Consider the following 109,692-nt stretch of genomic DNA (forward strand, 5'->3'; position numbering starts at 1 on the left):
CCATGCGCACCGGCTGCGGCGCCGGCGACGCCGGCGGCGCCGAACAGTCCTGCCAGGACAAGGCCGATCTGCTCACCAGGTCGCATGTCGACTCTCCGCGCCTCGGGTGATCGCGTTCGCAGGGCAGCTGGCCGGGCGCAAGCCGCCACGATGCCGCAGCCGCCACAGCGTGACGGACAGCCAGGTTCCGGAATGCAGCATACACAGCAGAGGTCTTTCCACGGGGATGGTTGTCACGTTACAGTCACATGACAGTAGGATGACGCTGCGGCGCACGCGTCGGAACAGCCCAGAACAACCAGGGGAGACTAGCATAATGGCTGGCATGACAAGGATGATGACGACGACACGCAACCGGGCGCTCCGCGTCGGGGCAGGCCTCGTTCTGGCGGCGCTGGTGGCGGCCCTGCCGGGCACCGCGGATGCCGGCAAGATCACCGTGTACACCTCCTACGAGGAAGACGAGCTCGCCTCGTTCCTCGAAGCGATGAAGAAGGACGTGCCGGACGTCGAGGTGGATGTGTTGCGCCTGTCGACCGGCGATCTCAAGGCCCGCATCCTCGCCGAGGCGAGCAATCCCAAGCATGACGTCATCTGGGGCTGGGCGGCGACCTCGATGGTCGATCCGCGCATCCTGGCGATGATCGAACCATACACCCCGGCCGGCATCGAGAAGGTGCCGGAGCGGTTCCGCGACAAGGATGGCCGCTGGTTCGCGACCACCGGCTACATGGGTGCATTCTGCGTCAACAACGAGATCATGGCCAAGGAAGGACTGCCGATGCCGTCCTCCTGGCAGGATCTGATCAAGCCCGAATACAAGGGCAAGCTGGTGATGCCGAATCCGGCAAGCTCGGGTACCGGCTACCTGCACATCGCCTCGATCCTGCAGATGATGGGCGAGGAGAAGGGGTGGGCCTATCTCGACGAGCTCGACAAGAACATCGACCAGTACATCAAGAGCGGGTCGAAGCCCTGCAACGTCGCCAGCGCCGGCGAATTTGCCATCGGCCTGTCCTTCGCGCTCAGGGCGATCAAGAACATCGACGAGGGCTATCCGATCACCATGGTGATCCCCTCCGAAGGGGCCGGCCACGAGCTCGAGGCGAACGCTCTGATGGCCTCGTCACAGAACAAGGAAGACGCGAAGAAGTTCCTCGACTGGACTCTCTCCAAGAGTGCCGAGGAGCAGTACAACAAGTGGAAGTCGATCGTCACGATGCAGGGCCGGACCATGCCCGAGAAATTCAAGAAGGCCGGTCTTCCTGACGATATCTCGACAGTGCTGTTCGAGATGGACTACGCTTGGGCGGCGGCAAACCAGGAGCGCATCGTCGCCGAGTGGCAGAGGCGCTACGAGAAATAGCGGGGCAAGGGGGGTGGCGCCGCCGCTCCCCGCCGCGTCCTGCATCCGGGCCGCCGCGATGTTCCTCAGCCTTCGTGGCGTCACCAAGCGCTTTGGCGAGGTGACCGCCGTCGACACTGTCGATCTCGACATCGCCGAGGGGGAGTTCGTCTGCTTCCTCGGTCCCTCGGGCTGCGGCAAGACCACGCTGCTGCGCCTCGTCGCCGGTTTGGAGCACCTGACATCCGGCGAGATCCTGCTCGGCGGCACCGATCTGGCGGCGCTGCCAGCGCGCAAGCGCAATTTCGGCGTCGTCTTCCAGTCCTATTCGCTGTTCCCGAACATGACGGTGGCGCGCAACGTCGCCTATGGCCTGGAATGCCGGAAGTGGCCGCGCGACCAGATCGACGCCCGGGTGCGCGAGATGCTCGACCTCGTCCATCTGGGCGTCCACCGCGACAAGTATCCGCACGAACTGTCCGGCGGCATGCAGCAGCGCGTCGCGCTCGCCCGGGCGCTGGCCCCGCGCCCGGCCGTGCTGCTGCTCGACGAGCCGCTGTCGGCGCTCGACGCCAAGGTGCGCGAATCGCTGCGCGGCGAAATCCGCGACCTCCAGAAGAGTCTCGGCATCACCACCATCATGGTCACCCATGACCAGGACGAGGCGATGGAAATGGCCGACCGGATCGTGGTGATGAACCGTGGCCGGATCGAGCAGGTCGGTGCCGCAGACACGCTCTACTGGGCGCCGCAGACACGATTTGTCGGCGAGTTCATCGGCCGCATCAACATCATCGAGGCGCCGGCGCTGCGCGCCGCGGCGCCGGACACGACGGAGGAGGTGCTGGCGATCCGTCCCGAACACATCGTGGTCCTGGCCGACGGCGAGGACGGTCGGGGCATCGAGGCGACGGTGCGCAAGGTGGCGTTTCTCGGCAACACGCGCCGGGTCAGCGTCGAGGCGGGCGGGCAGTTGCTCGAGGTGGAGCTGCACGGCGGCAAGGGGACGGTTCGACCCGGCGATAGGCTTCGCCTCGTCCTCCCGGCCGACCGCATCCGCCGGCTGGCGGATACCCGTCCATGAGTTGGACCGGCACCGCGGCCGGCGCGGTGCGCGCCCGGCTTGCGTCCGGCTGGGACATCGACCGGGTGTTCGGCCTCGCGGTCGTCGCCGTGTCCGGCATCCTGCTGGTCACCTTCGTGCTGTGGCCGATCTGGGCGATCCTGCGGTTCTCGTTCGTCACGCCGGACGGCATCGGCCTCGACAATTACCTGCGCTACTTCTCCAATGCGCGCTTCGTCGGCGTCGTCGGCAACACCTTCACGGTCGGCATCTCGGTGACGGTGGCGACGCTCGTGCTCGCCTACGGCTTCGCCTATGCGATCGAACGGACCTGCATGCCGCTGAAGCCCGTGCTCCGGTTGATCGCGCTCACGCCGATCTTCTCGCCATCGCTGGTCCAGGCACTCGGGTTGCAGTTCCTGCTCGGCCGCAACGGCCTCGTCAACCGCGCCTTCGGCACCTCGATCGACATCTATGGCTTCTGGGGCATCTTCATCGCCGACCTCGCCTATGCCTTTCCGCACGCCTTCCTGATCCTGTCCACGGCGCTGAAGGTGGCGGATGCGCGGCCCTACGAATCGGCGACCTCGCTCGGCGCGGGACCCTGGCGCGTCTTCCGGACGGTGACGCTGCCCGCCACGCGCTACGGCCTGGCGTCCGCCGCTTTCGTGGTGTTCACCATCGTCATCACCGACTTCGGCAACGCGGTGGTAATCGGCGGGAACTATTCGGTGCTGGCCGTCGAGATCTACAACCAGGTCTCCGGCCAGGCCAACTTCGCCATGGGAGCGGTCGTCGGCGTTCTCCTGCTCTTGCCTGCCGCGCTGGCCGTCGTTGCGGAGAAATGGATCGCGCGTCGACAGTTCGCGGCGGTCACCGCGCAGTCGGTACCGCTGGTACCGCAGCCGCAGCGGCTGCGCGACGCGCTGTGGTTCGTCTATGCGCTTGTCGTCGCGCTGGCGATCCTGTCGCTGGTGGCGATTGTCGTCTATGCCAGCTTCGTCCGGCTTTGGCCCTACAATCTCGCGTTCACGCTGCGCCACTATGCATTCGACGTCCAGAACGGCATCGCGCCGCTATGGACCAGCATCAAGGTTGCGCTCGTCACGGCCGTCATGGGCATGGTACTGGTGACGGTGGCGGCCTATGCCAACCACCAGTATCACAATCGGGCGACGCGGCTGTTGTACTTCCTGGCGATCCTGCCGGCGGCGGTGCCTGGCATGGTGCTCGGGCTCGGCTACATCCTCGCCTTCAATACGCCCGGCCATCCCGTCTACCTCATCTACGACACGATCTGGATCATCGCGCTCTGCAATCTCTACCACTACCACGCCCAAGGCTTCCTGCTGGCGACGACCAGCATGAAGCAGATCAGCACGACCTTCGACGAAGCCTCGGCGACGCTGGGCGCGACCCGCATCACCACGCTGACGCGCGTCGTGCTGCCACTGATCTGGCCGAGCGTGATGAGCGTCGGGGTGTTCTTCTTCATGCGTTCGATGGTGACGCTGTCGGCGGTCATCTTCCTGATCACGCCGGCAACCCAGCTCGCCGCCGTCTCGGTCCTCTACCTGGATGATCGAGGCGCGGTAAACCAGGCAGCGGCGTTCGCCGTCTGCATCATCGCGACCGTGATCGGCTTCCTAATCGTTGCGCAGCTTTTGCTGCGGCTTCTGGGCGTCAGGGGGGTGAGCCTGATCCGGTAGCCTCAGAGGGGTCATGTAACGGCAATGATCGCCGCCAGCGCGGCGCATTCGGCGGCGATGCCGGCGGCACCCAGCACGTCACCGGTCTGGCCGCCGATCTGGCGGCGCGCAAGCATCGCAACGGCGGCCGCTGCGAGGGCGGCGGCGAGGACTGCCGCGACGGCGGTCCAGGCCGGGAGCAGAAGCAGGGCCGCCAGCGCGCCGAGCGCCAGCGCCTCGCAGGCGGCGCGGTCGGGCGGCGTGCCGACGCGGGCCGACAGGCCGCCGGGACGGGCATTCGGCAGACGCCACATCAGCGTGACCATGGCTGCCCGCGACAGCGCCGCCGAGGCGACGAGCGCCGCGCCCACAGACAGCGGTGTCGCGAGATCGGTGACGGCGCCGAACCGGATCGCAAAGGCGACGATCAGCGCCAGGACGCCGAAGCTGCCGATACGGCTGTCGCGCATGATCGCGAGCTTGCGGTCGCGGTCCGCACCGCCGCCGAAGCCGTCGGCGGTATCGGCGAGCCCGTCCTCGTGCAGGCCGCCGGTCGCCAGCAGCATCGTGCCAAAGGCGAGTGCGGCGGCGACGAGAGCCGGCAGACCGATCCACCAGGACAGTCCATAGACGGCACCACCGACCATCCCGACGATGATTCCCGCGAGCGGGTAGGCCCAGGTGGCGCGGGCCGGATCGAGGCCGGCGGCATTGCCCGTGCTGATCGGCAGACGTGTCAGCAGGCCGATGGCTGTCACGATGTCGTCGGCGCGCCGGTGCACCGGTTTCATTCCTTTCCGTCGACACCGGCTTCGGCGAAGGTCGCCATGCCGGCGTGGCAGGCAACCGCCGCGCGCAGGATCGGCACCGCAGCGGCGGCTCCGGAGGCTTCGCCGAGCCGCATGCCAAGATCGAGCAGCGGCTCCTTGCCGAGCGCTGCGGCGAGCTTGCGGTGGCCCGCCTCGGCCGAGGCGTGGGCGATCACCGCATGGTCGAGACCGCCCGGGGCGAGGCGGGCGAGCGGGGCGGCGGCGGCCGTCGAGACGAAGCCGTCGAGCAGCACCGGGACGCCGGCATGGCGGGCGGCGAGCACCGCGCCGAGGATCGCGGCGAGCTCGCGACCGCCAAGCGCGGCGGCGGCGGCGAGCGGGTCGGACAGCGCCGCGGCATGGCGCGCGAGCCCGGCGTCCACCGTCGCGCGCTTGCGGGCGAGACCCGCGTCGTCGACGCCGGTGCCGCGGCCGGCCCAGTGTTCACCGTCACCGCCGAACAGCGCGGCGGCGAGCGCCGCGGCGGTGGTTGTGTTGCCTATCCCCATCTCGCCGACGCAGAGCAGGTCGATGTCTGCGGATACGGCGCCGTAGCCGGTCGCGACCGCAGCGAGAAACTCCGCTTCGGTCATGGCGGGCGCCTCGGTGAAATCGGCGGTGGGCGCGTCGAGGTCGAGCGCCGTGACGCGCAATTCGGCGCCCGCAGCGGCGCAGAGCTGGTTGATGGCGGCGCCACCGGCGGCGAAATTCGCCACCATCTGCGCGGTGACGCTCGCCGGGAAGGCCGATACGCCACGTCGGGTGATGCCATGATTGCCGGCGAAGACGAGCACCAGCACCCGCTCGAGTCGTGGGACGGGGCGCCGCTGCCACTCGGCGAGCCATTCGGCAAGCCATTCGAGGCGACCGAGGCTGCCTGGCGGCTTGGTCAGTACGGCCTGGCGGGCGCGTGCCGCGGCGCCAGCGCCCTTGTCGGGGGCGGGCAGGTTCGCGCACGCGGAACGCAGGGCATCGAGCGAAGCGAATCGGTCGGTCATCGGGATGGCTTCTCGTCAGAGGGAACGGGGCCGCGGCGGTGCAGGGTCTGTGACCGCGGCGATGGCGTGGAAGAAGGTGCCGGACACCAGCCCGCGCCGACCGCCTGCCATTCCGAGCGGTCGGCCCTGTCCGTCGGCGAGGCGGACGAGAGGATCGTCGGTGCCCGGATCGGTCAGCGTCGTGTAGTGGAATTCGTGGCCGCGCACGAGGCTGCCGGCGGGTCCGATCGGGCAGTCGCCGATCAGCTCCGCCTCGCGGTAGCCGAGGTTCATCCTGCGGCGGGCAAAGCTGGTCGAATGGCCGAGCAGGCCGGCCATCTCGTGGCACCGTCCAGCCGCATCCTCGAGCCCCGCGCCGAGCACCATGTAGCCACCGCACTCGCCGTGGACCGGGCGGGTCTCGGAAAAGCGCCGCAGCCCCTCGCGGAACCGGCGCGCCGCCGCCAGCGCGCCGGCGTGCAGCTCCGGATACCCGCCAGGAAGCCAGCAGACGTCGCAGTCCTCGGGCGGCGGCACGTCGGCGAGCGGCGAGAACGGGATGATCTCGGCGCCATGGCGTCGCCAGCCCTCGATCAGGTGCGGATAGGTGAAGGTGAAGGCGGCATCGCGCGCAAGTGCGATCCGCTGTCCCGGCGGCGGCAGGGCAGCGGGCGCTGCGGCGGGCGCCGTGAGCGGGGTGGCGAGCCCGGCGATCAAGTCGAGGTCGAGCGAGTCCTCGGCCATGTCCGCGAGGCGTTCGAGCAGCGTGTCGAGATCGCCGTGCTCCATCGCCTGCACCAGGCCGAGATGGCGCTCGGGCAGGGTGATCGCCGGTTGGCGCAGCATCGCCCCGGCGACTGGCATGCCGATCTCGTGCATCGCGCCGACCACCTGCTCGCGGTGGCGTTCGCTCCCGACCCGATTGAGAACGACCGCGCAGATCTTGACGTCGGGGTCGTGAGCGGCAAATCCACGGGCGATCGCTGCCGCCGACTGCGACTGGCCACTGACATCGATGACCAGCAGCACCGGCAGCGACAGCCGTGCCGCCAGATCGGCGCCAGCCCCGCGCCGACCCCTTGCCAGCGCCAGACCATCGAACAGGCCCATGGAGGATTCCACGATGACGATGTCGGCGCCCGTCGCCGCCTCGGCGACGAGACCCTCGATCAGCGCAGGGGGCATCGCCCAGCTGTCGAGGTTCGGGCTCGGCCGGCCGGTCGCCGCGGTGTGGAAGGCAGGGTCGATGTAGTCTGGGCCCGACTTGGCGGCCGAGACTCTGAATCCGCGTCGGCGCAGCGCCACGATCAGCCCCAGCGTCACGGTGGTCTTGCCGGAGCCTGACCGCGGCGCCGCGATCATCAGGCCGCGCGCGGTCACGGAACCGGCTCCATCAGCGTCCGGGCGAGACCGGCGAGCTGTTCGCGCAGGGCGACGATGCCGCCGATTGCGACGATCGCCGGCGGCGACAGCCTGGCCTGATCCGCCTCCGCGGCGATCCGCTCCAGCGTCGAGACCAGTACCTGCTCCTCGGGCAAGGTGGCGGAAACGACAATCGCCGCCGGCGTGTCGGCGGCAAGCCCGCCTGCCATGAGCGCGCCGGCGATGCGGCGGAGGTTCTTCATCGCCATGTAGAGGATCACCGGAAAGCCGGTGCGGGCGACCGCGGCCCAGTCGATGTCACCGGCGGAGTCCGCGGCGTGGCCGGTCGCGAGGATCACTGCCTGGTTGACACCACGGTGCGTTGCCGGGATCGAGGCAAGCGCGAGGCCGGCAAGCCCCGACGTGACGCCGGGAACGATCCGGAACGGAATGCCTTCGCGCGCCAGTGTCAGGGCCTCTTCGCCGCCGCGTCCGAACACGAAGGGATCGCCGCCCTTCAGCCGCAGCACGCGCCGGCCGGCGCGGGCAAGCTCGACCAGCCGGCGCGAGATGTCGGCCTGGGTGGCCGACGGCCTGCCGCCGCGCTTGCCGGCGAATTCGAGCACGGCTGCCTCGTCCTTGAGCGCGAGCACGCGCGGATCGACGAGCGCGTCATGGACGATGACGTCGGCCTGGGCGAGGCCGGCAATGGCGCCGAGCGTCAGATGCGCCGGATCGCCCGGCCCGGCGCCAGCCAGCCAGACGTGACCGGGCACGAGCCGCGGCACCGGACCCATCAGGCGGCGGAGGGCGTCGATCGTCTTCATCGCTCGGTCCGGCCCCGGAATCGGCGCTGGTAGCCGGCGTCGTAGAGCGCACTGTCGCGGAAATCGTCTGTCGCGAGCACGCTGCCGACGAGAATCAGCGCGGTGCGTTCGATCGGCGCGGCGGCGACCGCTGCGACGATCGTCGCCAGCGTCCCGGCGACGATCCGCTCGTCGGGCCAGCTGGCGCGGTACACGATCGCCACCGGGCAGTCCGGCCCGTAATGGGGCAGAAGCTCGGCGACCACCCGGTCGAGCGCATGGATCGACAGATGGATCGCCAGCGTCGCGCCGGTGCGGGCGAAGGCATCGAGCCTCTCGCCCGGCGGCATCGCCGACGCACGGCCGGAGGTGCGGGTCAGCACCACCGACTGGCCGACCTCGGGCAGCGTCAGCTCGCGGCCGAGCGCGGCGGCGGCTGCGGCGAAGGCGGGCACCCCGGGCGTGACCGTGTAGGGAATGCCGAGCGCCTCCAGCCGGCGTACCTGTTCGCCGAGCGCGCTCCACACCGAGAGGTCGCCGGAATGCAGCCGTGCGACGTCCTGACCTGCCGAATGGGCGCGCTCGAACTCGGCGACGATCTCATCGAGGCTCATCGGTGCGGTATCAACGATCCGGGCGCCCGGCGGGCAATGGCCAAGGATCGCGGGGTTCACCAGCGAGCCGGCGTACAGGCAGACCGGGCAGCGGGCGATCAGATCGCGCCCGCGCAGGGTGATCAGATCGGGCGCGCCGGGACCCGCGCCGATGAAGTGCACCGTCATCGCGGCCTCCGTTCTGCGAGCGCGCAGGTGGCCGCGGCGCTCTTGATGCGCGCCAGTACCAGCCGGCCCCCGGGTCCGGCGGCGGCAAGCGCGGCCGCTTCCGCAATCGAGGCTTGGCCTGTGGCGGCGAGGGCCGATGCCGAGCGGGTCGGACAGTCCGCCTGCACCGCCGTGAGCCGGTCGTCGCCGACATGGAACAGCGGCAGCGCGAGAATGTCGGCAGCCGCGCGGAGGCCAGGCTCGTCGCGCTTGAAGGAAGGGGCGGCGAGTGCCGTCAGCCGGCAGTGGGCCGCGCCGGCCTCTTCCATGGCGCGGCGCACCAGCGCGACGATCTCGTCGGCGGTACATCCCCGGCGGCATCCGATACCGGCCACGATCATGGCTTGCGCGCCGCCCATTGCGTCACCGTCATCGCCGGCCGGAAGCCCTGGCGCCCGCCGATTCGCTCGAGTCGCTCCACTGACAGTCGGGTGAGCGTCCCGCCGCATCTGCCGTGCGCCTCGATCAGCCGTGCCTCGGTCTCCAGCGTCACGGAATTGACCACGATGCGTCCGCCGCGTCGCAGCGCCCGCCAGGCCGCCTCGATCACGCCGTCCGCCTGTCCGCCGCCGCCGATGAATACGGCATCCGGTTCCGGCAGTCCGGCAAAGGCGCCGGGCGCTTCGCCGGTGACCACCTCGAGCCGTGGCACGCCGAGACTCGCTGCATTGCGGGCAGCACGGGCAGCGCGATCCGCATCGCGCTCGATGGCGATGGCCCGGTTGGCCGGATGCCGGACAAGCCATTCAATCGACACCGAGCCGGACCCCGCACCCACGTCCCACAGGCATTGGCCGGCCATCGGCATCAGCGCGGACAGCGTCACGGCCCGGATCTCCCGTTTGGTCAGCTGCCCGTCCGACTCGAAGAAGTCGTCGGGAAGGCCGCCCGACAGCGGCATGACGCGCGCGTCGGGACCGGCAACGACCTCGAGCGCCACGAGGTTGAGCGGGTCGATGTCGGCGAGGTCGAAGCCGGCCGCCGTCGTCCCACGCAGCCGCTCGCGCGGGCCGGCGAGCGCCTCCATCACGTGGACCAGCGAGCCGCCGAAACCGTATCGGGCAAGGAGCCGGGCGACTGCCGCCGGTGTGGAGGCATCGGCCGAGAGCACGAGCAGCCGACGGTCCGGCTGCAGGTGCGGCAGGATCGCCTCGACGGGCCGGCCGCAGCATGACAGGGTGGCGACCTCCTCCAGCGGCCAGCCGAGCCGCGCGGCGGCGAGAGAGAATGCCGAGGGAGCCGGGATGGCGATGGTCTCGTCGGCGGCAACATGCCGCGCCAGCGCACCGCCGATGCCGAAGCAATAGGGATCGCCGGAGGCGAGGATCGTCACCGGGGTGCCGCGCAGCCCGGCGATTGCGGCAAAGGCGTCGGAGATCGGGCTCGGCCAGGCCCGAGCCTCGCCGCTGATCAGCGATCCGGCGAGCTTCAGGTGGCGGGCTCCGCCATAGACGATCCGGGCATTTGCCACCAATGCGCGGGCGGCGGGGCCGAGGGCCTCGACACCATCCTCTCCGATCCCCACGATGGCGAGCCAGCGGCCGGGAGAGGTCCCGCCGCTCACGACAGGGCTCCCGCATGACGATGCATCGGCTGAAGGTCCTCATTCTGGGCGGTACCAGCGAGGCGAGCGCGCTGGCGCGCCGTCTCGCCGGAGATGTCCGCTTCGAGACAGTGCTGTCGCTCGCCGGCGTGACGAAGGCGCCGGCCGCCCAGCCCGTCCCGGTGCGCCGCGGCGGTTTCGGCGGCGCCGGGGGCTTGGCCGATCACCTGCGTCAGGCAGGCTTCGGGGCGCTGGTCGATGCGACCCATCCGTTCGCGGACCGGATAAGCGCCAACGCGGCCGAGGCCGCCCGCATCGCCGGCGTGCCGCTCCTGGCCGTCCGGCGCCCGGCCTGGCAGCCGCAGGCCGGCGACCGATGGTGCGAGGTCGCCGACATGACGGCGGCGGCCGCCGCCCTCGGCATCGCCCCGAAGCGGGTGCTGCTGACGGTCGGGCGGCAGGATCTGGCCGCGTTCCTGACCGCTCCGCAGCACCGCTATGTGGTGCGCAGTGTCGATCCTCCCGCCGCGGAGCTCCTGCCCCCCGATGCCGAGGTGATCACCGCGCGCGGGCCGTTCGACGAGGCCGGCGAGCGCGCGCTGATGACGGCACACGGCATCGAGGTGCTGGTCACGAAGAACTCCGGGGGCGCGGCGACCCGTGCCAAGCTCGGCGCCGCGCGGGCGCTCGGCATCCCGGTGGTGATCGTCGCGCGGCCGCCGGAACCTCCGGTCGAGACCGTCATCGGCGCAGACGAGGCGTATGCCTGGCTCGAACGACGTCATGGCGAGTCCTGCGGGGCGCTGCGCGGCGTATAGACCCAGGGTTGCCCGGACGGGCGTGCAACGAGCCGGGTCGCCGACGAGCCGATCAGCACCAGTGTGCGCATGTCGGCGCGTGCGGGATCGGCGGCCCGCAGATCGGCGATCTCGATCGTCTCGTCGGGTCGACTGACGGCAGTGGCGAAGATCACCGGCGTGGCCGGCGGGCGGTGCGCGCGGGCGAGGTCGAGGGCTGCACCGAGCTGCCACGGGCGCGCCTTCGAGACCGGATTGTAGAGGGCGATCACGAAGTCGGCGGCAAGCGCCGCCTCGAGCCGGCGGACGACCGTCTCCCAGGGTTTGAGGTTGTCGGATAGCGAGATCACGCAGAAATCGTGGCCGAGCGGCGCGCCGAGCCGGGCAGCGGCGGCAAGCATCGCGGAGATGCCCGGAACAACGATCACATCGACATCGCGCCAGACCGGATCGCCGGTCTCGATCGCCTCGAATACGGCGGCAGCCATGGCGAAGACACCCGGATCGCCCGAGGAGACAATCGCCACCTCGCGGCCGGCTGCTGCAAGTTCGAGGGCATGGCGGGCGCGGGCGATCTCCTCGCGGTTGTCCGAGGCATGGCGCTGCTGGCGGGGACGCAGCGGAACGCGGGCGAGATAGGTGGTATAACCGAGGACGTCGCTCGCCCGCGCGAGTTCGGCGTTGGCCTGCGGAGTCAGCATCTCGCCCGCACCCGGCCCGAGCCCGACGATGGCAAGCCGGCCGGTCACACCGTCCTCCGTCGCGTCGGCACCAGGACGAGCGAAAAATAGGCGCCGGAATCGCCGGCTTCGGCGAGCGGCAGGATGCGTTCCTCGGCCATCGTGCCGCGTTCGACGAAGACGGCTTCGTCGAGCCGCCCGGCGGCGGCGAGCGCGGCGCGGATCTTCGGCAGGTGGCGACCGGCCTTCATCACCACGGCGGCGTCGGCGAGGGCCAGCCGTTCGGCGAGACGGGCAGCCTCCAACGTCCCCGGGACGACCGCCAGCACGTCGTCGCCGCGGGTCATCGGCCGACCCAGGCGGCTCCAGCAGCCGGACATCGCCGTGATCCCGGGCACCACCTCGGTCCGGTAACGCCCCGCCAACCGGTCGTGCAGATACATGTAGGAGCCGTAGAACAGCGGATCGCCCTCGCACAGCACGGCGACATCTGCGCCGGCATCGAGACGGGCGGCGACTTGCCCCGCAGCCTCGTCGTAGAAGGCCGCCATGCGCGGATGATAGTCCGGATCGGAGACCTTCACCTCGACCGTGAACGGGTATTCGAGCCGCAGCTGTTCCGCATTCCCGAGGAGGCCATCGACGATGGTGCGGGCATTGCCGGCCTGGCCGCGCTTGGCGAAATAGGCGATCGCGCCGGCCATGCGCAGGATGCGGGCCGCCTTCAAGGTCAGCAGCTCCGGATCGCCGGGACCGACGCCGACGCCATAGAGGGTTCCGGTCATTCGGCCTCGCTGGCAAGCGCGTTGACGGCGGCGACCGCCATGGCGCTGCCGCCGCGCCGCCCGTGCAGGGTGAGGAATGGCAGGCGGCCGTCCCCGGCGAGCGCCTGCTTGGACTCGGCCGCGCCGACGAAACCGACCGGCAGGCCGATCACGGCGGCGGGCAACGGCGCGCCGGCGTCGATCATCTCGAGCAGATGGAACAGCGCGGTCGGGGCGTTGCCGATGGCGACAACCGCCCCCGCCATCCGGTCGCCCCACAGATGCATGGCCGCGGCGGTGCGGGTGTTGCCGATCCGTGCGGCGATGCCGGGGACGGCCGGATCGGACAGCGTGCAGACCACCTCGTTGCCAGCGGGCAGGCGGGCGAGCGTGATGCCGTTGGCGACCATCTTCGAGTCGCACAGGATGGGCTTGCCGGCGAGCAGGGCGGCGCGGGCCTTCGTCGCGAAGTCCGGCGAGAACACCAGATCGCGGCCGATCTCGACCATGCCGCAGGCATGGATGATCCGCACCGCGATCCGGGCCTCGTCCGGCGCGAGGTGGTCGAGGTCCGCCTCCGCCCGGATTGTGGCGAAGGAACGCCGGTATATCTCCGCCCCGTCGCGGATGTAGTCGTAGCGGCCGGTCATCGGCTGGCAGTCTCCGAACGCGATGAGACGGGCCAGGGGCCCTTCTCGAAGGGATATCCGGGCAGAGCGCGGCGCGGATCGGCGCCATCGACGATCAACCCGAGGCGGATCGCCGTCTCCGCCACGGCGCCGGCATCGCGCACGGAAATGCCAGGCAGCGCCAGCGCACGCCAGGGGGTCGTGCGCAGCGTCGCATCGCCGAAGCGGTCGGCAAGGTCGGCGAGCACGCGCAGGGCGGCCGCCTCGAGCCGCCCACGCGGCACACCGACGACGAAGACGCCGGTCTCGCCGCAGCGCAGGTAGCCGACGGGGCTGTTCGTCTCCGGCGCGGCGTACATGGGCTTGGGAGATGCCGCCGCGACGACGGAGCCAGATGCCCGGAACCCGTCCGGATGCGACGTCGAGGAGGCTGCAGCCCTTGCAGACGAGGCCGCGGTCGAGGTCGTTATCGCGTCGCCACCTGTGCCGCCGCTTGCCGCCTCATTCTCGCCAGGCCCGGACTTGAGCCGGAAATCTTCGGCGACTCCGGCGGCGGCGAGGACCGCATCCTCGCCGACCGCGGCCACCAGGTCGCGCATCCTGAAGGGCGCCACCTCCGCAGGGCCGGCGAGGGCGAGGAAGGCACGGGCCAGACGGCGGGCAAGCGCGGGGGCATCCGCGGCTGCGGCCGTGAGCCGGACCGAGCCGCCGTCGAGCGTCAGGTCAAGTTCGTCGCCGAGCGCGCGGAGCATGATGTCGGTCGTTGCGTCCGGTATCGGCAGCGCGACACCGCAATCGACGAGGAAGCCGAACTTCGGCGGCAGCGCCCGCAGGCGCGGATCTTCTGCGAGAAGCGCCTCGATCCCGCGCGCGATGGCGTGGGAATCGACGGCAGCGCCCGGATCGTCGGGGCCGAGCGGATCGCACGTCACATTGCGGACGGTCTCGACGGCGTCGTCCGCGGCAGCAAGGCCGTGGGCGCGGGTCATCGCTGCGAAGTCCGCCACGGATGCGGTGCGCAGCCCGCGAAACTGCAGGTTCGACCGACTGGTCAGGTCGATCAGTCCGTTGCCGCAGTCTGCCGCGGCATCGGCCAGCGCTCTCGCGGCATCGGCGGGAAGGGTCGCGGCTGGCGGCTTGACGCGCACCAGCAGCCCGTCGCGGGCGGCCATCGGCGTCGCGATGCTCGGGCACCAGCCGTAGCGTTGCGCGGTCACGATGCCCTCCGGTCGAGGATTGCGGCCACCGTGTTGCGGCGGGGACGCCACAGGCCGCGGCGGATCGCCTCGTCGAAGCGATCGGCCATCGCCGACCGTGCGGCCGGATTGGCATCGCTGAGGAAGCGATCGACGGTCTCATCGCCGAGCGTGGCGTCGAAGAGCAGATCGAACTGCCGGTCGAGCCGCTCGGGCAGGGTGGCGGCGAAGCCGTAGAGTCCCTCGAGACCGCGCGCGATCTCGGCGGCGCCGCGATAGCCGTGGCGCATCATGCCGGCGATCCAGGCCGGATTGGCCGCTCTTCCCCGCACGACACGCCGCACCTCCTCGGCAACGGTTCGCGTTCTCGGCGCCTCGGGCCTCGAGGTATCGGCATGATACAGTGCCGGGGCATTGCCGAGGCTGCCGGCGGCCGCCGCGAAGCCCCCCTCGTGGGCGGCGAAATCGACCGTGTCGAGCAGGTCGATCTCGGCGTGATCCTGCTGATGCACGAAGGCATCGGCAACGCGGACGCGCTCGGCGAAGCCCTCGTCGTCACGGGTACCGTCGAGGCCCTGGCCGTAGGCATGGGCAGAGGCGGCGAGATAGGCGCGGCCGAGATCGTCGCGGCTGTCCCAGGCGCCGGCCTCGACGAGATGGGTGACGCCGGCGCCGTAGCCACCGGGCGCGGCGCCGAAGATGCGCGTCGTGGCCCTCCTGAAGGCCGCGCCGGACGTTCCGCGCGCCGAGGCGGCGAGCGGGTTCCACTCCGCCTCGTCGGACCGTTCCGCGATCGCCCGCACCACCGCGTCGAACAGGGCGATCTGCGTCTCGAAGGCATCGCGGAACAGGCCGGAGATGCGCAGCGTCACATCGACGCGGGGCCGGTCGAGCAGGGCGAGCGGCAGGATCTCGAAACCGGAAACGCGGTTCGAGCCTTCGTCCCAGATCGGCCGGGCGCCCATCAGCACCAGCGCCAGTGCCAGATCCTCGCCGCCGGTGCGCATCGTGGCCGAGCCCCACAGGTCGATGACCAGGCTGCGCGGCCAGTCGCCGTGATCCTGCATGTGGCGACGCACCAGATCTTCCGCCGCCTTCTCCGCCAGCATCATCGCCGAGCGGGTCGGCACCGCGCGCGGATCGACGGTGTATAGGTTGCGTCCGGTGGGCAACACATCGGCGCGGCCGCGCGTCGGCGCACCGGCCGGACCGGGTGCGACGAAGCGGCCATCGAGCGCGGCCAGCAACGCCGCGCGCTCCGCATCGGCGGATGCGTCGAGACGGCCTGCCAGCTCAGCGTGCGCAATGCCGGGCGACGCGGCCGTCAGCGCCTGATGCAGGGCGGCGCGGCAGTGTCTGTCCGGCGCACGGCCGAACACGTGCAGTCCGTCGCGGATCTGCAGATCCTTCACGTCGCACAGATAGGCATCGAGCCGGGCGAGGCGGTCGTCATCACTCGTCGCTGCCGAGGCGCCACTTTCGGCAAGAAGCCCGGCATCCTCGGCGCGGTCGAGGATCGTTCGCCGGAGGATCTGCGTGCGGCGGCGGTCGAGGCCGTCGGCGGCGGCGTATTCGTCGATCAGCCGCTCCAGCTCGGCGGCTGCGCCATGGCTGCCGGCAGCCTTCAGCGGTGGCGTGAGATGGCCGATGGTCACCGCGCCGAGGCGGCGCTTGGCGGCGGCGGCTTCGCCGGGATTGTTGACGATGAAGGGATAAATGACCGGCAGCCCGCCGATCAGCGCCGCCGTCGCGCAGGATTTCGACAACGCCACCGCCTTGCCCGGCAGCCATTCGAGCGTGCCATGGGTGCCGAGATGGATCATCGCGTCGATACCGGCGACCTCGCGCAGCCAGAGATAGAAGGCGACAAACACATGGCGCGGCGGCAGGTCGGGGTCGTGGTAGTCGGCCTTGCGGTCGAGGGCGTTGCCGCGATCGGGCTGGATGGCGAGGATGATGTTGCCGCACCGGACGACGCGGTGGGCGAACACCCGGCCGGCTCCCAGCTTGCCCGCCACTGCCGCCTCATCTCGGGCAGCCGCAGGCTGATCCGGGATCTGGGTGGCTGCACCGGTCAGCACATCCCCGATCCCGGTTCTCGACTCACGCTCCGGCCAGGATGACGCCTCACGGACGGGAGCAGGAACGACGGCGGGGTCCTCCCGAGGTTCGCCCCACGCTGCGAGAATCTGCGTCCGTGTCGCCTCCGGCAGCGTATCGAACAGGCGGCGATAGGCGTCGAGCGACAGGAACGGTGCCGGCTCGGCATCGCAGAGGGCGGCGACGATCTCGCGGCCGGTCGGCGCAACGGGGCCGGTGTCGTAGCCCTCCTTGCCCAGCAGGCGCACGATCTCGGCGGCGCTCTCGATGGCGTCGAGGCCGACGGCATGGGCCGCCTGACCGGCCGCGCCGGGATAGTCGGAGAGGATCAGCGCCAGCCGGCGGTCGCGGCGCGGCGTCGCGGCGAGCCGCGCCCAGCCCGCCGCGCGGGCGGCGGCAAGGGCGATGCCAGCCGGATCGGGACGGTGCACCGTACGGGCGTATTCCAGGCCGGGCACTTCGATCTCGTCGGCCTTGAAGGAGACCGCGGTGGCAAGCAGCCGGCCGTCGAGTTCCGGCAACACCACCTGCATGGCGAGATCGGCCTGGCCGAGACCGCGCGGCGAAGCCTCCCAGGCCTCGCGTGACGAGGTGGCGAGCACGACCTGCAGGACTGGCGCACCGGCGGCTTCGAGCGGCGAGGGCCCGTCGTCGAGGCGGGCGGAGAAGCCGGTGGCGTTGAGGACGACCGCCGGCCGCAAGTCGCGCAGCGTGTCGGCTACCCAGCGTGCCGTTTCAGGACCCTTCAGGCTCGTGACATGGAGCGCGCGCACGTCGAGCCCGCGCCGGTCCAGCTCGGCCGCGAGCGCGTCGACCGGCGCCAGATCGCCGGCAAGCAGCCAGGCACGGTAGAAGACGATCACGGCAAGCGGGCGGGTAGCGTCCTTGCCGGCACGCGGCGACAGGGTTCGGGGTACGTACTCCCCATGCAGGGCGACCGGTTGTGCCCGGACGCCATCGTCGTCACCGAGACCGGCAAGATGGCTGAGCAGCCGCAGGGCCGCGCGCATGTTGGCCGGGCCACCCTCCGCCAGCAGCGTGTCGAGGCGGCTGCGGATGGCCGGATCGACGGTCGAAAGGTCCCGGAGCCGTGCATCCTCGCGGCCGTCGCCGGGCATGAACACCACCGGGATGCCCCTGTCCCGGCAGGTCCGGGCGATCTCCTCGCAGCCATAGCGCCAGTAATCGAGGCCGCCGAGCAGCCGCACCGCCACGCAGCGCGCGGCGGCGACGACCTGCTCGACATAGAGATCGACCGACATCGGATGCCGCAGCCGGCCGATGTTGGCCAGTCTGAGCTGCGGCAGATCGCCGGCCGCCTGCCAGGCCGTGGCGGCGCTGCCGAGATCGGAATCAGAGAAGGACAGGAACACCAGCGGCGCAGGCGACTGGCCGAGATCGACCGCCGTCTCGACATCGTCGAGCGATCGTGTCTCCCGGACCAGGATGTGCATGCCTACCCCCGGATTGCCGCCTCGATGGCCGCCCTGTCGAAGCCGGTCTCTGCGATCACCACCAGGCGCCCGGTGCGCGCCTCGCCGGGCGCCCAGGGCCGGTCGAAGGTGTGATGGAACCGGTTGCCGACACCCTGTACCGCGAGCCGCAACGGCTTGCCGGCGACCGCGACGAAACCCTTGATGCGCAGGATATCGTGGGTCTCGGCGGCCGTCTTCAGACGGGCCACCAGCCGCTCCGGCTGGTCGATCTCGCCGATCTCGACGACGAACGTGTCGAAGTCGTCGTGCTCGTGGCCATCCTCGCCATCGTGATGCGACGGGCGGGCGTCGAGATCATCCTCGGCGGCCGCGCCGATCCCCAGCAGTACGGCCGGATCGATGCGGCCCTCACGGGTCGCCACGACCTTCACGGCGCGCGGCAGGGATTCGGCGATGGCGCGGCGCAGCATGTCGAGCTCACCCTCGTGCAGCAGGTCGGCCTTGTTGAGCAGCACGAGGTCAGCTGCCATCAGCTGGTCCTCGAAGACTTCGGCCAGCGGATTGTCATGATCGAGCGATGGGTCTTCGGCGCGCTGGCGAGCGACCTTCTCGGGATCGTCGGCGAAGCGTCCGGCCGCGACCGCCGGGCCATCGACGACGGTTATGACACCGTCGACCGTCATGCGCGAGCGGATGGTTGGCCAGTCGAATGCCTTGATGAGCGGCTTCGGCAGGGCGAGACCCGAGGTCTCGATCAGCACATGCTCGGGTGGCTGCGGCCGGTCGAGCAGTGCCTGCATCGTGGGCAGGAACTCGTCGGCCACCGTGCAGCAGATGCAACCATTCGCGAGTTCGACGATGTCCTCCTCAGAGCAGTCGGCGATCCCGCAGCTCCTCAGCAGCTCTCCGTCGATGCCGAGCGAGCCGAACTCGTTGACGATGATCGCGATGCGGCGGCCGTTCGCGTTCTGGAGCACGTGTCGCACCAGGGTCGTCTTGCCGGCGCCGAGAAAGCCGGTGATGACGGTTGCGGGAATCTTGCCGGCGGCCGGACGGGCGGTTGCGGTCATTCGGCGGCGTCCTTCAGCGGTGGTTGCGGAGCGGCGAGATGCAGCGGAAAGCGCCCGATGATCGCATGCCGCAGCGACTCGGGACGGCCGGAGCGCAGGACGGCTCCTGTCTCCGATCGCGCATAGGCGATGGCGTAGTCGATCAGGTCGTCGGCGTGTTCCGGGCCGAGATCGCCAACCATGTAGGCCCACTTGCCGGGCTGGGAGATCGCCGCCGAACAGCCGCGCTCGCAGTTGGCGAAGCAGACGACCGGGACGATCGCCGGGGCATCGGCGCCGAGCGCCCGCGCCGCGGCACCGGTCGCCTCGAACAGCAGCTGGCCGGCACGCGGCACATCTTCGGCCGACGGCGGATCGCCCGCCCGCCGGCAGGTTGTGCAGACATAGAGCGTCGGGCGCGAGTCGCCGGCCACCGCTTGTTCCCCAAGTCACGGCGCAGGATTGCGCCTGTCGGGGTGCGTGGTCCCGCCCGCGTGCGACATCGCCGGGACGGTCGCCGACGGGATCGCCGGTTTCCGCAGCGCCGGCGCACCCCGCCCGGCTTGCGGTCAGTCCGTTGCGACGGCAGGTCTCCTGGCTCGCGGTTCAGATCGCCTTCCGTCACCTTCCCGGGCGCGGACCCAGTGGCATCCGACGGGTGGCTCACCGCCTACAGTTGCGGGGGCAGCCGCGGCATGGGGCCTGGTCCGACATGTCCGGCCCGGCACCGCGTTCCCTTTTCACCTTCGTCCCGCTTGCGCCGGGGCGAAGGACCGTCACGGATTGACTATTGGTTCGTCCGGGGCGAGTCAATCGCGGACGGGCCCGGCAGGGGATTCCCGGAGGGCGTGACAATGACGGTGACTTTCGTGCTGGGCGGAGCCAGGTCGGGGAAGAGCCGCTACGCGGAAAGCCTGGTGACCGCATTGCCGCCGCCCTGGACCTTCATTGCGACCGCCGAGATCCACGACGACGAGATGCGCCAGCGGATTGCCGAGCATCGCGCCCGGCGTGGCGAGGGCTGGTACACGCTGGAGGCGCCCGTCGACATCGTCGGGGCGCTGCGGTCGGCGCCGGCGGGTGCGCCCGTCCTGGTGGACTGCCTGACGCTGTGGCTGTCCAATCTGATGCTGGCCGACTATGACGTCGTCACCGCCGTCGACGACCTGGCCCGGGCGCTCAGCGAATCGTCGGCGCCAGTCGCCATCGTCTCGAATGAACTGGGGCTCGGCATCGTGCCCGACAATGCGCTCGCCCGGCAGTTTCGCGACGCGCACGGCCGGATGAACCAGCGCATTGCGGAGGTGGCCCACTCGGTGGTGTTCATGCTGGCCGGTCTGCCGATGCCTGTGAAGGTGGCGCGATGAGCGGACCGGATGCGGCGGCGCGGCATCGCGCCAAGATGGAGAAGCGGAAGGCGGTTCAGGACGCCGAAGTGGCGTCCAAGACGATCGAGAAGGGCCTGCTGATGGTCCATACCGGCGCCGGCAAGGGCAAGTCCACCGCTGCCTTCGGGCTGGCGCTCCGGATGGTCGGGCGGGGGCGCAAGGTCGGCGTGGTGCAGTTCATCAAGGGCGCTTGGTCGACCGGCGAGCGTGGCGCGCTCGAGAGCTTCGGCGCGCTCGTCGAATGGCATTCGATGGGCGAGGGCTTCACCTGGGAGACGCAGGACCGCGACCGCGACATCGCCGCCGCCCGCCGCGCCTGGACGAAGGCGCTGGAGCTGATGGACGACCGCTCGGTCGCGCTGCTTGTCCTCGACGAGCTCAACATCGCGTTGCGCTACGACTACCTGCCGATCGACGAGGTGGTCGGCGCGCTCGCCGCCCGCCGTCCCGACCTGCACGTCGTCGTCACCGGCCGCAACGCGAAACCGGAGCTGATCGAGGCGGCCGATCTCGTCACCGAGATGACGCTCGTCAAGCATCATTTCGCCGCGGGCGTTAAGGCGCAGGAGGGCATCGAGTTCTGAGCGCGATGTCTGGCCATCTGCCGTGCCGTCATTCCGGTCGAGCCGAGCGCGTGCCGGGACCGGGGCGCTTCGACATCGCCGATCCAATCCTCCCGATCGCGAACAGCCGCTGGTGCGGCTGCCGCGATGAGGGGCCGATTGTGGCTGCGAGCGGGATTGGAGGACGCCGCGCCGAAGCCCTGGCGCGGCCGGCTGCGCCATGACAGCCCGCGCAATCATGTTTCAGGGGACCGGCTCGAATGTCGGCAAGTCGCTGATCGTGGCGGGGCTGTGCCGGGTGCTCAGGCGTCGGGGGATCGCAGTCGCGCCGTTCAAGCCGCAGAACATGTCGAACAATGCTGCCGTCACCGCCGAGGGCGGCGAGATCGGCCGGGCGCAGGCGTTGCAGGCCCGCGCGGCGGGGTTGCGGGCCTCGGTGGACATGAACCCGGTGCTGCTCAAGCCGCAGAGCGAGACCGGCGCGCAGATCGTGCTGCACGGCAAGGTGATCGGCACGGCGAAGGCGCGCGAATGGCAGGAGATCAAGCGCGGACTGATGCCGGCGGTGCTGGAGAGTTTCGGCCGGCTCAAGGAGACCGCCGAGATCGTGCTGGTGGAGGGGGCCGGCAGCGCCTCGGAGATCAATCTGAGGGCCAACGACATCGCCAACATGGGCTTCGCTCGGGCCGCCGACGTGCCCGTCGTGCTGATCGGCGACATCGACCGCGGCGGCGTCATCGCCAGCCTGGTCGGCACCAAGACGGTCGTCGCGCCCGAGGACGCGGCGATGATCGAGGGCTTCATCGTCAACCGGATGCGTGGCGATCCGGGGCTGTTCGAGGCGGGAATGCGCGAGATCGCGCGCAGGACCGGCTGGGCGCCGCTCGGCCTCGTCCCGCATTACGACGCGGCGCGCCGGCTGCCGGCCGAGGATGCCTACGACCTCGCCGAGCGGACCGGCTCGCGAGGCGCGGGCGGTCGCCTGCGGATCGCGGTACCGGTGCTGCCGCGGATCGCCAATTTCGACGATCTCGACCCGCTTGTCGCCGAACCGGATGTCGATCTCGCGATGATCGAACCGGGACGGGCGCTGCCGGTCTGCGACCTTGTCATCCTGCCGGGCTCGAAGGCGACGATCGCCGATCTGGCGGCGCTGCGCGCCGAAGGCTGGGACATCGACATTGCGGCGCATGTGCGGCGCGGCGGGCGGGTGCTCGGGCTGTGCGGCGGCTACCAGATGCTTGGCCGGTCGATCGCCGACCCCGCCGGCATCGAGGGGCCGGCAGGCCGGGTGGACGGGCTCGGGCTGCTCGATGTCGAGACGGTGCTCGCCGGCGACAAGCATCTGGTGGAGGTGGCCGGCGTGACAATCGCCGACGGGCTGCCGCTTGTCGGCTACGAGATGCACATGGGGGTGACGACAGGGCCGGGCACCGGGCGCCCGCTGGTGCGCCTCGCCGACGGACGGACGGATGGGGCAGTCTCGGCGGACGGTTTGGTCGCCGGCACCTATGTGCACGGCTTCTTCGCCGATGACCGGCAGCGCGCCGCCTGGCTTGCGCGGCTCGGCGGCACAGCGTCCGGCGCTGACTACGAGGCCGGCGTGGAGGCCGCGCTCGACGGACTTGCCGCCCATCTGGAAAGGCATATCGACATCGGCCGGCTCATGTCGCTAGCCCGATGAGGGCTGCAAGCGCCAGTACGAAGATGCCCTGTGCAATGCAGGCGGTGCGGTAGAGGTCGAGCGCCCGGCGGATGTCCGCGGCCGTCAGGTCGGCGCGTCCGTCGCCCATCCAGCTGTCCTCGACACGGATGCCGCCATAGACGCGTGGTCCGGCGATCCGGATGCCGAGCGCGCCGGCCATCGCCGCCTCCGGCCAACCGGCATTCGGCGAGCGGTGACGGCGGGCATCCCGCTTGACCGCCCGCAGCGCCGCGGCCGCATCCGCCTCGCGGATCAGTGCGGCGAGGACGATCCAGCCGGCCGCCAGCCGCGAAGCCGGCAGGTTGACCAGATCGTCGAGGCGGGCAGCGGCGCGGCCGAAGTCGCGGTAGCGCTCGGTGCGGTGACCGATCATCGAATCGGCGGTGTTGACGGCCTTGTAGGCGGCGATCCCCGGCAGGCCGAGCAGCGCGCACCACAAAGCCGGCGCGACAACCGCGTCGGAGAAGTTCTCGGCGAGGCTTTCGATCGCCGCGCGGCAGACGCCGGACTCGTCGAGTGCCGCCGGATCCCGGCCGACGATGTGCGCGACGGCCGCGCGGCCGGCGTCGAGGCCGCCGGTCTCCAGTCCTTCGGCCACCGCCTCGACATGGTTCCAGAGGCTGCGCTGGGCGATCAGGCTCGAGGCGATCGCGGCAGTCAGGATGAGCGCGAGCAGCGACGGCAGCAGTGCCAGCAGAACCATCTGCACCAGCAGCGCCGGCACGACAGCGGCGATGAGGAGTGCGATCAGCGTCACGACACCGTTGAAGCGGCGAGTCTCGACGGTCATGTCCGGCCGGTTGAGCATCGCCTCGAGCCAATCGATCAGCGTGCCGATCCACACCACTGGATGACGGAGCACGGCGTAGAGCGGCCGCGGATAGCCGGCGGCGGCCTCGATCGCGAGGGCGGCGAACAGGACGTAGAGGTTTGTCGACAGCGTCATTGCCGGATCGATATCACGTCGCCCACCGGCGAGGCAGTGGCGGATCGGACGGCCGCCGCCATGTCGCAATCGCACTCGACGGGTCCGGGACCATCCGGTAGTCTCGCCTCCGGATCGGTCCCGAAAGGGCGAAGAGGGAACGCGGTGCCGGATCTCGTTCCGAAAGCCGCGGCTGTCCCCGCAACTGTAGGCGCCGAGCCGCCCCTCCAGCGAACCCACTGGCGCAAGCCGGGAAGGGGGAGGGCGGCGGTAGGCAGGCGCGAGCCAGGAGACCTGCCGGTCCATGGGGCAACTCCAAGGCCGCCGGTGGAGCGGCAGATCGGATGACGAGATGACTGAGACAACGACTTCCCTTTCGCAACCGGCAGCGGTCTCTTCGCGGCTGACGGTGGCCTCTGTGGTATTCCTGATGGGTGCGGCCGTCGTCTTCGTGACCGGCTTCGCGCATCCGCAGGCGCTGCACGACGCGGCGCACGATGCGCGCCACGCACTCTCCTTCCCCTGCCACTGATCGCGCCATGCTGAAGCGGATTCTGGCCGCGGGCCTCGTGGGAGGCATCGCCGGCGGACTGATCGTGGCCGCGATCCAGTCGGTCACGACGGTTCCGATGATCCTCCATGCCGAGGAATTCGAGGAGGTCGCCACCACGGGCCTGACAATCCTCGCGCACGCGCACGGCGACCACGCGCTTGGCGAGCACGGCGACGGGATGCGGACCATCCTCACCTATGTCGCCACCATCGCTGTCGCGGTGGGCTATGCCTGGATGCTGCTGGCAGTGATGTACGCCAGGGGCGCCCGGATCGACGTCAGCTCGGTGATCCCGTTCGCCATCGCAGGCTTCTTCGCCACCGGCCTCGCCCCCGCGCTCGGGCTCGCGCCGGAGCTGCCGGGGGTTGCGGCGGCCGATCTTTACGCGCGGCAGCTCTGGTGGGCGTTCACGGCCTTCGCCACAGCCATCGGGATCGGCGCGATCTATTTCGGCCGCAGCGCTCCCTGGGTGATAGGCGGGCTCGTGCTGATCGTGCTGCCGCATGTGGTCGGCGCGCCGCAGGCCGACGGCATGACGAGCGCCGTGCCGGCCGAACTCGCCGCACATTTCGCCGCGACGTCGCTCGTCATCCACGCGCTGATGTGGATCGTTCCTGCGGCGATCGCCGGTTACGCGATGTCGCGGATGAGCCTGGCCGACCGGACGGTCTGAGGCTCCGGGCCGGCCGGACGTCTTGCCGCCGGCCCGGCCTGGCCGCCGCGTCCTCGACCGCCTCTGCGAGCCGCGATGGGCAAGGCGTGGCGGGAGCGGTGTTGCGCCCCGATCCCGGCTCCGCGCGTCGTTCCGGCCGGAACGGCGCGCCTGGTGCCGGCGCCCGGGCCCGCCGATCGGGCAGGGTTCATCGTCTCCTCGAGGAATGTCACTCTCGTCGTCGGTCGATGATTCGCGCGAGGTGACGGCATGGTTTCCTTCGTTCCCATTCTTGCCTGGGTCTTGGCGCTCGTCGCCGCGGCCGCCGATATCGCGCGGGCCCCGCGTCCGCTCGGCGCGCGGCTGGTCGCGGACCGGCTGCTCCGGTGGATCTTCTTCTTCGTCATCGGCTTGATGAGCCTGTGGGCGTTCATGGGCCATGTCTTCTTTCCTGCCGAAGCGGCCGCGGCGATCGGCTGGCAGACGAGTCCGTTCCAGTTCGAGGTCGGGGTCGCCAATCTCGGCATCGGGCTGGCCGGCGTGGTCGGCGCCTTCTGGGGACGACTGGGATTCCGCACCGCCACATGGATCGTGGTGGCGTCGTTCCTCGGCGGGGCCGCGATCGGCCATTTGCGGCAGATCGCGGAGACGGGCAATCTGGCGGCTGGCAATGCCGGACCGATCCTCTATACCGACATCCTGACGCCGACGGTCGTGGCGGTGCTGCTGCTGGTCGCCTGGAAGGCGGATCAGAAGGCGTAGGTCGTGGCCGAGGCGGCGCGGGCGAGCGCGGCCGGATCGACCGCGAACACGCAGCGCGGCGTGCCTGCCGCCGCCCAGACGACCTCGTATGTCAGGAGCCTCGCGTCGATCAACGTGCGCATCGGTTCGGGATGGCCGATCGGCGGAATGCCGCCAATCGCATAGCCGGTGATCTCGCGCACGCGGCGGCCGTCGGGACGGACCAGCGGCTCGCCGAGTTCCGCCGCGACCGCCATCTCGTCGACCCGGTTGGCGCCGGAGACCAGCAGCAGGTAGGGTTGGCCGCTCGCCGCTCCGACGAACACGAGCGACTTGACAATCTGCGCCACCTCGCAGCCGCAGGCCCGGGCCGCCTCCTCGGCGGTGCGGGTCGAGTCCGGCATCTCGACAACGTTCACCGCAAGACCGGCGGCCGCGGCGGCGGCGGCGACACGGCGGGCACTTTCGGGAAGCTGATCCATGACGGGCGCCCTTATAGCAGCGGGCGCAGGCAGGGTCATCAGGGAGAGGCGATCCGCGTCGACCGGGATAGAAGCCTGATTTCTGCGAGCGATCATGGTAAACTGGTCGTTAATGGGCCGAATCTTCCGGAGACGGAGCTGCCAATGTCGGAAGAGACGATCATCGAGGCGCCGATCAAGCAGGCGGAGACGAGCCGCCTGCGCGCGGCGCTGCGGCGTGCCCGTCAAACCGAGGCCGAGCGCTCGGACGTCATCGTCGATCTGCGCGAGGCGGAGATCGCCCGCCTCGAACTGCTGCAGGATGCGCTTTCGGACGTCTTCGACGAGATTCCGGAAGGAACCGACCTGCTCGAATGCGCTCTGATTCCGGGTACCCCGCCGCGGTTGTGGATCGACGTGCTGGCCCATGTGGTGATGGCGCGTGACAAGCGCACCTACCGTTTCCTGAAGGACACCCGGCACGGACGGCAGGTCATCCTCGAGACGACCAGCATCGACGAGATGGCGAACCGCGTCACCGATTATGTCGCGCACCGGCTGATCGAGCGCGAACGGGCGCTGGAAAGCGACTCGGAAGGCAAGGCGATCGTGTCGCTCGCCGCCCGACAGGCGGAGGACAAGGCGATGACGGTTGAGCGGACCGTGCGGCGCTTCGGCTGGGGAAGCCTGATCACCGCCTTCGTACTCGGGGTGTTGATCGGCGCCGTCGGACTGTTCGTCGTCGGCGTGACGTTCAGCCTGCCCTAGGAGCTGCAGCGCACGGCGCGACCTCGTCCCGGCCGGTACGGAGCTCCTGCTCGCACAGTGTGTGGAGGACGCCCCCGTCAAAGCCGCGCACGATCATCCGGCACGACCAGGCGCCGGCCATCCCGGAAATGTCGAACAGGTTGTACTGGGCAGCCGGCCGGCCGCTGTGCTCCAGCGCCGAAGCCGAGGGTACGCCGACCACCGGTATCGGCGCGACCGGGCCGGGCAGCCAGCGCAGCGTGGCGCGGTGCTCGTGACCGTGCAGGATCAACTCGGCGCCGGCGCGCTCCAGTGCCGCTGCGACCTCGCGCGCGTCGAGAAGCCGGCGAAAGCGGTCGCCGGGCTCGCGCGTCGGCGGATGATGGATCATAACGACTCGGAACCAACCCTCGCGGCCGAGGCGGGCGAGAAGCATTTCGAGCCGCGCGAGCTGGTCGCGGCCGACCTTCCCCGTCGCCAGGAACGGCGCAGTGACAATCGCCGAGGAGCACCCGACCAAGGCCAGCGGACCGCGCCGCCTGAGATAGGGAAATCCGCCATGCGCCAGGGTGTCCGGGTCGCCGGCCATGTATTCGCGCCAGGCGAGTTCCGTACCCGTCACGGCGCGGCGCACATAGGTGTCGTGATTGCCGGGCACCAGCGAGACCTTGTCCGGTGGCCCGATGTGATCGAGCCATGCCCGGCAGGCGCGCCATTCGGCCGGCGTCGAGACGATGGCAAGATCGCCGGTTACCGCGATATGATCCGGCGCATGGGTGTGGATGTCGCCGGTAACCGCATCGAGGACATGGCGGACATGAACGCGGCGGCGGTTGCGCTGCCAGTTCACCCAGCCGATCGCTCGCTGCGACAACAGGTCGCGTCGGCGCGGCGGTCCGTCGGGCGGGACGTGGGGGTCGGAGAGATGGGCAAGCCTGAACATTGCCCGCGCTTTCTAGCGGCGGCGGGCTGCGATGGCCAGACGGACGGACCCGAACGCGGGGTGGTCGACCCGCCTCAGTTGGGCGCGAAGGTCATCAGCGCGGCCGCGATGCGGCCGTCGCGGAGATCGAGCGCCGGGCGCCAGACATAGGCGCCGCGACGGCGGAACAGCAGACGAAGCATGACAGGCTCCAGGCAAAAGGGTTCAGCTGCATCGCTGAACCTTTCCCATCCACCTAGTGGACGTCATCGTCCGGGTCAGCCAGCCCGCGCGCGGGGAGGGGTTGCAGTGCACGCATGGCGGGTTGACGGCCGATCGGCCTGCCCGGCGCACACCGGTTGCCGCACCGGTTCGTTCCCCGCGGTAGGGAGGGCGGGGTGCGCCGAGTGCTGACCCACCTCGTGTTCCGGCCATGGTGGCGCCTGAGCCGCGGCATGACGCTCGGCGTGCGGGGCATCGTCATCCGCGACCCGCAGCAGGTCCTGCTGGTCAGGCACAGCTACGTGCCGGGCTGGTACCTGCCCGGCGGTGGCGTCGAACGCGGCGAGACGGTGTTCGACGCGCTCGGGCGCGAGCTCGACGAGGAAGGGGGCGTCCAGCTGACCGGGGTGCCGCAGCTGCACGGCATCTTCTGCAACGATGCCGAGCACCGCGGCGATCATGTCGTTGCATTTCTCGTCAGGGACTGGTCGCAGGCGCGGACCGTGAGTGCGAACCTGGAGATCGTCGCCGCCGAGTTCTTTCCGGCGGATGCGCTGCCGGACGGCACCACGCCGGCCACCCGGCGGCGCGTCGCCGAGGTGTTCCAGGGAGCGGCGACCAGCCCCTACTGGTAGGCTGCCGCAGGGCAGGAAACGGTCAGGCGGCGCACAGCCGGTCGCGGTCGTGCGGCGCGTCGAGATCGAGATCCGGACCGACCGGGACGATGCCCGTCGGGTTCACGCCGCGGTGGCTCGCATAATAGTGCAGCTTGATGTGCGGGATATCGACCGTCCCGGCGATGCCCGGCATCTGGTAGAGCGCGCGCAGGTAGTTGGAGAGCGCTGGATAATCGGTGATGCGGCGGATGTTGCACTTGAAGTGGCCGACATAGACCGCATCGAAGCGCACCAGCGTCGTGAACAGCCGCCAGTCGGCCTCGGTGATCCGGTCGCCGACCAGATAGGGCTGGCGCGACAGCCGCCGGTCCAGCTCGTCGAGGGTGGCAAATAGCGCATGGACCGCTTCCTCGTAAGCTTCCTGCGAGGCGGCGAAGCCCGCCTTGTAGACCCCGTTGTTGACGGTCTCGTAGATCATGTCGTTGACGGCGTCGATCTCCCGGCGCAGCGGCTTCGGATAGAGGTCCACCGTCGTATCCGCGCCGACGCCATCGAACGCGGAGTTCAGCATGCGGATGATCTCGGAGGATTCGTTGGAGACGATGGTGCTGCGCAGCTTGTCCCAGAGCACCGGTACCGTCACCCGGCTGGTCACCTGCGGATCGGCCGCCTGATAGACCTCGAAGAGCCGGCTGCGGCCGGCCAGATGGTCGGGGAACGCTGCGGAGAACTCCCACCCCTCGTCGCGCATGACGGGAGCGACGATGCTCACCGACACGATGCTCTCCAGCTTCTTGAGTCGGCGGACCACGAGGGTGCGATGCGCCCAGGGGCAGGCGAGCGATACATAGAGATGATAGCGGCCGGGTTCCGCAGGGAAGCCGCCGTCCCCGCTCGGTCCGGGCGATCCATCGGCGGTCACCCAGTTTCGGAACCGTGTCTCGCTGCGCTGGAAACGCCCGTCGGCCGATCGAAGCGCGCTGTCATCCGATGTCCAGCGGCCGTTCACAAGCATGCCCATGTGATGTCTCCTCCTGTCCTCGATGTGCGCCGCGACCGTCCGTCTGTCGGTGCATCTAGGCATTGTTCACGTCCTGCAAAGGCCGTATGACGGCAGGGATTGTTGCGTGAGGATGAACAATGGATCGGCTAGCCGAACTGGAGACCTTCGTCCACGTTGCCGATGCCGGCGGGATCGGGGCTGCGGCGGACCGGTTGGGCGTGGCGAAATCCGCTGTCAGCCGCCGGCTCAAGGATCTCGAGGAACGGCTCGGCGTCCGGCTGGTCAACCGCACGACACGCCAGCTCAGCCTGACCGACACCGGTCGCGCCTATTACGAGCGGGCCGTCCAGTTGCTTGCCGATCTGGAGGAGGCGGATCAGCAGGCGGCGATGGTACACGGCGCACTGACCGGCCGTCTCAAGGTCGCCGCACCGCTGTCGTTCGGTCTGATGCATCTCGCGCCCGCCGTGCGGCAGTTCCTTGCCGACAATCCGGCCCTGTGGATCGACCTCGATCTCAACGACCGCCGCGTCGATCTGGTGGACGAGGGCTTCGATGTCGCGGTGAGGATCGGCCAGCTCGAGGATTCGAGCCTCATCGCGCGGCGCCTTGCCGTGGTGCGCAACGTCTGCTGCGCGAGTCCCGACTATCTCGCCCGCCACGGCAGGCCGCAACGGCCGGAGGATCTGGCATCGGGCCACGTCGCGCTGCGCTACACGAACGTGCCCGAGCGCCGGGCCTTCACGTGGGTCGATGCGGAGGGACGCGAGCGCTCGGTCTCCGTGCCGGCCAGGCTTGCCTCCAACAATGGCGAGATGCTGGTCGATGCGGCCGAGGCCGGGCTTGGTATCATCCTCCAGCCAACCTTCCTTGCCTACCGGTCGATCGAGGCCGGGCGGCTGGTGCCGGTGCTGACCGATGTCGCGTGGCGCGAGGTCGCCGCCTACGCCCTCTATCCACCGGGGCGGCATCTGTCCGCCAAGGTGAGGGCCTTCGTAGACCATCTCGGCCGCTGCTTCGGCGATCCGCCCTATTGGGATGCCTGTCTCAGGACGGCCGCTGCCCGGGCCTGAATGCGCTGTACCGCTGCGGCGATCACGATCGTTGGAGGCGGCCAGGGTCGTTTAATTTGACTTTGAAAGTTGGGAATTGTATCTGAGTGGGCGGCCGCGTCGCCAAACCCTCGCGCGGCCGCGTTCGAGTCGTTGCGGATCCCGTTACGTGATCGTCTGTTCCTGCAATGTCCTCTCCGACCATGACGTGAGGTCCTGCCTTACGCCGGGTCCCGATTGTCCGTTCACGCCGGCCCAGGTGTACCGTTGCCTCGGGTGCAGCCCGCAATGTGGGCGCTGCGCACGTACAATCCGCCAGATCATGAACGAGGCGCTGCCGGCCGTGCACGGCGCCTGCACGAGCCGGTGCAGTGCCAGATGCCCGCTGTCCGACGCAGCCGGAGCGGTCGGGGAAACCGTCGAGCGCGGCACTCTGTTCGCAGTCGGCAGGTCGGGCGCGACCGTCGATATCGGCGAAGCGGCCGATATCCGGGAGGTCGTTGGCGTCTGACGCGCGCCGGCGATCGGCCAACCGGCTGCGGCGGGATAGCGCAGCCGGCGTTTGGCGTTGTCCGACTTAATCTCTAGAATCATTCTAAAAGATGCGGTAGGGTGTCGTCGGCGTCGGGCTCGGCGGGGCGCATTGGCGCTGCCGCCGTTCCCGGGACAGCAACGGTGGACCGCTCCGGTGGAGATGCCAGCGGCGGTGATACAAGAGGAGAGGGTTCCATGAAAGGCGATTCCAAGGTCATCGAGTACCTGAACAAGGGGCTGCGTTCCGAACTCACCGCAGTGAGCCAGTACTGGCTGCACTACCGCTTGCTCGAGGATTGGGGCTATACCGGTCTGGCGAAGAAGTGGCGCGCCGAGTCGATCGAGGAGATGCATCATGCGGACAAGTTCATCGCGCGGATCATCTTCCTGGAAGGCTTCCCCAACCTTCAGGAACTGAATCCGCTGCGCATCGGCCAGAACGTCAAGGAGATCCTTGAGGTCGATCTGGCCGGCGAGTACGAGGCGCGCAGTCTCTATCTGGAGGCAGCCGCCTATTGCGCGTCGATCAATGACCGCGTGTCGAAGAACCTGTTCGAGGAGCTGGCCGAGGACGAGGAAGGCCATATCGATTTCCTCGAGACGCAGCTCGATCTGGTCAAGCAGATCGGACTGGAGCTCTACGCCCAGAAGCACGTCAACGAGTTCGACGACTGAGCCGCGCAGCCGACACTGGACGATCCGGGGCGGCCCATGCTATTGGGCCGCGTCCGATCGACGGATTGTGGATCATGACGGGCATCATGCTGCGACGACGAGCCGAGGCGCGCATTCGCGCGCATCGATCCGTCGCGCCCTGTCATACCCGCCTCGTGTGAGGCGAGACCAGCTCGACAAACTGCCCGAAAGGCGGCTGCGGGGCGCCCGAACTGAGGGAACGGGAGCCCGCCATGTCGCCTGCAGCCAGCGTCGTCACCATCGAGCTCGAACAGCCCGGCCACGGGCCCCAGATCGATGCCCTTGCCGAGGCCGCCTTCGGGCCGGGCCGCTTCGCCAAGACCGCCTACCGGCTGCGCCGCGGAACGGTGCCGATCCCCGACCTGTGCTTCGTGGCGCTCGCCGATGGCCGGCTGATCGGCTCGGTGCGGCTGTCGCCGATCACCATCGGCGGTACGCCGGCATTGCTGCTCGGGCCACTGGTGGTCGATCCGGACTACAAGAACCGCGGCCACGGCCTGGCCCTGCTGAAGGCCTCGATCACTGCGGCGCGGCAGGCCGGGCACAGGCTCATCATCCTGGTGGGTGACGCGCCCTACTATGCGCGTGCCGGCTTCCGCCCGATTCCGCGCGGCCAGGTGCGGTTGCCGGGGCCCGTCGATCCGGACCGGCTGCTGGCCCTCGAACTGGTGGAGGGTGCGCTCGCAGGCGCGACCGGCATGGCGCGCCCTGCGCCGGCCGAGGCTTCAACGCCCCTCTCGATACCATGCGGCGGTGAGCGCGGCGAGGAGCAGAACCAGTCCGGCGAGTCCGGCCAGCAGCGGCAGCGCCCGGACACCGCGCAGAACGGACGCCTCGGACGTCTTCAGCCCGATCCAGTCGCTGCCGTGAAGTGAGGTCGCCGCGTGCATCGGCAGCACGCGCGGCAGTGACACCGAGCCGCGCTCGGCGATGCGGAACACGCCGCCGCCGGTTGCACGCGCGAGCGGCGCCAGCTGCTCCGTGTCGGAGCGCACCTCCGCGAACTCGCGCGGATTGTCCGGGCCGATGCTGGCCAGCGTCGTGAGGTCGCCGTTGGCGATGCGGTAGATGCCGAGGTCGCGGATCGGCGTCTCGCCGCGCCACAGACCCGGCTCGACCTCGGTCAGCCCGACCTCGACCGTTTCGCCGGCCGGCGTCTCGACGAGGGCAGGCGGCACGGACTCCGACATGGTCCGCCGCTCGATCATCAGCTCGTCGCCGCGGCCGGTGGCGGTCAGCGCCTCCTCCTCGAGATCGGTCTCCTTCATCAGCCAATGGGCCAGCCGGCGCAGCAGCGGGATATAGGGGCCGCCGCCCTCATAGCCGCGCGCCCACAGCCAGGCGTGATCGGACAGCATCAGCGCGACACGGCCCTGGCCCTCCCGGTCCACCACCAGCAGCGGCCGGCCGTCGGGACCGGTCATCAGCGTCTCGCCGCCCTCGACGGTGGCATCGACCAGCCGGAACCAGCGGCTCCAGGTCGGCTCCTCGCCGCCATTCACGAGGTCCCGGGTGATCGGATGGCGACCGCCCGCCTCCGACAAGGCCGCCCTGTACGGCTGTTCGACGATGCTGCCGGTCGGGACCGCCGGCAGCACCGGTCCGAGCGGTGTGCGGAACAGACTGCCCTGCTCGGCGTATTCCGGGCCGGCGGCGACCAGCACCGCGCCCCCGTTGGCGACGTAGCGGGCGATGTTGTCGTAATAGAGCACCGGCAGCACGCCGCGGCTCTGGTAGCGGTCGAAGATGATGAGATCGAACTCGTCGATCTTCACCGAGAACAGCTCGCGTGTCGGAAAGGCGATCAGCGAGAGCTGCGAGATGGGCGTCCCGTCCTGTTTTTCCGGCGGCCTGAGGATGGTGAAATGCACGAGGTCGACGGCTGCATCCGATTTCAGGATGTTTCGCCAGGTACGCTCGCCGGCATGCGGCTCACCCGACACCAGCAGGACGCGAAGGTTGTCGCGGATGCCGGCGACGGTGACCACGGCGCGATTGTTGAGCAAGGTCAGCTCGCCCGGCAGGGCTTCCGCCTCCAGCTCGACGATGTTCCTGCCGCCATGGGCGATCTCGACCGGAACGGTGACGTTCTCGCCGACCGTGACGCTCATCGTCGAGACCGGGTCTCCGTCTCGGGAAATGGTCACCTGCGCGCGCCGGGGGGAGGCCGCGGCAACGGGGCCGAAATCCTCCAGCCGGAAGGTGATCGGCTGGTCCTGTCCGACGATGCCGAAGCGCGGCGAGGCGTGCACCACGAGGCGGCGGTCGATCTCCTCGCGGTTGCCTGTGACGAGGGCGTGCACCGGCGCGTCGAAGCCGAGCTGTTCGCGGCGCTCGGGAATGTCGTGCACCTGCCCGTCAGTGATCAGTACGACGCCGGAGATGCGCTCGGAGGGAACGTCGGCGAGCCCTCGCTCGAGCGCCGAGAACAGTTCGGTGCCATCGGTGCCCGCCGAGCCGACCTCGATCCAGCGGGGCTCGAAGCCGCGTAGCCGTGCCAGCCGCGCCTCGAGGTCGGCGCGCGCCGCCGCCGTCTCCGCGGCGCGTTCGCCGAGAGTCTGGCTCGCCGACGTGTCGATGACGATGGCGACCACCCCCGGCAGGATCTCCCTGTCCTCCTGCTTGAGGGCGGGATCGAGGAGCGCAAGGACGAGCAGCGCGGCGGCCAGTGCACGCAGCCACGCGCCCGGCATCTGTCGGATCAGGCCGATCACCGAGACGATGGCGGCGGCGACCGCCAGCGCGGCGATCAGGCGCCAGTCGATCAGCGGAGTGACGTCGACGGACCAGCTCATGCTACTGCCCCAGCCGTTCGAGCAGGGCCGGTACGTGGACCTGGTCGGCCTTGTAGTTGCCGGTCAGCGTGTACATGACGATGTTGACGCCGGAGCGGAACGCCATTTCGCGCTGCATCTCGCCGCCCGGCGCCACCGGGAAGAGCGGGCGCCGGTCCTCGTCCAGCGCCCAGGCACCGGCCAGATCGTTCGAGGTGATGATGATCGAGGAGACGCCATCGGCGTTGCGCGCCGGACGCGCCACCTCGTCGGGATCGCGCAGCGAGGCCTCCACCCAGAGCGTGCCGCCTTGCCAGCGGCCGGGAAAGTCCTGCAGCAAGTAGAACGCCTTGGTAAGCACGTGATCGGCCGGCACCGGCTCCAGTTCGGGAATGTCGAGGCCGCGCAGTAGCGTGCGTAGCCGCAGCATGCCGGGTCCCGCCGAGGCGCCGTCGAGCCCCGGTCGCGCCTCCAGTTCGTCGCGCGTGTCGAACAGGATGGTGCCGCCCTGCTTCATGTACGCGTCGATCCTGGCCAGCACCTCGTTGCCGGGCGGTTCGGCGGCCGGATCGATCGGCCAGTAGAGCATCGGGAAGAAGGCCAGTTCGTCCCGGGTGATGTCGACACCGAGCGGGGCGGCAGGCTCGAGCGCGGTGCGCTCGGCGAGGATGCGCGTCAGCCCCTCGAGGCCGGCGCGGCTGGTCTCGTCGATGTCGCGGTTACCCGTCAGCACGTAGGCGAGGCGCGTATCGAGCGTTGCCTCCAGCGCAAGCCGGTCGGCGGGATCGAGGTCGTCCTGCGCCGCCGCCCGGTCGGCCGACGTGCCGACAAGGGCGAGCGCCACCGCCAGCCCCGCCGCGCCGCGGGCAGCCGGACGCAGCCTGAAGCCGCGTCCGGTCATCGCCAGCACGATGATGCCGTCGACGATCAGGAGAATCACGGCAGCCGCGAGCAGCCATGGCCCGAGCGTGCGCGGCTCGGCATCCGGGTAGAACACCGTCGCGAGGCCGGTTGTCTCCAGCGCGGTGTGGGTCGTCGTCTCGTCGAGGACATTGATTGCCCGGAACGCATCCGGTTCGCCATAGAGCCCGGGCGGATGTTCGCGGCCGGGGCGGGTCGTTTCGAAAGCCTCCGCCGGGATCGGCCGGGCCTGCGGCGGAGGCGAGCCGAGCATGCCGGTGGCATCGAGCGCGCGCAGTGGCCGCAGGACGCCGCCGGGCACCCCTCGCGAGGAGCCCTCGGCAGACGTCGTGTTCGACAGCTCGACGATGCGCCTCAGCATCTCGACGAATACACCGGTCAGGGGCAGATTCGACCACGCCGCATCGGCGGTGACGTGGAACAGCACGATCCAGCCGTCGCCACGCCGTTCGGAGGTCACCAGCGGCGTCCCGTCCTCGAGATTGGCCCAGGTCTTCTCGGCCAGGTCGATCGACGGCTCGGCGAGAACCTGCCGCGTCACCCGGACGTCCGAGGGAACCTCGAGCCCGGCGAAGGGACTGGTGGCCGGGAAGGCGGCGATCGGCTGCGGCTCGCTCCACGACAGCGTGCCGCCGAGCGAGCGGTCGCCGCTGCGAAGATTGACCGGCACCAGCACGTCATCCTCGGCGCCGGCCAGGCGAGGTCCGGCGAAACGGATCAGCACGCCGCCGTCATTGATCCATTTTTCGAGCCGCCCGGTCGCGTCGCCGACCAGGGTGCCGATATCGGCCAGCACCAGGGTCGACACGTTTTCGGCGAGCAGGCGGTCGAGTGCTACGGCGAGATTGGTGTCGGGTGGCTCACGCAGATCGGCGAAAGGCGCCAGCGCCCGTGTGATGTAGTAGAGCGGCGACAACAGCGGCTGGGCGCGCTCGCGCGATTCGCCGGAGATCAGACCGACCACGCGGCGGCGCCAGCGGTCGTCGAGGAGCTGCACGGCGCCGGCCGTGCGCTGGTCGGCGATCTCAAGCCGCCCAATCTCATTGCGAAGCTCTGCCGGCAGGTCGATGACCGTTTCGGCCCGGTTGGCCGACGCCTCGAAGGTGAACGGCGTCTCGCCGATCACCCGGCCCTTCAGATCGCGGGCGCGCAGCACCCCGAACGGCGGCGCGGCAGTGGTCGGCCGGAGGATCGTCGCCTTCAGGCCGGCGGTCTCGTTGGCGGCCGGGGCGAGCGCCAGCGGCAGCGACGACGCCTCGGGCACGACCACCTCGACATCGGCGATGCCGGTTTCGCTCAGGGCGGCGGCGAAGCCGGCACCATCGGCATAAGCGAGGCCATCCGACAGCCAGACGATCTCGCCCACATCGTAGCGTGCCACCGCCTCGGCGATGGCTGGCGCCAGCGCCATGCGCGCGGGCGCGTGGGGGACGGGCGCGATTCCGGCCAGGCGCCGTCGCACGTCGGCCGCATCGGCCGGTGGCGACGGCGCGGTGTCGGTCGCCGTCGCGACGATCAGCGCCGTCCGTCCGGCCCATGCCGTTTCGGTCAGCACCTCCTCCGCAGCGCGCGCCATGCGCTCCCAGTGCGGTGCCGATCCCCAGCCGTTGTCGATGACGACCAGCACCGGGCCGGATCCTCCGGTGGTGACGACCTGGGGATTGAGCACCGGTCGGGCCAGCGCCAGGATCACCAGGGCCGCGATCAGCATGCGCAGCAGCACGAGCCACCACGGGGTCTTGGCGCGGCTGTCCTCCTGCTGCTCGATCTCCAGCAGGATGCGCGTCGGCGGGAAGGCGATGCGGGTCGGCCGCGGCGGCGTGAAACGCAGCAGCAGCCAGATCGCCGGCAAGAGCACGAGCGCCAGGAGGAGCCAGGGCTGGATGAAGGCGAGCGGAAGACCGGACATCAGACCGAAGCCTCCCGGCCAGCGGCCGCCGATGCGCCGGCGCGGGGGTTGCTTCCTCCGGACAGGCGCGCGTGCAGCGCCAGGACCGGCTGCTGCGCCGGGTGGTCGGTATGGTGGACGGTGCACGACCAGCCGAGCCGGTCCGACAGTGCGCGCAGCCGGCGCCGACGCTCGGCCATGCGGGCGAGATAGGCGCCGCGGATTGCTTCCGCCCGACCGGCCGTATAGGTCAGCCCGCTGGCGGCATCGTGGAATTCCGTTCGGCCGGCAAAGGGGAAGGTCTCCTCGGCCGGATCTAGGATCTGCACGACGTGGCCGTGCACCTGCCGGCCGGCGATGCCGGTCAGTCCGGCCTCCAGCGTCTGCAGGGGTTCGAGCAGATCGCCGAGGATCACGAGATCGGAGAAGCGGCCGAACGGCACCTCAGTCGGCAGGCGGTCCTCGCCGATCGGATCGTGCGCGATGAGCTGCGCGGCGGTCTCGATGGCATTGCGCCGGGCGGACGGGGCTATCAGTCCGACCAGCCCGACCCGCTCGCCGCCGCGGATCAGGAGATCCGTCAGCGCCAGCCCGATCACCACCGCACGCTCGATCTTGCGCGCCTGGCCGAGCTGCGAGCGGAAATACATCGACGGCGAACGGTCGATCCAGATCCAGACCGTGTGGGCGGCCTCCCACTCCTTCTCCCGAACATAGAGATGATCATCGCGCGCCGAACGCCGCCAGTCGATGCGCTTGGCGGGCTCGCCGCTCTGGAAATGGCGGAACTGCCAGAACGTCTCGCCAGGGCCGGCCCGCCTGCGCCCGTGGATGCCGTGGGCGATGGTATTGGCGACGAGTCGCGCCTGGATCAGCAGGTCGGGCATGCGCGCCGACAGTTCAGCGGCCTGGCGGCCGATGTCGGCTGCCGCGGGCGGGGTGGTATCGAGTTCTGGCCGGGCGACCACCAATGCGGACTATCCGAGCTGCGCAACGAAACGGTCGATCAGGGTACCGACGTCGATGCCATCCGCGCGGGCCGCGAAGGTGACGGCCATGCGATGCTGCAGGATCGGGCGGGCCAACGCGGCCACATCATCCACCGACGGTGCCAGGCGCCCCTGTACCAGCGCCCGCGCCCGAACCGCAAGCATCAGCGCCTGACTGGCCCTTGGACCTGGGCCCCAGGCGATGTTGGCATCGACCCCGGCATCACCCTCGCCGGGCCGGGCGGAGCGCACCAGCTTCAGGATTGCCTCAACCACGGTCTCGCCAACCGGCATGCGGCGGACCAGCCGCTGGGCCGCCATCAGCTCCTCGGGCGTCATCACCCGCCGCAGCTCCGCTTCGGTCGAGCCGGTCGTCTCGAACAGCATCCGCCGCTCCGACGCGAGGTCCGGATAGCCGACATCGACCTGCATGATGAACCGGTCGAGCTGTGCCTCCGGCAGCGGGTAGGTGCCTTCCTGCTCGAGAGGGTTCTGGGTGGCGAGCACGTGGAAGGGGCGCGGCAGGTCGTGCCGCAGGCCGGCCACCGTCACATGATGCTCCTGCATCGCCTGCAGCAGCGCCGACTGGGTGCGGGGGCTCGCCCGGTTGATCTCGTCAGCCATCAGAAGCTGCGAGAAGATTGGCCCGGGAATGAAGCGGAACGAGCGTCCGCCACCCGGGGCCTCTTCCAGCACTTCCGCGCCAAGGATGTCGGAGGGCATCAGGTCGGGGGTGAACTGGATGCGGCGCGCGTCGAGGCCGAGGACGACGCCCATGGTCTCGACGAGCTTGGTCTTGGCGAGGCCGGGGACGCCGACCAGCAAGGCATGGCCACCGCTCAGCAGCGTCACGAGCGCCTTCTCGACCACCTCGTCCTGCCCGAAGATGACCTTGCCGATCTCGGCGCGGACAGTGGCGATTCGGTCGGAGACGGCATCGGCGGTCGCCACGATGTCCTCGGCGGCCGGGACAGTCTGATTGATCGTGCTCATGCGTGGAACTATATGGCCCCCATGTCGGCCTCAGAAAGTGGACACTGCTCACAGGCCCGTGATCGTCGGGTCCCCGGTGAGGCCGGCACGGCAATGCCCGCCAACGCGAGGCCGTCAGCGGCGGGCCGGTCCACGACAGGGACTCGATGACGCCGGTCGAGATGGGCAGAACTATGACCGCAAACGCACCGCAACCCGAGGCTGCGCCAGTCGGACGGTCAACCGAAGGCCTCGCCGCGCTGGAGCAGGCGGCGCGGGCCGCGGCCGGCCGCGGCATCCCGCCGGTCGAGCGGTGGAACCCGGCGTTCTGCGGCGATCTCGACATCCGCATCGCGGCCGACGGCACCTGGTACTATCTCGGCTCACCGATCGGCCGCAAGCCGCTGGTGCGGCTGTTCTCCACGGTGCTGCGCAAGGACGCCGACGGGCGGACCTATCTGGTGACGCCGGTCGAGAAGATCGGCATCCGCGTCGACGATGCGCCGTTCCTGGCCGTCGAGATGGCGGTCGGGAGGGCGGGCGACGAGCAGGTGATCGGCTTCCGCACCAATGTCGACGACTATGTCGAGGTCGATGCCCATCATCCGCTGCGATTCGAGCGGGAGCCCAGTTCGGGTGGCCTGAAACCCTACGTTCTGGTGCGTGGGCGACTGGAAGCGCTGGTGACGCGGGCGGTCTTCTACGACCTGGTGGAACTCGGTGAGGAACGCGAGGTCGGCGGGGCGCGGATGTTCGGAGTGCGCAGCCATGGGACCTTTTTCCCGATGGCGTCCGCCGAGTCGCTGGAGGGGTTGCGATGACCGGAATGATCGGGTCGGCGAACGGCACGGTGCAGTCCGCTCCGGCCCTGTTCGCGCCTGACGCGGTCCGCAGTCTGGCGCGGCAGCGGCTCCTGCGGCATCCGCCGGCGGAGGATCTCGATCCGGAGCGCCCGGCGATCTGCGGCGATCACGTGCTCAACGACGGCACCATCGACCGCTTCAGTCCGGGGCCGTTGCGGCGGGCGGCCGTCCTGATTCCCATCGTCGCGCGCGAGGACGGGGCGACGATCATCCTGACCCGAAGGACCGACCATCTGCCCGCGCATCCCGGCCAGGTGGCGTTTCCCGGCGGCAAGATCGAGGCGCGCGACGCCTCACCGCTGGCTGCGGCGCTGCGCGAGACTCAGGAAGAGATCGGCATTCCCCCCGACCGGTTCGAGCCGCTCGGCTATCTCGACCTCTACCAGAGCGGTTCGGGCTACCGGATCGTGCCGGTCGTTGCCATGATCGGCCCCGAGTTCGAACTCGCCGTCGACGCCGACGAGGTCGCGGCCGTCTTCGAGGTGCCGCTGTCGTTCCTGATGTCGCCGGCCAACCACAGGCGGGAGACGGGCGTGTTCCGTGGCCTGACGCGCAACTACTACGCGATCTCCTATGCCGACCAGACCATCTGGGGCGTGACCGCGGGCATCATCCGCAGCCTGTACCAGCGGGTGTACGCCTGATGGTCAGGGTTCTCGGCATGCAGCTGGCGCTGTTCCTGCTGCCGTTCGTGGTTTACGGACTGTATCTGTATTTCAGCAGGGTGGACCCGCTCGACAGGGCTTCCTGGAAAGGCGGTCCGGTGTACTGGCTGGCCATCGCCGGGCTGCTGATCGCGATCGCAGCCTTCGTGCTGACGGCAACCTACAGCGGGGCGCCACCCGGTGCCGACTACACGCCGGCGCAACTGCGCGACGGCCGCATCGAGCCGGGTCGTCTCGAATGAGCGATGCGGCGCCGCCCGCCCTGCCGGACGCAGGATGGCTGCGCACACCGCCATTGAGCGATGTGCTCGCCGCCCTCAACGATGCGGATGTCGAGACGCGGGTGGTTGGCGGCGCGGTGCGCAACGCGCTTCTCGGCGAGCCGATCGGCGATGTCGATCTTGCCACCACCGCCGAGCCGGCGGAGGTGATCCGTCGCGTCGAGGCGGCCGGACTGCGGGCGGTTCCTACCGGCATTGCACATGGAACGGTGACGGTCGTCGCCAGTGGCCATCCCTTCGAGGTGACGACGTTGCGCCACGATGTCGAGACGCATGGCCGCCATGCGACGGTCGCCTTCGGCGCCGACTGGCTGGAGGATGCCCGGCGCCGCGACTTCACCATGAACGCGCTCTATGCCGCTGCGGACGGGTCGCTGCATGATCCGGTCGGCGGTTACCGCGACATCCTCGCCCGGCGGGTGCGGTTCATCGGCGCGGCCGACACCCGTATCCGTGAGGATTATCTCAGGATCCTCCGCTTCTTCCGGCTGCACGCGCAGTACGGCGTCGGCGACCCCGATCCGGAGGGCCTGTCGGCGGCGATCCGGCTGCGCGCCGGGCTCATGGCCCTGTCGGGGGAACGGCTGCGCCAGGAGACGCTGCGTCTGGTGGTCGCGCCCCGGGCCGTCGAGACCGTGACCATCGCCGCCGAATGCGGCATCATCGGGCTGGTGACCGGGGGCGTTCCCTATCTCGCCGCCTTCGAGCGCATGGCGGCGTGCGAGGCCGCTGCAGGGGCGGCCGCAGAACCGCTGCTGCGGCTGGCTGCGCTGTGTGTCGCCGTGCGCGAGGACGCGATGCGCCTGTCCGAACGGTTCCGGTTGTCGAACGCACAGGCCAGGCGGCTGGCCGTTGCTGCCGAGGCTTGGCGTGGCCTGCGGCCAGACACGGACGAGGCGGCACTGCGGCGCATGCTGTACCGGCTCGGACCGGAGAGCTACCGCGACAGCGCCCGGCTGGCCTTCGCGTGCCGGGGCGGCGACCGCGATGGCTGGCGTGGAATCCTCGATCTGCCGGACCGCTGGACGGCTCCGACCTTTCCGCTGAAGGGCGGCGACCTGCGCAGTCTCGGGATTCCGGCTGGGCCTGCGATCGGTAGGCTGCTGGCCGAGCTCGAGGCCGAATGGATCGCCGGCGGCTTCGCCGGCGACCGCACCGCGCTGCTGCGGCTGGCCCGTGAGCGGGCCGGCCCTTAGAAGGGGCCATCGCCTCTCGCAAGCAAGGATTGCCCTCACTTCCCGTCGAGTCGCATCCGGCGAGGATGGACCTGCATCCGCTTGTCACGGACCTGCGCCAATCGTCAGGGCCACTTCACCACGGGCGGCAGCGACGACAGGATCGACTCGACATTGCCGCCGGTCTTCAGGCCGAACACGGTGCCGCGGTCATAGAGCAGGTTGAACTCGACGTAGCGGCCGCGCCGGACCAGCTGTTCCTCGCGGTCGGCTTCCGTCCAGGCAAGCGCGAAGTTGCGCCGCACGAGGCGCGGATAGACATCGAGAAACGCCTCGCCGACCGCGCGCGTGAAGGCGAAGTCGGCGTCCCAGTCGCCGGTATCGAGGTAGTCGTAGAAGATGCCGCCGATACCGCGCGGCTCGTTGCGATGGGCGAGCCAGAAGTAACGGTCGCACCAATCCCGATACTCCTCCCAGGGGCGGCCGTTCGCCTCGCAGGCAGCCCGCATCGCCTGATGGAAATCCTCAGAATCGGGATCTTCCCGGGTTCTCCGGCGATCGAGCACCGGGGTCAGATCGGCGCCGCCGCCGAACCAGCCCTTCGTCGTCACCACGAAGCGGGTGTTCATGTGGACGGCCGGCACGTTCGGATTATGCAGGTGGGCGATCAGCGAGATGCCGCTTGCCCAGAAGCGCGGATCCTTGTCGGCGCCCGGAATCTGGTCGCGGAACTCCGGCGCGAATTCGCCGTGTACGGTGGAGACGTGTACGCCGACCTTCTCGAATACCCGTCCGTGCATCGTCGACATGACCCCGCCGCCGCCCGGCGCGCCGGTATGGTCGATGCGCTGCCAGGGCTTGCGGAGGAAGCGGCCGGCCGGACGGTCCGATTGCGGCAGGCCGGCGGGAAGTTCGTCCTCCAGCGCCTCGAACGCCGCGGTGATCCGGTCGCGCAAGGATTCGAACCATGCGCGGGCGGTGTACTTGCGATCCTCGAGGGTACGGGTTGCGGCCACCGTCACTGTCGTTCTCCCCCGTCGCCCCAGCTGTTCGCCCCAGCTAACGGAATCGGCAGCGACAGGGCAACCGTCACGTCGGCGCAGCCGCGGGGAAGCCGCCGGTCTGGCGCAGCGCCTCGCCGAGCACCATGGCGGCGGCGACGGCGACGTTGAGCGATCGCAGCCCCGGCCGCATCGGGATGATGACGCGAGCGTCGGCGGCAGCATGGACCGCTTCGGGGACGCCGCAACTCTCCCGGCCGAGCACCAGCGTGTCGAACGGCGAGAAGGCGAAGTCCGGATACGGCGTCTCGGCCCTCGTCGACAGCAACACCAGACGACGACCGGCCGCCTTGCGGGCCGTCTCGAACGCCTCGAAGGAAATGTGCCGCTCGAACGAGGCGAGAGCCACATAGTCCATGCCGGCGCGCCGGAACCGCGCCTCGGAGAAGGCGAATCCGGCCGGCTCGATGATGTCCACTGCGACGCCGAGACAGGCGCCGAGTCGCAGGATGGTGCCGGTGTTCTGGGGGATGTCCGGCTGGTAGAGCGCCAAGCGGATCAACGACAAAGCTCGCAGTCTGGAATGATTCGCGACAATTGGCCCCGGATAGCTCTGCTGCGCTGGACAAGGCGGATCAAGAGTGCAAAAAGGAGCGCGCCCGCCAAGGCGGCGGGTGCGTCCGTACCCGGCCCCCGCGGGGCGGCAGGGCGGAACGCGTCATTCCTATATCCGGGGATTTGGACGTGGCCCACACGCATCCGCACGCCGAAGAGCCGACGCGTCGTGACTTTCTCTACATCGCCACCGGCGCGGTCGGCGCAGTCGGTGTCGCCGCCACCCTGTGGCCCTTCATCGACCAGATGAATCCCGATGCCAGCGTGCAGGCACTCGCCTCGATCGAGGTCGATATCAGCTCGATCGAGGTCGGCCAGGGCATTACGGTGATGTGGCGCGGCAAGCCGGTCTTCATCCGTCATCGCACCGAGGCCGAGATCGCGGAGGCCCGCGCGGTTCCGGTCGATTCGCTTCCTGATCCGTTTGCGCGCAATGATGCACTGCCCGCCGATGCGCCGGCCACCGACGAGAACCGGGCGCCGCGCGAGGAGTGGCTGGTGCAGGTCGGGGTCTGCACGCATCTGGGCTGCGTGCCGCTCGGCGAGCAGGGCGACTACGACGGCTGGTTCTGCCCGTGCCACGGATCGCATTACGATACTGCCGGACGCATCCGACGCGGCCCTGCTCCGCGTAATCTCGAGATCCCGGTCTACGAGTTCGTTTCGGACACGCTCGTCAGGATAGGCTAGGCGGACCGGGGGCTGGAAGAATCGTCATGAGCGGACACTCGACCTATCACTACAAGAACCCGGTGGTGCGGTGGATCGACTCCCGCCTGCCGATCATCAGCGCGATGCGGAGCAATGCGCTGGATTTCCCGACGCCCAAGAATCTGAACTATTTCTGGACGTTCGGCGGGATCCTGACGCTGTTCCTTGCCATCCAGATCGTGACCGGCATTGTGCTCGCGATGCACTACACGCCGCATGTCGATCTGGCCTTCGCCAGTGTCGAGCACATCATGCGCGACGTGAACTACGGCTGGCTGATCCGATACATGCACGCCAATGGTGCGTCATTCTTCTTCATCGCGGTGTACATCCACATCTTCCGCGGCCTGTACTACGGCTCCTACAAGGCGCCACGCGAATTGATCTGGATGATCGGCGTGGTCATCCTGCTGCTGATGATGGCCACGGCCTTCATGGGCTATGTCCTGCCATGGGGGCAGATGAGCTTCTGGGGCGCCACCGTCATCACCAACCTGTTCAGCGCCATCCCGCTGGTCGGGACGAGCATCGTCGAGTGGCTGTGGGGCGGCTTCGCGGTCGGAAACCCGACCCTGAACCGGTTCTTCTCGCTGCACTACCTGCTGCCCTTCGTGCTCGCTGCCGTGGTGTTCCTGCATATCTGGGCGCTGCATGTTCCCGGCAACAACAACCCGACCGGCGTCGACGTGAAGTCGAAGAAGGACACCGTGCCCTTCCATCCGTACTACACGGTGAAGGACCTGTTTGCGATTGTCGTGTTCCTGGTCTTCTACGCGGCCTTCGTGTTCTACATGCCGAATTTCCTCGGCCATCCGGACAACTACATCCCGGCGAATCCGCTGGTGACGCCGGCGCACATCGTGCCGGAATGGTACTTCCTGCCGTTCTACGCGATCCTGCGCGCGATCCCCGACAAGCTCGGCGGCGTCCTGGCGATGTTCGCCTCGATCGGCGTGCTGTTCCTGCTGCCGTGGCTCGACACCTCGAAGATCCGGTCGGCGACGTTCCGCCCGCTGTACCGGCAGTTCTTCTGGATCCTCGTGCTGGTGTGCATCGGGCTCGGCTATCTCGGTGCCATGCCGGCGGAAGGCGGCTATGTGATCGCCGCTCGCATCCTGACCACATACTACTTCGTGCACTTCCTCGTGATCCTGCCGTTGCTGGGAATTTTCGAGAAGACCAAGCCGCTGCCGCCATCCATCTCGGAATCGGTTCTGGCGAAGGGTGGCGGAGCCGGATCGGCTGTGGCCACAGGGGCCGCCGCGGCACCGGAAAGACAAGGCTGAGGCTCGAGGGCGTCGACGATGTATCCTTCTTTCGTGATGAAGGCCGGGCTGATCCGGACCACCGCTGCGGCACTCGTGGCTGTCGCCCTGTCGGCCGTCGCACAGCCGGCCTGGTCGGCCGGCGACGCGTTGCCGCCGAAGTCGGTCGACTTCAGCTTCCACGGGCCGTTCGGACTGTTCGATCGGGCACAGCTGCAGCGCGGCTACAAGGTGTTCGTCGAGTCATGCTCAAGCTGTCATTCGATGAACCATGTGGCGTTCCGCAATCTGAGCGAACGCGGTGGGCCCGGCTTCACGCCGGCGCAGGTACGCGTGCTTGCCGCGGAGTTCCCGCGCCAGGTCATCGACGGCCCGGATGATTTCGGCGACATGTTCGAGCGGCCCGGCCGGCCGGCCGACCGCATTCCGCCACCGTTCCCGAACGAGGCGGCGGCGCGTGCCGCCAACAATGGTGCCTATCCGCCCGATCTGTCGGTGATCGCGAAGGCGCGGCCGGGAGGGCCGGAGCACATCTACTCGGTGCTCACCGGCTATCAGGATCCACCGCCGAATGTCGAGGTTCGGGCAGGCAGCTACTACAATCCCTACTTCCCGGGTGGCCAGATCGCGATGCCGCCGCCGCTGTCGGACGAGGTGATCGAATATACCGACGGTACTCCGATGACGGCAGAGCAGTACGCCAAGGATGTCGCGGCGTTCCTGATGTGGACGGCCGAGCCGAAGATGGAGGACCGCAAGCGGATCGGCTTCCAGGTCATGATCTTCCTCATCGTGTTCGGCGTGCTGCTGTACTTCACCAAGCAGAAGCTGTGGCGGGCGGTCGAACACTGAGCGGGGTCCGTCTGTCGGACCGGAAGGGGCCCTGCGGGGCCCCTTCGCATTTGGTAGGGGCAGAGGGACAGGCAGGTCGCGTCATGCGGCCACTGACGGTCGTGCCGGCCGACGCCATCACCGGGCCGGATTCGCCTGGATCGCCCGAGCGGCGTCCGCCGAGCAGGCTGTACCGGCCGTTGCCGTCAGGCTAACTAGGCTTGCGCAAGAAGGGGGGGCGAGCATGGCGCGATCGCGACTGGGCATCATCGGTGGCTCGGGCGTCTACGACCTGCCGGGACTGAAGGGGGCGCGTTGGGAGCATGTGCCGACACCCTGGGGCGAACCTTCCGACCAGCTGCATTTCGGTGAACTGGACGGGCTCGAGCTCGTCTTCCTGCCACGGCACGGCCGCGGCCATCGTCTGCCGCCCGGCGCAATCAACTATCGCGCCAATATCGACGCGCTGAAGCGCGTGGGGGTCACCGACGTGGTGTCCCTGTCGGCGGTCGGCTCGTTCCGCGAGGCGCTCAGTCCGGGCACCTTCGTGCTGGTCGACCAGTTCATCGACCGGACCTTCGCGCGCGAGAAGAGCTTCTTCGGGCCAGGCTGCGTCGCCCATGTGGCGTTCGCCGATCCGGTCAGTCCCGGCCTCGCCGACCTGGTGGAGGCGGCGGCTCGCGCTGAGTCGATTCCGGTCATCCGGGGCGGCACCTATCTCGCCATGGAGGGGCCGCAATTCTCGACGCGGGCGGAATCCCTGCTCTACCGGTCGTGGGGATGCGACGTCGTCGGCATGACCAACATGCCGGAGGCGAAGCTCGCGCGCGAGGCCGAGCTGTGCTACTGCGTCGTGGCGATGGTTACCGACTACGACTGCTGGCATCCCGACCACGGCGACGTCGACGTGCCCTCGATCCTGCGCATCGTCGCCGACAACGCCGACAAGGCACGCCGGCTGGTGGAGCGGCTGGCGCGGGATTTCCCGCGCGAGCACCCGCCCTGTCCGATCGGGTCGGACCGGGCGCTGGAGACGGCGATCGTCACAGCGCCGGCGGCGCGCGATCCCGATCTGCTGGTCAAGCTCGACGCGGTGGCCGGCCGGGTGCTCGGCCGCTCCTGAGTTCGCTCGCCCCAGCGCAACGTACCGGCGGACGGCGAAGCGGGTATCCTGCCCCGAAAGCCCGGGGAGGGGGCCATCAAGGACATGCCGGTCCTGATCGTCGGTGCGGACCCGGTCGGCCTGATGCTGCCGGCGGAGCTGCACCGACGCCGCATCGCCTGCCGCATCATCGGGCAGCGCACTCTGCCCTCGACGTTCTGCAAGGCGATCGACCTGCAGCCGCGATTGCTGGAGCTGTTCGAGATGCCCGGCCTCCTCGAGGAGGCGGTGGCGCGCGGGATCCGGATCAGGGGGGCGGGAGATCCATGTCAACGGCCGCAAGGTCGCCGACATGCCCCTGCCGTCCGGCGACCCCAGACTCTGATGGGCTTGCCCTGCGGCTTCCCGGGACTTCCCCGGTACGAGACCGAGGCGATCCTGGCCGCTCACCTTGGCGAAGGTCCGGCGGCAGAACCCGGCACGACGATCCTCGTGCGGCCAGATGGCCATCTCGGCGATCGGGCGGCCGCGTAGACGCCGGCGACGGTGCCGCGCGGCCCGCCGGGGCGGCCAGCCCGGCTGCTACATGTGACCGGTGACGCCGACGATCCCGCCGAGAAAGCCTGTGAAGAGCAGCGAAATCAGCGAGAAGATGATCCCCAGGATGATCGCCGCCGGGACGGCCGCGAGCCCCCAGATGATGAAGATGACGATGAGCCGGCCGAATGGGATGTCGATGTCGGTGACGGTGACGCGATTGTCGGTGTTCATGACGTACCCCTGAATGCCCCGCGGCGGGACAGCCTCGCTTGGGCAGCTGAGTCGTGCAAGGCTGCCGCCACCTCACCTCGGGCCGTTGCGCAAGGCGCGCAGTCTCGTCCAATGCGCCAATCTACCTCGCCGCACACTTGACCAGTTCGGCCGCATCCGGCTATCTGTTGCGAAAGGCAATATCTTGTAACGAACAACAGAACATTGGGGTGTGCCCGTGCCGACCCGACCGCCCGCGACCGAATTCCGCACGCGACTGCTGGCCGGCGAGCGGCTGATCGGCTCCTTCATCAAGACACCTGCGCCGCAGCCCATCGAGATACTCGGCGATCTCGGCTTCGATTTCGTGGTGATCGACGAGGAGCACGGACCCTTCGATCGCGGTGCGATCGATATCGGTCTGCTTGCCGCGCGTGCATCGGGAACTGCCGGCATCGTCCGGGTGGCGGAGCCGTCGGCCGCCAATATCCTGGCGATGCTCGACATGGGTGCCACCGGCGTGCTGGTACCGCATGTGCTGTCGGTCGCGAAGGCGCGCGAGGTGGCCTCGGCATGCCGCTATCGCGGCGGCCGGCGCGGCTTCTCCAACACCACCCGAGCCGGACGCTACGGTGCCTTGGGCATGTGGTCGCATGTCGATGCAGCGGATGCGCAGACCGTCGTCATTGCGATGATCGAGGACCGCGAAGCGCTCGACGAGATCGACGCGATCGCCGCGGTGGAGGGGATCGATGCCTTCTTCATCGGCCGTGGCGACCTGGCGGTGGCGTACGGGGCGCCGGGCATGGAGGCCCCGGAGGTGCGTGGCGCAGCCGAACGCATCCTCGCTGCGGCGCGGTCGGCCGCAAAGCCGGTCTGCATCATGGTCTCCGGGCGAGAGGAGGCCGATGCCTTCGCCGCCCTCGGCGCGAGCGCCTTCATCGTCGCCTCCGACCAGGGATTCATGCGGCAGGCCGCCGCGAAGCTGATTGAGGACATGGCCGCGATGGCCTGAACCGGAGCGGGAGGACGAGATGACGATACCGGTGCGGGAAGCAACCCAGGCGCGGCACTACGCCGAGCCGCCGCAGATCACCGGCGAGGCCGGCAGTCGCACCTGGCTGACGCGCGGTGCCAACTTCGTTGTCGCGGTGTCGCAGGTCACACCCGGTGCGCGGCTCGAACGGGCAGACAATCCCGACGAGTACTTCCTGTTGCTGCCGCCGGACCTGTCGGCAACTGTCGAGGCAGGTGGCGAGACGATCGAGGCGGCAGGCGATTCGGTGACGATCCTGCCACCCGGCCGCAGCGCCATTACCGCGAGGACGGCCGGCTACCTCGCCCGGGTCTTCTCGCGTGAGGCGCAGGACCTGATGGCGAGGGCGGGCAATGCCGACCGCTATGCCGATGGCGCTCCCGAGGTCGCGCCGCTCGAACCCTGGCCGGAGCCGGTCGGCGGCTACCGGATCCGCCACTACCGGCTGGCCGACTACGAACTCGGCGCCAGCGCAGCCATGCCCTCGAAGCTGTTCCGCAGCCGTAGCCTGATGGTCAACATGTTCGAATCGACCGATCAGCCGCGCGATACCGCGAAGCTCAGCCCCCACTGGCACGACGATTTCGAGCAGGCCTCGGTGCTGCTTCAGGGCACCTACAAGCATCATCTGCGCTATCCGTGGGTGCCGAACATGGCCGAATGGCGCGACGATGATCACGGCGAGTACGGCGCGCCGTCGACGCTCATCATTCCCGCGCGGGTGATCCACACCTCGCGCAAGATCAATTACGGTCCGGCCGTGTTCATCGACATCTTCAGTCCTCCGCGCCTCGACTTCTCGATGCGGCCGGGCGTGGTCCTGAACGCGGACGAATATCCCATGCCGGCGGGAGCCTGACGACCGGCGCCCTTCTCGGGTCGAGCAGATTGCCTGCGCAGCCTGGCGCGGCGGCCATTGGCCGCCGCGCCATCTTGTTGTTCGGCGCAGTATCGCGGCAACGCGCGAAAGTTGAATCGCCTTAACCTCGGATTCACTGCTGATGAGGGATTCCGGAGTCCGGGAGTGAGGCTCCGCGCTGATATCGTTGGGGGATGTCCATGCAGAACGAGACGATCGAGGACCAGGAACCGGGACTCGGCGAGGTTGAATCCGGCACGCCGGCGGCGTCGGCGCGGCGCAGCGGTTTCGGCCTGCGCGGGCGCCTGACCTTCGCCTTTGGGGCCGTCGCGGCGGCAGGGCTCGTGTCGTGTGGCGTTGCGCTGGTGCAGTTCGAATCGATCCGCGAGGGTCTCGATGCGGTAACGAAGCGTGGCCTGCCGGCGATCACCGCCGCCCAGAATGTCGCCGCCGAAAGCGCCAGGCTGGCGGCTTCCGCACCGATGCTCGACAGCGCGCGGTCGCAGGAGGAGCGTTACAACACCTTCCTGAGCCTGAGGAGCCGGTTTGGAACACTCAACCAGCAGATCAAGGCGCTCGAGCAGTATGGCGTCGATCCCGAGCAGATCAGTGCGCTGGAGGCCCAGAGCCGGCAGATGATGTCGAACGTCGAGGCCCAGGATGGCCTCGTGCGGCAGCGCCTGGATGCGGCGATCGCGCGCGAGAAGGCGGTCGCCCAGATGACCGAGGCACACGAGGTGCTGCTCGATGAACTTGCCCCGCTGATCGCGGCGACCAGCGATGCCTTCACCCTTGCGGCCGATAGCCTCGGCGAGACGACCGACGAGGGCGTGCGCAAGCTGGCGGAGGAATCGGTTGGCAAGCTGATCCTGCTCTACGACGTGCGTGACGGGGCGATGCAGCTCGCCCGCGCGATCGGACAGACGATGAACGCTGCCTCGGTGGCACAGGTCGACGACGTCTGGCGCGAGGCCGTTCCGGTGACCTCGCGACTTCATTCGTCGATCCTCAGGCTCTCCGGGGATGCGCAGATGGAGCAGCTCGTCGCGGCAGCGAAGCAGCTGCTCGATTCGACGATCGGCGACAAGAGCGTGTTCGAGTACCGCAAGCTCGCTCTCGATCCCGAGGCTGGACCGATGGCCCGTATCGAAGCGGCCGGCGAAGTGGAGCGCCTGGTCGGGGCTGCGCGCTCGCTCGAGGAGTCCATCGAGGCCATCGTGACGCCCGCCATTCGCACGGCACAGGTCAACATCCGGCTGGTCGGAATCGACCTGAAGAACAGTTCCGACAGGGCCATGCGGAGCCTGATCGATGTCGAGCTGCCGCGCTTCAGCAACCTCATGGAACTGGCCGCCAAGAGCAACCGTCTGGCCGGCCTGCTCGCTGCCGCCGCAACCGCGCCAACCAGCGAGGCGCTGGCGCGCTCGATCCTCGAGATCAGCCGCGAATCGTCGGATCTCGAGGTGACGCTGGCCAGCATCGCCGATCAGGAGCCGGCGATCGCCAAGGCTGCGAAGGCGCTGTTGACCTACGCGCAGGGCGCCGGCGGCATCCCGTCGATCCGCATGAAGGAACTGGAGGCGGAGTCCACCAGCGCCATTCAGCTCGCCGGGACACGCCAGAAGGCGGAGGAGCTCGGCATGACCGTCGCCAAGGTGGTGGCCAGCGTCCAGGAAGCCGGCGACGCGAGCGCGGCGGCGGCCGAGCGGGCGCTGACCCAGGCGCGCATGTGGCTGCTGGTGGCGGCCGCCGTCGGTGCGCTGGTCGCGCTCGGCTTCGCGCTGGTCTATGTCCCGCGTGCGATCACCAATCGTCTGCTGGCTCTCGGAGCCGCCATGCGCTCAATCGCCGCAGGCGACCTCGAGGCTCAGATCCCCGCCGGTGGCAAGGACGAGATCGCCGAGATGGCCGAGGCCCTGGTGGTGTTCCGGGACAACGCCCGCGAGATCGAGGCAGCCAATGCCCGGGCGCTGGCGGAGCGTCAGCGCGCGGCCGAGGAGCGCCGGATCGCCCGCCTGCAGCTCGCCGATGCCTTCGAGGCGAGCGTGCAGAGCGTGGTCGGTAATGTCGGCAACTCGGCCATCCACATGCAGGACAGCGCCGCCCGGATGTCCGGCATCGCCAGCCGGACCAGCGATCAGGTGCGCGAGACGGCGAGGGCATCCGACCAGGCCGCCAGCAACGTCCAGGTCGTGGCATCAACGGCCGAGGAGCTGGCCAGCTCGATCGCCGAGATCAGCCGCCAGGTCGCGGAGTCGACGCGTATCGCCGGCGAGGCGGTGAACGAGGCCGAACAGACCACGCAGCGCGTCCGCAGCCTGGCGGAAGCCTCGGAACGGATCGGCGCGGTGGTCAACCTGATCCAGTCGATCGCGGCGCAGACCAACCTGCTCGCGCTCAATGCGACCATCGAGGCGGCGCGCGCCGGCGAGGCGGGTCGTGGCTTCGCGGTGGTCGCCAACGAGGTCAAGACGCTGGCCAGCCAGACCGCAAAGGCGACCGAGGAGATCGGCGAGCAGATCGCAGGCATGCAGCGCGCGACCACGGAGGCAGTCTCGGCGATCGACGGCATCGGCCAGACCATTTCCAAGATCAGCGACATCGCCAGCTCGATCGCGGCCGCGGTGGAGGAGCAGGGCGCGGCCACCGCCGAGATCGCCCGCTCCGTTCAGGAGGTCGCCGCCGGCACCGCGCAGGTCTCCTCCAACATGGGAACGGTCGCTCAGGCCAGCTCCGAGACCGGAGACGTCGCCGGCGAGGTGCTCGAGGCTTCGCGGCAGATGTCCGAGGAGGCAGCGCGGCTGAAGTCGGAGGTCGGCCGCTTCCTGGCCGAGCTACGGGCAGCCTGAGCGCAGGCCGCCCGGTATGCCGCGTCGTCCGGGATGGCCGTCGCGACGCCCTCGACGTCGGGTGGTACCGACTTCGCTCCTCACGAGGTGGCATCGGACACGTCCGATGCCGGTCGCCGATCCGCAATCGGATGGGCAGGGCGGCCGCCCGGACAGGCGCCCCGATCCCGGCTCTCCGCTTGGCTTCGGCCGGGATGACGGTGTCAGGAGAGCCGGCGGCCCATGAAGAACTTGCCCTCGAAGCTGAGGACCGGCTGGCCGTTCTGGTTGACGCCGAGGGCCTCGTGCTCGACCAGTCCCCATTGCGGCCGTGTCGCCAGCGGCCGCTTGCCGCTGATCCGCCAGCGATAGCTGATGGTGTCGCCGACATAGACCGGGCGGGGCCACTTCAGGTTGGAGATACCGGGGGAGGGGCCGAAGCGCGGCGGCTGTCGCCCGGCGGCCAGCGCCTCGGCCGCGAGTCGTTTCCCGTATTCGACATTGAGCCGCATCCACACGCAGGCGGTGTGCCAGCCGCTGGCGCACAGTCCGCCGAGCAGGCTTCGTGCCGCGGCTTCGGGATCGATGTGGAAGGGCTGCGGGTCCCAGCGCCGGGCAAAGGCAATGATCTCTTCGGCGGTGAAGGTGTGGCTGCCGATGTCGGCCTCGTGGCCGATCTCCAGATCCTCGAAATCGGTCAAGGAGTCGCCTCCGCGGTGTCGCGCCGGGCGAACATGATCGGATTGCGGATCGTCGCCACGGTCTCGCCGCGCTGGTTGATGGCCTCGAACAGGAAGTGCACGAGACCGATATGGGGACGGCTGCGGGAGATGCGGGTGTCGAGCACGGTGTAGCGGATCGTCAGGGTGTCGCCGGGCTTCAGCGGCTTCAGCCAGTTGACCTCGTCAACTCCGGGCGAGCCCTGCGAGGTGGAGTTGAGCAGGAAACCGTCGCACATCCCGCGCATGATCAGGCAGATCATGTGCCAGCCGGACGCCGCCAGGCCGCCGAGCGGCGAGGCGCGGCCGGCCTCCTCATCGAGATGCATCGGCTGCGGGTCCCAGTCGGTCGCGAAGTCCACGATATCCGCGGCGCTGACGGTGACCGTGTGGAAGACGACCGTCTCACCGGTGGTGAAATCCTCGAAGGCGAGGCGCTTCGCAGGGTGGTCGGTCATGGGCGGATGTACTCCCCGTCGGCGAAGGCTTCCGGCTAGGCCGCGAAGCGGAAGTGCATGACGTCGCCGTCCTGCACGACATAGTCCTTGCCCTCGAGCCGCATGCGACCCGCTTCCCTGGCCCCGGCCTCACCGTTCAGCCGGACGTAGTCTTCGTAGGAAATCGTCTCGGCGCGGATGAACCCCTTCTCGAAGTCGGTATGGATGACGCCAGCGGCCTGGGGCGCCTTCGTCCCGCGCGGGACTGTCCAGGCGCGCGCTTCCTTGGGACCGACGGTGAAGAAGGTCACGAGGTGAAGGAGATCGTAGCCCGCGCGGATCAGCCTGTTCAAGCCTGGCTCCTCCAGCCCGAGCGTCGCGAGGAACTCGGTCCGCTCGCCGTTCGGCAGGAGCGCGATCTCCGCCTCGATCTTGGCGGAGATGACGACGCAGGCCGCGCCCTCGGCAGCTGCGCGCGCGGCGACGCGGGCCGAATGCTCGTTGCCTGTCGCGGCGGATGCCTCATCGACATTGCAGACATAGAGCACCGGCTTGGAGGTGAGCAGGTTGAGCGCCTCGAAGGCGCGGCGCTCCTCGTCGGCGACGGCAGTGAGTCGGGCCGGCTTGCCCTCGCGCAGCAGGGTGAGTGCGCGGCCGACCAGATCGAGTGCGAGCTTGGCGTCCTTGTCGCCGCCGCGGGCCTTCTTCTCCAAGCCGACGACGCGCTTCTCGAGGCTGTCGAGGTCGGCCAGCATCAGCTCGGTCTCGATGGTCTCGGCATCGGCGATCGGATCGACGCGCCCTTCGACGTGGGTGACATCGCCATCCTCGAAGCAGCGGACCACGAAGGCGATGGCATCGACCTCCCGGATGTGGCCGAGGAACTGGTTGCCGAGGCCTTCGCCCTTGGAGGCTCCGCGCACCAGGCCGGCGATATCGACGAAGGTCAGCCGGGTCGGAACGATCTGTCCGGAGGCGGCGATCCTTGCCAGCGTCTCGAGACGCGGATCCGGCACCGCGACCTCACCGACATTCGGCTCGATCGTGCAGAACGGGTAATTCTCGGCCTGCGCCGCGGCCGTCTGGGTGAGTGCGTTGAAAAGGGTCGACTTGCCTACATTGGGCAGGCCGACGATGCCACATTTGAAGCCCATTCAGGATCTCCGTCGGGGTTCGGCGCCGGCGCTCAGAGGTGCTTGCGGCCGGTCAGACGGTCAAGCGCGTCGGCGAGGGCGTCGCGCGTGGGGGCAGCCGCCGCCGACGTCGGACCTGTCGCCGGCGCAGGGGCCTCGCCGGCCCTGTCGGCTGCGGCCGTTTGCCGCGATCCGGCGCCGCGCGCAGCCTTGGGCTGGCTGCCAGACATCGCCAGCGCGACCCTGTTCATGAAGCCCGCCTCATCGCGCGAGACCAGCAGCGGCGCGTTGTCGGCCACCGCAGCGAGCAGCGGGCCGAGCCAGTCGCTGTCGGCCTTGGCGAAATCCGACAGGACGTGGCGCTGCACGGCCTCCTTGCGCCCGGGATGGCCGATACCGAGCCGGACCCGGCGGAAGTCGGGGCCGATATGCGCGGCGATCGATCGGATGCCGTTGTGACCGGCGGCGCCGCCGCCGGTCTTCAGCCGCACCTTGCCGGGCGCCAGGTCGAGCTCGTCATAGAGGACGATCACGTCGTCGGGCGTGAGCTTCAGCCAGCGCATCGCCTCGCCCACCGAGCGTCCGGATTCGTTCATGTAGGTCATCGGCTTGAGCAGCACGACACGGCAGCCGGCAAGCGTTCCTTCGCTGGTCTCGCCCTGGAATCGGCGCCGCCACCCCGGGAAGCGGTACAGTTCGGCAATGGCATCGACGGCCATGAACCCGATATTGTGGCGGTTGGCCGCGTATTTCGGGCCGGGATTGCCGAGGCCGACGATCAGAAGCATGGCATATCGTCCCGGCATCGTCCGCCCATGCAGCACACCCGGCCGCGCGTCGGGCGCGGCCGGGCGGATGGGAGGAGCTACGCCCCCTCGCCGTCTTCCTGGCTGTCGCTCTCGCTGCGCAGGCCGGCCGGCGCAGCAATGGTGGCGATGGTGAAATCGCGGTCGGTGATGGTCGGTGTGACGTTGTCCGGCAGCTTCACCGCGGAAATGTGCAGCGAGTCGCCGAGATCGAGATTGGCCAGATCGGCGTCGATGTGGTCGGGGATCGCATCGGCCGGGGCCATCACCTCGATCTCGTGCCGGACGACGTTGAGCACGCCGCCGCGCCGGATACCCGGGCAATCCTCTTCGTTGAGGAAGTTCACCGGCACCGCCACCGCGACCCGGCCGCCCGCAGTCAGGCGCAGGAAATCGACATGGACGGGGAAATCCTTCACCGGATCGAGCTGCACGTCGCGCGGCAGGACGCGCGTCTTCTTGCCATCCACGTCGATCTCGAAAATCGTCGTCATGAAATGGATGGAATGCACCCGGTGGATCAAGTCGCGCGCCTCCAGCGAAATCGGCATGGCGGGCTCCTTGCCGCCGTAGATCACGGCGGGGATGCGTCCTGCGCGGCGCTCCGCACGGGCGGCCCCCTTGCCGACCCGCGGGCGCGCCGTCGCGGTCAGCGATACGGTCGCGGTCATGTCATGTCTCCTCGAAAACGTGCCAGCTCAAGACGCCGACGCAAAAAGCCCGTCTCCTCCAGGGGTGCGGACGGGCACGCGAGGCGGCTTATACGGCAGGGGGCGGCAACAGGCAAGGAACGCGGAGGGGTCTGCCGCCGATTCGCCCGTCCGAGCCGACGGCGGACGGGTGCGTCGCTCAGTCGAACAGGCTCGACACCGATTCCTCGCGCTCGGTACGGCTGATCGCCTCGCCGATCAGCGGCGCGATGGACAGCACGCGGATGTTGTGGGCGACGCGGACGGCCTCCGTCGCCTGGATCGAGTCGGTGATGACCAGTTCGCGGAGCCTGGAGGCGGAGATGCGGGCGACCGCCCCGCCCGACAGGACACCGTGGGTGAGATAGCCGTAAACCTCGGTTGCGCCCTGCTCGATCAGCGCCTCGGCCGCATTGCACAAGGTGCCGCCGGAATCGACGATGTCGTCGACGAGGATGCAGATCCGGCCGTCGACCTCGCCGATGATGTTCATCACCTCGGATTCGCCCGGCCGTTCCCGGCGCTTGTCGACGATCGCGAGCGGCGCGTCGATGCGCTTGGCGAGGCCGCGGGCGCGCACCACGCCTCCGACGTCAGGCGAGACGACCATCAGTCTCGACAGGTCGAACCGCTCCTTGATGTCGCGCACCATGACCGGTGCGGCGTAGAGATTGTCGGTCGGGATGTCGAAGAAGCCCTGGATCTGGCCGGCATGCAGGTCGAGGGTCAGCACCCGGTCGGCGCCGGCGCGGGTGATCAGGTTGGCGACCAGCTTGGCGGAAATCGGCGTGCGGGCGGCCGGTTTGCGGTCCTGGCGGGCGTAGCCGAAATAGGGGATCACCGCGGTGATGCGCTTGGCCGAAGCCCGCCGCAGCGCATCGATGATGATCAGCAGCTCCATCAGATTGTCGTTGGCCGGGAACGATGTCGACTGGATCACGAAGACGTCCTCGCCGCGGACATTCTCCTGGATCTCGACGAACACCTCCATGTCCGCGAACCGGCGGACCAGGCACTTCGTCAGGGGTGTGTTGAGATAGGCGGCGATCGCCTCGGCGAGGGCGCGGTTGGAATTGCCTGCGACGAGTTTCATGGAGTTCCCAGACCGATGCGTGAGGCCGCGGCCAGATCGTTGCCATCGGCGGCCCGGCGGCGGCTAGATAGCAAGGCGCGCAACGACGCGCAAACAGGAATGCGGCGGCGTGGTTAGCGGGAGCACAGGAGGATGGCTGTTCGCATCGGCATAAGGATTACGGAGTTATGCACTCTTTGATAGAGTAAGCATGATGATCGCATCCAGTGCGGGCATGGCATGACCGGCGAACCGTCCCTTCCGGTGTCCTCGCAGGCCACGGACCACATCTCCGCGCTCGCCACCTTCTGGATTCCGCTCGGACTCGTGTGCCTGTTCACAGGCTTGTTCCTGTTCGTGCGCTACCGCGACGTGTCGTACATCATCAAGGAGGTGTACGAGACGCCGGAGCTCCAGACGCCGCTCTTGCTCGCGCAAGAGGTGGAGGACGGCGCGAGCCTGGAGACGCGGGCACGCATTGCGCTCGAGCAGGACGTGCTCATGCTCCGCCACACCCGCCTCAAGGCCGCGATCGCCAACCGGACCTGGCTGAGATTCACGACCATCGCGTCCGGCGCCGTGCTGATCACGGTCGGAGCGATCTTCGTGCTGGCGCGGAGACGGCCGCACCCGCCATCGAGTGAGGGCTGCGGACAGGTCGTTCCGCCCGGTCACTCTGCCGGCATCAGCGCCAGCACGCCTGCAGCGGCGGAGGCGGCGGCGGAATCTGCCGAGGCGCCCCAGCTGTGGTCGAGCGTGCCCTGCGCAAACTCGGCGACCTGGCGGACACTGCCGAGCGTCCTGCCGGTGCGATCGGCGACCGTCCAGATGATTGCGACGATCTGGCGCCCTCCTGTCGGCGGCCCCACGGTCGCCTCGCCGGCGATCAGGTAGTTGGCGTCGGCGGCGGCTGCGACCCGGGCGCCGCCAGCGGCTTCGAGCTGTGCGGAGAGGGCCGTCGCCAGCGCCACCGATCCGTCGCCGGTGGCGCCTGCCACTGCGCCGATATGATATGTGAACCGGGGCGGGGCGGGGATGGCTGCGGCAGCCGCGCCCGTGGACGGGCCGGGTCCGGCGAGGGCCGAAGGATCGTAGATCCGGCGGGCACCACCGGTCGCCATGGCCTGGGTCTCGACCAGGCCGGCGCGGGTGCCCTGAACCGGATCCAACTGCGTCACCACGTCATGGTCGGGCGGATCGAGCTCGGCGGTCACCGGACTGGTCGGCGTGCCGCTGTCGATCCATTGGCGCAGCGCCATGGCGGTGTTCCGCGCAATGGTCCGCAGGGTCTCGTCAGCCACGGCCTGCCACGGGTCGGGCAGGGTGGCGGGGATCACCTCGGACCCGGCGATCCGGTGCACCCTTCGGCCGTCGGCATCGAACAGGTCCCAGACATAGCTGATCCGCGTCTGGCCGGCCGCGGCGGCGGCGCTGAAATAGCCCTTGATGCGGAAGCGGACGTCGGGACTGTCACGCCCGACCACCGGCAGCGTCATCTCCGCCGCGCCGATCCCGAGTTCGGTGGCGAGCACGGTCGCCCGCGAGGGTGGAAGTCCGACGATCGGCTCGAAGGCGATCGTCACCGGCTGCGTCGCGGCGGGTGGCGGCAGGGTGGTCTGCTGCGACTGCGGCGGCGGGGGCGTCGCCGGATCGGTCTGACATCCGACAAGCGGGACTGCCAGCAGCATTGCCAGGGTCAGGGCAACCAGTGTCCGGGGGATCGAGAGAAAGCGCGTCATCGTTCGCCAATGCCGGCCGAAACCTTACCCTGCGGTGGACCAGGCGCCCCCTACCGAGTGTCTGGTAGCCCTATTTGACGATGAGGTCCAGCGAGGCCGTCGACAGCGGTTCGCTGCCCGTCGCGGTGACGAGCGAGGTGCGGCCGAGGCACATCGCGGTGCCGGTGTCGGTATCCATCACGATCATGTGCGCAAACATCACCATGTCGGGTTCCAGCACCCAGGGATTTCCGGTGTAGAACATCGGCCAGTCCATCCAGGAGGGAGTGAATTTCGCTCCGAGTGAATAGCCGCAGGCCGCCAGCCGGTGCGGCGCGAGGCCGTAGGCATCGAGGACGCGGGCATGGACGTCGAACACCTCGCCTGCGGTGCGACCGGGGGCAATCGCCTCCTCGACGGCCTCCAGCGCCTCGACAACGGCGGCATGGATGAAGCGGTGGCGGGGGCTCGCCTTGCCGACGCAGACCGTGCGCATCAGGGCGGCGTGGTAGTGGCGATAGACGCCGGCCCATTCAAGCGTGATCTGGTCGATGGGGTCGAGCCTCCGGCGGCCGGTCTTGTAGCGGCAGAGCAGGGCGTCGGCGCCCGAGCCGATGATGAACTCGTTGGCGGGGTAGTCGCCACCACCGGCAAAGATGGCCCCCTGCATCGCAGCCAGCACCGCGCCCTCATCGGCGCCCGGTCCGATCGTCGCCAGGGCCGCGTCCCAGGCCGCGTCTGCCAGTTCGGCGGCCTTGCGGACACAGGCAATCTCGGCAGGCGATTTGACCGCGCGCAGGCGCGTCACCACGGCGGAAGCGTCTTGGAGGGTGCAGAAACCGTCCATCGCTGCATCCACGGCCCGGCCGTTGGAGGCGACGAGGCCGTGGCTTTCGTACTCGATGCCGAGCCGTTTCCCGCGCGCGCCGAGCGAGTCCAGCATGTCGCGCAGCTGGACCGCGGGCGTCGCCCCGGCCGCATCCGTCCAGACCCGGATATCCTCGATGTTGGAGGTATGCCGTGCCTGGCGCAGATCGGCAGAACGAGTCAGCAGCGCGGTGGTGCCGTCGACGCCCACGTAGAGGCACTGGAAGAAGCAGAAGCCGAAGGTGTCATAGCCGGTCAGCCAGTACATCGATTCCTGCGAGAACATCAGCAGCCCGTCGAGCCCCTCGGCGGCGAGCGCTCGGTTCAGCCGGTTGCGGCGGGCGGCGAATTCCTCGGGCGGAAAGTGCAGGGCCATGCGTCAGCGATCCATGATTGCGATCGAGGAGATGAGTCGGCCGTAGTCGGGCTCGGCACGGTGAGTGGCACGGCGGAACGAGAAGAAGTCCTCCTCGTGGCCATAGGTGCACAGGCGAAGATCCGCCACCTCGCCGATTCCGGCCCGTGCGAGACGGCCGCCGACATATCCGGGTAGGTCGAAATGCGGCCTTGCGCTCGGGTCGGGCCTTGCGAAATACCGATCATTGTCGGGATCGGCATCAAGGAAGGTTCGGCGGAAGTCCTCGCCGACCTCGTAGTTCCTCTGGCAGATGGTCGGGCCGATCACGGCGATGATGCGTTCGCGCACTGCGCCGAGGTCGAGCATTGCCGCGACGGTGGCCTCGACGATGCCGGCGAGCGCACCGCGCCAGCCGGCATGCACCGCGCCGATCACCGCCGCGTCGGGGTCAGCGAGCAGCACCGGCGCGCAGTCGGCCGTCGAGACGCCGAGGGCGATGCCCGGCTGTCGCGTCACCACCGCATCGGCCTTCGGCCTTTCATCAGGGGGCAGGGGGCGTTCGACGGTCAGCGCCACTGCCGAATGGTACTGCCACGGCGTCACCAGACAATCGCGTGCCACCTCCATCGCGTCGGCGACGCGGCCGCGGTTCTCCGCGACGCGGGCCGGGTCGTCCTGGGAGCCGAGGCCGATGTTGAGACTGGCGTAGAGGCCGTCGGACACGCCGCCGCGGCGGGTGAAGAAGCCATGCCGCAACCCCGGCCGCGACAGGGCGGTGGCTTCGATCTTGATCGGACGGCTGGCGGATGCACGGGTGCAGGGAATGATCATCGGCCGAAAGCTTGCCCGGTGGCGGAGCCGAGTCAACTCGCCTCGAATGGCGGAGGAGCTGGAAGGCCCGGCGAGGCAAGGGCGAGAACCTTGAACAGGTCGCCCATTGCGCCGACACCCGTGAGCCGCTCCACCGCGATCGCGAGGTCGATGGCGGAGGCGCCGGATGCTCTCAGGCGTTCGGCACGAAGGCCGATGCCGAGAGCGGTCAGGAAGCTGCCCTGGCTCACGGGCCCCCAGGCGCGCGCGCCGCTGGCGACCGCTGCCGCCGCAATCGCCGCAAAATCGACATGGGCGGTCAGGTCGGCCTCGCCGGGCGCCTCCAAAGGATCAGCAGGACGACGTCCCCGCAGTGCCTGAAGACTGTCACCGGGGGCGGGGCCGCGATAGCCGTAGTCGATTATGAGGGCAAGGCCCGGATGGCGGGCCAGTCGGGCACCGATCGCGCCGGCGATGGCGCGCGCGGCCGGACAGTCCTCGATCACCGTGCCGTCGGCTGCCTCGAGCAGATGTGGCGGGAAGCCTGCGCCGTCCTCCGGACCGATGTCGAGAACCGCAAGCCTGCCTGCCGCGTCGATGCCGACCATGCGCTGCCGCCAGCTTCCGTCCCGCAGGATCCGCTGGCGGATCGGCAGCGCATCGAAGAACTCGTTGGCGGCGAGCAGCACCGGCCCGTCCGGCACCGTGTCGAGGCTGTCGTGCCAGCTTGCCTGGATGCCGCTTCCCGTCAGCCGGTAGGCCTGTGCGGCGCGCAGCCTGGGGCTCGTCTCGACCAGGTGGATGTCGACGGCCGCACGCAGGTCCGGCAGCGCCCGGAAGGTTCTGAGCATGTCGAGCATCAGCGTTGCCCGACCGGGGCCGAGTTCGACCAGACGGACAGGGCGTGGCGATCCCATCGTCTGCCAGGCGTGGGCAAGAACCGCCCCGACGATCTCGCCGAACATCTGGCTGATCTCGGGCGCCGTGGTGAAATCACCCTGTGCGCCGATCGCCGGGCGTGCCATGTAATAGCCGTATGTCGGGTGACCGAGACAGAGCGCCATATAGCGCTCCAGCGGCATCGGTCCGGTCTCGGCGATCTCCGTGCGGATGATGCGTTCGAGCGGGGTCATGCCTGTGCGGCCGGTGTCGCGGGCGGGCGGGGCGGTCGCATCAGGGCGGTGGCGATCACCACGCAGCCGAGGAGGATCATCGGCAGGGACAGCACCATGCCCATCGTCAGCCCGCCCCACAGGAAGCCGATATGGGCGTCCGGCGTGCGGAACAGCTCGCCGATGGTCCGCGCGGCGCCGTATCCGGCGAGGAACACGCCGGTCGCCAGCCACGGACGCCGAAGGCCGCCGAAGCGATGGGTCACGAGGCGCAACACCAGGAACAGCAGGAACCCTTCGAGCGCGGCCTGGTAGAGCTGGCTCGGATGACGCGGCTCGGGGCCGGCATGGGGGAACACCATGGCCCAGGGGACATCGGTCGGACGCCCCCACAGCTCGCCGTTCACGAAGTTGGCAATGCGCCCGAGCATCAGACCGACCGGTGTCGAGGCGGCGGCGATGTCGGCCATCGCGGAGACGGGGCGCCCGCGCGACCGCGCGAACGACAGGACTGCGATCACCACGCCGAGGAAGCCGCCGTGGAAGGACATGCCGCCGGACCAGATCTGCAGGATCTCGCCGGGATGGGCCGCGAAGTGGAGCGGATTGTAGATCACGACGTAACCGAGCCGTCCGCCGATCACGATGCCGAGCGTTGCCCACAGGATGAGATCGTCGACGTCGCGTCGCGTCATCGGCGCCGATCCGCCCCACAGTGCGCCGTTGGCGACCAGGCGGAGCATGTACCACCAGGCGAAGATGATGCCGGCGACATAGGCGAGCGCGTACCAGCGCAGGGCGAAGGGGCCGATCTCGATGGCGACCGGATCGATGGCTGGGAACGGGATGACGAAGACCGGCATGAGCGATACCGCCAGGTTCGGGCCCGGTCGGGCCGATTTGGCCGCCCCGCGCGGAAGTCCCCGCGGTCGGCGCCGCAGGATTAAGCGTCGCCGCCGAAGCTGGCAAGCGCACGGCAGTTGGCCTGCGTCCCGGTTGCACGGGCGCAGGATGCCCCGCAACTGTGTGAAATCCTGAAGCCGCCGTCCGGCAGGTCGCAGCCGCCGGCCAGACTCGACTTGCCCAGGCCGCAATCCGCTGCCATATAGCGCCTGCCGGCACGTCCCCTCGGGATGTGCCCTCAGGAATTCAGGTCAGGACTGCGCCTTTCGCCGCTGCGGTTGCAAGGTTGCCTTTCCCGAAGTGCTGAGACTGTCGGGCCGGTCGTCGCGGCCCGGGACTTTGGTTTGGCCTCGACGGATTCTCGGGACAGGAGCTTCCCATGCGCCAGAACGGCACCATCAAGTTCTTCAACCATTCGCGCGGTTTCGGCTTCATTACGCCTGACTCCGGCAGCAAGGACGTGTTCGTCCACATCACCGCCCTGGAGCGGTCCGGCTTGCAGGCCCCCGACGAAGGCACCAAGGTCTCGTTCGAGATCGAGGAAGATCGTCGCGGCCGCGGCCCGCAGGCGGTGAACATCCAACTCGCCTGAGCCCTGCGACCAATCGTCCGCGATGCTGCCGCCGGGGTCATCCCGGCGGCGCTCCAGTTTCCTTGCCGCCGTCTGCCCTTGAAGTGCGGAGCGGGGATGCCCATTGTTGCACTTGTGACCCCATGAGAGGACGGGCGCGTCGCCAGCCCGCAGTGCCATGCCGCAGACCAGCAACCGCATTCTCGACGAGTTCGCCCGCTTCGTGACCGATGCGGCGGGCGTGGCGCGCGGCGTGCGCGCCGAAGCCGAGACGGTGATCCGCACCCAGGCCGAGAAGCTGCTGCGCGACCTCGATGTGGTGCAGCGCGAGGAGTTCGAGGCCGTCCGCGAGATGGCGGTGCGCGCGCGCCAGGAAAACGAGGCGCTGGCCGCTCGCGTGGAGGCGCTCGAGCGCGCGGCCGGGATCGTGTCGGAGGCGGCGGCAACCGCGAAGCCGAAGGGGGCCTCGACGCGCCGGCGCACCGCAAAGCCGGCCGGCGATCCAAACATCTGACGGCTGCGTGATCGCATCGTTAAAAGCACGTTAACGGAAATTGTCCACAACATGTGGCAGATGGCGATCAGGCCACGATATATTGGCCACATGCTGCGATTCGACTTCGCACCGCGACGATCCGCTCCGAGGGCCGCCCGACGGGCCGCCCGGTCTGCTCCGATCGACCCGCTTCGCACCCCGGCCGGCTCTAGCCGGCCCGTTTCGTTTCATTGGCCGTTCCGGGACCGGTCGGCCATTTTCGCGCTCCCAGACAGCGAGGTACGGACATGACCTTCGTCGTCGAACTGCAACATGAGCGGCAGATAAATCCGGTCGACACCATCGAGCAGATTGCCGCGGTGAACGACTGGGCTTTCGATCGCTCGGGCGATCACGAGATCACAATTTCCGTTACCGGGTCGTGGACGGACTACCATATCTCGTTCACCTGGATGGACGATCTCGAAGCCCTGCATCTGGCCTGCGCCTTCGATCTGAAGGTGCCGGACCCGCGCCGCCGCGAGGTGGTCGAGCTCATCTCCCGCATCAACGAGCAGATGTGGCTCGGCCATTTCGACCTGTGGGCGCAGGAGGGGGTGGTGATCTTCCGCCACGCGCTGCTGCTGGTCGGAGCCGAGACCAGCGCCCGGCAGTGCGAGGCGCTGCTGGATGCGGCGGTGGAGAGCTGCGAACGCTACTTCCAGGCCTTTCAGTTCGTGGTCTGGGCCGGCAAGTCCGCCGCCGAGGCGATCGAGTCGGCCTTGTTCGAGACGGCCGGTCAGGCATGACGCTCAAGACTGTGGGGCCCGTCTTGCTCGTCGGCGCGGGCAAGATGGGCGGCGCCATGCTGTCGGGCTGGCTCGATCGCGGCCTGCCCGGCGAGCGCATCATCGTGCGTGATCCCGCGCCCGGACCCGAGATCGCCGCGCTGATCGCCAAGCACGGCATCCGGACAGCGATCGGCGAGCCGCCCGCGATCGTGGTGCTCGCCGTGAAGCCGCAGATCATGGACGTGGTGCTGGCCGGCATTGCGGCCGACATTCCGGCCGGCGCACTGGTCGTTTCGGTTGCCGCCGGAAAGACCCTCGCCGGCATTGCCCGCCATCTGACGCCCGGCACGCCGATCGTGCGGACTATCCCCAACACGCCGGCGGCGATCGGCCGCGGCATCACCGTGTGTGTCGCTGGCCCGGGCGTCAGCGCGCGGCAGCGGGCCGAGGCCACCGCGCTGCTCGAGGCCGGCGGCGAGGTCGCCTGGATCGACGATGAGGGCCTGATGGACGCGGTGACGGCCGTGTCCGGTTCCGGACCCGCCTATGTGTTCCTGCTCGCCGAATGCCTCGCGGCGGCAGGGGCGGAGCAGGGGATACCGCCCGATCTCGCGGCCCGGCTTGCCCGCGTCACCGTATCGGGGGCCGGTGAACTCCTACACCGCTCCGACCTCGATCCGGCAACCTTGCGTCACAACGTCACCTCGCCCGGCGGGACGACGGCCGCAGCGCTGGACATCCTGATGGGCGAGGGCGGCCTCGGGCGGCTGATGCGCGAGGCCGTCGCCGCGGCGACGCGCCGCGGGCGGGAACTGGCCGGCTGATCCGGGCGATATTGCTCTGCCGCGCGCGAGGCCTATCTTTCTCCCCGTTGGAGGTGACCCATGGCGCGCAAGACGAGCAGGACCGACAAGCCCGCGGATCTGACCGAGCGCATTGTCGACGCCGCCCTGACACTGGCTGCGACACGCCCCTGGCAAGAGGTGCGGCTGTCCGACATTGCGGCCGAGGCGGATGTGAGTCTTGCCGATCTGCGCGAACGGTTCGACGGCAAGCTCGACATTCTTGCCGCCTTCAGCCGGCGGATAGACCGCGAGGTTCTGGAGCGGCTCGATCCCGACCTGGCGCAGGAGCCGGTGCGCGAGCGACTGTTCGATGTGCTGATGGCCCGGTTCGACGCCCTGCAGCCGTATCGCGCCGCCGTCGCCTCGATCGTGCGCAGCTTCGAGGCGCGTCCCGGCGACCTGCTGATGTGGAACCGCGTGGCGGTGCGGTCGATGGTCTGGATGCTGGAGGCCGCGGGGATCGACACGTCCAGCCGACTCGGCGCGATCGGCGCCCAGGGAATGGTCGGGGTCTATGGCCGTACGCTCAGGGTCTGGCTGACGGACGATGATCCCGGCATGGCGCGCACCATGGTCGAACTCGACCGCAGACTCACCGAAGGCGGACGCTGGATGAGGCGGATCGAACGGCTATGCAGCCTGGCAGAGGCGTTCGGCCGCCTGCGCAAGGCACGCCGCTCGCGCTTTCGGGGACGGCGCGAGGGCTATGGCGAGCCGGACGCGGAGATGGCCGGATCCGGCATCTGACGTTGCCCGCTTCCCGGTTGCATGCTAACCGGCCTGTACTACCGGGAGAGACGGACATCATGACTACGGCGCCGCAGACCATCACCTTCGACGATTTTCTGAGGGTGGACGTGCGCGTCGGTACGATCATCGGCGTCGAGCCGTTTCCGGAAGCGCGCAAGCCCGCCTTCAAGCTTCGGATCGACTTCGGGCCGGAGATCGGCGTCAAGAAGTCCTCGGCCCAGATCACCAGGCGCTATGCTCCCGAGGCGCTGGTCGGCCGGCAGGTCGCCGCCGTCGTCAATTTCCCACCGCGCCAGATCGGCAAGTTCATGTCGGAAGTGCTGACGCTCGGCTTCCCGGACGAGGATGGCGAGGTCGTGCTGGTGCAGCCGGAGCGCCCGGTGCCGAACGGCGGCCGGCTGTTCTGATCCGAATCCTCCCGTCATCCCGCCAACGGCCGGAGCGGCTGTTCGGGTTTGGCAGGGCAGAGCGGAAGGGGGGCAACGCGTGCCGATCCCCTGGCGCCGCCCCTGGCTGCGACCGGGACGACGCGGCAAGGTGACTTTGATGGCTACTGCGCCGGCGCAGCGGAGGGCATCGCCTGCGGACGGGAGCGGCGCCACCCGGGCAGGAACCACGAGGCGGCGAACACCGCGGACATGGCGCAGGCCATTGCCAGGAACAGCGCGTCGGATGAGCCGGTGCGCCCATGCAGCCAGGCAATCAGCGGCACCACGCCGGAGCTGACCCCCAGCGCCAGCAGGAACTGGATCGAATAGGCCCGCGAACGCCAGTTCGCCGCGACGTAATGGCCGATCAGCCAGGCGCTGACCGGCACCTCGCCGAACATGGCGATCATCAGCGGCACCGCCATGACCACCGTGAGCGCCCCGTCGACCTGCCACAGCACGGCGAGAAGCACCGCCTGCAGCCCGGTCAGGGTGAACATGATCGGCTTGGCGCCGATACGGTCGAGCAGCCGGCCGACCGGGATCTGGGTGAAAGCTGCCAGCGCGAAGACCAGCGACACCCAGGCGCCGATGCCGGCGAGTCCGACATCGGACGACAGCCGCTCCTCGAACAGCTTCGGCATGGCGATGGTAACGCCCTGAAAGGCGAGCCCACCCATCAGCGAGGCGACGGCAACGACGGCGAGGACGCGGATCTGGTCCATCCGTGAAGCGTGGACGAAGGTGGAGCCGCGCCCCGCGCCGCCCGTCGCCCGGCTGCCGAGCCCGGTCGCGAGATAGCCGAGGCCGACCACCAGCGTCACCACGCCGGGAACCAGAAACGCCGCCCGCCAGCCGAGCCAGGCAGTGAGCGCGCCGGTGGCGAGCGCTGCGGCCGCCACGCCCATGTTGCCCCATACGCCGTTGACGCCGAGCGCACGCCCGGTCTTCACCGCATGGCGGACGATCAGCGCCGTGCCGACCGGATGGTAGATCGACGCGAAGACGCCGATGCACGCCAGACCTGCGGCCAGCGAGAGCGGTCCCGGAGCGAAGGCGGTGGCGATCGACGACAGGGCGATGCCGATGAAGAATACGGCCATCATCTTCTCGCCGCCCCAGCGGTCGCCGAGCCAGCCGGATACGGGCGTCGCCAGCGCGAAGGCCGCGAAGGCAGGCGTGCCCAGCGCCAGCGCCTCGGCATAGCTCATCTCCCAGGCCGGATGGATGGCCAGCACGGCGGTTGGGAAGATCAGCAGGAAATAGTGGTCGAGGAAATGGGCGACGTTGATGAAGATCAGCGAAGTGGGCATTCCGATCGTCCGCATTTCCTCGACTCCGGTCCGCTCGCCGCGACCGTCTGGATGCACATTATGCCAACCACATCCGGCGTTCTTGCGCAAAGCGGCCCGATATTGTCGAGTATGTGCCATGAGCATGTCGGCAGCCGATGTGACAGTCCCGATCGACACGCTGTCGGTGAATCATCGCGCCGGCCATCGCATCCATCTGCATGCGCACGACCAGGCGCAGCTGATCTTCGGCCGCTCCGGCGTGATGCGCGTCACTGCCGCGAACGGGCTGTGGGTGGTGCCGCCGGCGCGCGCGCTGTGGGTGCCGGGGCGCACGCCGCACGCCATCCAGTGCCGCACGGCCGTCGAGATGCGCACGGTCTACCTGCCGCGCGGCATCGACATGCCCTTCGCCGGGCGTTGCGCCGTCATCGAAGTGAGCCCGCTGTTGCGCGAGGTGGTCCTCAGGCTTGTGGAAGGCCCTGTCACGGAGACCGCGCGCGGGCATCTGGTGGCGTTGCTTCTGGGCGAGCTGCGCGCCAGGGCGGAGGTGCCGCTCAGCCTTGCCGAGCCGCGCGATGCGCGCCTGCGCCGCGTCACCGAGGCGCTCGCCGCCGACCCGGCCGACGGGCGCAGCCTCGACGACTGGGCGGAAGTCGCCAGTATGGCCCGCCGAACCTTCGCCCGCCGCTTCCTTGCCGAGACCGGCCTCTCCTTCGGCGCCTGGCGCCGGCGCCTCAGGATGCTCGGCGCCATCGAGCGGTTGGCAGCTGGCGAGGCGGTGACCACGGTGGCGCTCGATGCCGGTTACGACAGCCTCAGCGCCTTCATCCATGCCTTCCGGCGCACGATGGGCGTCACCCCGGGGGCGTATTTCGCGGATTGACAGGCGCCAGTCCGGGCAATGTGTCGGGCGCCAACCAGCGTGGCACGATCCACAGGCAGACAATCATGCCGAACAGTTCGACCAGCGACTGGACGACGATGACGATGGTCGCGGTCTGCCAGCGCGGCGCCAGCGCCAGTGCGAGCGGTAGCACGACGAAGGAGTTGCGGGTGCCGAGGCTGAAGATCAGCGCGCGGGCAGCAGGGGCCGTCAGGCGCGCGATGCGCCCGAGCGCCGCGCCGGCGAGCGTCGCGACCACCAGGAAGGCTGCGAACAGGCCGGCGACGCCCCACAGCACCGACAGTGCGTCGAGCACGACATGGACCTGGGAGGCCGCGATCAGGAACACCACGAGCCCGAGCAGCGGCACGGGGAGCCATGCGGTCTCAGCGATGATCCGCTGCCGCCCGGCGCGGCGCTCGGCCCATCGCTGCATCGCCGAGGCGACGAGGAGCGGCAGCACGATCAGAATGACGAACACCGTGGCGATCCGCCCGGCCGTCAGCAGCTCGAGGAACGAATCGCCAAGGAACAGCCACAGATAGAACGGCAGGACTGCGATCTGCACGATAAGGTTCACCGGTGTCACGGCGATAGCCCGGCGCGTGTCGCCGCCGCTCAGATGCGTGAAGGTGATGTACCAGTCGGTGCAGGGCGCCAGCAGCACCATCGCGATGCCGAGTCGGATGGCCGCATCCCCCGGCGCGATCGCCAGAAGCCCCCAGACGAGGACGGGCACCAGCAGGAAGTTGCCGGCCAGCACCGCCGCCATGAACCGCCGGTCGCGCAATGCCCCGGACAGACGTGTCAGCGGCACCTGGGTGAAGGTTGCATAGAGCAGCACCCCCAGCGCCGGCCACACCAGCGCCTCGAAGGCCGGCGCCGCAGCGGGGAATAGCCCCCCGATCGCCAGACCGGCAAGGATCGCGGCAAGATAGACAAGGACCTGATGGCGTTCGAGCCCGGCGCGGGTCATGGGGAGTATCACCCCTAAACCGGCACCCGGACCGTTGCCCTCAATCCCCCTGTCGAGCTGTCGGACAGGCTCACGTCGCCGCCATGGCTGCGGACGATGTCGCGGGCGATCGCGAGGCCGAGGCCGGTGCCGCCGCGGTCCTGGTTGCGGGAATCGTCGAGGCGGTAGAAGGGGCGGAACACCTCTTCGCGCAGGTCCTCCGGGATGCCCGGGCCGTCGTCCTCGACGATGACCGTCAGCCACCTGTCGCCGCGCACGCCGGAAATGCGCACGGTCTTGCCGTAGCGGCAGGCATTGTCGACGAGGTTGGCAAGGCAGCGCTTGAAGGCGTTGGCACGCAGTGTCACGACAGGATCGCCGGAGAACGAGGCGGTGGCGGTATGGCCCGACCGTTCAGCCTCGAAGCGCAGCGTCTCGAGCAGCGCAGCCATGTCGACCGGCTGCGGCTGCTCGCCGCTGTCGCCGCGGGCGAACGCCATGTAGTCCTCGAGCATACGCTGCATCTCGTCGACATCGGCCGTCATCATTTCGATCTCGGGCGAATCGCCGAGCAGGGCGAGTTCCAGCCTGAATCGCGTGAGGATGGTTCTCAGATCGTGGCTGACGCCGGCGAGCATGGTCGTGCGCTGCTCGATCTGCCGTTCGATGCGCCGCTTCATCTCGAGGAAGGCATGCGCCGCCTGCCGCACCTCGCGGGCGCCGCGCGGCTGGAAATCGGGGACGTCGCGGCCCTTGCCGAAGGAGTCGGCGGCCTCGGCGAGCCGCGTGATCGGCTTGATCTGGTTGCGCAGGAAGGCGACGGCGACCGCCAGCAGCACGAGCGAGGTGCCCACCATCCAGACGATGAAGATGTGCGAATTCGACGCATAGGCCTGGCTGCGGCGGGCGAAGACGCGCAGCACCGCGTCGTCAAGCTTGATGCGGATCTCGACGAGGTTGGAGCGGCCGACCGTGTCGATCCAGAACGGCCGGGCGATCTGGCGGGTGATCTCCTCGCTGAGTGTCCTGTCGAGCAGGGAAAAGAACGGCTTCGGCCCGGCGGGCGGCAGCGGGTCGGGCGGCAGGAAGGAGATGCCGAGGCCGAAGTTCTCCGCCGCGATGCGGACCAATGTCTGGCGCTCCTCATCCTGCGGATAGCTCTCGTAGACGTCGATCAGCGCGGCGATCTCCTGAGTCACGGCCTCCGACAGACGCGCGGTGACCTGGTTCCAGTGTCGCTCCATGAACACGAAGGCGACGACCGCCTGCAGCAGGACGACCGGCACCAGGATGATCAGCAGTGAGCGGGCGAACAGTCCCTTCGGCATCCAGTTGCCGACGAATCGCCAGAACCTGCGCCAGATGTCGCGGCCGATGCGGGCGGGCAGGGCGAAATCAGCGATGGAGGCCATCGCGCGGGCGCCGCTAGTCCACCTGGAGCCGGTAGCCGATGCCGCGGACGGTCTGCAGGTGCAGCGGATTGGCGGGATCGACCTCGATCTTGCGGCGCAGGCGGTTGATCTGGACGTCGACCGCCCGCTCGCTGCCGTTGGCGCCGGTGGCAAGTTCCCGACGCGACACGGTCTCGCCGGGGCGACCGGCGAAGATGCGCAGAAGTTCCCGTTCGCGTTCGGTGAGGCGAATGATCTCTTCGCCAGACTTCAGCTCGCCGCGGGCGATGTGGAATTCGAACGGGCCGAAGGTGACCGCGCGGTCGCCGCTCTCCCCGCCGCGCTGGCGCCGCAGGATCGAGTTGATCCTCAGCAGCAGCTCGCGCGGCTCGAACGGCTTCGGCAGGTAGTCGTCGACGCCCGTCTCCAGTCCGCGGATGCGGTCTTGCGGATCGGCGCGGGCGGTCAGCATCAGGATCGGCACCTGACTGGTGCGGCGCAGTGCGGCGGCGAAATCCATGCCGGACTCGCCCGGCATCATCACGTCCAGCACGATGAGGTCGAAGGCGAGGCCGGCCATGCGGCGGCGCGCCTCGGCGGCCGTTTCGGCCGTGGTGACGCGGTAGCCATTCTCGACGAGGTAACGCGACAGCAGCGTGCGGATACGCCGGTCGTCGTCGACGACGAGGAGATGTGGCGCTGCGTCGTCGAGACGGATTTCGGTCGCGCGCGGCGACCGCTTGGTCGCGGCGGGCGACATGGCGGGTTCAGCGTTCATCGAGAGTCCTCCCCGAACTGCCCTGGCCCCCCTTGAGAAGTGCAGCGACCGCAGCCCGTTCGCGCGGATCGACCACTGCCATCAGGAAGCGCTTGGCGGCTGCCGCATCGTCGGGCCCGGTGGCCGCGATGGCGTCGGCGAAGCGCTGGAACTGGGGTCGCGCCAGCCTGAGTGCCAGGGCGTTGCCGGCTTCGGTGGCATAGAGCAGGCGCTGGCGGCGATCGGACGGACCCTCGCGCTGGACGATGTAGCCTTCGTCGATCAGCTGCTTCAGTACCCGGCCGAGGCTCTGCTTGGTGATCTTCAGGATGTCGAGCAGGTCCGCCACCTTCAGGCCGGGATTGCGGCTGACGAAATGCAGCACGCGATGGTGGGCGCGCCCGAAGCCGATCTCGGCGAGGATCGCGTCCGGATCGCTGATGAAGTCGCGATAGGCGAAGAACAGAAGCTCCACCAGATCGTAGTGCTGGGCCGGCTGTGAGCCCGCCGGCCGTGTTGCAGCCGGCCGCTCCGACGCCGGACTCTCCACCGACTGCTCGAAATTTACGTCAGCCATATTGACATATTTTTTTGCGATTGTTACGGGTAAGCCACCGCACGCGAAACAATTGAACGCGACGGTCGCCTGAGCGACTATCGAGCCGGGCGGCAGCCACATGAGCGACATCCGCCGTCCTTTCGTCCTGCAAGGCGGAAGATAGCGACAGTCGCTGGAACAAGCAAAGCCTGCGCTGGGCGAGCGCATGACGTTCCGCCCGGACGCCGGCGCGCCAAGGAGCATCACATGTCTTCGCTGACCTTCGACAATCGGCCGGGTGTCATCTGGTATGACGGCGAGATGGTTCCCTGGGCGGACGCCAAGCTGCACGTGCTGAGCCATGGCCTGCATTATGGCAGCGGCGTGTTCGAGGGCGAGCGGGCCTATGGCGGGGTGGTGTTCAAGCTCGACGAGCATACGCGGCGGCTGCACGAGTCCGCGCGCATCCTCGATTTCGAGATCCCCTATAGTGTCGAGGAGATCAACGCGGCCTGCAACGCGCTGCTCGCCGAGCAGGGGCTGAAGGATGCCTATGTGCGGCCGATCGCCTGGCGGGGCAGCGAGATGATGGGCGTGTCGGCCCAGCACAATCGCATCCATCTGGCGATCGCGGTGTGGGAGTGGCCCTCCTACTTCGATCCGGCACAGCGGCTCAAGGGAATTCGTCTCGACATCGCCGAGTACCGACGCCCCGATCCGCGGACCGCGCCGTGCAAGTCGAAGGCGACGGGCCTCTACATGATCTGCACGATCTCCAAGCATGCGGCCGAGCGGAAGGGCTACGCCGATGCGCTGATGTTCGACTGGCGCGGCTATGTGGCCGAGGCGACCGGTGCCAACGTGTTCTTCGTGAAGGACGGCGTGCTGCACACACCGACGCCCGACTGCTTCCTCGACGGCATCACCCGGCGCACCGTGATCGAGCTCTCCCGCCGCCGCGGCTACGAGCTGGTCGAGCGGCACATCAAGGCCGAGGAATTGTCCACCTTCTCCGAGTGCTTCATATGCGGCACCGCCGCCGAGGTGACGCCCGTCTCCGAGATCGGCCCGCATCGGTTCACGCCCGGCGAGATCACGTTCAACCTGATGAACGATTATCTCGCCGAGGTGCAGCCGAAGTCGGCCGCCCACAAGCAGATGGCCGCCGCGATCGGCTGATCCCGTCCGTCTCGCGGCTCGCCGATCGCCGGGCTGCGTCATCCCGGCGCGCCGCAGACGGCGCGGGCGAGATGACGGCTGGTCAGGTGGCTCACTGCGCCTGACGTGCATGGTGGGGCCGGAACAGGCGGCCGCGCTCCGTCGCCACCACGGTGACGAGGGCGAGGCCGCCGAGGACGAGATAACCCCACAGCAGCGGGACGACCGTGCCGTCGTAGAGATGGCCGACATACCACCCGAATATCGCCGCGCCCGCCGTCGTGACGCAGCCGACGAAGGAGGCGGCGGTGCCGGCGACCTGGCCGAGTGGCTCCATCGCCATGGCATTGAAGTTCGGCATCATGATGCCGAAGCAGAACAGGTTGCCGGCGAGGAATGCCGAGAAGGCCCAGACCGACGGCGCTCCGTCGAGCATCGACACATACGCCAGATGGGCGATGGAGATGAGCACATAGGCGATCGCGGCGGCATGCGAGAGCGGCCGCATGCCGACGCGGCCGACGAGACTGCCGTTCAGAATGGCTGCGACGGCGAGCGCGATCGCAATCATGCCGAAGAACACGGCGAACAGGTCGCCAGTTTCGAAGATCCCGACGAAGATCTGCTGCGCGGAATTGATGTAGCCAAGCAGCGCGCCGAACACGAGCGTGGCGGCGACGGTGTAGCCGAGCGTCGGGCGCGACGCGACCGTCAGTTTCAGCGCCTTGGCGATCCAGTTGATCGAGAGCGGCTCGCGCAGCTCCTCCGGCCGGGTCTCGGGCAGACGCACCTGCATCCAGATCGCGATCAGCATCCCGAAGGCGAGAATGGCGAGGAAGATCAGATGCCAGTCGCCGAACAGCAGGATGCCGCTGCCCATCGCCGGCGCCAGCACCGGCAGCAGCACGAAGACGATCATGACGAACGACATCACGCGGGCCATGTCGCGCCCGCCGAAGCGGTCGCGCACCACGGCGATGCCGACGACACGCGGCGAGGCCAGGCCGATGCCCTGCAGCGCGCGCAGCGCGAGGAGGCCGGCGAAACTGTCGATCAGGACGGTGCCGAGCGAGGCGAGGACGAAGATGACGAGTCCGATCATCAGCACGGGCTTGCGCCCGTAGCGATCCGACAGCGGGCCGTAGATCGGCTGGCCGGCGGCGAACCCCAGCATGTAGGCAGTGACGACGAGCTGGCGGTCGTTGGGATCGGCGATGGAGAAGGCCGCGTCAATTGCCGGCAGCGCCGGCAGCATGATGTCGACCGACAGGGCATTCAGTGCCATCAGCATCGCGATGATGGCGACAAACTCCGTCTTGGACAGCGACGGACCGGCCAGTGCCGGACTGTGACGTGATGCCATGGCGAGGATCTCTCGGGGCCGCGACGCGAGGGGCGGGACACGGCGAACTAGGTCGGGACCGACTCAAGTCCAGATTGACGGCCCGTTCAACCGCACCCGTGCATGGCTGCCGTGCGCCTATTCGCTGGCAGCACGGGGGAGTCACCAGCGGGCCGCTGCCGCGTCGTCCGCGTCCTTCGCCTCGACCCAAGCGCCGGCCGTGCCATCGGCAAATATCTCGCGTTTCCAGAACGGAGCGCGGGTCTTGAGCCAGTCCATCAGAAACTCGGCGGCCGCGAACGCGGCGGCGCGGTGGGCCGAGGCAGTGACGACCAGCACGATGTCCTCGCCCGCAGCGATGCGGCCGAAGCGGTGGATGGCCGTCGCGCCGAGGATCGGCCAGCGTGCCGCCGCCTCGGCAGCGACGCGGCCGATCTCGGCCTCGGCCATACCCGGATAGTGTTCGAGCTCGAGGCCGGCCAGTCGTCCGCCGTCGGCGCGGCATATGCCGGTGAAGGAGACCACGGCGCCGACATCGGCAAGCCGGGACAGATGACAAATCTCCGTCGCCTGGTCGAACGGCTCGCGCTGGACCCGGACGGCGATCTTGGCAGGCGCGGCGGCCATCTCGGGCGCTCAGCCGCCGGTCATCGGCGGAAAGAAGGCGATCTCGCGTGCGCCGGCGATCGGGGCGGTCAGCGGGGCATGGGTGCGGTCGATCGCCGCGCGCACCACGGCGGGATCGGCGAAGGCATGTTCGAACTCCTCGCCGCGTTGGCGCAGCCACGCGACGAGATCGCCCAGCGTCGTCACGTCGGCGGGCAGCTCGACGTCCTCCTCGGCGCGGCCGGTACGTTCGCGGATCCAGGCGAAGTAGAGCAGTTTCAAAGCCTTCCCCAAACCCTCCCGGGGCCGGCTCATTCCTCCATGGCGTGGCGGATGCCGGCGCGGAAATAGTCCCAGCCAGTATAAAGGGTAAGAATCGCCGATATCCAGAGCAGCGACAACCCGACCAGAGAGACGCCCGGCACGATCGCATCGCCCGCCGGGCCCGCCAGCAGGAACCCGATGGCGACCATCTGCAGCGTCGTCTTCCACTTGGCCAGTGTCGTCACCGGCACCGAGACCCTGAGCTCGGCGAGAAACTCGCGCAGGCCCGAGACCAGCACCTCGCGGCACAGGATGATGACGGCCGCAAGCAGCGACCAGCCGCCAATCGTGCCCGCGGAAACCAGCATCATCAGCGAGGCGGCGACCAGGAGCTTGTCCGCGATCGGATCGAGCATCCGCCCCAGCGCCGACTGCTGATGCCAGGCGCGGGCGAGGTAGCCGTCGAGGAAGTCGGTGATCGAGGCGGCGAGGAAGATCGCAAGCGCCAGCCAGTTCGACCAGTAGCCCTCGGCATAGAAGCAGGCCACAAGTGCCGGCACCGCGAGGATGCGGCCGTAGGTCAGCAGGTTCGGCACGGCCAGGGCATGGCCGCGCGCCGGGCTGGTCGAAGTCGTCATGCCGTCAGTGACCATGCCGGCCCCCGTCGCGTCAATCGCCGCGTACCACTCTATGCGTGCGGGATGAAGGAAATTTTGCGCGGCAGTCGCAAGATCGACCGACCGAGGGATATGGCCGGCGACTGCGCGTTGCGCCTCGACCGTGCGGTCCGTCCGGTTCTACCCGCCGCCATCGTGGAAATGCTCGTACACCGTCTTCGCCATCTGCGCGCTGATCCCTGGCGTCGCCTCGAGGTCGGCCAGTGCGGCGCGGCTGACAGCCTTGGCGGAGCCGAAGTGGCGCAGCAGGGCGCGCTTGCGGGCGGGGCCGATGCCGGGGATCTCGTCGAGGGGGTTCTGCGCCATGACCTTCTTGCGACGGGCGCGGTGCGAGCCGATGGCGAAGCGGTGTGCCTCGTCGCGCAGGCGCTGGACGAAGTAGAGCACCGGATCGCGCGGGGCGAGGCGGAAGGGCTGGCGCCCTGGCACATGAAACACCTCGCGCCCGGCATCGCGGTCGATCCCCTTGGCGATGCCGACAAGAGGGACGTCGGTGATACCGAGCTCTGCGAGCACCGCCCGTGCGGCGGCGAGTTGCCCCGGCCCGCCGTCGATCAGCACCAGATCCGGCCAGGGGGTGAGATCGTCGGCGAGAGGGGCGGGATCGTCGTCCCCGCGATCGCCATCGTCGATGGCATGCCCCAGGCGGAAGTCTGGCGACGGGTCGTCCCCGGCCGCCAGGTGCAGTGGTTCGCCGCCTTTCCCTGCCGGGGGTGGGGCGACCTGTCGGGTGTCGGCTGGACGATCCTCATCGGCGGCGCCGGCGATCGGCGCTCCCGGCACGTCGCGTCCGCTTTCCTTCAGCAGGCGGGTGAACCTGCGGCGCAGCACCTCGCGCATCATGCCGTAGTCGTCGCCGGGGGTGAGATCGCGGTCGCGGATATTGAACTTGCGGTACTGGCCCTTCTCGAAGCCCTGCGGGCCGGCGACGATCATGGCGCCGACGGCGCTGGTGCCCATGATGTGGCTGTTGTCATAGACCTCGATGCGACGCGGCGGCCTGTCCAGGCCGAAGGCTTCGGCGACGGCGGCAAGGAGACGTTCCTGCGAGGCGGTTTCGGCGAGGCGGCGGCCAAGCGCCTCTCTGGCATTCGACAGGGCATGGTCGGTCAGGATCTTCTTGTCGCCGCGCTTCGGTACGGCGATCTCGACCCTGCGGCCGGCCTTCAGGGCCAGGGCCTCCGACAGGAGCTCCATCTCCTCGACCGGTTCCGACAGCAGGATCAGCCGTGGCACCGGCTTGTCGTCGTAGAACTGCGAGATGAAGGGGCCGAGCACCTCGGCCGCGGTCAGGGACCTGTCGGCGCGGGGGAAATAGGCGCGGTTGCCCCAGTTCTGGCCGGTGCGGAAGAAGAACACCTGGATCGAGGTCTGGCCGCCCTCCTGGTGGACGGCGAAGACGTCCGCCTCCTCCACGGAGGGCACGTTGATGCCCTGGTGCGAGGTGACGTGACTGAGTGCGGAAAGCCGGTTGCGGAACACGGCGGCCTGCTCGAAGTCAAGCCGCTCGGAGGCAGCCTCCATCTGGCGGGCGAGTTCCTCGCGCACCGCACCACTCCTGCCCGACAGGAATGCCTGCGCCTCGCCGACCAGCGCGGCGTAGTCCGCAAGCGAGATCTCGCCGGTGCAGGGCGCAGAGCAGCGCTTGATCTGGAACAGGAGACAGGGTCGCGTCCGACTCTCGTAGACCGAATCCGAGCACGAGCGCAGCAGGAAGGCGCGCTGCAGCGCGTTGATGGTGCGACCGACTGCGCCGGCAGACGCAAACGGGCCGAAGTAGTCGCCCTTGCGACTGCGCGCGCCGCGATGCTTGAGGATCTGCGGGGCTGGGTGATCGCGGGTGATCAGAATGTAGGGAAATGACTTGTCGTCCCGCATCAGCACGTTGAAGCGGGGCCTCAGCCGCTTGATCAGATTGGCTTCCAGCAACAGCGCCTCGGTCTCGGTGGCGGTGGAGACGAACTCCATCGCCGCCGTCTCGGCGATCATCCGGGCGATGCGGTTGGTCTGGCCGCCGATCCGCGCATAGCTCGCGACGCGCTTCCTGAGGCTGCGTGCCTTGCCGACATAGAGGACCTCGCCGGCGGCATCGATCATCCGGTAGACGCCCGGCCCGTTCGGCAGGCGCTTCACCATTGCCGCGATCACTGCCGGCCCGGTGCGGGCGGCCCCTGCGGAGTCGCCGGTGGTCCTGTCGATCGGGTCAGTGCCGGTGCCGTCTGTGCTCATTCTCGCTCAATATCATCCCGACGGGTGGCCGAGGGCCGGACGACGGGATCGGGAAATGTCCACGGTGCCGGCGTGTCCTCCCGATCGCGGACGGAGCTGACGGCCGGCGGGGATGAGGCCATCGCTCGGGAGCGATTCCCGGCGCTGCGGCGATCCGCCGCGCACGGCCGCGCCGACCGCCTGCTACTCCGGAATGTCCTTCACGTCCGGCGTCTCCCAACCCAGGTGCTGGCCGCCATCGACCACCAGCATCTGGCCCGTCACCGACGGAGAATCAAGGAAGTATCGCACGGCCTCGGCCACTTCCTGCACATCCGGACCGCGGCCGAGCAGCACGGCCTGCTGCTGGCGGCGAAAATCCTCGGGGCGCTGGCGCACGTTCGGCAGGGTCGGGCCGGGCCCGACCGCATTGACGCGGATGCGTGGCGCCAACCCCTGAGCGAGGATGCGGGTTGCGTGCCAGAGCGCGGCCTTGGCAATACCGTAGGACAGGAAATGCGGCACCGGCTTCAGCACGCGCTGATCGACGATATTGACGATGGCGCCGGGAGTTCCGGCCGGCAGCCGCTCGGCGAAATGGCGGGCAAGCAGCACCGGCGCGCGCAGGTTGACGTCGAGATGAACATCCCAGCTCGCGGGCGTCACGGTGGCGATGTCGTCGGGCTCGAACAGCGACGCGTTGTTGACGAGGTCGGTGACCGGCCCGAGCGCGCTGGCCGACCGGTCGAGCAGGGCAGGCAGGGCCTCGGCGTCGGCGAGGTCGCAGGCGATGGTCGCCGCCCGCCGCCCGCCCGCGCGGATCGCGTCGGCCACCGCCTCTGCCTCGGCGGCCGAGGTGCGATAGTGGACGGCGACGTCGAAGCCATGCGCACCGAGATGGAGCGCGATGGCGCGGCCGATGCGGCGCGCGGCGCCGGTAACGAGGACGACACGGGGCATCCTGGACGGTCTCCGGTGGGAACTCCGGCGTGCCGGCCGCGTTGGCCGGACGCATCGGTATAGCCCAGCTACGGCCGGCAGGAAGGGTCGGATCTCGCCATGGCATGGTGGCCGGTGCGTTCGCGGCCTTCCAATCGGCGGATGTCATCCCATCTATCCGCCAGTACAGGCGCGGCTTGGCAAGCCATGAAATGAACAGAATTTTCAGGAGTTCTCCGTCACGTTCGTCGCCGGGAGCGAGACCGCGCTGGGCCGCGGTCGCGACGGACTGACGCCGTATCGACTGTCGGTTTGGAGTATCGGAATGTCGATCCGATCATTCGCCCCCGCGGTCCTGCTGACTGCCTCGATGGCTGTCGCCGGGGCGAGTGTTGCGGCACGGGCGCAGGCGGCGGAAGCCTTCACGCCCGCTGCGCCCGTCGTCTACGACTTCTCCGGGCCCTATGCGGGGCTCTCGGCGGGAGCGTCCTGGCAGACCTTCGACGCCGCCTTCGGCTTCGTACCGACTCCCGGCGCCTTCGACGCGACCGGCTTCACCGGCGGCATCTTCGCGGGTATCCAGGCGCAAAGCGATCGGTTCGTCTATGGTGCGGAGGCAGATGTCAACTTCAACACCGGCGACGAGACGCGGGTGATCGCCGGCGTGCCGGTGACTGCCGAGAACGACTGGTTCGCGACGCTGCGCGGCCGGGTCGGCTATGCTGCCGGCAATGTACTGCTCTATGGTACCGGCGGTCTCGCCGTCGGCAATGTCGCGGTGTCGGGGGCAGGCCTGTCGGCCAGCGACACGCGCGTCGGCTGGACGCTGGGGGCAGGCCTCGAGGCCGCGCTCACCAACAACTTCACCCTGCGCGGCGAGTATCTCTATACGGATCTCGGCAAGACCGATGGCACGCTGGGCGGCGTTCCGTTCGCCAGCGAGTTCGACAGCCACACCGTCCGAGCCGGCATCACATATCAATTCCGCTAGACTGCGCTGCGGCGGCGTTCCGCCGACCCGCGCGTCCGGTCAACCGCGGCAGTCCGTGCCGGTGAGCTGCCCGCCCTATGCCGGGCGGATGCGGACCGCGAAGCGCTGCAAACGCGACGAAAGCGTCAGGACCAGGCTGGAGACGACCTTGTAGAGTATGTAGGTCGCTGCGACGAGCCCGACGGCATGCACCATGACGATGGGCAGGAAGGCGGCGATGTGGGCCGGATCGACCCAGGCGGCGGCGGCAAATACCGGCGACCAGACCGTCAGGATCATCGCCGCGTTGGCGAGCGAGGCGAGGAACCACAGCGGTCCGGACGGCCCGCAATACCACAGGGGCGCCAGCATGGTCGGCACGATCATGCAGTCCGGCTGGGCGGTGAAGAATCCCTGACGGTCGAGCCCGAGCAGGGCGAACCACCACATTCCCGCATAGGCAAGCCCGTAGCACCAGAACAGGGGCCGGGAAATTCGCTCGATGAAGACGATGTCGACGGCACGCATGAGCAGCCTGTTATCATGCGGACCTTGCCGCGGCATGGCGGCGAACGGTGCAATTTGACGCAACGCGGCGGCAGGACGGCCCTCGTTTCAGTTCCCCAGGCGGAAAACCACCGGCCAGCTGCGCGGCTGCGTGCGGTCGCAGTCGCGACGGAACCGGTACTCGACCATGGCGAAGCGCCAGCCGATCCAGCGCCAGGTACCGTGACGGCCGCAGCCGTCTTCATCGCGCGCCGCCCGAACGCTGGTCAGCAGGCCCGTGCCCGGGTCGAAGGCGACATTGGTCAAGGTGTCGGTGCCGATCCAGCCATGTGTCGGGCTGAAGGCTGCGAAGCTGAGCGGCTCGATGCCACCGATCTCGCCCGTTTCCACCACGTAGAGCCGATAGCCCACCGACTCCCCGGTCGCCACGCAGGGCAGCGCGAACAGGAGCGCGGACTCCGACAGGCGCCCGCTGACCACGTCGATACCGGCCAGCAACGTGCTGTCGAGCTGCTCGCAACCGGTCGCGAGATAGTGGTGGTCGACGAGGCGACGGGGCAGGCCACGGTCGCCGGTACCGCCATCGACGGGGGCGCGGACATCGGCCATGGCCGGATCGGGGAGGAGATCGACCGGGGCCGCGACGGTTCGGTCGCGGTCGGTGCGGCCCTGCCGCGAGTCGATCCACTGCATGCCCGAAACGAGCCCGGCCAGATCGAGTGTGGCCGTGGCGCGGCCGCCGCCCGCCGGCTCGTAGAATATCTCGAGCAGAAGTCCCCCCACCATCTCGCCGAGCAGCCGCGTCGCCAGTCCGGCATTGATGAGGAACAGGTGGGTGGGGCCGCCATAGGCAAGATAGTCGTAGGCCGGGTTGAATGTCAGCTTGGCCCGGCCGTCCACGCTGACGGCAAGGGTGTCGGTGAGCGAGGCGGCTGGCTCGTTCGGCGTGACCACGAGCTGCCACGGCTCGTCCGCCCCCGGTAGGCGGCGCAGCGCCACCGACACGTCGGCGCCGCCGCCGGCACGTTTTGACAGCAGGCATACCAGTTCGGCCGTGCAGGCGGCCTGCCAGCCTCGGAAGGTCTCGGACTGCCGGGCGGTGGCCAGCGACGATGCGAGCATCGCGGCGATGAATGCGAAGCCTCTGAGCCACATGCGGCGCTTCCGGATGCTATCGTCGGATGTTCCGGGTTAGCCCGGAAGATGCGGCGTGGCAACCGGCCGCCGCCAGCTGATCGGCCGAAACCCGCAAACCGCGCAGAGTGGCCCGTCTGCCACGGCAGCGGTCTGATGCTGGCGCGGCGGCGAGGCGGCCGGCGCGGTGCTTGACCCGGTCCGACCGCGGTCGCATCCTTGCGCAAGAACCGGCTTGGAATGCGTCATCCTGGAGTGCGCCATGGTGATACCGCGCCCGACCGCCCTCTTCGTCCGCGCCCTCGCGGTGCTGGCGCTCGCCGGCACGTGGGCAATTGCGGCGGCGCCCGCGATGGCCGAGAACTTCACCTTCCATGCCTCGCCGGACCGGACGGGGCCGTGGGTCGGCCCGGCCTGCGACCAGCCAGCGGTGCTGGAGCGGATCCATCGGCGTTTCGACGAGACCGAGGCGAGTTACTGGAAGACCGGCGTGCGGATGGCGCAGATCGTCGAGCCGCGCGAGACTGGCTTCAAGGACTGGGACCCGACCATCATCGCGCGGCGCTACTGCTCGGCGGTCGCCTATCTGACCGATGGGCGCCGCTACGAGCTGGTTTATTGGCTGCGCAGCGAACAGGGCTTTGCCGGGGTGAGCTGGGGCGTCGACTACTGCCTCGTCGGCCGCGACCGCGACTATGCCTACGCGCCGGCCTGCAAGATGCTGCGACCGCTTTGAGACCGGTGTTGCGGACGGCCGTCCGGGCGGCGGCTGCGACGCGGGACCGGATGGTGCTGCATGCCCTGCTGCTGCTCGCCGTCATCATCGCCGGTCCGGCATCCGCACAGCGCGTCGGGCCGAACGTCCCCGGCGACTTCGACTACTATGTCCTGGCGCTGTCGTGGTCGCCCTCCTATTGCGAGGCGGAGGCCACGACCGCCGACCGGCTGCAATGCGGCGGGGAGCGACCCTATCATTTCGTGGTGCACGGACTATGGCCACAGTATCACCGCGGCTGGCCGGAATTCTGTCGCAGCGGCCAGCTGGCCGTACCGGAGCAGACCGTGCGCAACATGCTCGATATCATGCCGAGCCCCGATCTGGTCCGCCATCAGTGGCAGAAGCACGGCACCTGCTCGGGTCTGTCGGCCGAGAGCTATTTCGCCCTGGTCCGACGGGCCCGCGAGCGCATTGCCATTCCGCCAGCCTTCCAGTCGATCGACCGCCACGTGATGGTGGCACCGCAGGACGTGGAAAACGCCTTCCGGACCGCCAATCCCGGTCTTCCCGCCGACGCGATCGCGGTGACCTGCGATCACCGTCGGCTGCGCGAGGTCAGGATCTGCCTCGACCGCACGCTCCGTTACGCCGCCTGTCCGGCTGTCGACAGCCGCGCCTGCCGCCTCGACCGGGCGGTGATGCCCCCGGTCCGCTAGAACGGTTCATCGATTCCGGATGATCCGCTCGGAGTCGGTCAGCAGCCCTTGCCGACCCACCTGCCGTCCTCGGTCTCGATGCGGACGCGCGCGGTGCCGGCGTTGACGAAGCCGAGCGCCTCGGCTGCCGCCCTCGACACATCGACCACGCGGCCGCGCACGAACGGGCCACGGTCGTTGACCCTGACCGTCACGGTGCGGCCGTTCGCCAGGTTCGTGACCTTCAGCCTTGTACCGAACGGCAAGGTGCGGTGCGCGGCATGGAATCCTGCGGGGTTGGCCCGCTCGCCGGACGCGGTGCGGCTCGTCATCGCGTACCAGGATGCACGACCGCATTCGGCGGCTTTGGCGGAGGCGGGAAGGACGAAGGGGGCCATGAACGCGAGCGCGGCAACTGCGCGGCGGCCGGGGGAAAGGGGCATGGGGGCCAGTCTCCGAGACCCCCACCGTGGTGTTGAGCCGCAGAATATTGGCAAGAAGGTGGCTGCGGCCGATCATCGTCGCGCGTGCATCGTGCGTTGCGGCATTGCGGCGGATGGGGCCGGCGGACCTGATCTCAGGTGGAGAGGACTGTCATCATCCGCAGCCCGACAGCGACCGCCAGCCAGCTTGCCAGCCAGATCAGCCCGCCGGTGGCCGCGCCCGCGACGGCGCCAGCGATGCGCCAATGCGGGAACATGGCCGCACCGGCGATGCCGCCGGCCATCAGCCCGGGCCAGCCGAGCCACAGGAACAGCGGCAGGGCGTAGGCGAGCAGCACGTCGTGGATCGCCTGGGTCATGGCCGTGCCGGGGCGAGGGTGGCGGGTGCGGGTCGTTCAGCGGGCGCAGCTGTCGGCGATGGTCGCGCGCCAGTTGTCCGCGGCGAGCTGCATCTGCGCGACGGTGTCCTGGCGGGCGAAGCCCGACATGCACATGGAATAGGTCTCCCCGGCGCCGACCAGCACCGCGACATGGGCGCGATAGGCTGCGCAGCGGCCAGCCTGGTCGGCGCCCGCAGCATGGCGCAACCTCTCTGTCGTCTGGACGAGGCTGCGCTCGGCGGCAGAAAGCCTGTCTGCACAGTCGGTGGCGTGCGCAACGGCGCCCGAGCCGGCGGCGGTCGCCGCGCCGATCGGCTGCGGTGCGACGGCGAAGCCGACCGCAACCATGCCCGTCGCGATCAGCAGCGAAACGCCGAGAATGGCGGCAAGACGAGGCGAAGTGGCGCGGGTGTTGGACATTCTCGCAATCCTCGGCGTCTGAACGGGTCGCGGCTGGTTGGTTCGGTTGGAGGCAGTCAATTGGACGCCTGCGCGATCGGGCAGACCGAGTCGAGCCGGGCGGTGGCCTGATCGAGCGATGCGTCCGCCTGACCTACACGCTCGGTGCGCATCGGACCAGTGGTGCAGCGCATGTAGATGTTGCGGATCTCGAGCATCGCGCGCACCTGTCCGTGCAGGGCGGCGCAGTCCAGGAGGCCCGCATCCTGCCCGGCCAGCGCGGCGAAGGCACGGTCCGCCTTCGCCAGATGCGCCTCGCATACCGGTGTGGCACGCCATCCGGCACGGGAGATGCCGGGCAGCGGGGCGATCACCAGCGCCACGGCCAGCACCAGAGCGGCGCGGCGGTAATGGTGGCGGTCGAACGGGGCAGTGGTCATGGCGTGTGTCCGGATGTCTCGTCGGGCCGTGGTCGGCGTCTCGGCCGTCCGATGCCGACCTTTCTGACAGCGCCTGATTTCACAGTTATTGCGGAGGCTGTTTCATTGGTTTCGCCGGGTGCTGTCGTTGGATGTATGGTTGACCGACGGTAACCATGCGCTGCGATCGCAGATCCAACAGCACCAGCCGGAGGCGGGTCTTGTGGGCGATCATGCCGCCGGCATGGCATGCGGCGCTTCTTGGCGCCGGCTCATCACGTGACGACGGCCGCGACAGGCAATGTCGCGACCGCCGCCGACGGGTCCGGGCCTCAAACGACTACAAACTTCCGAGGTACCGGAGCAATGAACGGTTCATGTATGTTCCGCGCTCGTCGCAGACATGACCGGGCGCGGGACGGGCGAACCTGGCGGCAAAGGTAGTGATGGGCGTCATGGCCGAGGTAAATCACGTGGGGCTTCGGCTCTGGCTGACGGCGGCCTTGGGCGCGGCGTTGGTCAGGACGATCGCTCCGGCGAGGTCTTTCGGGTGCGGCGGCAATGGTGCTGGATCGGATCATGTTCCCCGTCTCCGCGGCTGTTCCCTGCCGGCGTCCCGTCTCCGGAAGGTTCCGGCGCCACCATCCGGGATTGGGCGGTACGGGGGCTCGGCGTCGTCATGGGAAGGTGGGAAGACGATATTTCACGCCTATTACGCGGCGTGTTTCAGTTGCTTCAGGAGATGAAGCGAACCAGCAACGGTTGGTCGCGAGGCTTGAGCGAACAGATGCGACGTCCGCCGTCGATTGATGGGCACGGATCCGGCCGCGCCGCAGGTTTCGAGGGTACCGGCGAGGCAAACGCCAATGGCCGCGGCGCCCGGCGCCGCGGCCGTCTCTGCCACCGATCCGCAGGTCGGGGTCGGTACCGCAAAAGGCGCTATCTGCAGAAGTGATAGCGACCGTCATAGCCGAGGAAGTAGCCGGTCGAGGGGTTGAACGACCGGTACTTCGACGCGCAATAGGCGTACCAGGCCGGCGTCCAGGGCGCAGGGGCGCCATAGTAGACCGGCTGCGGGTAGTAGGCGACGGGCGGCGGCGCGTAGTAGCGCGGCTGGGCGAGCGCCGAGCCGAGGATGGCGCCGGTGGCGAAGCCGAGAATGCCGGCCGCAGCGGCGCCGCCATGATAGTGGCGGTAATGGTAGCCGCCCGCATTCGCGTCGGAGGGAAGCGAAGCCGCGCCCAGAACGAGCGCAAGGCCGGCGGCGGCAATCGTCTTGAACGTGGTCCTCATAACGTGTCCTGCCTGTTGCGCCGGGCGAAGCGGGGAAGCCCATCTTCCGCCGCGCCGTTCCCGACTGTCCGGACTCCTTATGAAGCGCGGCGGCTGAACCGCACATGAACGGTCCACGGCCGCGCGGGGCATCGAATGCGCATTGCGCAAGGCATGCGAGGCGAAGTGGCAGGCCTCCGCGCGACGGCCGCGCGGCCGCTTACCCCTCCTTCAGGACCACGCAGTCCCGGATGCGGGTTCTGCCCGGTCGGGCGACGCACCATCCGACCCCTCGGGAGCGATGTGATGGTCGCGGAAATGCAGCAATTCCGGAGTAATGTCGGAAGGTCGGCCCGCGGACAGGCGCGGCATGTCCTGGTCGGGGTCTGCAGCGATCTGCGACGATGGACTTGGCCGCTGCCGATGGCGGCCTGTCCGTTTCGGCCGGCGCTGACGGGCGGGGCCCGTGCGCCCGCCCGTGCCCGGCCCGGGTCTCAGGCGTGCATCGCCGGGACGGGGGTCGATCCCCGGCGCATGGCCGGCGGCGGGACCTCTGGCCGATCAAGCGCCACCACCGTGTGCATCACGGCATTGACGAAGCTGCGGGCGAGGGCCGGGTCGCCGGCGGCGTCGAGGGTCAGTTCCATTGCGGATCGAGGACGCGGCGGGCGGTCCATTCCGGCCAGATGGCTGGCCAGCTGCTCGGCGGCATGATCGAGCGCGGAACGGAAATCCGCCCCTTCGGCCGTACAGCCCGGCAGATCGGGAAAGCTGACCGTCCAGCTGCCCGACCGATCGCTCCGGAAAAGTCCGACGTAACTCCGCATCGTTTCGACTCCCTTTCGAATCGAGGCGGAACGCGCCCGCAGGGCACTGTCCCGCCGCGCGCTTGAGGGTGCATTGGATTTCTGGATCCACGTCGGATTTGGGAGCGCTCCCCGACGTCGTCAAGGGTCCCCCCACGGCCTCGTGCCGTTCCCTACCGCCCCTTCCCCTTGAAGGTTCGCGTTCCCGGACGGCCGCCCGATGACCGCCCCTTCGCATTCGTCCCGATCGGCGGCTTGCGTTCCGGCTTGGTCCAGCCGTCCGGGGTGCGCGGCGCGGGGCGTTCGGCATGGGGGCCCATCTCGTCGAGGGTGGGCTTGCGGGCACGGGATACGGTCGTGCCGCCACCCCCAACCCCGCCCGGCGAGGAGGAGGGGAGAGCGGCCCCGGCGGCGCGCACGGACGATCCGGCGCGCCGGGCGCGGCCTTCGCCGGTGTCCTCGGGACGCGCCAGGGGATCATCGCCAACGGTGAGCTCTACCTGTTCGAGCCGGCGGATCTCGTCGCGCAGGCGGGCAGCCTCCTCGAAGTCGAGATTTGCGGCCGCCTCCCGCATCCGCTTGCCGAGATCCTCGATGACGGCGCGCAGGTTGTGGCCGTAGGTGGCGCCGGTGTCGGCGAGACCGGCATCGACGGTCACATGGTCCTGTTCGTAGACCGAACCGAGGATGTCGGCGATGTTCTTCTTCACCGATTCCGGCGTGATGCCATGCTCGGCGTTCCAGGCCAGCTGCTTCTCGCGGCGCCGGTTCGTCTCGGCCATCGCCCGCTCCATCGAGCCGGTGATCGTGTCGGCATACAGGATCACCTTGCCGTCGACGTTGCGCGCGGCGCGGCCGATTGTCTGGATCAGCGAGGTCTCGGAGCGCAGGAAGCCTTCCTTGTCGGCGTCGAGAATGGCGACCAGGGCGCATTCGGGGATGTCGAGCCCCTCGCGCAGAAGGTTGATGCCGATCAGCACGTCGAAGGCGCCGAGCCGCAGATCGCGGATGATCTCGATGCGCTCCAGCGTGTCGATGTCGGAGTGCATGTAGCGCACCCTGACGCCCTGTTCGTGCAGATATTCGGTCAGGTCCTCGGCCATGCGTTTGGTCAGAACGGTGACCAGCGAGCGGTAGCCAGCCTGAGCGACCCGCTTCACCTCGTCGAGCAGGTCGTCGACCTGGGTTCGGGCCGGACGCACCTCGACCGGCGGATCGACCAGCCCGGTCGGGCGAATCACCTGCTCGGCGAAGACGCCGCCGGTCTCGGCCAACTCCCACGGACCGGGGGTGGCCGACACCGCGATGGTCTGCGGCCGCATGGCGTTCCATTCCTCGAATCTGAGCGGCCGGTTGTCCATGCAGGAGGGCAGGCGGAAGCCGTACTCGGCGAGCGTCGCCTTGCGGCGGAAGTCGCCGCGATACATGCTGCCGATCTGCGGGATGGTGACGTGGCTCTCGTCAACGAACACAAGCGCATTGTCCGGCAGATACTCGAACAGCGTCGGCGGCGGTTCTCCCGGAGCACGGCCCGTCAGATAGCGCGAATAGTTCTCGATCCCGGCGCAGGATCCGGTCGCCTCGAGCATCTCGAGATCGAACAGGGTGCGTTGCTCGAGCCGCTGCGCCTCCAGCAGCCGGCCCGCGCGGTTGAGTTCCTCGAGCCGCGCCTTCAGCTCCATCTTGATGCCCTTGATCGCCTGCTGCAGCGTCGGGCGCGGGGTGACGTAGTGTGAATTGGCGTAGACGCGGATCTGCTCGAACTCGTCGGTCTTGCGGCCGGTCAGCGGGTCGAACTCGGTCAGCGATTCCACCTCGTCGCCGAACAGCGAGATGCGCCAGGCGCGGTCCTCCAGATGGGCAGGGAACAGCTCCACCGTGTCGCCGCGCACCCGGAAGGTCCCGCGCTGGAAGGCCTGATCGTTGCGCTTGTACTGAAGCGCCACCAGGTCGGCGAGCAACTGACGCTGGCTGATCCGCTCGCCGCACTTCAGCCCGAAGGTCATCGCGGTGTAGGTCTCGACCGAACCGATACCGTAGATGCAGGACACCGAGGCAACGATCACCACGTCGTCGCGCTCGAGCAGGGCCCGGGTGGCGGCGTGGCGCATCCGGTCGATCTGTTCGTTGATCGACGATTCCTTCTCGATATAGGTGTCGGTGCGCGGGACATAGGCCTCCGGCTGATAGTAGTCGTAATAGGAGACGAAATACTCGACCGCGTTGTCCGGAAAGAACGACTTGAACTCGCCGTAGAGCTGGGCGGCCAGAGTCTTGTTGTGCGCGAGAATCAGCGCCGGACGCTGGGTGCGCTCGATCACCTGGGCCATCGTGAACGTCTTGCCGGATCCTGTGACGCCGAGCAGCACCTGGGTCTGTTCGCCGGCATTGATGCCCGCCACGAGTTCGGCGATGGCGCTCGGCTGGTCGCCGCGTGGCTCAAAGTCCGAAACGAGTCTGAACGGTACGCCTCCCTCGGACTTCTCCGGGCGTGCAGGACGATGCGGCACCCAGTCGGGCGCGTCGTCGGGCACGTAGAACGGCCGGCCGCGCGCCAGCAGCGCCTCCAGGTTGCTGCGTGCCGCGACGACGGCCAGGGATGCTTCGTGGTCCTCCGCGCCCGCCGTCGGCGTGATGCCGGTGGCGGGATCCATCAGGTCCACGCCCTCGGTTCCCTCGATGCGGGGAGCTCGGGCGGGGCGTGCCGCCCTGGAGCGGGGCATGCGCGCAGGTCTGGGATTTCCGGAGTTCATGTTGGCGCCGGCTGCGCGCGCGCGCCGCCCTGCCTCGCCGTCGCGCAACATCGGCGGCAGCAGGTCGTCGAGGTCGAGCGGCGACCCCTCAAGATCCGCCTGCGGGGCTTCCTCAAGGCCGCGCGGCGCGGCAGTTCTATTGCGTCTGGTCATGGCGGCAATATGGGCCGAGTCCGGTGGCATGGCGAGGGGGCGGTTGCGCCCGTGGCGGCACTGCTGACAGGGCGTTGTCAGGAGGCCCGGCGCGGACTGCGGCAGGGGATGAGAGGTGGGGTCGGTTGATCGCGCTGCGCTCGCGAGCCCGCTGCTGCGGACTCAGACCGATTTCAAGGATCACGGTGAGCCCTGACGCATGCAAGCTGCTGCCGGGGCGATTCGGAGGGCGCAGCGCGCGGACATGCGCCGGCTCAGGGAGCGGGTACGATGGCCCCGGGCAGGACCGCGTGCAGGGTGCCGCGTCAGCGCACAAATTCGCGGCAATCGTGGGTCGAATCGGCGCCTGCCGCTTGCGCGCGGCGGAATGTCGCGCTAGTGTCTCAACTCGCCGAAAAAAAAAGACCGCCCGGCATCGCCGGACGGCCCAAGTCTAGGGAGGAAACGCCCAAGGAGGGCTGCAGCATCACGAAACGGCAGAGCGATGCTGCACTGCAAAAGATAGGGGCTCGGCTTGCACGCTACAAGCCCAAAGTGGCGGCGTGTCCTGCCTCAAAATTCAGCAAGGGAAATTGAGCTAGGATTAGACACCCGGGCAGCGATGCACCGGGTCTTTTGTTGTCATCTCGGGAACTCGCTCGCCGCTTGCCTCGTTCGGAGCGACGGGTTTGCCGCAACAGGGGCCTCGCCAGAGGGGCATCGCCAGGTCGGCGTTAGGGTCGGCACGGCGGCGTTGCGGATGGCGCCTGCGTGTCCTTGCGCATGCCGACGGGCTCAGTTGGCGGCGATGCGGGTCGCCATCAGCGCGAGCGCCTTCTGGTAGTTGGTCGACTTGTTCCACTGCGCGAGCACGGGGAAGTTGACGCTTCCCTCGTTCCAGGGTTGTCCGCGTTGCCATCCATATGCCTTGAGGTAGTTGGCGGTGGAGCCCAGCACGTCGGGCACGCTGCGGATGAGGTCGCGGCGGCCGTTGCCGTCGTAGTCAACGGCAAAGCGGACATAGTTGGACGCCAGGAACTGGGTCTGGCCGAGTTCGCCAGCCCAGGCGCCGCGCATTTCGGCGGCGGACAGATCGCCACGGTCGATCAGCCGCAGCGCCGAAAGCAGCTCGTTCTGGAACATCTGCGTGCGGCGGCAGTCATGGGCGAGGGTAGCGAGCGACCTGATGACGCTCATGTTGCCGGTCACCGCGCCGAAGTCGGTCTCCATTGCCCAGATCGCCATCAGGATCGGTCCAGGCACTCCGAACTGCTGCTCGATCCGCGTCAGCAAGGCAGAATGCTGCTTGAGCAGCGCCTTGCCCTTGCTGATTCGCCCGGAGGTGACGCGCTGGCGGGCGAATTCCTCGAAGCTGACCCGGAAGTGCTGCTGGTTTCGGTCGAGCGACAGCACCTTCCGGTCCTCGGTGAGACCGTCGAGCGCGGCGAGGGCCTTCGCAGACACGCCGAGTTGCTTCGCCTCCGATCTGAACTGGGCGAGGAAGGCGTTGAAGCCTCCCGGCGGCTGGCACTGGGCGGCATGGGCCATGTTGCCGGTCACGACGGCGAGCAGCGCCGCGGTGAGCGCCAGTGCTGGAACCGGAAGGCGCGTGCCTGGGATCGCCATCGGCCTACTCCCCTGAACTGTCGGTTCCCCTCTATCACTAATCGGGTTAACGATTCCGTTACGTTACCGTGACGGCAGGCAGCGACACGAACCAGCCGACGGGCGGCAAAGTGTTGCGGAACTGCAACGGCGCTGACTCATTCTTGTGTGGCGGGGCGGAGTTTACGCCCGATTCATCGAGAGCTGCCCAAATTCTGCCCGCGTGTACGGCCAACCCGTGAAACCAACAGGCAACGACCGTGTTTCCTGATTGGGCCGATGCAGAAGGAAGTAGATTGATGACCTACCAGCGTTCTCTGATTGCCGCCGGCGCCCTGTCGCTCGCGGTTCTCGCTCCTACCGGCGCGATGGCGGCCGACATGCCGAGCTACACGCCGCCGCCGCCGATGGCGGCCGCTCCCGTCTGGTCGTGGCAGGGCTTCTACATGGGCCTGTTCGCGGGTGCCGCATGGGGCGATGTCGAGGCGACCGAGCTGTTCAACGCCCCGACACTGACCTACTACAACGGCACCGGGGCCAACTACAGCCTCGACGGCACCGGCTTCTTCGGTGGTGCGCAGGCCGGCTACAACTGGCAGATGAACCAGTTCGTGCTCGGCATCGAGGGCGAGCTGGGCTACATGGACCTGAAGGACAGCCGTCTTGACCCGAACTCGCTGCTCCTGCCGGTTCCGGACACCTACACCAAGTTCGACTCGGACTTCTATGGCGCCCTGACCGGCCGTATCGGCTTCGCGGCCGATCAGGTCCTGCTCTACGCCAAGGGCGGTGTGGCGTTCCTCAATGCCGACGCGACCACGAACGATTCGTGCAACGTCGGCGGTTGCGGCGCGCTGCTGATCAACGCCACCGGCAGCGACACCATGGTCGGCTGGACGCTCGGTGGCGGTCTCGAATATGCGTTCACGCCGAACTGGAGCATCAAGGCCGAGTACATGTACTTCGACTTCGGTGACTTCGACATCGCCGGCGTGGCCTCGAACGGCCTAGCGTACAGCCAGAACTTCGACGTGACCGCGCACACCGCCAAGGTCGGCGTCAACTACAGGTTCTGATCCTGCCGAACCGGCGTCCGGGGCGGTACCGCCCCGGCGCCAGGGCGGCCGGCTCGATCGATTGCAGCGGCTCCACAGGGGCCGCTGCTTTCTTTTGGGCGGCTGTGCCGAGGGGAGCTTCCTTCGGTATCCTTAGCCTCGGCGGACTCCCGCTGCCAGGCAGCCGCTCGCCTGCAGCCGTCAGGAGCGGCTGGCGCCGCCCCTTCAGCGAAGAGGGCGTGAATTGGGACCGTCTCCGTCCGTGTTGCTCAGCGACCGCCGGGAACGCCGCCGCCACCGAGCGGAGCATTCCAGGCGGGCAGGCCACCGCCGGGACGGATCGGGACGCCGCCGAACCGCGGGCGGCCGGGATAGGCGGGCACACCCCCATGATAGGGCGGCCGCCAGCCCGGATAGGGCGGTCGCCAGCCGGGGTACGGCGGCCGCCAGCCCGGATAGTAGTAGCCGTAGCGATAGTAGGGATAGTCGTCGTAGTAGCTGCCGGCGATCGCCCCGCCGATGATGGCGATGCCAAGCAGCGCGCCGATCGTCGGCAGCGGGCTCGGCGTGGCATAGCCGGGCGCGATAGCGCGCAGATATGAGCCGGACACCCAACCGCGCAAGCCGCCGTATCGGGTATCACACCAACGGTAGCCTTGCGTGCAGCCGTAGATCTCTACCGGCGCTCCGGCGGGAATCGTTGTGATGACCCGACACTGGGTCGAGCCGCAGCTGCGCATGTTGACATTGCCTGTGGTAAAGCCGTTGGCCGCTTCGGCCGCCGAGGACATTGCCAGGGCGCCTGCGAAGGCGGCGAGAGCCAGCATTTCTGTCCGCATGGGACGTCTCCTCGATGCAGGTGCGGTATCCGCATCATCATAAACGCCGATGCCGGCCAGCGGGTTCGGTCCTGTCGGCCGGGCCGGATCCCCTGGGCGAAGGGGACTCCCCAGCTGCCGGCGGGGCGCCTTGATCCGAGCCCGGCCTTCTTGCTGATGCGCCTGTGTGGCTCCAGGACTCTCATTCGGCCGCAGCTGCCGGATCGGCCTCTTCGCCGGTGCCGAGAAAGCCGCCGGATTGTCGGCGCCACAGACGGGCATAGTGTCCGTCGCGGGCGAGCAGTTCGGCGTGGGTTCCTGCTTCGACGATCCGGCCGGCATCCATCACCACCAGCCTGTCCATCCGGTTGATGGTCGACAGGCGGTGGGCGATGGCGATCACGGTCTTGTCGGCCATCAGGGTCTCGAGGCTCGACTGGATCGCGGCCTCGATCTCCGAATCGAGCGCGGACGTCGCCTCGTCGAGCACCAGGATCGGGGAGTCGCGCAGGATCACGCGGGCGATCGCGATGCGCTGGCGCTGGCCACCGGAGAGCTTGACGCCGCGCTCGCCGACATGGGCGTCGTAGCCGGTGCGGCCCTTCCAGTCCACGGCCGAACGGATGAATTCATCAGCATGCGCCAGCCGCGCGGCGCGTTCGACCTCGGCCTGGCTGGCGCCGGGGCGGCCATAGGCGATGTTGTCGCGGATCGAGCGGTGCAGCAGCGAGGTGTCCTGCGTGACCATCGAGATTGCCGCGCGCAGCGATTCCTGCGTGACGGCAGCGATATCCTGCCCGTCGATCAGGATGCGGCCTTGCTCGGGATCGAAGAACCGCAGCAGCAGGTGGACCAGTGTCGACTTTCCGGCCCCCGACCGGCCGACGATGCCGATCTTCTCGCCCGGCCGGACCACCAGCGACAGGTTCTCGATGACGCCGTTGTCGCGGCCATAGCCGAAGGTGACGTTCTCGAAGACGATCTCGCCGCGCTCCACCTTCAGTTCCGCGGCGCCAGGGCGGTCGGTCAGGCTGATCGGGCGGGCGATGGTCTGCATGCCCTCCTGCACGACGCCGATCTGCTCGAAGATCGAGGTGATCTGGAAGGCGATCCAGCGCGACATGTTGGTAAGCTGGAAGGTGAGCGGCAATGCCGTGGCGATGGCGCCGACCTCGACCTTGCCCAGTGTCCACAGCCAGATCGACAGCGCCCCCGAGCCGGCGATCAGGGCGGCATTGATCAGCGACAGGACGCCGCTGAAGCCGGTAAATAGGCGCAGCTGTTCGGCAACGCGGTCTGTATGGCGGTCGACGCCGCTGCGCACGAAGTCGTCCTCCTCGCGCGGTCGCGCGAACAGCTTGACGGTGAGGATGTTGGTGTAGCTGTCGACGATCCGCCCCATCAGCGCCGAGCGCGCCTCCGACTGGCGCCGTGACCGCTCGCGCATGCGTGGGACGAAGTAGACAAGCATTGCGACATAGGCGGCGAACCACAGAACGACCGGAAGCGCCAGCCACAGGTCGGCGGCACCGAGCATGACGATCGCTGTGATGCCGTAGACGACGATGTACCAGACGGCCGTGATCGCCGATGTCAGGCTCTCGCGCAGCGCGAATCCGGTCTGCATCACCCGGTTGGAGATGCGGCCGGCGAAATCGTTCTGGAAGAAGCCCCAGCTCTGCCGCACGACGTGGTAGTGGCTCTGCCAGCGCACGAGGCTGGAAAACGGGGCCGACAGCGCCTGGTTGGACACGACCGAACGCGCGACTGTGGCCGCAGGCCGCGCGATCAGGATCAGTGCCGCCATGGCGAGCAACGTCGGCCAGGTCTCGGCGAGAAATCGTTCGGCAGGGATCGTGGTGACCATCGTTACCAGTCGGCCGATGATCCAGGGCACCGCGGCATCGCTCAGCGCCAGCAGGACCTCGACAACGAGCAGCAGCGCGAACAGCCCCTTCGCTTGGCGGGCGAAATGCCAGTAGAAGGCGACAAGCCCCTCCGGAGGCGGTGGCCGCTGCGGTGTCGCGGTCGGTTTGATGATGGTTTCGAAGTAGCGGAACATGTCCGGTCCGGATTGTCTGCCCCGCGTCGCAGGCGACGCGTCCCGCACAATATAGGGCAGTCGATACATGGGCAGGCGAATCGACATTGCCGGGACAGGGGGCACGTACCCGCCGCGCCGCGCTTCCGCCGCTAGCTGACGGACAGCGCCCGGTACGGTCGATCGGGGAATGGGTTTTGGTCAAAACGGGCAGCCGAGCGCCGCTGACCGACAAGCGCCGCTGACTGACGATTCGATCTTAAGGGCCGTCTCGATCTTAAGGGCCTTCCCCTGCGCCACAAGTGGCAATTGGCCGGGAAGTCGAAAAAAGGAGCGGCGCCTGCGGGAGGCGCCGCTGTTGCCGTGCCAACGTCACGCCGATCAGTTGGCCAGGCGAAGCTCCATCGCCGACACGCCGGCGGCGAGGTCGATACCGGTCTGGGCCTGGGCGCTGAATGGCTGCAGCACGATCGCCTTGTTGTTGCCGCCGATCATCGCGTTGCCGCCGACGCCGACGCCGACGGTTGCCTCGGCGGACAGGCCGCCGTAATTGCCGGCAAGCGTGCCCGGTGGGATGTCGGCAGCCGGGCCCAGCACGGCCCAGACGATCTGGGTCTGGGAGGTGTGGCCGATATCGATCCCGAAGCGGCTGATGCGGCCGACATAGGTCTCGGTTCCGCCGTTGGCCTTCTTGAAGGTGCAGTTCAAGTCCTTCGACGAGCCGACGACGAAACCGGTGCCGGCGGCGACCGTGCACTCGAGCAGGCCAGCCTCGACGCGGTCCTGGGCTGATGCCGGGATCGCCACGAGCGTGACCACGGCGGCGGCTGCGGCAAGCTTGGCAAATGTATGCATCTCAATCTCTCCCGATCGGGTTTCGTGTCGTTGGTCGGCAGTTGCGCTGCACCAACGCCGACCTCGCCGCGAACGTTCCGGCAATTCGCGGAGACTATCCCGATATTGCAGCCGTCTCGGTCAATGCGGGGTTATCGAGACGCGCTGAACTGGCCGCATCCGATGTGCTAGGGCACTGGCCAGGCGGGCAGCCGCTTTTCCGCTTCCGCCGCGATCGGGGCGCCGGAATCGCGTTCGGCCACGGCCTGCTTGAAGCCGACCGTCTCGGCACGGGCCTTCCACCACAGACCCTCGGGCGAATGGCGGGCGATGCCGTCGAACAGGGTCGCCATCTGCTGGGTCGTGGTCAGCCCCTGGTTGTCGAGGGCCGAGTTGACCATCAGCTTCATCATCATCAGCTGATTCTTCGGCACGCCGCAGATGCGTCCCGCGAGCGCATCCACCGCCGCATCGAGGTGTGCGTCCGGTACCGCCTCGAGCGCCAGCCCGTAATCCACCGCGGTGCGACCGTCGATGAGATCGCCAGTGAACAGCAGCCGCTTGGCGATCTGCGGTCCCACGCGGAACACCCAGAGCCCGACGGACGGACAGCCCCACACGCGCGCCGGCGGGTAGCCAATTCGCGCATCCTCCGCCATCACGATCAGGTCGCAGCAGGTGGCGATGTCGGAGCCGCCGGCTACCGCGTGACCGCGGATCTTGGCGATCGTCGGCTTGTAGGAACGGTAGAGGCTCATGAAGGCCTGGGTGTTGGCATACATGAACCGGAAGTCGAGCATCGGATCCCAGGGCATGTCCTGCACGCCGGGATTTTGCCCCGGGGTCTCAGCGAACTCCGCCAGATCGTAGCCGGCGCAGAAGGCGCGTCCGGCACCTTGCACCACGATCACATGCACCGCATCGTCGTCATTTGCCTGTCGCACGGCCGCCTCGATCTCCTGCGGCATATGGCGGTCGATGGCATTCAGCCGCTCCGGGCGGTTCAGCGTGATGGTGGCGATCCGACCCACGACCGTGTAGCGGATCGAATGGTAGTCGGTCATGGCGCGTATCCTCCGAGGCGTGTGGCGTGTGTCCGAGAGGGCGGCGCGCAGGGGGCGGGAGTCAAGCCGCCATTGAACCGTCACTCGACTTCGCCGCGATTCCCGACTCAAACTGTGGCCATGCGGATATGCGTGTTCTGCGGCTCGAAGCCGGGCAACGACGAGGCCTATGCCGATGCGGCGCGGGCCATGGGGCATGCGCTGGCCGAGAGTGGCATCGAGCTTGTCTATGGCGGCGGCCATGTCGGGCTGATGGGGATCACCGCCGATGCGGTGCTGGCGGCTGGCGGACGGGCGATCGGCGTGATCCCGCAGGCCCTTGTCGACCGGGAACTCGCGCACCGATCCCTGAGCGAACTCCACATCGTCGGCTCGATGCACGAGCGCAAGCGGCTGATGGCGGACCTCGCCGACGGATTCGTCGCATTGCCGGGCGGGGCGGGAACGCTCGAGGAGATCTGCGAGCAATGGACCTGGGGCCAGCTCGGCATCCACGCCAAGCCCTGCGGCTTCCTCGATGTCGGCGGCTATTACGCCCCAGTGCGGGAGATGGTGGCGAACATGATCGCCGCCGGATTCCTTGCGCCCGAGCACGGGGCGATGCTCGCCTTCGAGACCGAGCCCGCCGCGATCATCGCGCGTTTCCGTGCCTATGTTGCCCCGCCTCGCAAGTGGCTTGCGCCGGCGGAGCGGGTAAGGCCGTAGGGGCTGCGACGAGCGCAGCTGTCCGCTTCGCCGCGGTCCGTGATGTCCGTTCCGCCATCATGGCCGGGCTTGTCCCGGCCATCCACGTCTTGTGGTCTCCGGAACGACAGACAGGCCGGGGATGCCCGCGCAGGAGCGGTCATGACATGCAGGCGCAAGGGTAATGGCCGGCTATCCCGCCGCTCCCGCCTGATCGAGCCCGAATGCCTCGGCGAGCAGCGCGTATGACCGTTTGCGCGCCTCGTGGTCGAAGATCGTCGTGGTGATGATCAGCTCGTCCGCTTGGCACGCATGCGCAAGTTCCTCCAGCCTCGCGCGCACGGTGCCGGGGCTGCCGACCGCGTGACGGTCGCGGGTGCGGCGCATCTGGGCGCGGTCGGCCTCGGTGTAGGGAATCGCCAGCGCAGCCTCGGGGCTCGCCAGCGGCGCACGCTCGCCGCGCATGATCCGCAGCCAGGCCAGATCGACGGTCGCGGCGAGGTATTCGGCGGCCTCGTCGGTTTCCGCCACCACGACCGAGACACCCAGGATCGCGTACGGGCGATCCATCCACGCCGAGGGCCGGAAGCTGTCGCGATAGATGCGCATCGCCTCGGCCGCCGGGAATGAGGCGAAGTGATGGGCGAAGGAATAGCCGAGTCCCATCGCGGCGGCGAGATGAGCGCCATAGCTGGATGAGCCCAGGATCCAGACCGGCGGCAGCACCACGTCGGTCGGCATCGCAGCGACGCGGCGAAACGGATGCGTCTCGGGAAAGGCGTCGGTGCCAAAGGCGATCAGTTCGTGCAGACGCTCGATGAAATCGTCGTCCTCCGGCTTGTCCATCCGTCGCCGCAGCGCCGCGGCGGTCAGCTGGTCGGTGCCCGGCGCGCGGCCGATCCCGAGGTCGATGCGGCCGGGAAACAGCGCCTCGAGCGTGCGGAAGTTCTCGGCAACGGTGAGCGGCGCATGGTTCGGCAGCATGACCCCGCCCGATCCGATCCGCATGCGGCGCGTGGCGGCGGCGACCTGGCCGATCATGATTGCCGGCGACGAGGCGGCGACGCTTGCCAGGTTGTGGTGCTCGGCCAGCCAGTAGCGGGTGTAGCCGAGCTTGTCGACATGAGCCGCCAGGTCGATGGAGTTCCTCAGCGCCTGCGAGGGCGGTGTCGCGGTGGTGACGGGGGAGAGATCGAGGACGGAGAGGGCGAGGGGCATGGCGCAGGGCTCGATGGACATGCCCGCGATCAAGTGGAGGCGGCGATGCCCGGGTCAAGCCCGGGCATGGCGTGGCACGGCGTTCGCGACCTGGGACCGACGGGCCCGCGGGCCTTACGTCGCGATGGCTGCCGCATCCCGCGTCCGCCTACCGCAATCCTCCGCAGAACCGCTGGATCCGCCGGCAGGCCTCCTCCAGTGCCTCCGTCGAGGTCGCATAGGAGATGCGGAAATGGGGGGCAAGGCCGAAGGCGGAGCCCTGCACCACCGCGACCCCTTCCTCCTCGAGCAGAGCGGTGACGAAATCCTCGTCGCTGTCGATCCGCCGGCCGCCGGCAGACGTCTTGCCGATGGTGCCGGCGCAGCTCGGATAGACGTAGAAGGCGCCTTCCGGCTTCGGGCACTCAATGCCGCTGGCCTGGTTCAGCATCGACACGACGAGATCGCGGCGCGCCTTGAAGAGCGCGGCGTTCCTGGGAATGAAATCCTGCGGCCCGTCCAGCGCCTCCACTGCCGCATATTGCGAGATCGAGGTCGGATTGGAGGTGGACTGCGATTGGATGGTGCCCATTGCCTTGATGAGCTGGGCAGGTCCCGCGCCATATCCGATGCGCCAGCCGGTCATCGCATAGGCCTTGGAGACGCCGTTGACCGTCAGCGTGCGGTCGTAGAGGCCGGGCTCGACCTGGGCAGGTGTGGTGAACTCGAAGCCGTCATAAACGAGATGCTCGTACATGTCATCGCTCATCACCCAGACATGCGGGTGGCGCATGAGCACGTCGGTCAGCGCCTTGAGTTCTTGGCGCGTATAGGCGGCGCCGGACGGGTTGGACGGCGAATTGAAGATCACCCACTTGGTCTTCGCGGTGATCGCCGCCTCGAGAGCGGCCGGGGTCAACTTGTAGCCGGTGGCGACGGACGTTTCGATCGGCACAGGCACGCCGCCGAACAGGGCGACCATCTCCGGATAGCTCACCCAGTAGGGCGCCGGCATGATCACCTCGTCGCCGGGATTTAGGGTCGCCATCAGCGCATTGAACAGCACCTGCTTGCCGCCGGTGCCGACGGTGATCTGCGAGGGCTCGTAGGTCAGGCCGTTCTCGCGGGCGAACTTGCGGGCGATCGCTGCCTTCAGCTCGGGGATGCCATCGACGGCGGTATACTTGGTCTTGCCGTCGCGGATGGCGCGGATCGCGGCCTCCTTGATGTTGTCCGGCGTGTCGAAATCCGGCTCGCCGGCGCCGAGCCCGATGACGTCGCGGCCTGCGGCCTTGAGCTCGCGGGCCTTGTTGGTAACGGCGATGGTTGCGGACGGCTTGATGCGGCCGAGCGCGTCGGCGAGGAAGGCCATGTCCGGAGCTCCGGTTCAAAGGGGTCGAGAAGCGCGGCGGACCCTAGTGAAGCCGCGCGCGCGACGCAAGCGTCGGGCAGGGACGGGCGGTCGGATTTCGCGCTGCACCGCCACTGAGGCGAGCAAGTGATGTTGCGCCGCGCATAGACGGTGCGCAGTTCCTGCAGCACTCTGAATTCAGAATTCAGAGATGACCCGGCGCGCCGCCGGGCATCCGCTCACCCGGAGGACCCGCGTGCAGCCGCTCGGCATCGTCCCGAACCTGATCGACCAGGTTTACGAGCGCCTCGTCGACGCGATCGCGGCGGGCGAACTCGAGCCCGGCGCGCGTCTCGGGCAGGAAGAGGTTGCCGCCCGGCTCGGCGTGTCGCGCCAGCCGGTCAGCCATGCGCTGCACATGCTCAAGCGGCAAGGGCTCGCCATCGAGCAGGGCAAGCGCGGCGTTGCCGTTGCGCCGATCGAACCCCGGCGCATCGCCGATCTCTACGAGGTGCGCGCCGCGCTCGAAGAGGTCGCGGCCAGCCGCGCCGCGCGCGCCGTCGCCGAAGGCCTGGCCGATCCGGCTGCGTTCTTTGCTGCGCGCAATGCGCTGGCCACAGGTCAGTCGCTGTCTGACGCCGATCCCATGCACGACTGGATCGCTGCCGACGTGCGGTTCCATTCGGCCCTGCACCGCCTGTCCGGCAATATGGCGATCGTCGAGACGGTGGCGGCTCAGTGGCCGCATTTCAAGCGCTCGATGGGTGCGGTTCTGGGCGACAGGGAGATCCGGCGCCGGGTCTGGGCGGAACATGCTGGCATCCTCGCCGCTGTCGAGGCAGGCGACCCGGACGAGGCGGGCCGCCGTGCCCGCACCCACACCGAACAAGCCGGCGCGGCGCTCGTCGCGAGGCTTCTCCTGAAGGACGACGCTGCCTGAGGCGCAGCGGCAGGCGTCGCCCGATCAACGGACTGCGCAAGAGGAGAGACGCCATGAGACTGACCGACGCCCAGCTGAAGGAATTCGACGAGACCGGCTATTTGTTCCTGCCGGACTGCTTCTCGGACGCCGAGGTGGCGGTGCTGCGCGAGGAGGCCGAGAAGATCTACACGGAGGATCGTGAGGAGGTGTGGCGGGAGAAATCCGGAGCGCCTCGCACCGCGTTCGCCGCGCATACCTACAACGAGGCGTTCCGGCGGCTCGGCGCGCATCCCCGCCTTGTCGGGCCGGTATGCCAGCTGTTCGGCGAACCGGTCTACATGCACCAGTTCAAGATCAACGCCAAGGCGCCGTTCGACGGCGAGGTTTGGCAGTGGCACCAGGACTATGGCACCTGGGCGCGCGACGACGGCATGCCGGAGCCGAGGGCCATGAACATCGCCGTCTTCCTCGACGAGGTGATGGCGATCAACGGGCCGCTGATGTTCATTCCCAGAAGCCACAAGTCCGGCGTGCTCGAGGCAGGCCACGACGTTCAGACGACGTCCTATCCGCTGTGGACGCTCGACAAGGAGACGGTGACAAGGCTCGCCGAGGAAGGCGGCATCGTCGCGCCGACCGGCAAGCCCGGCTCGGTGCTGATGTTCCACGGCAATCTGGTCCATGCCAGCCCGCCGAACATCACGCCCTATCCGCGCAAGATCGTCTATCTGACGCTGTGTGCGGTCTCCAACTACATCCGCAAGCCGACCCGGCCCGAATGGATCGCTCACCGCGATTTCACGCCGATCACGCCACTCGCCGACGACGCGCTGATGGAACTGGCCGAGGCGAAGCGGCAGGCGGCGGAATAGGCGCGCAGGCCTGTTTCGCTGTCACAGGCGCGGACGCGCGAACCCGCGTCCACGCTTGCATTGCCGGGCCCGACCCGGCGCTGTCGCGCTGGTCTGACGCGAGGTGCCCGTGTGAGGCCCGGGCATGACAGGGCGCGGCGAGCGGGCCGTGTGCCCGCTCCGCCGTTGCCGTCATCTCGCCAACCCCTGACCCGTCCCGGCCCCGGCCGCGCTGCTGCCGGCCCGGCCCAAGCCAACCCAACCTAACCTAACCTAACCTAACCTAACCTTGCCCGGCCTCGCCCGGCGCGCCGGACTTGCGGACGGCACGGCCGATAAGGGGCGAGAGCCAGATCAGGATCGTGGCGATGCCGAGGCCCGCGGCAATCGGACGCTCGAAGAAGGCGAGGAAGGAGCCGTCGGCCTTGATCATCGAGGTGACGAAGGTGTCCTCCAGCATCGGTCCGATGACGATGCCGAGAATGCAGGGGGCGATCGGGATGCGGTTCTCCTCCATGATGAAGCCGAGCACGCCGAAGACGAGCATCACCACGATGCCGTAGGTCGCATTGTTGGAGGCGAAGGCACCGACGATGCAGAACGCCAGGATGATCGGCATCAGCAGCTTGCGCGGCACCAGCAGAAGCCGTTTGGCCGCCTTGATGGCGAGCCAGCCGAACGGGATCATCACCAGATTGGCAAGGATGAAGATGATGAACACCGCGTAGATCGCCTGCGGGTTGAACAGGAACAGCGTCGGCCCCGGGTTGAGACCCTTGACGTAGAGAACGCCGATCACGATTGCGGTGATGGTATCGCCGGGGATGCCAAACACCAGCGCCGGGATCCAGGCCGAGGACACCGCGGCATTGTTGGCCGACGTGCTCTCGACAATGCCCTCGACGTGGCCGGTGCCGAATTTCTCCGGCGTCTTCGAGAATTTCCGGCTGAGCGCATAGGCGACCCAGGCGGCGATGTCAGCGCCCGCGCCGGGGAGCGCGCCGATCGAGGTTCCGATGATGTTGCCGCGGATCTGCTGGCGCCAGTAGGTGCGGATGAGGTTGCCCCAGTGCGAGAAGATGTGGCCGGTCGCCGCCTGCACCCGGCCGATCGCCGGCACCCCCGCCGCCACCGAGCGCAGCACCTCGGACACCGCAAACAGGCCGATCATCGCCGGGATGAAGTCGATCCCGGCAAGAAGATCGGTCGACCCGAAGGTGAAGCGTGGCACGCCGGCGGGGTTGTTGAGGCCGATGGTGGAGACGAACAGGCCGATGAACAGGCTGACGAAGGCCCTGAGCGGCGAGGATGCGCCGATGAAGACCGCACAGGTCAGTCCGAGCAGCGCCATCCAGAAATACTCGAAGGACGAGAACTTCAGCGCCACTTCCGCCAGCGTGGGCGCGGCGAAGATGAGAACGAAGGTCCCGAACAGCCCGCCCATCGCCGAGAACAGCAGGTTGGCACCGAGTGCGATTTCCGCCTGGCCCTTGCGCGTCATCGCATAGGCCTCGTCAGTATAGGCGGCGGAGGCGGGCGTGCCGGGAATGCGCAGCAAGGTGCCGGGGATGTCGCCGGCGAAGATCGCCATCGCCGCACAGGTCACGATCGCGCCGACGGCGGGAACGGGATCCATGAAGAAGGTGAGCGGCACCAGCAGCGCGGTCGCCATGGTGGCAGTGAGACCCGGGATGGCGCCAACCATCAGGCCGAACATCGCCGCCACGAACACCGTGCCGATCACCTGCCACTGGAACACCAGCTCGAAGGCCTGGCCGAGGGCGCTCATGCGCGGAAAGCCTTTTGCTCGCAGCCGATGCCGGGGGGCATCGCGGCTACCAGGATACCCGGGGGAAGATGCCGAGCGGCAGCGGGACCAGCAGGAAACCGGCAAACAGGCCGTGAATGACCATCGTCGTCGCCGCCGCCGCGACGATCGCCATCAGCCAGTGGACCTGCAACAGCAGGAACAGGCCGAGCAGCATTCCCGCCATGACGGGAATGAAGCCAAGGCGCGGCGCCAGCAGGATGTAGCCGATCATGGCCAGCACGGTGAGCGCCACGGAGACCACCGCCCGTCGGTCGAGCATCCATTCCGCCGCCTCCAGATGCCGGTGCCCGGCCCGGATGCCGCCGATCATCAGCAGGACGCCGCAGCCCGCCAGACCGATCGCCACGGCGATCGGAAACGTCGCCGCCCCGTAGGTCTGGCCGGGAATCGCCGGGAAGGTCTGAGAAAACCCGGCGAGTGCTGCCGACAGGATCAGCAGCAGCCCGCCGAGCATGGTGTCGCCGAGGCGCATCGGGGATCCCTGCGCGGGTCCCGCCTACTGGGCGATGCCCACGGCCTTCATGACCGCGCCGAGATTCTCGTTCGACTGCTTCATGAAATCCGCGAACTCCTGGCCGGAGGCCCAGCGGATGCCGAAGCCGCGCTCCTTCATGAAATCCTGATACTCGGAGCTGTTGTAGACCTTCTCGAGCGCCGCGGTGAGTTTGGCGGTGACATCGTCGGGTAGGCCCTTGGGGCCGACGATGCCGCGCCAGGCGCCGATCGTCCAATCCGAACCGAGCGCCTCCTTCAGCGTGGGGACATCCGGGAAGAGGTCGGCGCGCGTCTGCGCCATGATCGCCAGAGACCTGACGCGTCCGGCTTCGATCAGCGAACGGGCTTCCGGCAGCGAGCAGGGAACGATGTTGACGCCGCCTGCCACGAGATCCTGCAGGCCCGGCGCGGCGCCCTGGCTCGGCACCCATGGCACCGAGGCCGGATCGACGCCGATGCTGTCGAGCATGCCGGCGATCGCCAGATGCCAGATGCCGCCCTGACCGGTTCCCGATGCCTTCAGTTGGCCGGGATTGGCTTTGATCGCCTCGACCAGTTCCGCAGCCGTCTTGTACGGCGAATCGGCAGCGACTTGCAGACCCGCCGGATCCTCGTTGACCAGCGCGATCGGGGTGTAGGATTCCCAGGTGAGATCGGTGAGACCCTGCCAATGCATCATGCCGATCTCGACGGTGGCCACGCCGATCGTATAGCCGTCAGGCGCCGCCTCGGCGATCGCCGAATGGCCCACGACGCCGGATCCGCCGGTACGGTTCACCACGTTGACCGGCTGACCGAGCTCCTTCTCGAGGATCGCGGCGATGATGCGGCCGGTCGCGTCCGTGCCGCCGCCGGCGCCCCAGGGCACGACCATGGTGATCGGGCGGTCCGGATATTCGGCATGGGCCGGTCCTGCCAGCGGCAGGACGATGGCGGCCGCAGCGACGAACAGGGCGCCACGAAGCACTCTCCCAAGCATGCGTCTCTCCCAGGTTGGTTGTTTTGTGTATACGATAGCCATTGTTCACCCAAATGGTAGGGGCTTGCAAGGGACGTGCGCGAGAATCAGACCGAGGGTGCTGCCGGAGGCGAATCCTGGCAATAGTCTCGGCCGGTTCGCTTGCACGGGCGGAAGAACGAACAGGAGACGGCATGAATTTGATGGCATTGCTGGCCCGTCGCCAGGAGGAAGGTCGGCCGGTCCGGGTCGGGCTCATTGGTGCCGGCAAGTTCGGATCAATGTTTCTCTCGCAAGTGCCGACCACGCCCGGCCTCGACGTGGCGGCGATCGCCGATCTCGATGTGGAACGTGCCCGCGCTGCCTGCCGGACCGTCGGCTGGGACGAGGAGCGCGTGGCGCACACCGTGTTCTGCGCGGATGGCAGGGAGCTCTGCGCGCGCGATGACGTCGAGGTGGTGATCGAGGCTACCGGGCATCCGGGCGCCGGGATCGCGCATGCGCTGGCGGCCTTCGAGGCGGGAAAGCACATTGTCATGGTCAATGTCGAGGCCGACGTGCTGGCCGGCGCGGCGCTTGCCAGGCGGGCGAAATCCGCCGGTGTCGTCTACACGATGGCCTATGGCGACCAGCCGGCGCTGACCTGCGAGATGGTCGACTGGGCGCGCGCCTGCGGATTTTCGGTCGTCGCGGCGGGGAAGGGGACCAAGTATCTTCCGGAGTTCCACACCGTCACGCCCGACAACGTTTGGCCGCACTACGGATTGACGCCGGAGCAAGCTGCCGCTGCGGGCATGAACCCGCAGATGTTCAACTCCTTCCTCGACGGCACCAAGTCGGCGATCGAGATGGCGGCCATCGCCAATGCCACGGGCCTCGGCGTGCCGGATGACGGTCTGTCCTTCCCGCCCTGCGGAGTCGACGATCTCGCCCATGTGCTGCGGCCGAAGTCCGCAGGCGGGATGCTGCAGCGCTCGGGCATGGTCGAAGTTGTCTCGAGCCTCGAGCGCGATGGGCGGCCGGTGTTCCGGGACCTCAGATGGGGCGTCTACGTGGTCCTGGAGGCCCCGAACGATTATGCGGCCGCCTGCTTCAGGCAGTACGGCCTGAAGACCGACGAGACCGGGCGCTACGCGGCGATGTACAAGCCGTTCCACCTGATCGGGCTCGAGCTCAACGTCTCGGTGCTGAATGCTGCGCTGCGCGGTGAGCCGACCGGGGCGACCCGTGCCTTCGTCGGCGATGCGGTGGCGGTCGCCAAGCGCGACCTGAAGCCCGGCGAGCGGCTCGACGGGGAAGGCGGCTACACGGTCTGGGGCAAGCTCATGCCGGCCGCCAGAAGCGTCGAGATCGGCGCCCTGCCGATCGGCCTCGCCCACGGTGTGACGCTCACCGGACCGGTCCCGGCGGGGGCGGTGGTCCGTTTCGCAGACGTTAGCCTTGGCGACAGCACGACATTGACCTCGCGTAAGGAGCACGAGAAGCTGCTTGGCGACGTGTAGCCGAACGCAGATCGCGCCGGCACGGAAGACCGCCGTCACAAGCAGCCATGGCAACCATCGTCCTTACCGTCGAGATTCAGTTCGATCCCCGCGACAGGGACCGGATGATGGAGCTTCTGAGGCCGATGGAAGCCGCCTCGCGGGCAGAGCCGGGCTGTCTGCGATACCAGGTCTACGAGGCGATGTTCGAACCCGGCCGGGTTCTCGTCCACCAGCATTGGGCCTCCGAGGAGGCGCTGGCCGAACACACGCGTCAGCCCCATCTCCGCGCGTTCCAGGCTGCGTCCGAGGGGTTGCGGCTGGGCGCGATCACCCGGACGCTGCACAGGATCATCGACGAGAAGGTGGTCATATGAACGGCGCGTGCAGAGCGCGCCGGCGCGCGCAGCAGGGCGGACACGATTGTTAACGAACCGGTAACGGAAAAGCCACGAAGTCGCCCCGGTTTCTGTCCGACGAGGCCAGATTTCCGGCCATCGGACGCCCGATTGATCCGTTCTCCTATGCCCCAACAGCGCCCGCCGCGGCGCGGACAAGACGGGGAATGAGAGTATGGTCGACGGGGTTAAGGATCGGGATCAAGTCACAGCATCGCGCTGGCGCTGCGTCCTCAGCGCCGCGATACTCGGACTTGCGCTGGCGTTGCTGCCGCCAGTGGCTGCGCTGGCGGCGTCGGGCATCGAGACCGACTTCGGTACAGCCGGGAAGGCCGTCGGGGTGGTACATTCCGGGGAAACGGCGCTCATGCTCGAGCTTCCCAGGCCGGCGCTCGCGCCGGGCCTGCCGCCGCCCGATTTCACCACGATCTCGGATCGCAAGATCATCTCGGGTGGCATCCTGCTGCTGCTGGCAGGATTTGGCGGGCTCACCGCGCTGATGTGGCGCGAGCTCGGCATACGGTCTCGGGTGCGGTGAGATGTCCATCTCGCTGAAGCGTCTCATCGGACGGACCGAGGCTGGCGACGCGGTCGCCGTGCTGATCTTTGC

Annotated in this window: 113 protein-coding genes, 1 pseudogene and 2 riboswitches (2 of these 116 cut by a window edge); of the genes and pseudogenes, 47 read left to right on the forward strand and 67 right to left on the reverse strand. The window is 68.7% G+C overall.

Annotated elements, in window-relative coordinates:
* Positions 1-86: the 5' portion of a DUF423 domain-containing protein gene (locus tag EDC22_RS02090; protein WP_132804934.1), read on the reverse strand. 289 nt of this gene lie to the left of the window's left edge; the window shows 86 of its 375 coding nt (coding positions 1-86); the start codon lies at positions 84-86; its stop codon lies off the left edge, out of view.
* 230 nt (positions 87-316) lie between these two features.
* On the opposite strand from EDC22_RS02090, the gene EDC22_RS02095 reads away from it, so the two are divergent.
* From EDC22_RS02095 to EDC22_RS02105, 3 genes are read left to right on the forward strand one after another with little or no spacing between them, the layout of a single operon-like run.
* Positions 317-1,366: an ABC transporter substrate-binding protein gene (locus tag EDC22_RS02095; protein WP_245499582.1), complete on the forward strand. Its 1,050-nt coding sequence runs from the start codon at positions 317-319 to the stop codon at positions 1,364-1,366.
* Positions 1,367-1,424: 58 nt separating this feature from the next.
* On the forward strand, positions 1,425-2,429 hold the full coding sequence (locus EDC22_RS02100) for an ABC transporter ATP-binding protein (protein ID WP_132804935.1): 1,005 nt from the start codon (positions 1,425-1,427) through the stop codon (positions 2,427-2,429).
* Positions 2,426-4,117: an ABC transporter permease subunit gene (locus tag EDC22_RS02105; protein WP_132804936.1), complete on the forward strand. Its 1,692-nt coding sequence runs from the start codon at positions 2,426-2,428 to the stop codon at positions 4,115-4,117. The genes EDC22_RS02100 and EDC22_RS02105 overlap by 4 nt, the downstream gene beginning before the upstream one ends.
* Positions 4,118-4,128: 11 nt before the next feature.
* On the opposite strand, the gene cobS is transcribed toward EDC22_RS02105, so the two are convergent.
* The 7 genes from cobS to cbiE are packed head-to-tail and all read right to left on the reverse strand — an operon-like array spanning position 4,129 to position 10,435.
* On the reverse strand, positions 4,129-4,887 hold the full coding sequence (gene cobS, locus EDC22_RS02110) for an adenosylcobinamide-GDP ribazoletransferase (RefSeq protein WP_132804937.1): 759 nt from the start codon (positions 4,885-4,887) through the stop codon (positions 4,129-4,131).
* A complete protein-coding gene (cobT, locus tag EDC22_RS02115) occupies positions 4,884-5,903 on the reverse strand; it encodes a nicotinate-nucleotide--dimethylbenzimidazole phosphoribosyltransferase (RefSeq protein WP_132804938.1) in 1,020 nt (339 codons plus the stop codon). Before cobT ends, cobS begins: the two co-directional genes overlap by 4 nt.
* A 15-nt stretch (positions 5,904-5,918) precedes the next feature.
* Positions 5,919-7,262, reverse strand: a complete 1,344-nt coding sequence (locus tag EDC22_RS02120) for a cobyrinic acid a,c-diamide synthase CobB (RefSeq protein WP_132804939.1) — start codon at positions 7,260-7,262, stop codon at positions 5,919-5,921.
* The gene (gene cobA / locus EDC22_RS02125; protein WP_132804940.1) at positions 7,259-8,071 is read right to left on the reverse strand and encodes a uroporphyrinogen-III C-methyltransferase; all 813 of its coding nucleotides are present in this window, start codon (positions 8,069-8,071) and stop codon (positions 7,259-7,261) included. The genes EDC22_RS02120 and cobA overlap by 4 nt, the downstream gene beginning before the upstream one ends.
* Positions 8,068-8,832, reverse strand: a complete 765-nt coding sequence (cobM, locus tag EDC22_RS02130) for a precorrin-4 C(11)-methyltransferase (protein ID WP_132804941.1) — start codon at positions 8,830-8,832, stop codon at positions 8,068-8,070. Before cobM ends, cobA begins: the two co-directional genes overlap by 4 nt.
* A complete protein-coding gene (locus EDC22_RS02135; RefSeq protein ID WP_132804942.1) occupies positions 8,829-9,230 on the reverse strand; it encodes a cobalamin biosynthesis protein in 402 nt (133 codons plus the stop codon). Before EDC22_RS02135 ends, cobM begins: the two co-directional genes overlap by 4 nt.
* Positions 9,209-10,435: a precorrin-6y C5,15-methyltransferase (decarboxylating) subunit CbiE gene (gene cbiE, locus EDC22_RS02140; protein ID WP_132804943.1), complete on the reverse strand. Its 1,227-nt coding sequence runs from the start codon at positions 10,433-10,435 to the stop codon at positions 9,209-9,211. Before cbiE ends, EDC22_RS02135 begins: the two co-directional genes overlap by 22 nt.
* Before the next feature lie 14 nt (positions 10,436-10,449).
* Between cbiE and EDC22_RS02145 the strand changes: the two genes are divergently transcribed.
* Complete coding sequence (locus tag EDC22_RS02145; RefSeq protein WP_132804944.1) at positions 10,450-11,232, forward strand: cobalt-precorrin-6A reductase; 783 nt, start codon at positions 10,450-10,452, stop codon at positions 11,230-11,232.
* Here EDC22_RS02145 and cobJ read toward each other — a convergent pair.
* Genes cobJ through EDC22_RS02180 form a run of 7 tightly spaced genes read right to left on the reverse strand, consistent with a single transcriptional unit; the run spans position 11,196 to position 19,499 of the window.
* Positions 11,196-11,960 (reverse strand): precorrin-3B C(17)-methyltransferase, encoded by a 765-nt coding sequence (cobJ, locus tag EDC22_RS02150; RefSeq protein WP_132804945.1) that lies wholly within the window; start codon positions 11,958-11,960, stop codon positions 11,196-11,198. The two genes, EDC22_RS02145 and cobJ, sit on opposite strands and share 37 nt — an antisense overlap.
* A complete protein-coding gene (locus EDC22_RS02155) occupies positions 11,957-12,676 on the reverse strand; it encodes a precorrin-2 C(20)-methyltransferase (protein WP_132804946.1) in 720 nt (239 codons plus the stop codon). Before EDC22_RS02155 ends, cobJ begins: the two co-directional genes overlap by 4 nt.
* Positions 12,673-13,305: a precorrin-8X methylmutase gene (locus EDC22_RS02160; protein WP_132804947.1), complete on the reverse strand. Its 633-nt coding sequence runs from the start codon at positions 13,303-13,305 to the stop codon at positions 12,673-12,675. The genes EDC22_RS02155 and EDC22_RS02160 overlap by 4 nt, the downstream gene beginning before the upstream one ends.
* Positions 13,302-14,501, reverse strand: a complete 1,200-nt coding sequence (locus EDC22_RS02165) for a hypothetical protein (protein ID WP_132804948.1) — start codon at positions 14,499-14,501, stop codon at positions 13,302-13,304. Before EDC22_RS02165 ends, EDC22_RS02160 begins: the two co-directional genes overlap by 4 nt.
* The gene (cobN, locus tag EDC22_RS02170) at positions 14,498-18,034 is read right to left on the reverse strand and encodes a cobaltochelatase subunit CobN (RefSeq protein WP_132804949.1); all 3,537 of its coding nucleotides are present in this window, start codon (positions 18,032-18,034) and stop codon (positions 14,498-14,500) included. Before cobN ends, EDC22_RS02165 begins: the two co-directional genes overlap by 4 nt.
* Before the next feature lie 2 nt (positions 18,035-18,036).
* Positions 18,037-19,086, reverse strand: coding sequence for a cobalamin biosynthesis protein CobW (gene cobW, locus EDC22_RS02175; protein WP_132804950.1), 1,050 nt, complete (start codon positions 19,084-19,086; stop codon positions 18,037-18,039).
* The gene (locus EDC22_RS02180; protein ID WP_132804951.1) at positions 19,083-19,499 is read right to left on the reverse strand and encodes a DUF1636 family protein; all 417 of its coding nucleotides are present in this window, start codon (positions 19,497-19,499) and stop codon (positions 19,083-19,085) included. Before EDC22_RS02180 ends, cobW begins: the two co-directional genes overlap by 4 nt.
* 133 nt (positions 19,500-19,632) lie before the next feature.
* A riboswitch (cobalamin riboswitch) is annotated at positions 19,633-19,858 on the reverse strand.
* Between the two features lie 61 nt (positions 19,859-19,919).
* Here EDC22_RS02180 and cobU point away from each other — a divergent pair.
* The 3 genes from cobU to EDC22_RS02195 all read left to right on the forward strand — a co-directional run bounded on the left by cobU (position 19,920) and on the right by EDC22_RS02195 (position 22,700).
* Positions 19,920-20,432 (forward strand): bifunctional adenosylcobinamide kinase/adenosylcobinamide-phosphate guanylyltransferase, encoded by a 513-nt coding sequence (cobU, locus tag EDC22_RS02185; RefSeq protein ID WP_132804952.1) that lies wholly within the window; start codon positions 19,920-19,922, stop codon positions 20,430-20,432.
* Entirely contained in the window at positions 20,429-21,037 is a 609-nt protein-coding gene (gene cobO, locus EDC22_RS02190) for a cob(I)yrinic acid a,c-diamide adenosyltransferase (protein WP_132804953.1), read from the forward strand. Before cobU ends, cobO begins: the two co-directional genes overlap by 4 nt.
* A 199-nt stretch (positions 21,038-21,236) precedes the next feature.
* Positions 21,237-22,700 carry a cobyric acid synthase gene (locus EDC22_RS02195; RefSeq protein ID WP_132804954.1) on the forward strand — a complete coding sequence of 488 codons (1,464 nt, stop codon included), beginning with the start codon at positions 21,237-21,239 and terminating at the stop codon, positions 22,698-22,700.
* On the opposite strand, the gene cbiB is transcribed toward EDC22_RS02195, so the two are convergent.
* Positions 22,681-23,667 (reverse strand): adenosylcobinamide-phosphate synthase CbiB, encoded by a 987-nt coding sequence (gene cbiB, locus EDC22_RS02200; RefSeq protein WP_132804955.1) that lies wholly within the window; start codon positions 23,665-23,667, stop codon positions 22,681-22,683. The two genes, EDC22_RS02195 and cbiB, sit on opposite strands and share 20 nt — an antisense overlap.
* A 98-nt stretch (positions 23,668-23,765) precedes the next feature.
* A riboswitch (cobalamin riboswitch) is annotated at positions 23,766-23,962 on the forward strand.
* Between the two features lie 36 nt (positions 23,963-23,998).
* On the opposite strand from cbiB, the gene EDC22_RS02205 reads away from it, so the two are divergent.
* The 3 genes from EDC22_RS02205 (at position 23,999) to EDC22_RS02215 (ending at position 25,613) form a co-directional block, all read left to right on the forward strand.
* Positions 23,999-24,178 carry a CbtB domain-containing protein gene (locus EDC22_RS02205; RefSeq protein ID WP_132804956.1) on the forward strand — a complete coding sequence of 60 codons (180 nt, stop codon included), beginning with the start codon at positions 23,999-24,001 and terminating at the stop codon, positions 24,176-24,178.
* A gap of 7 nt (positions 24,179-24,185) precedes the next feature.
* Positions 24,186-24,872, forward strand: coding sequence for a CbtA family protein (locus EDC22_RS02210; protein WP_165926752.1), 687 nt, complete (start codon positions 24,186-24,188; stop codon positions 24,870-24,872).
* A gap of 249 nt (positions 24,873-25,121) precedes the next feature.
* On the forward strand, positions 25,122-25,613 hold the full coding sequence (locus EDC22_RS02215; protein WP_132804958.1) for a DUF6790 family protein: 492 nt from the start codon (positions 25,122-25,124) through the stop codon (positions 25,611-25,613).
* On the opposite strand, the gene EDC22_RS02220 is transcribed toward EDC22_RS02215, so the two are convergent.
* Positions 25,601-26,074 (reverse strand): YbaK/EbsC family protein, encoded by a 474-nt coding sequence (locus EDC22_RS02220; protein ID WP_132804959.1) that lies wholly within the window; start codon positions 26,072-26,074, stop codon positions 25,601-25,603. The genes EDC22_RS02215 and EDC22_RS02220 overlap by 13 nt on opposite strands.
* 144 nt (positions 26,075-26,218) lie before the next feature.
* On the opposite strand from EDC22_RS02220, the gene EDC22_RS02225 reads away from it, so the two are divergent.
* Positions 26,219-26,821, forward strand: coding sequence for a hypothetical protein (locus EDC22_RS02225; protein WP_132804960.1), 603 nt, complete (start codon positions 26,219-26,221; stop codon positions 26,819-26,821).
* Here the strand turns inward: EDC22_RS02225 and EDC22_RS02230 are convergent.
* Entirely contained in the window at positions 26,808-27,743 is a 936-nt protein-coding gene (locus tag EDC22_RS02230) for a metallophosphoesterase family protein (protein ID WP_132804961.1), read from the reverse strand. The genes EDC22_RS02225 and EDC22_RS02230 overlap by 14 nt on opposite strands.
* 386 nt (positions 27,744-28,129) lie before the next feature.
* Between EDC22_RS02230 and EDC22_RS02235 the strand changes: the two genes are divergently transcribed.
* A complete protein-coding gene (locus tag EDC22_RS02235; protein WP_245499583.1) occupies positions 28,130-28,579 on the forward strand; it encodes an NUDIX domain-containing protein in 450 nt (149 codons plus the stop codon).
* A 22-nt stretch (positions 28,580-28,601) separates the two neighbouring features.
* Here the strand turns inward: EDC22_RS02235 and EDC22_RS02240 are convergent, their stop codons facing one another.
* A complete protein-coding gene (locus EDC22_RS02240) occupies positions 28,602-29,582 on the reverse strand; it encodes a glutathione S-transferase family protein (protein ID WP_132804962.1) in 981 nt (326 codons plus the stop codon).
* A 119-nt stretch (positions 29,583-29,701) separates the two neighbouring features.
* Here EDC22_RS02240 and EDC22_RS02245 point away from each other — a divergent pair, with 119 nt between their 5' ends.
* From EDC22_RS02245 to EDC22_RS02260, 4 genes and pseudogenes are all read left to right on the forward strand, one after another.
* The gene (locus tag EDC22_RS02245; RefSeq protein ID WP_132804963.1) at positions 29,702-30,637 is read left to right on the forward strand and encodes a LysR family transcriptional regulator; all 936 of its coding nucleotides are present in this window, start codon (positions 29,702-29,704) and stop codon (positions 30,635-30,637) included.
* A gap of 148 nt (positions 30,638-30,785) precedes the next feature.
* A complete protein-coding gene (locus EDC22_RS18045) occupies positions 30,786-31,127 on the forward strand; it encodes a (2Fe-2S)-binding protein (RefSeq protein ID WP_245499584.1) in 342 nt (113 codons plus the stop codon).
* 218 nt (positions 31,128-31,345) lie between these two features.
* The gene (bfr, locus tag EDC22_RS02255; protein ID WP_132804964.1) at positions 31,346-31,825 is read left to right on the forward strand and encodes a bacterioferritin; all 480 of its coding nucleotides are present in this window, start codon (positions 31,346-31,348) and stop codon (positions 31,823-31,825) included.
* Between the two features lie 233 nt (positions 31,826-32,058).
* A pseudogene (locus EDC22_RS02260) lies at positions 32,059-32,388 on the forward strand (GNAT family N-acetyltransferase); the annotation flags it as partial.
* Positions 32,389-32,571: 183 nt separating this feature from the next.
* On the opposite strand, the gene EDC22_RS02265 reads toward EDC22_RS02260, so the two are convergent.
* From EDC22_RS02265 to EDC22_RS02280, 4 genes are read right to left on the reverse strand one after another with little or no spacing between them, the layout of a single operon-like run.
* Positions 32,572-34,641 (reverse strand): hypothetical protein, encoded by a 2,070-nt coding sequence (locus EDC22_RS02265; protein WP_132804965.1) that lies wholly within the window; start codon positions 34,639-34,641, stop codon positions 32,572-32,574.
* Between the two features lies 1 nt (position 34,642).
* Positions 34,643-37,450 carry a DUF4159 domain-containing protein gene (locus EDC22_RS02270; RefSeq protein WP_132804966.1) on the reverse strand — a complete coding sequence of 936 codons (2,808 nt, stop codon included), beginning with the start codon at positions 37,448-37,450 and terminating at the stop codon, positions 34,643-34,645.
* The gene (locus EDC22_RS02275; RefSeq protein ID WP_245499585.1) at positions 37,450-38,397 is read right to left on the reverse strand and encodes a DUF58 domain-containing protein; all 948 of its coding nucleotides are present in this window, start codon (positions 38,395-38,397) and stop codon (positions 37,450-37,452) included. The genes EDC22_RS02270 and EDC22_RS02275 overlap by 1 nt, the downstream gene beginning before the upstream one ends.
* Positions 38,398-38,406: 9 nt before the next feature.
* A complete protein-coding gene (locus tag EDC22_RS02280; RefSeq protein ID WP_132804967.1) occupies positions 38,407-39,411 on the reverse strand; it encodes an AAA family ATPase in 1,005 nt (334 codons plus the stop codon).
* A gap of 173 nt (positions 39,412-39,584) precedes the next feature.
* On the opposite strand from EDC22_RS02280, the gene EDC22_RS02285 reads away from it, so the two are divergent.
* Genes EDC22_RS02285 through EDC22_RS02300 form a run of 4 tightly spaced genes read left to right on the forward strand, consistent with a single transcriptional unit; the run spans position 39,585 to position 42,395 of the window.
* Positions 39,585-40,211 carry a DUF1285 domain-containing protein gene (locus tag EDC22_RS02285; protein WP_132804968.1) on the forward strand — a complete coding sequence of 209 codons (627 nt, stop codon included), beginning with the start codon at positions 39,585-39,587 and terminating at the stop codon, positions 40,209-40,211.
* Complete coding sequence (locus EDC22_RS02290) at positions 40,208-40,897, forward strand: CoA pyrophosphatase (RefSeq protein ID WP_245499586.1); 690 nt, start codon at positions 40,208-40,210, stop codon at positions 40,895-40,897. Before EDC22_RS02285 ends, EDC22_RS02290 begins: the two co-directional genes overlap by 4 nt.
* Positions 40,897-41,160, forward strand: a complete 264-nt coding sequence (locus tag EDC22_RS02295) for a DUF6111 family protein (protein WP_132804969.1) — start codon at positions 40,897-40,899, stop codon at positions 41,158-41,160. Before EDC22_RS02290 ends, EDC22_RS02295 begins: the two co-directional genes overlap by 1 nt.
* The gene (locus EDC22_RS02300; RefSeq protein WP_132804970.1) at positions 41,157-42,395 is read left to right on the forward strand and encodes a CCA tRNA nucleotidyltransferase; all 1,239 of its coding nucleotides are present in this window, start codon (positions 41,157-41,159) and stop codon (positions 42,393-42,395) included. The genes EDC22_RS02295 and EDC22_RS02300 overlap by 4 nt, the downstream gene beginning before the upstream one ends.
* A 104-nt stretch (positions 42,396-42,499) precedes the next feature.
* On the opposite strand, the gene hemF is transcribed toward EDC22_RS02300, so the two are convergent.
* A complete protein-coding gene (hemF, locus tag EDC22_RS02305; RefSeq protein ID WP_245499587.1) occupies positions 42,500-43,396 on the reverse strand; it encodes an oxygen-dependent coproporphyrinogen oxidase in 897 nt (298 codons plus the stop codon).
* A 67-nt stretch (positions 43,397-43,463) separates the two neighbouring features.
* Positions 43,464-43,937, reverse strand: a complete 474-nt coding sequence (locus EDC22_RS02310; RefSeq protein ID WP_132804971.1) for a tRNA (cytidine(34)-2'-O)-methyltransferase — start codon at positions 43,935-43,937, stop codon at positions 43,464-43,466.
* Positions 43,938-44,119: 182 nt separating this feature from the next.
* On the opposite strand from EDC22_RS02310, the gene petA reads away from it, so the two are divergent.
* The 5 genes from petA to EDC22_RS02335 all read left to right on the forward strand — a co-directional run bounded on the left by petA (position 44,120) and on the right by EDC22_RS02335 (position 48,433).
* Positions 44,120-44,680 carry a ubiquinol-cytochrome c reductase iron-sulfur subunit gene (petA, locus tag EDC22_RS02315; protein WP_132804972.1) on the forward strand — a complete coding sequence of 187 codons (561 nt, stop codon included), beginning with the start codon at positions 44,120-44,122 and terminating at the stop codon, positions 44,678-44,680.
* Between the two features lie 26 nt (positions 44,681-44,706).
* The gene (locus EDC22_RS02320) at positions 44,707-45,987 is read left to right on the forward strand and encodes a cytochrome b (protein WP_132804973.1); all 1,281 of its coding nucleotides are present in this window, start codon (positions 44,707-44,709) and stop codon (positions 45,985-45,987) included.
* Positions 45,988-46,005: 18 nt separating this feature from the next.
* A complete protein-coding gene (locus tag EDC22_RS02325; RefSeq protein ID WP_207903669.1) occupies positions 46,006-46,818 on the forward strand; it encodes a cytochrome c1 in 813 nt (270 codons plus the stop codon).
* Between the two features lie 223 nt (positions 46,819-47,041).
* Positions 47,042-47,920: an S-methyl-5'-thioadenosine phosphorylase gene (locus EDC22_RS02330; RefSeq protein ID WP_132804974.1), complete on the forward strand. Its 879-nt coding sequence runs from the start codon at positions 47,042-47,044 to the stop codon at positions 47,918-47,920.
* Between the two features lie 84 nt (positions 47,921-48,004).
* Positions 48,005-48,433 (forward strand): FAD-dependent monooxygenase, encoded by a 429-nt coding sequence (locus tag EDC22_RS02335; protein ID WP_132804975.1) that lies wholly within the window; start codon positions 48,005-48,007, stop codon positions 48,431-48,433.
* Positions 48,434-48,481: 48 nt separating this feature from the next.
* On the opposite strand, the gene EDC22_RS02340 is transcribed toward EDC22_RS02335, so the two are convergent.
* The gene (locus EDC22_RS02340; RefSeq protein ID WP_165926754.1) at positions 48,482-48,670 is read right to left on the reverse strand and encodes a hypothetical protein; all 189 of its coding nucleotides are present in this window, start codon (positions 48,668-48,670) and stop codon (positions 48,482-48,484) included.
* A 217-nt stretch (positions 48,671-48,887) separates the two neighbouring features.
* Between EDC22_RS02340 and EDC22_RS02345 the strand changes: the two genes are divergently transcribed.
* The 3 genes from EDC22_RS02345 (at position 48,888) to EDC22_RS02355 (ending at position 53,393) form a co-directional block, all read left to right on the forward strand.
* On the forward strand, positions 48,888-49,664 hold the full coding sequence (locus EDC22_RS02345) for an HpcH/HpaI aldolase family protein (protein ID WP_132804976.1): 777 nt from the start codon (positions 48,888-48,890) through the stop codon (positions 49,662-49,664).
* Between the two features lie 19 nt (positions 49,665-49,683).
* A complete protein-coding gene (locus EDC22_RS02350; RefSeq protein WP_132804977.1) occupies positions 49,684-50,544 on the forward strand; it encodes a cupin domain-containing protein in 861 nt (286 codons plus the stop codon).
* A gap of 200 nt (positions 50,545-50,744) precedes the next feature.
* Positions 50,745-53,393, forward strand: coding sequence for a methyl-accepting chemotaxis protein (locus tag EDC22_RS02355; protein ID WP_165926755.1), 2,649 nt, complete (start codon positions 50,745-50,747; stop codon positions 53,391-53,393).
* A 203-nt stretch (positions 53,394-53,596) separates the two neighbouring features.
* Here EDC22_RS02355 and EDC22_RS02360 read toward each other — a convergent pair whose 3' ends face one another.
* The 11 genes from EDC22_RS02360 to lgt form a co-directional block, all read right to left on the reverse strand.
* A complete protein-coding gene (locus EDC22_RS02360; RefSeq protein WP_132804979.1) occupies positions 53,597-54,073 on the reverse strand; it encodes a MaoC family dehydratase in 477 nt (158 codons plus the stop codon).
* Positions 54,070-54,549, reverse strand: coding sequence for a MaoC family dehydratase (locus EDC22_RS02365; RefSeq protein WP_132804980.1), 480 nt, complete (start codon positions 54,547-54,549; stop codon positions 54,070-54,072). The genes EDC22_RS02360 and EDC22_RS02365 overlap by 4 nt, the downstream gene beginning before the upstream one ends.
* 35 nt (positions 54,550-54,584) lie before the next feature.
* Positions 54,585-55,682, reverse strand: a complete 1,098-nt coding sequence (ychF, locus tag EDC22_RS02370) for a redox-regulated ATPase YchF (protein ID WP_132804981.1) — start codon at positions 55,680-55,682, stop codon at positions 54,585-54,587.
* A 32-nt stretch (positions 55,683-55,714) separates the two neighbouring features.
* A complete protein-coding gene (gene pth / locus EDC22_RS02375; RefSeq protein WP_132804982.1) occupies positions 55,715-56,449 on the reverse strand; it encodes an aminoacyl-tRNA hydrolase in 735 nt (244 codons plus the stop codon).
* A 77-nt stretch (positions 56,450-56,526) separates the two neighbouring features.
* On the reverse strand, positions 56,527-57,138 hold the full coding sequence (locus EDC22_RS02380; RefSeq protein WP_132804983.1) for a 50S ribosomal protein L25/general stress protein Ctc: 612 nt from the start codon (positions 57,136-57,138) through the stop codon (positions 56,527-56,529).
* A 178-nt stretch (positions 57,139-57,316) separates the two neighbouring features.
* The gene (locus EDC22_RS02385; RefSeq protein WP_132804984.1) at positions 57,317-58,249 is read right to left on the reverse strand and encodes a ribose-phosphate pyrophosphokinase; all 933 of its coding nucleotides are present in this window, start codon (positions 58,247-58,249) and stop codon (positions 57,317-57,319) included.
* Positions 58,250-58,899: 650 nt separating this feature from the next.
* Positions 58,900-59,967, reverse strand: coding sequence for a hypothetical protein (locus EDC22_RS02390; RefSeq protein WP_132804985.1), 1,068 nt, complete (start codon positions 59,965-59,967; stop codon positions 58,900-58,902).
* Positions 59,968-60,037: 70 nt separating this feature from the next.
* A complete protein-coding gene (locus EDC22_RS02395) occupies positions 60,038-61,189 on the reverse strand; it encodes a M24 family metallopeptidase (RefSeq protein ID WP_132804986.1) in 1,152 nt (383 codons plus the stop codon).
* Positions 61,190-61,192: 3 nt separating this feature from the next.
* Positions 61,193-62,002 carry a peptidoglycan editing factor PgeF gene (gene pgeF, locus EDC22_RS02400; RefSeq protein ID WP_132804987.1) on the reverse strand — a complete coding sequence of 270 codons (810 nt, stop codon included), beginning with the start codon at positions 62,000-62,002 and terminating at the stop codon, positions 61,193-61,195.
* Positions 62,003-62,034: 32 nt separating this feature from the next.
* Complete coding sequence (locus EDC22_RS02405; RefSeq protein ID WP_132804988.1) at positions 62,035-63,114, reverse strand: class I SAM-dependent methyltransferase; 1,080 nt, start codon at positions 63,112-63,114, stop codon at positions 62,035-62,037.
* On the reverse strand, positions 63,111-63,956 hold the full coding sequence (lgt, locus tag EDC22_RS02410; RefSeq protein ID WP_132804989.1) for a prolipoprotein diacylglyceryl transferase: 846 nt from the start codon (positions 63,954-63,956) through the stop codon (positions 63,111-63,113). Before lgt ends, EDC22_RS02405 begins: the two co-directional genes overlap by 4 nt.
* Positions 63,957-64,375: 419 nt before the next feature.
* Between lgt and EDC22_RS02415 the strand changes: the two genes are divergently transcribed.
* The 6 genes from EDC22_RS02415 (at position 64,376) to EDC22_RS02440 (ending at position 67,835) form a co-directional block, all read left to right on the forward strand.
* Complete coding sequence (locus tag EDC22_RS02415) at positions 64,376-64,588, forward strand: cold-shock protein (protein WP_132804990.1); 213 nt, start codon at positions 64,376-64,378, stop codon at positions 64,586-64,588.
* Positions 64,589-64,745: 157 nt separating this feature from the next.
* Positions 64,746-65,081 carry an accessory factor UbiK family protein gene (locus EDC22_RS02420; protein WP_132804991.1) on the forward strand — a complete coding sequence of 112 codons (336 nt, stop codon included), beginning with the start codon at positions 64,746-64,748 and terminating at the stop codon, positions 65,079-65,081.
* A 269-nt stretch (positions 65,082-65,350) separates the two neighbouring features.
* Positions 65,351-65,851 (forward strand): type III secretion system chaperone family protein, encoded by a 501-nt coding sequence (locus EDC22_RS02425; RefSeq protein ID WP_132804992.1) that lies wholly within the window; start codon positions 65,351-65,353, stop codon positions 65,849-65,851.
* A complete protein-coding gene (gene proC, locus EDC22_RS02430) occupies positions 65,848-66,657 on the forward strand; it encodes a pyrroline-5-carboxylate reductase (protein WP_132804993.1) in 810 nt (269 codons plus the stop codon). Before EDC22_RS02425 ends, proC begins: the two co-directional genes overlap by 4 nt.
* 60 nt (positions 66,658-66,717) lie before the next feature.
* Positions 66,718-67,425, forward strand: coding sequence for a TetR/AcrR family transcriptional regulator (locus EDC22_RS02435; RefSeq protein ID WP_132804994.1), 708 nt, complete (start codon positions 66,718-66,720; stop codon positions 67,423-67,425).
* Between the two features lie 59 nt (positions 67,426-67,484).
* Positions 67,485-67,835, forward strand: coding sequence for a tRNA-binding protein (locus EDC22_RS02440; RefSeq protein WP_132804995.1), 351 nt, complete (start codon positions 67,485-67,487; stop codon positions 67,833-67,835).
* Positions 67,836-67,978: 143 nt separating this feature from the next.
* On the opposite strand, the gene EDC22_RS02445 is transcribed toward EDC22_RS02440, so the two are convergent.
* On the reverse strand, positions 67,979-69,169 hold the full coding sequence (locus tag EDC22_RS02445) for an MFS transporter (RefSeq protein WP_165926756.1): 1,191 nt from the start codon (positions 69,167-69,169) through the stop codon (positions 67,979-67,981).
* 118 nt (positions 69,170-69,287) lie between these two features.
* Between EDC22_RS02445 and EDC22_RS02450 the strand changes: the two genes are divergently transcribed.
* Complete coding sequence (locus EDC22_RS02450) at positions 69,288-70,034, forward strand: AraC family transcriptional regulator (protein WP_165926757.1); 747 nt, start codon at positions 69,288-69,290, stop codon at positions 70,032-70,034.
* Here the strand turns inward: EDC22_RS02450 and EDC22_RS02455 are convergent.
* From EDC22_RS02455 to EDC22_RS02470, 4 genes are read right to left on the reverse strand one after another with little or no spacing between them, the layout of a single operon-like run.
* Entirely contained in the window at positions 70,006-71,010 is a 1,005-nt protein-coding gene (locus tag EDC22_RS02455) for an arsenic resistance protein (protein WP_132804998.1), read from the reverse strand. The two genes, EDC22_RS02450 and EDC22_RS02455, sit on opposite strands and share 29 nt — an antisense overlap.
* 14 nt (positions 71,011-71,024) lie before the next feature.
* Positions 71,025-72,401, reverse strand: coding sequence for an ATP-binding protein (locus EDC22_RS02460; protein WP_132804999.1), 1,377 nt, complete (start codon positions 72,399-72,401; stop codon positions 71,025-71,027).
* 13 nt (positions 72,402-72,414) lie between these two features.
* Entirely contained in the window at positions 72,415-73,140 is a 726-nt protein-coding gene (locus EDC22_RS02465) for a response regulator (protein WP_425385502.1), read from the reverse strand.
* 7 nt (positions 73,141-73,147) lie between these two features.
* Positions 73,148-73,714, reverse strand: a complete 567-nt coding sequence (locus tag EDC22_RS02470; RefSeq protein ID WP_132805001.1) for a MarR family winged helix-turn-helix transcriptional regulator — start codon at positions 73,712-73,714, stop codon at positions 73,148-73,150.
* Positions 73,715-73,942: 228 nt separating this feature from the next.
* Here EDC22_RS02470 and EDC22_RS02475 point away from each other — a divergent pair, with 228 nt between their 5' ends.
* Positions 73,943-74,854: a branched-chain amino acid aminotransferase gene (locus EDC22_RS02475; RefSeq protein ID WP_132805002.1), complete on the forward strand. Its 912-nt coding sequence runs from the start codon at positions 73,943-73,945 to the stop codon at positions 74,852-74,854.
* Between the two features lie 91 nt (positions 74,855-74,945).
* On the opposite strand, the gene EDC22_RS02480 is transcribed toward EDC22_RS02475, so the two are convergent.
* The 6 genes from EDC22_RS02480 to EDC22_RS02505 form a co-directional block, all read right to left on the reverse strand.
* The gene (locus EDC22_RS02480) at positions 74,946-76,196 is read right to left on the reverse strand and encodes a multidrug effflux MFS transporter (protein WP_132805003.1); all 1,251 of its coding nucleotides are present in this window, start codon (positions 76,194-76,196) and stop codon (positions 74,946-74,948) included.
* A gap of 141 nt (positions 76,197-76,337) precedes the next feature.
* Positions 76,338-76,802 (reverse strand): molybdenum cofactor biosynthesis protein MoaE, encoded by a 465-nt coding sequence (locus EDC22_RS02485; RefSeq protein WP_132805004.1) that lies wholly within the window; start codon positions 76,800-76,802, stop codon positions 76,338-76,340.
* A gap of 9 nt (positions 76,803-76,811) precedes the next feature.
* Entirely contained in the window at positions 76,812-77,063 is a 252-nt protein-coding gene (gene moaD / locus EDC22_RS02490; protein WP_132805005.1) for a molybdopterin converting factor subunit 1, read from the reverse strand.
* A gap of 29 nt (positions 77,064-77,092) precedes the next feature.
* Positions 77,093-77,683, reverse strand: coding sequence for a CDP-diacylglycerol--glycerol-3-phosphate 3-phosphatidyltransferase (gene pgsA, locus EDC22_RS02495; RefSeq protein ID WP_132805006.1), 591 nt, complete (start codon positions 77,681-77,683; stop codon positions 77,093-77,095).
* 159 nt (positions 77,684-77,842) lie between these two features.
* Positions 77,843-79,951 (reverse strand): excinuclease ABC subunit UvrC, encoded by a 2,109-nt coding sequence (gene uvrC / locus EDC22_RS02500; RefSeq protein ID WP_132805007.1) that lies wholly within the window; start codon positions 79,949-79,951, stop codon positions 77,843-77,845.
* 183 nt (positions 79,952-80,134) lie between these two features.
* On the reverse strand, positions 80,135-80,890 hold the full coding sequence (locus EDC22_RS02505; RefSeq protein ID WP_132805008.1) for an SDR family oxidoreductase: 756 nt from the start codon (positions 80,888-80,890) through the stop codon (positions 80,135-80,137).
* A gap of 304 nt (positions 80,891-81,194) precedes the next feature.
* On the opposite strand from EDC22_RS02505, the gene EDC22_RS02510 reads away from it, so the two are divergent.
* Positions 81,195-81,860: an outer membrane protein gene (locus EDC22_RS02510; RefSeq protein ID WP_132805009.1), complete on the forward strand. Its 666-nt coding sequence runs from the start codon at positions 81,195-81,197 to the stop codon at positions 81,858-81,860.
* A gap of 75 nt (positions 81,861-81,935) precedes the next feature.
* Here the strand turns inward: EDC22_RS02510 and EDC22_RS02515 are convergent, their stop codons facing one another.
* A complete protein-coding gene (locus EDC22_RS02515; protein WP_132805010.1) occupies positions 81,936-82,367 on the reverse strand; it encodes a hypothetical protein in 432 nt (143 codons plus the stop codon).
* Between the two features lie 87 nt (positions 82,368-82,454).
* Entirely contained in the window at positions 82,455-83,501 is a 1,047-nt protein-coding gene (locus EDC22_RS02520; RefSeq protein WP_132805011.1) for a DUF1176 domain-containing protein, read from the reverse strand.
* A gap of 241 nt (positions 83,502-83,742) precedes the next feature.
* Between EDC22_RS02520 and EDC22_RS02525 the strand changes: the two genes are divergently transcribed.
* Positions 83,743-84,216, forward strand: coding sequence for a hypothetical protein (locus tag EDC22_RS02525; protein ID WP_132805012.1), 474 nt, complete (start codon positions 83,743-83,745; stop codon positions 84,214-84,216).
* A gap of 8 nt (positions 84,217-84,224) precedes the next feature.
* Positions 84,225-84,914, forward strand: a complete 690-nt coding sequence (locus EDC22_RS02530; protein WP_245499588.1) for a ribonuclease T2 family protein — start codon at positions 84,225-84,227, stop codon at positions 84,912-84,914.
* Positions 84,915-84,952: 38 nt separating this feature from the next.
* Here EDC22_RS02530 and EDC22_RS02535 read toward each other — a convergent pair whose 3' ends face one another.
* The 8 genes from EDC22_RS02535 to EDC22_RS02570 form a co-directional block, all read right to left on the reverse strand.
* On the reverse strand, positions 84,953-85,336 hold the full coding sequence (locus EDC22_RS02535) for a septal ring lytic transglycosylase RlpA family protein (RefSeq protein ID WP_245499589.1): 384 nt from the start codon (positions 85,334-85,336) through the stop codon (positions 84,953-84,955).
* Between the two features lie 134 nt (positions 85,337-85,470).
* Positions 85,471-85,695, reverse strand: a complete 225-nt coding sequence (locus EDC22_RS02540; RefSeq protein ID WP_132805013.1) for a hypothetical protein — start codon at positions 85,693-85,695, stop codon at positions 85,471-85,473.
* Between the two features lie 36 nt (positions 85,696-85,731).
* The gene (locus EDC22_RS02545; RefSeq protein WP_132805014.1) at positions 85,732-86,136 is read right to left on the reverse strand and encodes a hypothetical protein; all 405 of its coding nucleotides are present in this window, start codon (positions 86,134-86,136) and stop codon (positions 85,732-85,734) included.
* A 56-nt stretch (positions 86,137-86,192) separates the two neighbouring features.
* The gene (locus tag EDC22_RS02550; protein WP_132805015.1) at positions 86,193-86,555 is read right to left on the reverse strand and encodes a hypothetical protein; all 363 of its coding nucleotides are present in this window, start codon (positions 86,553-86,555) and stop codon (positions 86,193-86,195) included.
* Between the two features lie 918 nt (positions 86,556-87,473).
* Complete coding sequence (locus tag EDC22_RS02555; protein WP_132805016.1) at positions 87,474-87,827, reverse strand: BA14K family protein; 354 nt, start codon at positions 87,825-87,827, stop codon at positions 87,474-87,476.
* A 473-nt stretch (positions 87,828-88,300) separates the two neighbouring features.
* Positions 88,301-88,633, reverse strand: a complete 333-nt coding sequence (locus EDC22_RS02560) for a type II toxin-antitoxin system HicB family antitoxin (protein WP_132805017.1) — start codon at positions 88,631-88,633, stop codon at positions 88,301-88,303.
* 152 nt (positions 88,634-88,785) lie between these two features.
* The gene (gene uvrB / locus EDC22_RS02565) at positions 88,786-91,518 is read right to left on the reverse strand and encodes an excinuclease ABC subunit UvrB (RefSeq protein WP_132805018.1); all 2,733 of its coding nucleotides are present in this window, start codon (positions 91,516-91,518) and stop codon (positions 88,786-88,788) included.
* A gap of 774 nt (positions 91,519-92,292) precedes the next feature.
* Positions 92,293-93,123: a lytic murein transglycosylase gene (locus tag EDC22_RS02570; protein ID WP_132805019.1), complete on the reverse strand. Its 831-nt coding sequence runs from the start codon at positions 93,121-93,123 to the stop codon at positions 92,293-92,295.
* Between the two features lie 278 nt (positions 93,124-93,401).
* On the opposite strand from EDC22_RS02570, the gene EDC22_RS02575 reads away from it, so the two are divergent.
* Complete coding sequence (locus tag EDC22_RS02575) at positions 93,402-94,178, forward strand: outer membrane protein (protein WP_132805020.1); 777 nt, start codon at positions 93,402-93,404, stop codon at positions 94,176-94,178.
* 248 nt (positions 94,179-94,426) lie between these two features.
* On the opposite strand, the gene EDC22_RS17855 is transcribed toward EDC22_RS02575, so the two are convergent.
* From EDC22_RS17855 to EDC22_RS02595, 4 genes are all read right to left on the reverse strand, one after another.
* Entirely contained in the window at positions 94,427-94,996 is a 570-nt protein-coding gene (locus EDC22_RS17855) for an SH3 domain-containing protein (protein ID WP_165926758.1), read from the reverse strand.
* Between the two features lie 181 nt (positions 94,997-95,177).
* Positions 95,178-97,037, reverse strand: a complete 1,860-nt coding sequence (locus EDC22_RS02585; protein WP_132805022.1) for an ABC transporter ATP-binding protein — start codon at positions 97,035-97,037, stop codon at positions 95,178-95,180.
* 360 nt (positions 97,038-97,397) lie between these two features.
* Positions 97,398-97,871 (reverse strand): DUF992 domain-containing protein, encoded by a 474-nt coding sequence (locus EDC22_RS02590; RefSeq protein WP_132805023.1) that lies wholly within the window; start codon positions 97,869-97,871, stop codon positions 97,398-97,400.
* A 167-nt stretch (positions 97,872-98,038) separates the two neighbouring features.
* Positions 98,039-98,914, reverse strand: a complete 876-nt coding sequence (locus EDC22_RS02595; protein ID WP_132805024.1) for a crotonase/enoyl-CoA hydratase family protein — start codon at positions 98,912-98,914, stop codon at positions 98,039-98,041.
* A gap of 132 nt (positions 98,915-99,046) precedes the next feature.
* Between EDC22_RS02595 and EDC22_RS02600 the strand changes: the two genes are divergently transcribed.
* Entirely contained in the window at positions 99,047-99,619 is a 573-nt protein-coding gene (locus EDC22_RS02600) for an LOG family protein (RefSeq protein WP_425385498.1), read from the forward strand.
* 171 nt (positions 99,620-99,790) lie between these two features.
* On the opposite strand, the gene EDC22_RS02605 is transcribed toward EDC22_RS02600, so the two are convergent.
* Both EDC22_RS02605 and EDC22_RS02610 read right to left on the reverse strand, forming a co-directional pair.
* Complete coding sequence (locus EDC22_RS02605; RefSeq protein ID WP_245499590.1) at positions 99,791-100,837, reverse strand: LLM class flavin-dependent oxidoreductase; 1,047 nt, start codon at positions 100,835-100,837, stop codon at positions 99,791-99,793.
* A gap of 127 nt (positions 100,838-100,964) precedes the next feature.
* The gene (locus tag EDC22_RS02610) at positions 100,965-102,167 is read right to left on the reverse strand and encodes a pyridoxal phosphate-dependent aminotransferase (protein ID WP_132805026.1); all 1,203 of its coding nucleotides are present in this window, start codon (positions 102,165-102,167) and stop codon (positions 100,965-100,967) included.
* Positions 102,168-102,357: 190 nt separating this feature from the next.
* On the opposite strand from EDC22_RS02610, the gene EDC22_RS02615 reads away from it, so the two are divergent.
* Complete coding sequence (locus EDC22_RS02615; protein WP_132805027.1) at positions 102,358-103,086, forward strand: GntR family transcriptional regulator; 729 nt, start codon at positions 102,358-102,360, stop codon at positions 103,084-103,086.
* Positions 103,087-103,139: 53 nt separating this feature from the next.
* Entirely contained in the window at positions 103,140-103,940 is an 801-nt protein-coding gene (locus EDC22_RS02620; RefSeq protein WP_132805028.1) for a phytanoyl-CoA dioxygenase family protein, read from the forward strand.
* Between the two features lie 262 nt (positions 103,941-104,202).
* Here the strand turns inward: EDC22_RS02620 and EDC22_RS02625 are convergent, their stop codons facing one another.
* The 3 genes from EDC22_RS02625 to EDC22_RS02635 are packed head-to-tail and all read right to left on the reverse strand — an operon-like array spanning position 104,203 to position 107,224.
* Complete coding sequence (locus EDC22_RS02625) at positions 104,203-105,708, reverse strand: tripartite tricarboxylate transporter permease (RefSeq protein ID WP_132805029.1); 1,506 nt, start codon at positions 105,706-105,708, stop codon at positions 104,203-104,205.
* A 46-nt stretch (positions 105,709-105,754) separates the two neighbouring features.
* A complete protein-coding gene (locus tag EDC22_RS02630; RefSeq protein WP_132805030.1) occupies positions 105,755-106,222 on the reverse strand; it encodes a tripartite tricarboxylate transporter TctB family protein in 468 nt (155 codons plus the stop codon).
* 24 nt (positions 106,223-106,246) lie between these two features.
* Positions 106,247-107,224 carry a tripartite tricarboxylate transporter substrate binding protein gene (locus EDC22_RS02635; protein ID WP_132805031.1) on the reverse strand — a complete coding sequence of 326 codons (978 nt, stop codon included), beginning with the start codon at positions 107,222-107,224 and terminating at the stop codon, positions 106,247-106,249.
* A gap of 173 nt (positions 107,225-107,397) precedes the next feature.
* On the opposite strand from EDC22_RS02635, the gene EDC22_RS02640 reads away from it, so the two are divergent.
* The 4 genes from EDC22_RS02640 to EDC22_RS02655 form a co-directional block, all read left to right on the forward strand.
* Complete coding sequence (locus EDC22_RS02640; RefSeq protein ID WP_132805032.1) at positions 107,398-108,705, forward strand: NAD(P)H-dependent oxidoreductase; 1,308 nt, start codon at positions 107,398-107,400, stop codon at positions 108,703-108,705.
* A 47-nt stretch (positions 108,706-108,752) separates the two neighbouring features.
* Positions 108,753-109,061: a putative quinol monooxygenase gene (locus EDC22_RS02645; protein WP_132805033.1), complete on the forward strand. Its 309-nt coding sequence runs from the start codon at positions 108,753-108,755 to the stop codon at positions 109,059-109,061.
* Between the two features lie 196 nt (positions 109,062-109,257).
* Complete coding sequence (locus tag EDC22_RS02650) at positions 109,258-109,620, forward strand: hypothetical protein (protein ID WP_132805034.1); 363 nt, start codon at positions 109,258-109,260, stop codon at positions 109,618-109,620.
* A gap of 1 nt (position 109,621) precedes the next feature.
* On the forward strand, positions 109,622-109,692 hold the 5' end (the start) of the coding sequence (locus EDC22_RS02655; protein ID WP_132805035.1) for a hypothetical protein. 124 nt of this gene lie beyond the right edge of the window; 71 of the gene's 195 nt are visible here — the first part of the coding sequence; the start codon lies at positions 109,622-109,624; the stop codon falls past the right edge of the window.

Origin of the sequence: Tepidamorphus gemmatus (assembly GCF_004346195.1) — a bacterium.
In the GTDB taxonomy this organism is placed as follows: domain Bacteria; phylum Pseudomonadota; class Alphaproteobacteria; order Rhizobiales; family Tepidamorphaceae; genus Tepidamorphus; species Tepidamorphus gemmatus.

What these genes read in the sequence shown, in the direction of transcription:
- EDC22_RS02145 (WP_132804944.1), top strand. Translation starts at nt 10,450, where the DNA reads ATGACGATGCATCGGCTGAAGGTCCTCATTCTGGGCGGTACCAGCGAG.
- EDC22_RS02630 (WP_132805030.1), bottom strand. Translation starts at nt 106,222, where the DNA reads ATGCGCCTCGGCGACACCATGCTCGGCGGGCTGCTGCTGATCCTGTCG.
- EDC22_RS02225 (WP_132804960.1), top strand. Translation starts at nt 26,219, where the DNA reads ATGTCGGAAGAGACGATCATCGAGGCGCCGATCAAGCAGGCGGAGACG.
- EDC22_RS02615 (WP_132805027.1), top strand. Translation starts at nt 102,358, where the DNA reads ATGACCCGGCGCGCCGCCGGGCATCCGCTCACCCGGAGGACCCGCGTG.
- EDC22_RS02380 (WP_132804983.1), bottom strand. Translation starts at nt 57,138, where the DNA reads ATGACCGCGACCGTATCGCTGACCGCGACGGCGCGCCCGCGGGTCGGC.
- EDC22_RS02440 (WP_132804995.1), top strand. Translation starts at nt 67,485, where the DNA reads ATGACTACGGCGCCGCAGACCATCACCTTCGACGATTTTCTGAGGGTG.
- pth (WP_132804982.1), bottom strand. Translation starts at nt 56,449, where the DNA reads ATGCTTCTGATCGTCGGCCTCGGCAATCCCGGCCCGAAATACGCGGCC.
- EDC22_RS02480 (WP_132805003.1), bottom strand. Translation starts at nt 76,196, where the DNA reads ATGGCATCACGTCACAGTCCGGCACTGGCCGGTCCGTCGCTGTCCAAG.
- EDC22_RS02510 (WP_132805009.1), top strand. Translation starts at nt 81,195, where the DNA reads ATGTCGATCCGATCATTCGCCCCCGCGGTCCTGCTGACTGCCTCGATG.
- EDC22_RS02340 (WP_165926754.1), bottom strand. Translation starts at nt 48,670, where the DNA reads ATGAACACCGACAATCGCGTCACCGTCACCGACATCGACATCCCATTC.
- pgsA (WP_132805006.1), bottom strand. Translation starts at nt 77,683, where the DNA reads ATGACGACTTCGACCAGCCCGGCGCGCGGCCATGCCCTGGCCGTGCCG.
- EDC22_RS02350 (WP_132804977.1), top strand. Translation starts at nt 49,684, where the DNA reads ATGACGATACCGGTGCGGGAAGCAACCCAGGCGCGGCACTACGCCGAG.
- EDC22_RS02505 (WP_132805008.1), bottom strand. Translation starts at nt 80,890, where the DNA reads ATGCCCCGTGTCGTCCTCGTTACCGGCGCCGCGCGCCGCATCGGCCGC.
- EDC22_RS02325 (WP_207903669.1), top strand. Translation starts at nt 46,006, where the DNA reads ATGTATCCTTCTTTCGTGATGAAGGCCGGGCTGATCCGGACCACCGCT.
- cobW (WP_132804950.1), bottom strand. Translation starts at nt 19,086, where the DNA reads ATGACCGCAACCGCCCGTCCGGCCGCCGGCAAGATTCCCGCAACCGTC.
- EDC22_RS02445 (WP_165926756.1), bottom strand. Translation starts at nt 69,169, where the DNA reads ATGCCCACTTCGCTGATCTTCATCAACGTCGCCCATTTCCTCGACCAC.
- EDC22_RS02320 (WP_132804973.1), top strand. Translation starts at nt 44,707, where the DNA reads ATGAGCGGACACTCGACCTATCACTACAAGAACCCGGTGGTGCGGTGG.
- cobM (WP_132804941.1), bottom strand. Translation starts at nt 8,832, where the DNA reads ATGACGGTGCACTTCATCGGCGCGGGTCCCGGCGCGCCCGATCTGATC.
- EDC22_RS02645 (WP_132805033.1), top strand. Translation starts at nt 108,753, where the DNA reads ATGGCAACCATCGTCCTTACCGTCGAGATTCAGTTCGATCCCCGCGAC.
- EDC22_RS02475 (WP_132805002.1), top strand. Translation starts at nt 73,943, where the DNA reads ATGTCTTCGCTGACCTTCGACAATCGGCCGGGTGTCATCTGGTATGAC.
- cobN (WP_132804949.1), bottom strand. Translation starts at nt 18,034, where the DNA reads ATGCACATCCTGGTCCGGGAGACACGATCGCTCGACGATGTCGAGACG.
- uvrB (WP_132805018.1), bottom strand. Translation starts at nt 91,518, where the DNA reads ATGACCAGACGCAATAGAACTGCCGCGCCGCGCGGCCTTGAGGAAGCC.
- EDC22_RS02605 (WP_245499590.1), bottom strand. Translation starts at nt 100,837, where the DNA reads ATGTCCATCGAGCCCTGCGCCATGCCCCTCGCCCTCTCCGTCCTCGAT.
- EDC22_RS02610 (WP_132805026.1), bottom strand. Translation starts at nt 102,167, where the DNA reads ATGGCCTTCCTCGCCGACGCGCTCGGCCGCATCAAGCCGTCCGCAACC.
- EDC22_RS02365 (WP_132804980.1), bottom strand. Translation starts at nt 54,549, where the DNA reads ATGACCGACCACCCTGCGAAGCGCCTCGCCTTCGAGGATTTCACCACC.
- EDC22_RS02455 (WP_132804998.1), bottom strand. Translation starts at nt 71,010, where the DNA reads ATGACCCGCGCCGGGCTCGAACGCCATCAGGTCCTTGTCTATCTTGCC.
- EDC22_RS02280 (WP_132804967.1), bottom strand. Translation starts at nt 39,411, where the DNA reads ATGAGCACGATCAATCAGACTGTCCCGGCCGCCGAGGACATCGTGGCG.
- pgeF (WP_132804987.1), bottom strand. Translation starts at nt 62,002, where the DNA reads ATGATCATTCCCTGCACCCGTGCATCCGCCAGCCGTCCGATCAAGATC.
- EDC22_RS02540 (WP_132805013.1), bottom strand. Translation starts at nt 85,695, where the DNA reads ATGACCCAGGCGATCCACGACGTGCTGCTCGCCTACGCCCTGCCGCTG.
- EDC22_RS02330 (WP_132804974.1), top strand. Translation starts at nt 47,042, where the DNA reads ATGGCGCGATCGCGACTGGGCATCATCGGTGGCTCGGGCGTCTACGAC.
- EDC22_RS02425 (WP_132804992.1), top strand. Translation starts at nt 65,351, where the DNA reads ATGACCTTCGTCGTCGAACTGCAACATGAGCGGCAGATAAATCCGGTC.
- EDC22_RS02570 (WP_132805019.1), bottom strand. Translation starts at nt 93,123, where the DNA reads ATGGCGATCCCAGGCACGCGCCTTCCGGTTCCAGCACTGGCGCTCACC.
- EDC22_RS02290 (WP_245499586.1), top strand. Translation starts at nt 40,208, where the DNA reads ATGACCGGAATGATCGGGTCGGCGAACGGCACGGTGCAGTCCGCTCCG.
- cobO (WP_132804953.1), top strand. Translation starts at nt 20,429, where the DNA reads ATGAGCGGACCGGATGCGGCGGCGCGGCATCGCGCCAAGATGGAGAAG.
- EDC22_RS02640 (WP_132805032.1), top strand. Translation starts at nt 107,398, where the DNA reads ATGAATTTGATGGCATTGCTGGCCCGTCGCCAGGAGGAAGGTCGGCCG.
- EDC22_RS02295 (WP_132804969.1), top strand. Translation starts at nt 40,897, where the DNA reads ATGGTCAGGGTTCTCGGCATGCAGCTGGCGCTGTTCCTGCTGCCGTTC.
- EDC22_RS02205 (WP_132804956.1), top strand. Translation starts at nt 23,999, where the DNA reads ATGACTGAGACAACGACTTCCCTTTCGCAACCGGCAGCGGTCTCTTCG.
- bfr (WP_132804964.1), top strand. Translation starts at nt 31,346, where the DNA reads ATGAAAGGCGATTCCAAGGTCATCGAGTACCTGAACAAGGGGCTGCGT.
- EDC22_RS02485 (WP_132805004.1), bottom strand. Translation starts at nt 76,802, where the DNA reads ATGGCCGCCGCGCCTGCCAAGATCGCCGTCCGGGTCCAGCGCGAGCCG.
- EDC22_RS02415 (WP_132804990.1), top strand. Translation starts at nt 64,376, where the DNA reads ATGCGCCAGAACGGCACCATCAAGTTCTTCAACCATTCGCGCGGTTTC.
- EDC22_RS02470 (WP_132805001.1), bottom strand. Translation starts at nt 73,714, where the DNA reads ATGGCTGACGTAAATTTCGAGCAGTCGGTGGAGAGTCCGGCGTCGGAG.
- proC (WP_132804993.1), top strand. Translation starts at nt 65,848, where the DNA reads ATGACGCTCAAGACTGTGGGGCCCGTCTTGCTCGTCGGCGCGGGCAAG.
- EDC22_RS02265 (WP_132804965.1), bottom strand. Translation starts at nt 34,641, where the DNA reads ATGAGCTGGTCCGTCGACGTCACTCCGCTGATCGACTGGCGCCTGATC.
- lgt (WP_132804989.1), bottom strand. Translation starts at nt 63,956, where the DNA reads ATGCCGGTCTTCGTCATCCCGTTCCCAGCCATCGATCCGGTCGCCATC.
- cobU (WP_132804952.1), top strand. Translation starts at nt 19,920, where the DNA reads ATGACGGTGACTTTCGTGCTGGGCGGAGCCAGGTCGGGGAAGAGCCGC.
- EDC22_RS17855 (WP_165926758.1), bottom strand. Translation starts at nt 94,996, where the DNA reads ATGCGGACAGAAATGCTGGCTCTCGCCGCCTTCGCAGGCGCCCTGGCA.
- EDC22_RS02550 (WP_132805015.1), bottom strand. Translation starts at nt 86,555, where the DNA reads ATGACCACTGCCCCGTTCGACCGCCACCATTACCGCCGCGCCGCTCTG.
- EDC22_RS02395 (WP_132804986.1), bottom strand. Translation starts at nt 61,189, where the DNA reads ATGGCCCTGCACTTTCCGCCCGAGGAATTCGCCGCCCGCCGCAACCGG.
- EDC22_RS02590 (WP_132805023.1), bottom strand. Translation starts at nt 97,871, where the DNA reads ATGCATACATTTGCCAAGCTTGCCGCAGCCGCCGCCGTGGTCACGCTC.
- EDC22_RS02285 (WP_132804968.1), top strand. Translation starts at nt 39,585, where the DNA reads ATGACCGCAAACGCACCGCAACCCGAGGCTGCGCCAGTCGGACGGTCA.
- ychF (WP_132804981.1), bottom strand. Translation starts at nt 55,682, where the DNA reads ATGGGCTTCAAATGTGGCATCGTCGGCCTGCCCAATGTAGGCAAGTCG.
- EDC22_RS02195 (WP_132804954.1), top strand. Translation starts at nt 21,237, where the DNA reads ATGACAGCCCGCGCAATCATGTTTCAGGGGACCGGCTCGAATGTCGGC.
- EDC22_RS02450 (WP_165926757.1), top strand. Translation starts at nt 69,288, where the DNA reads ATGAGCATGTCGGCAGCCGATGTGACAGTCCCGATCGACACGCTGTCG.
- EDC22_RS02390 (WP_132804985.1), bottom strand. Translation starts at nt 59,967, where the DNA reads ATGACGCGCTTTCTCTCGATCCCCCGGACACTGGTTGCCCTGACCCTG.
- EDC22_RS02560 (WP_132805017.1), bottom strand. Translation starts at nt 88,633, where the DNA reads ATGCGGAGTTACGTCGGACTTTTCCGGAGCGATCGGTCGGGCAGCTGG.
- EDC22_RS02595 (WP_132805024.1), bottom strand. Translation starts at nt 98,914, where the DNA reads ATGACCGACTACCATTCGATCCGCTACACGGTCGTGGGTCGGATCGCC.
- EDC22_RS02420 (WP_132804991.1), top strand. Translation starts at nt 64,746, where the DNA reads ATGCCGCAGACCAGCAACCGCATTCTCGACGAGTTCGCCCGCTTCGTG.
- EDC22_RS02535 (WP_245499589.1), bottom strand. Translation starts at nt 85,336, where the DNA reads ATGCCCCTTTCCCCCGGCCGCCGCGCAGTTGCCGCGCTCGCGTTCATG.
- cbiB (WP_132804955.1), bottom strand. Translation starts at nt 23,667, where the DNA reads ATGACGCTGTCGACAAACCTCTACGTCCTGTTCGCCGCCCTCGCGATC.
- EDC22_RS02135 (WP_132804942.1), bottom strand. Translation starts at nt 9,230, where the DNA reads ATGGGCGGCGCGCAAGCCATGATCGTGGCCGGTATCGGATGCCGCCGG.
- EDC22_RS02435 (WP_132804994.1), top strand. Translation starts at nt 66,718, where the DNA reads ATGGCGCGCAAGACGAGCAGGACCGACAAGCCCGCGGATCTGACCGAG.
- EDC22_RS02335 (WP_132804975.1), top strand. Translation starts at nt 48,005, where the DNA reads ATGCCGGTCCTGATCGTCGGTGCGGACCCGGTCGGCCTGATGCTGCCG.
- EDC22_RS02575 (WP_132805020.1), top strand. Translation starts at nt 93,402, where the DNA reads ATGACCTACCAGCGTTCTCTGATTGCCGCCGGCGCCCTGTCGCTCGCG.
- EDC22_RS02105 (WP_132804936.1), top strand. Translation starts at nt 2,426, where the DNA reads ATGAGTTGGACCGGCACCGCGGCCGGCGCGGTGCGCGCCCGGCTTGCG.
- EDC22_RS02270 (WP_132804966.1), bottom strand. Translation starts at nt 37,450, where the DNA reads ATGTCCGGTCTTCCGCTCGCCTTCATCCAGCCCTGGCTCCTCCTGGCG.
- EDC22_RS02585 (WP_132805022.1), bottom strand. Translation starts at nt 97,037, where the DNA reads ATGTTCCGCTACTTCGAAACCATCATCAAACCGACCGCGACACCGCAG.
- EDC22_RS02625 (WP_132805029.1), bottom strand. Translation starts at nt 105,708, where the DNA reads ATGAGCGCCCTCGGCCAGGCCTTCGAGCTGGTGTTCCAGTGGCAGGTG.
- EDC22_RS02385 (WP_132804984.1), bottom strand. Translation starts at nt 58,249, where the DNA reads ATGAAACTCGTCGCAGGCAATTCCAACCGCGCCCTCGCCGAGGCGATC.
- EDC22_RS02245 (WP_132804963.1), top strand. Translation starts at nt 29,702, where the DNA reads ATGGATCGGCTAGCCGAACTGGAGACCTTCGTCCACGTTGCCGATGCC.
- EDC22_RS02100 (WP_132804935.1), top strand. Translation starts at nt 1,425, where the DNA reads ATGTTCCTCAGCCTTCGTGGCGTCACCAAGCGCTTTGGCGAGGTGACC.
- EDC22_RS02520 (WP_132805011.1), bottom strand. Translation starts at nt 83,501, where the DNA reads ATGTGGCTCAGAGGCTTCGCATTCATCGCCGCGATGCTCGCATCGTCG.
- EDC22_RS02160 (WP_132804947.1), bottom strand. Translation starts at nt 13,305, where the DNA reads ATGACCGGCCGCTACGACTACATCCGCGACGGGGCGGAGATATACCGG.
- EDC22_RS02355 (WP_165926755.1), top strand. Translation starts at nt 50,745, where the DNA reads ATGCAGAACGAGACGATCGAGGACCAGGAACCGGGACTCGGCGAGGTT.
- EDC22_RS02240 (WP_132804962.1), bottom strand. Translation starts at nt 29,582, where the DNA reads ATGGGCATGCTTGTGAACGGCCGCTGGACATCGGATGACAGCGCGCTT.
- EDC22_RS02460 (WP_132804999.1), bottom strand. Translation starts at nt 72,401, where the DNA reads ATGGCCTCCATCGCTGATTTCGCCCTGCCCGCCCGCATCGGCCGCGAC.
- EDC22_RS02515 (WP_132805010.1), bottom strand. Translation starts at nt 82,367, where the DNA reads ATGCGTGCCGTCGACATCGTCTTCATCGAGCGAATTTCCCGGCCCCTG.
- EDC22_RS02230 (WP_132804961.1), bottom strand. Translation starts at nt 27,743, where the DNA reads ATGTTCAGGCTTGCCCATCTCTCCGACCCCCACGTCCCGCCCGACGGA.
- EDC22_RS02300 (WP_132804970.1), top strand. Translation starts at nt 41,157, where the DNA reads ATGAGCGATGCGGCGCCGCCCGCCCTGCCGGACGCAGGATGGCTGCGC.
- EDC22_RS02620 (WP_132805028.1), top strand. Translation starts at nt 103,140, where the DNA reads ATGAGACTGACCGACGCCCAGCTGAAGGAATTCGACGAGACCGGCTAT.
- EDC22_RS02545 (WP_132805014.1), bottom strand. Translation starts at nt 86,136, where the DNA reads ATGTCCAACACCCGCGCCACTTCGCCTCGTCTTGCCGCCATTCTCGGC.
- cobT (WP_132804938.1), bottom strand. Translation starts at nt 5,903, where the DNA reads ATGACCGACCGATTCGCTTCGCTCGATGCCCTGCGTTCCGCGTGCGCG.
- EDC22_RS02155 (WP_132804946.1), bottom strand. Translation starts at nt 12,676, where the DNA reads ATGACCGGAACCCTCTATGGCGTCGGCGTCGGTCCCGGCGATCCGGAG.
- cobS (WP_132804937.1), bottom strand. Translation starts at nt 4,887, where the DNA reads ATGAAACCGGTGCACCGGCGCGCCGACGACATCGTGACAGCCATCGGC.
- cobA (WP_132804940.1), bottom strand. Translation starts at nt 8,071, where the DNA reads ATGAAGACGATCGACGCCCTCCGCCGCCTGATGGGTCCGGTGCCGCGG.
- EDC22_RS02650 (WP_132805034.1), top strand. Translation starts at nt 109,258, where the DNA reads ATGGTCGACGGGGTTAAGGATCGGGATCAAGTCACAGCATCGCGCTGG.
- EDC22_RS02095 (WP_245499582.1), top strand. Translation starts at nt 317, where the DNA reads ATGGCTGGCATGACAAGGATGATGACGACGACACGCAACCGGGCGCTC.
- EDC22_RS02215 (WP_132804958.1), top strand. Translation starts at nt 25,122, where the DNA reads ATGGTTTCCTTCGTTCCCATTCTTGCCTGGGTCTTGGCGCTCGTCGCC.
- uvrC (WP_132805007.1), bottom strand. Translation starts at nt 79,951, where the DNA reads ATGAGCACAGACGGCACCGGCACTGACCCGATCGACAGGACCACCGGC.
- EDC22_RS02405 (WP_132804988.1), bottom strand. Translation starts at nt 63,114, where the DNA reads ATGACCCCGCTCGAACGCATCATCCGCACGGAGATCGCCGAGACCGGA.
- EDC22_RS02555 (WP_132805016.1), bottom strand. Translation starts at nt 87,827, where the DNA reads ATGAGGACCACGTTCAAGACGATTGCCGCCGCCGGCCTTGCGCTCGTT.
- EDC22_RS02210 (WP_165926752.1), top strand. Translation starts at nt 24,186, where the DNA reads ATGCTGAAGCGGATTCTGGCCGCGGGCCTCGTGGGAGGCATCGCCGGC.
- EDC22_RS02465 (WP_425385502.1), bottom strand. Translation starts at nt 73,140, where the DNA reads ATGTCGCCCGCCGCGACCAAGCGGTCGCCGCGCGCGACCGAAATCCGT.
- EDC22_RS02635 (WP_132805031.1), bottom strand. Translation starts at nt 107,224, where the DNA reads ATGCTTGGGAGAGTGCTTCGTGGCGCCCTGTTCGTCGCTGCGGCCGCC.
- EDC22_RS02220 (WP_132804959.1), bottom strand. Translation starts at nt 26,074, where the DNA reads ATGGATCAGCTTCCCGAAAGTGCCCGCCGTGTCGCCGCCGCCGCCGCG.
- EDC22_RS02525 (WP_132805012.1), top strand. Translation starts at nt 83,743, where the DNA reads ATGGTGATACCGCGCCCGACCGCCCTCTTCGTCCGCGCCCTCGCGGTG.